The organism is Novosphingobium sp., from assembly GCF_041905565.1.
GTDB lineage: Bacteria > Pseudomonadota > Alphaproteobacteria > Sphingomonadales > Sphingomonadaceae > Novosphingobium.
Map to the genome: position 1 here is coordinate 55,881 of NZ_JAYRKX010000004.1, position 115,343 is coordinate 171,223.

At 68.0% G+C, this 115,343-nt stretch carries 87 protein-coding genes and 1 pseudogene (2 of these 88 cut by a window edge); 50 read left to right on the forward strand and 38 right to left on the reverse strand.

All coding sequences use genetic code 11. The features are described 5' to 3' along the window. Nucleotides 1–291, forward strand: partial view of an enoyl-CoA hydratase gene (locus ACE3N9_RS04720; RefSeq protein ID WP_374281360.1) — the end only. The gene continues 594 nt to the left of window position 1, outside the view; 291 of the gene's 885 nt are visible here — the last part of the coding sequence; the start codon falls outside the window, past its left edge; the stop codon is at nucleotides 289–291. A 40-nt stretch (nucleotides 292–331) separates the two neighbouring features. On the opposite strand, the gene ACE3N9_RS04725 is transcribed toward ACE3N9_RS04720, so the two are convergent. Further along, complete coding sequence (locus ACE3N9_RS04725; protein WP_374281362.1) at nucleotides 332–997, reverse strand: TetR/AcrR family transcriptional regulator; 666 nt, start codon at nucleotides 995–997, stop codon at nucleotides 332–334. A gap of 78 nt (nucleotides 998–1,075) precedes the next feature. On the opposite strand from ACE3N9_RS04725, the gene ACE3N9_RS04730 reads away from it, so the two are divergent. Next, on the forward strand, nucleotides 1,076–2,395 hold the full coding sequence (locus ACE3N9_RS04730) for an MFS transporter (protein WP_374281364.1): 1,320 nt from the start codon (nucleotides 1,076–1,078) through the stop codon (nucleotides 2,393–2,395). Here ACE3N9_RS04730 and ACE3N9_RS04735 read toward each other — a convergent pair. Next, entirely contained in the window at nucleotides 2,377–3,057 is a 681-nt protein-coding gene (locus ACE3N9_RS04735; RefSeq protein ID WP_374281366.1) for a TetR/AcrR family transcriptional regulator, read from the reverse strand. The genes ACE3N9_RS04730 and ACE3N9_RS04735 overlap by 19 nt on opposite strands. 149 nt (nucleotides 3,058–3,206) lie before the next feature. Here ACE3N9_RS04735 and ACE3N9_RS04740 point away from each other — a divergent pair, with 149 nt between their 5' ends. The 4 genes from ACE3N9_RS04740 (at nucleotide 3,207) to ACE3N9_RS04755 (ending at nucleotide 11,155) form a co-directional block, all read left to right on the forward strand. Further along, entirely contained in the window at nucleotides 3,207–5,594 is a 2,388-nt protein-coding gene (locus ACE3N9_RS04740) for a CaiB/BaiF CoA transferase family protein (protein WP_374281368.1), read from the forward strand. A 29-nt stretch (nucleotides 5,595–5,623) separates the two neighbouring features. Further along, complete coding sequence (locus tag ACE3N9_RS04745; protein ID WP_374281370.1) at nucleotides 5,624–6,625, forward strand: LLM class flavin-dependent oxidoreductase; 1,002 nt, start codon at nucleotides 5,624–5,626, stop codon at nucleotides 6,623–6,625. Further along, nucleotides 6,622–8,124 (forward strand): carboxylesterase/lipase family protein, encoded by a 1,503-nt coding sequence (locus tag ACE3N9_RS04750; protein WP_374281372.1) that lies wholly within the window; start codon nucleotides 6,622–6,624, stop codon nucleotides 8,122–8,124. The genes ACE3N9_RS04745 and ACE3N9_RS04750 overlap by 4 nt, the downstream gene beginning before the upstream one ends. A 106-nt stretch (nucleotides 8,125–8,230) precedes the next feature. Then, a complete protein-coding gene (locus ACE3N9_RS04755; protein ID WP_374281374.1) occupies nucleotides 8,231–11,155 on the forward strand; it encodes a TonB-dependent receptor domain-containing protein in 2,925 nt (974 codons plus the stop codon). Nucleotides 11,156–11,596: 441 nt separating this feature from the next. On the opposite strand, the gene ACE3N9_RS04760 is transcribed toward ACE3N9_RS04755, so the two are convergent. Beyond that, nucleotides 11,597–11,794 carry a ferredoxin gene (locus ACE3N9_RS04760; protein ID WP_374281376.1) on the reverse strand — a complete coding sequence of 66 codons (198 nt, stop codon included), beginning with the start codon at nucleotides 11,792–11,794 and terminating at the stop codon, nucleotides 11,597–11,599. Nucleotides 11,795–11,805: 11 nt separating this feature from the next. Next, on the reverse strand, nucleotides 11,806–13,029 hold the full coding sequence (locus tag ACE3N9_RS04765) for a cytochrome P450 (RefSeq protein ID WP_374281378.1): 1,224 nt from the start codon (nucleotides 13,027–13,029) through the stop codon (nucleotides 11,806–11,808). A 147-nt stretch (nucleotides 13,030–13,176) separates the two neighbouring features. On the opposite strand from ACE3N9_RS04765, the gene ACE3N9_RS04770 reads away from it, so the two are divergent. From ACE3N9_RS04770 to ACE3N9_RS04780, 3 genes are all read left to right on the forward strand, one after another. After that, entirely contained in the window at nucleotides 13,177–13,620 is a 444-nt protein-coding gene (locus tag ACE3N9_RS04770) for a Zn-ribbon domain-containing OB-fold protein (protein WP_374281380.1), read from the forward strand. A gap of 2 nt (nucleotides 13,621–13,622) precedes the next feature. Then, the gene (locus tag ACE3N9_RS04775) at nucleotides 13,623–14,807 is read left to right on the forward strand and encodes a hypothetical protein (RefSeq protein WP_374281382.1); all 1,185 of its coding nucleotides are present in this window, start codon (nucleotides 13,623–13,625) and stop codon (nucleotides 14,805–14,807) included. Nucleotides 14,808–14,883: 76 nt separating this feature from the next. Next, nucleotides 14,884–15,336, forward strand: coding sequence for a MaoC family dehydratase (locus ACE3N9_RS04780; RefSeq protein ID WP_374281599.1), 453 nt, complete (start codon nucleotides 14,884–14,886; stop codon nucleotides 15,334–15,336). 15 nt (nucleotides 15,337–15,351) lie between these two features. Here ACE3N9_RS04780 and ACE3N9_RS04785 read toward each other — a convergent pair whose 3' ends face one another. The 3 genes from ACE3N9_RS04785 to ACE3N9_RS04795 are packed head-to-tail and all read right to left on the reverse strand — an operon-like array spanning nucleotide 15,352 to nucleotide 18,473. Then, complete coding sequence (locus tag ACE3N9_RS04785) at nucleotides 15,352–16,950, reverse strand: MDR family MFS transporter (protein ID WP_374281384.1); 1,599 nt, start codon at nucleotides 16,948–16,950, stop codon at nucleotides 15,352–15,354. A gap of 7 nt (nucleotides 16,951–16,957) precedes the next feature. Then, nucleotides 16,958–18,034, reverse strand: coding sequence for an HlyD family secretion protein (locus ACE3N9_RS04790; protein ID WP_374281386.1), 1,077 nt, complete (start codon nucleotides 18,032–18,034; stop codon nucleotides 16,958–16,960). After that, a complete protein-coding gene (locus ACE3N9_RS04795; protein WP_374281388.1) occupies nucleotides 18,027–18,473 on the reverse strand; it encodes a MarR family winged helix-turn-helix transcriptional regulator in 447 nt (148 codons plus the stop codon). Before ACE3N9_RS04795 ends, ACE3N9_RS04790 begins: the two co-directional genes overlap by 8 nt. Nucleotides 18,474–18,629: 156 nt before the next feature. On the opposite strand from ACE3N9_RS04795, the gene ACE3N9_RS04800 reads away from it, so the two are divergent. Next, on the forward strand, nucleotides 18,630–22,796 hold the full coding sequence (locus tag ACE3N9_RS04800) for a hypothetical protein (protein ID WP_374281390.1): 4,167 nt from the start codon (nucleotides 18,630–18,632) through the stop codon (nucleotides 22,794–22,796). Here ACE3N9_RS04800 and ACE3N9_RS04805 read toward each other — a convergent pair. The 4 genes from ACE3N9_RS04805 to ACE3N9_RS04820 all read right to left on the reverse strand — a co-directional run bounded on the left by ACE3N9_RS04805 (nucleotide 22,759) and on the right by ACE3N9_RS04820 (nucleotide 29,271). Next, entirely contained in the window at nucleotides 22,759–25,656 is a 2,898-nt protein-coding gene (locus ACE3N9_RS04805) for an AAA family ATPase (RefSeq protein ID WP_374281392.1), read from the reverse strand. The genes ACE3N9_RS04800 and ACE3N9_RS04805 overlap by 38 nt on opposite strands. After that, the gene (locus tag ACE3N9_RS04810; RefSeq protein ID WP_374281394.1) at nucleotides 25,653–26,300 is read right to left on the reverse strand and encodes a Crp/Fnr family transcriptional regulator; all 648 of its coding nucleotides are present in this window, start codon (nucleotides 26,298–26,300) and stop codon (nucleotides 25,653–25,655) included. The genes ACE3N9_RS04805 and ACE3N9_RS04810 overlap by 4 nt, the downstream gene beginning before the upstream one ends. A gap of 172 nt (nucleotides 26,301–26,472) precedes the next feature. Then, the gene (locus ACE3N9_RS04815) at nucleotides 26,473–27,639 is read right to left on the reverse strand and encodes an acyl-CoA dehydrogenase family protein (protein WP_374281396.1); all 1,167 of its coding nucleotides are present in this window, start codon (nucleotides 27,637–27,639) and stop codon (nucleotides 26,473–26,475) included. A gap of 84 nt (nucleotides 27,640–27,723) precedes the next feature. Beyond that, nucleotides 27,724–29,271, reverse strand: coding sequence for an AMP-binding protein (locus ACE3N9_RS04820; RefSeq protein WP_374281398.1), 1,548 nt, complete (start codon nucleotides 29,269–29,271; stop codon nucleotides 27,724–27,726). Between the two features lie 136 nt (nucleotides 29,272–29,407). Here ACE3N9_RS04820 and ACE3N9_RS04825 point away from each other — a divergent pair, with 136 nt between their 5' ends. Together ACE3N9_RS04825 and ACE3N9_RS04830 are read left to right on the forward strand one after the other, a co-directional pair. Beyond that, nucleotides 29,408–29,839 (forward strand): heme-binding protein, encoded by a 432-nt coding sequence (locus tag ACE3N9_RS04825; protein WP_374281400.1) that lies wholly within the window; start codon nucleotides 29,408–29,410, stop codon nucleotides 29,837–29,839. A 16-nt stretch (nucleotides 29,840–29,855) separates the two neighbouring features. Continuing rightward, nucleotides 29,856–31,007, forward strand: a complete 1,152-nt coding sequence (locus ACE3N9_RS04830) for an acyl-CoA dehydrogenase family protein (RefSeq protein ID WP_374281402.1) — start codon at nucleotides 29,856–29,858, stop codon at nucleotides 31,005–31,007. 21 nt (nucleotides 31,008–31,028) lie between these two features. Here ACE3N9_RS04830 and ACE3N9_RS04835 read toward each other — a convergent pair whose 3' ends face one another. After that, nucleotides 31,029–32,213: an acyl-CoA dehydrogenase family protein gene (locus ACE3N9_RS04835; RefSeq protein ID WP_374281404.1), complete on the reverse strand. Its 1,185-nt coding sequence runs from the start codon at nucleotides 32,211–32,213 to the stop codon at nucleotides 31,029–31,031. Between the two features lie 136 nt (nucleotides 32,214–32,349). On the opposite strand from ACE3N9_RS04835, the gene ACE3N9_RS04840 reads away from it, so the two are divergent. Beyond that, the gene (locus ACE3N9_RS04840; RefSeq protein WP_374281406.1) at nucleotides 32,350–32,769 is read left to right on the forward strand and encodes a MarR family winged helix-turn-helix transcriptional regulator; all 420 of its coding nucleotides are present in this window, start codon (nucleotides 32,350–32,352) and stop codon (nucleotides 32,767–32,769) included. Here ACE3N9_RS04840 and ACE3N9_RS04845 read toward each other — a convergent pair. Genes ACE3N9_RS04845 through ACE3N9_RS04855 form a run of 3 tightly spaced genes read right to left on the reverse strand, consistent with a single transcriptional unit; the run spans nucleotide 32,766 to nucleotide 36,033 of the window. Further along, nucleotides 32,766–33,962: a CaiB/BaiF CoA transferase family protein gene (locus tag ACE3N9_RS04845; protein ID WP_374281408.1), complete on the reverse strand. Its 1,197-nt coding sequence runs from the start codon at nucleotides 33,960–33,962 to the stop codon at nucleotides 32,766–32,768. The genes ACE3N9_RS04840 and ACE3N9_RS04845 overlap by 4 nt on opposite strands. Next, nucleotides 33,959–34,876 (reverse strand): hydroxymethylglutaryl-CoA lyase, encoded by a 918-nt coding sequence (locus ACE3N9_RS04850; protein ID WP_374281410.1) that lies wholly within the window; start codon nucleotides 34,874–34,876, stop codon nucleotides 33,959–33,961. Before ACE3N9_RS04850 ends, ACE3N9_RS04845 begins: the two co-directional genes overlap by 4 nt. A gap of 14 nt (nucleotides 34,877–34,890) precedes the next feature. Continuing rightward, nucleotides 34,891–36,033 (reverse strand): alpha/beta fold hydrolase, encoded by a 1,143-nt coding sequence (locus tag ACE3N9_RS04855; RefSeq protein WP_374281412.1) that lies wholly within the window; start codon nucleotides 36,031–36,033, stop codon nucleotides 34,891–34,893. A gap of 316 nt (nucleotides 36,034–36,349) precedes the next feature. Here ACE3N9_RS04855 and ACE3N9_RS04860 point away from each other — a divergent pair, with 316 nt between their 5' ends. Then, nucleotides 36,350–37,885, forward strand: a complete 1,536-nt coding sequence (locus ACE3N9_RS04860) for an AMP-binding protein (RefSeq protein WP_374281414.1) — start codon at nucleotides 36,350–36,352, stop codon at nucleotides 37,883–37,885. Between the two features lie 2 nt (nucleotides 37,886–37,887). On the opposite strand, the gene ACE3N9_RS04865 is transcribed toward ACE3N9_RS04860, so the two are convergent. Beyond that, on the reverse strand, nucleotides 37,888–39,153 hold the full coding sequence (locus ACE3N9_RS04865) for a Rieske 2Fe-2S domain-containing protein (RefSeq protein WP_374281416.1): 1,266 nt from the start codon (nucleotides 39,151–39,153) through the stop codon (nucleotides 37,888–37,890). 116 nt (nucleotides 39,154–39,269) lie between these two features. Here ACE3N9_RS04865 and ACE3N9_RS04870 point away from each other — a divergent pair, with 116 nt between their 5' ends. From ACE3N9_RS04870 to ACE3N9_RS04910, 9 genes are all read left to right on the forward strand, one after another. Further along, nucleotides 39,270–40,415: a Gfo/Idh/MocA family protein gene (locus ACE3N9_RS04870; RefSeq protein ID WP_374281418.1), complete on the forward strand. Its 1,146-nt coding sequence runs from the start codon at nucleotides 39,270–39,272 to the stop codon at nucleotides 40,413–40,415. After that, nucleotides 40,412–41,404: an ABC transporter substrate-binding protein gene (locus ACE3N9_RS04875; protein ID WP_374281420.1), complete on the forward strand. Its 993-nt coding sequence runs from the start codon at nucleotides 40,412–40,414 to the stop codon at nucleotides 41,402–41,404. The genes ACE3N9_RS04870 and ACE3N9_RS04875 overlap by 4 nt, the downstream gene beginning before the upstream one ends. Before the next feature lie 112 nt (nucleotides 41,405–41,516). Beyond that, the gene (locus tag ACE3N9_RS04880; protein ID WP_374281422.1) at nucleotides 41,517–42,023 is read left to right on the forward strand and encodes a MarR family winged helix-turn-helix transcriptional regulator; all 507 of its coding nucleotides are present in this window, start codon (nucleotides 41,517–41,519) and stop codon (nucleotides 42,021–42,023) included. A gap of 75 nt (nucleotides 42,024–42,098) precedes the next feature. After that, complete coding sequence (locus ACE3N9_RS04885) at nucleotides 42,099–43,733, forward strand: long-chain-fatty-acid--CoA ligase (RefSeq protein ID WP_374281424.1); 1,635 nt, start codon at nucleotides 42,099–42,101, stop codon at nucleotides 43,731–43,733. A gap of 16 nt (nucleotides 43,734–43,749) precedes the next feature. Beyond that, nucleotides 43,750–44,877 (forward strand): alpha/beta hydrolase, encoded by a 1,128-nt coding sequence (locus ACE3N9_RS04890; RefSeq protein ID WP_374281426.1) that lies wholly within the window; start codon nucleotides 43,750–43,752, stop codon nucleotides 44,875–44,877. Continuing rightward, on the forward strand, nucleotides 44,856–45,857 hold the full coding sequence (locus ACE3N9_RS04895; RefSeq protein ID WP_374281427.1) for a phosphotransferase family protein: 1,002 nt from the start codon (nucleotides 44,856–44,858) through the stop codon (nucleotides 45,855–45,857). Before ACE3N9_RS04890 ends, ACE3N9_RS04895 begins: the two co-directional genes overlap by 22 nt. Beyond that, on the forward strand, nucleotides 45,854–47,152 hold the full coding sequence (gene eno / locus ACE3N9_RS04900) for a phosphopyruvate hydratase (protein WP_374281429.1): 1,299 nt from the start codon (nucleotides 45,854–45,856) through the stop codon (nucleotides 47,150–47,152). Before ACE3N9_RS04895 ends, eno begins: the two co-directional genes overlap by 4 nt. Continuing rightward, complete coding sequence (locus ACE3N9_RS04905; RefSeq protein WP_374281431.1) at nucleotides 47,149–48,069, forward strand: 2-hydroxyacid dehydrogenase; 921 nt, start codon at nucleotides 47,149–47,151, stop codon at nucleotides 48,067–48,069. Before eno ends, ACE3N9_RS04905 begins: the two co-directional genes overlap by 4 nt. Then, on the forward strand, nucleotides 48,069–48,761 hold the full coding sequence (locus ACE3N9_RS04910) for an alpha/beta fold hydrolase (protein ID WP_374281433.1): 693 nt from the start codon (nucleotides 48,069–48,071) through the stop codon (nucleotides 48,759–48,761). The genes ACE3N9_RS04905 and ACE3N9_RS04910 overlap by 1 nt, the downstream gene beginning before the upstream one ends. Before the next feature lie 4 nt (nucleotides 48,762–48,765). On the opposite strand, the gene ACE3N9_RS04915 is transcribed toward ACE3N9_RS04910, so the two are convergent. After that, nucleotides 48,766–49,821: a 5-methyltetrahydropteroyltriglutamate--homocysteine methyltransferase gene (locus ACE3N9_RS04915; RefSeq protein WP_374281435.1), complete on the reverse strand. Its 1,056-nt coding sequence runs from the start codon at nucleotides 49,819–49,821 to the stop codon at nucleotides 48,766–48,768. Between the two features lie 86 nt (nucleotides 49,822–49,907). On the opposite strand from ACE3N9_RS04915, the gene ACE3N9_RS04920 reads away from it, so the two are divergent. Beyond that, nucleotides 49,908–51,470 carry a long-chain-fatty-acid--CoA ligase gene (locus ACE3N9_RS04920; RefSeq protein ID WP_374281437.1) on the forward strand — a complete coding sequence of 521 codons (1,563 nt, stop codon included), beginning with the start codon at nucleotides 49,908–49,910 and terminating at the stop codon, nucleotides 51,468–51,470. A 102-nt stretch (nucleotides 51,471–51,572) separates the two neighbouring features. Here the strand turns inward: ACE3N9_RS04920 and ACE3N9_RS04925 are convergent, their stop codons facing one another. From ACE3N9_RS04925 to ACE3N9_RS04950, 6 genes are all read right to left on the reverse strand, one after another. Continuing rightward, nucleotides 51,573–52,163, reverse strand: coding sequence for a VOC family protein (locus ACE3N9_RS04925; RefSeq protein WP_374281439.1), 591 nt, complete (start codon nucleotides 52,161–52,163; stop codon nucleotides 51,573–51,575). Nucleotides 52,164–52,194: 31 nt separating this feature from the next. Continuing rightward, nucleotides 52,195–52,812, reverse strand: coding sequence for a glutathione S-transferase family protein (locus ACE3N9_RS04930; RefSeq protein WP_374281441.1), 618 nt, complete (start codon nucleotides 52,810–52,812; stop codon nucleotides 52,195–52,197). A 60-nt stretch (nucleotides 52,813–52,872) separates the two neighbouring features. Further along, nucleotides 52,873–53,520: a carboxymuconolactone decarboxylase family protein gene (locus ACE3N9_RS04935; protein ID WP_374281443.1), complete on the reverse strand. Its 648-nt coding sequence runs from the start codon at nucleotides 53,518–53,520 to the stop codon at nucleotides 52,873–52,875. Between the two features lie 10 nt (nucleotides 53,521–53,530). Next, on the reverse strand, nucleotides 53,531–53,929 hold the full coding sequence (locus ACE3N9_RS04940; RefSeq protein WP_374281445.1) for a nuclear transport factor 2 family protein: 399 nt from the start codon (nucleotides 53,927–53,929) through the stop codon (nucleotides 53,531–53,533). Next, on the reverse strand, nucleotides 53,926–55,221 hold the full coding sequence (locus ACE3N9_RS04945; protein WP_374281447.1) for a spinster family MFS transporter: 1,296 nt from the start codon (nucleotides 55,219–55,221) through the stop codon (nucleotides 53,926–53,928). The genes ACE3N9_RS04940 and ACE3N9_RS04945 overlap by 4 nt, the downstream gene beginning before the upstream one ends. Before the next feature lie 82 nt (nucleotides 55,222–55,303). After that, nucleotides 55,304–57,655: a TonB-dependent receptor gene (locus tag ACE3N9_RS04950; RefSeq protein ID WP_374281449.1), complete on the reverse strand. Its 2,352-nt coding sequence runs from the start codon at nucleotides 57,653–57,655 to the stop codon at nucleotides 55,304–55,306. A gap of 129 nt (nucleotides 57,656–57,784) precedes the next feature. Here ACE3N9_RS04950 and ACE3N9_RS04955 point away from each other — a divergent pair, with 129 nt between their 5' ends. Then, nucleotides 57,785–58,288 carry a DUF3237 domain-containing protein gene (locus ACE3N9_RS04955; RefSeq protein ID WP_374281451.1) on the forward strand — a complete coding sequence of 168 codons (504 nt, stop codon included), beginning with the start codon at nucleotides 57,785–57,787 and terminating at the stop codon, nucleotides 58,286–58,288. Between the two features lie 2 nt (nucleotides 58,289–58,290). On the opposite strand, the gene ACE3N9_RS04960 is transcribed toward ACE3N9_RS04955, so the two are convergent. After that, complete coding sequence (locus ACE3N9_RS04960; RefSeq protein ID WP_374281453.1) at nucleotides 58,291–58,752, reverse strand: MarR family winged helix-turn-helix transcriptional regulator; 462 nt, start codon at nucleotides 58,750–58,752, stop codon at nucleotides 58,291–58,293. Between the two features lie 224 nt (nucleotides 58,753–58,976). Between ACE3N9_RS04960 and ACE3N9_RS04965 the strand changes: the two genes are divergently transcribed. Together ACE3N9_RS04965 and ACE3N9_RS04970 are read left to right on the forward strand one after the other, a co-directional pair. Continuing rightward, nucleotides 58,977–61,232 carry a TonB-dependent receptor gene (locus ACE3N9_RS04965; protein ID WP_374281455.1) on the forward strand — a complete coding sequence of 752 codons (2,256 nt, stop codon included), beginning with the start codon at nucleotides 58,977–58,979 and terminating at the stop codon, nucleotides 61,230–61,232. A 98-nt stretch (nucleotides 61,233–61,330) separates the two neighbouring features. Beyond that, the gene (locus ACE3N9_RS04970) at nucleotides 61,331–62,470 is read left to right on the forward strand and encodes a cell wall hydrolase (protein WP_374281457.1); all 1,140 of its coding nucleotides are present in this window, start codon (nucleotides 61,331–61,333) and stop codon (nucleotides 62,468–62,470) included. A 3-nt stretch (nucleotides 62,471–62,473) separates the two neighbouring features. On the opposite strand, the pseudogene ACE3N9_RS04975 reads toward ACE3N9_RS04970, so the two are convergent. The 3 genes and pseudogenes from ACE3N9_RS04975 to putA form a co-directional block, all read right to left on the reverse strand. Then, a pseudogene (locus tag ACE3N9_RS04975) lies at nucleotides 62,474–63,760 on the reverse strand (3-hydroxyacyl-CoA dehydrogenase NAD-binding domain-containing protein); the annotation flags it as partial. A 97-nt stretch (nucleotides 63,761–63,857) separates the two neighbouring features. After that, a complete protein-coding gene (locus tag ACE3N9_RS04980) occupies nucleotides 63,858–65,447 on the reverse strand; it encodes a fatty acid--CoA ligase (protein ID WP_374281459.1) in 1,590 nt (529 codons plus the stop codon). A 92-nt stretch (nucleotides 65,448–65,539) separates the two neighbouring features. Further along, nucleotides 65,540–68,671 (reverse strand): bifunctional proline dehydrogenase/L-glutamate gamma-semialdehyde dehydrogenase PutA, encoded by a 3,132-nt coding sequence (gene putA / locus ACE3N9_RS04985; protein WP_374281601.1) that lies wholly within the window; start codon nucleotides 68,669–68,671, stop codon nucleotides 65,540–65,542. 147 nt (nucleotides 68,672–68,818) lie between these two features. Here putA and ACE3N9_RS04990 point away from each other — a divergent pair, with 147 nt between their 5' ends. The 7 genes from ACE3N9_RS04990 (at nucleotide 68,819) to ACE3N9_RS05020 (ending at nucleotide 77,528) form a co-directional block, all read left to right on the forward strand. Then, nucleotides 68,819–69,367: a YfiR family protein gene (locus tag ACE3N9_RS04990; RefSeq protein ID WP_374281461.1), complete on the forward strand. Its 549-nt coding sequence runs from the start codon at nucleotides 68,819–68,821 to the stop codon at nucleotides 69,365–69,367. Between the two features lie 3 nt (nucleotides 69,368–69,370). Further along, nucleotides 69,371–70,615, forward strand: a complete 1,245-nt coding sequence (locus tag ACE3N9_RS04995) for a diguanylate cyclase domain-containing protein (RefSeq protein ID WP_374281462.1) — start codon at nucleotides 69,371–69,373, stop codon at nucleotides 70,613–70,615. Further along, nucleotides 70,608–71,102: an OmpA family protein gene (locus tag ACE3N9_RS05000; RefSeq protein ID WP_374281464.1), complete on the forward strand. Its 495-nt coding sequence runs from the start codon at nucleotides 70,608–70,610 to the stop codon at nucleotides 71,100–71,102. The genes ACE3N9_RS04995 and ACE3N9_RS05000 overlap by 8 nt, the downstream gene beginning before the upstream one ends. 249 nt (nucleotides 71,103–71,351) lie before the next feature. Next, nucleotides 71,352–74,936 (forward strand): hydantoinase B/oxoprolinase family protein, encoded by a 3,585-nt coding sequence (locus ACE3N9_RS05005; protein WP_374281466.1) that lies wholly within the window; start codon nucleotides 71,352–71,354, stop codon nucleotides 74,934–74,936. 2 nt (nucleotides 74,937–74,938) lie between these two features. Next, on the forward strand, nucleotides 74,939–75,604 hold the full coding sequence (locus ACE3N9_RS05010) for a DUF969 domain-containing protein (protein ID WP_374281603.1): 666 nt from the start codon (nucleotides 74,939–74,941) through the stop codon (nucleotides 75,602–75,604). After that, nucleotides 75,601–76,539 carry a DUF979 domain-containing protein gene (locus tag ACE3N9_RS05015; RefSeq protein ID WP_374281467.1) on the forward strand — a complete coding sequence of 313 codons (939 nt, stop codon included), beginning with the start codon at nucleotides 75,601–75,603 and terminating at the stop codon, nucleotides 76,537–76,539. Before ACE3N9_RS05010 ends, ACE3N9_RS05015 begins: the two co-directional genes overlap by 4 nt. Then, the gene (locus ACE3N9_RS05020) at nucleotides 76,536–77,528 is read left to right on the forward strand and encodes a DUF2891 domain-containing protein (protein ID WP_374281469.1); all 993 of its coding nucleotides are present in this window, start codon (nucleotides 76,536–76,538) and stop codon (nucleotides 77,526–77,528) included. The genes ACE3N9_RS05015 and ACE3N9_RS05020 overlap by 4 nt, the downstream gene beginning before the upstream one ends. On the opposite strand, the gene ACE3N9_RS05025 is transcribed toward ACE3N9_RS05020, so the two are convergent. Then, nucleotides 77,525–78,016: a hypothetical protein gene (locus tag ACE3N9_RS05025; protein WP_374281471.1), complete on the reverse strand. Its 492-nt coding sequence runs from the start codon at nucleotides 78,014–78,016 to the stop codon at nucleotides 77,525–77,527. The two genes, ACE3N9_RS05020 and ACE3N9_RS05025, sit on opposite strands and share 4 nt — an antisense overlap. Before the next feature lie 118 nt (nucleotides 78,017–78,134). On the opposite strand from ACE3N9_RS05025, the gene ACE3N9_RS05030 reads away from it, so the two are divergent. After that, entirely contained in the window at nucleotides 78,135–78,983 is an 849-nt protein-coding gene (locus tag ACE3N9_RS05030; protein WP_374281473.1) for a TauD/TfdA dioxygenase family protein, read from the forward strand. Nucleotides 78,984–79,022: 39 nt separating this feature from the next. Here ACE3N9_RS05030 and ACE3N9_RS05035 read toward each other — a convergent pair whose 3' ends face one another. The 7 genes from ACE3N9_RS05035 to zwf all read right to left on the reverse strand — a co-directional run bounded on the left by ACE3N9_RS05035 (nucleotide 79,023) and on the right by zwf (nucleotide 87,464). Beyond that, nucleotides 79,023–79,700 carry a TorF family putative porin gene (locus ACE3N9_RS05035; protein ID WP_374281475.1) on the reverse strand — a complete coding sequence of 226 codons (678 nt, stop codon included), beginning with the start codon at nucleotides 79,698–79,700 and terminating at the stop codon, nucleotides 79,023–79,025. Between the two features lie 168 nt (nucleotides 79,701–79,868). Beyond that, a complete protein-coding gene (gene adh, locus ACE3N9_RS05040) occupies nucleotides 79,869–81,392 on the reverse strand; it encodes an aldehyde dehydrogenase (protein WP_374281476.1) in 1,524 nt (507 codons plus the stop codon). A gap of 135 nt (nucleotides 81,393–81,527) precedes the next feature. Further along, nucleotides 81,528–82,484: a helix-turn-helix domain-containing protein gene (locus ACE3N9_RS05045; protein WP_374281478.1), complete on the reverse strand. Its 957-nt coding sequence runs from the start codon at nucleotides 82,482–82,484 to the stop codon at nucleotides 81,528–81,530. 136 nt (nucleotides 82,485–82,620) lie between these two features. Next, nucleotides 82,621–83,235: a bifunctional 4-hydroxy-2-oxoglutarate aldolase/2-dehydro-3-deoxy-phosphogluconate aldolase gene (gene eda / locus ACE3N9_RS05050; protein ID WP_374281480.1), complete on the reverse strand. Its 615-nt coding sequence runs from the start codon at nucleotides 83,233–83,235 to the stop codon at nucleotides 82,621–82,623. Then, the gene (gene glk / locus ACE3N9_RS05055; protein ID WP_374281482.1) at nucleotides 83,232–84,209 is read right to left on the reverse strand and encodes a glucokinase; all 978 of its coding nucleotides are present in this window, start codon (nucleotides 84,207–84,209) and stop codon (nucleotides 83,232–83,234) included. Before glk ends, eda begins: the two co-directional genes overlap by 4 nt. After that, nucleotides 84,206–86,020 carry a phosphogluconate dehydratase gene (edd, locus tag ACE3N9_RS05060; protein WP_374281484.1) on the reverse strand — a complete coding sequence of 605 codons (1,815 nt, stop codon included), beginning with the start codon at nucleotides 86,018–86,020 and terminating at the stop codon, nucleotides 84,206–84,208. Before edd ends, glk begins: the two co-directional genes overlap by 4 nt. Nucleotides 86,021–86,024: 4 nt before the next feature. Further along, a complete protein-coding gene (gene zwf / locus ACE3N9_RS05065; protein WP_374281486.1) occupies nucleotides 86,025–87,464 on the reverse strand; it encodes a glucose-6-phosphate dehydrogenase in 1,440 nt (479 codons plus the stop codon). A 170-nt stretch (nucleotides 87,465–87,634) separates the two neighbouring features. Between zwf and ACE3N9_RS05070 the strand changes: the two genes are divergently transcribed. The 8 genes from ACE3N9_RS05070 (at nucleotide 87,635) to gluP (ending at nucleotide 100,293) form a co-directional block, all read left to right on the forward strand. Continuing rightward, entirely contained in the window at nucleotides 87,635–88,891 is a 1,257-nt protein-coding gene (locus tag ACE3N9_RS05070) for a cation:proton antiporter (protein WP_374281488.1), read from the forward strand. After that, complete coding sequence (locus ACE3N9_RS05075) at nucleotides 88,888–89,796, forward strand: endonuclease/exonuclease/phosphatase family protein (RefSeq protein ID WP_374281490.1); 909 nt, start codon at nucleotides 88,888–88,890, stop codon at nucleotides 89,794–89,796. The genes ACE3N9_RS05070 and ACE3N9_RS05075 overlap by 4 nt, the downstream gene beginning before the upstream one ends. A 63-nt stretch (nucleotides 89,797–89,859) precedes the next feature. Further along, complete coding sequence (locus tag ACE3N9_RS05080) at nucleotides 89,860–90,888, forward strand: LacI family DNA-binding transcriptional regulator (protein WP_374281492.1); 1,029 nt, start codon at nucleotides 89,860–89,862, stop codon at nucleotides 90,886–90,888. A gap of 158 nt (nucleotides 90,889–91,046) precedes the next feature. Further along, a complete protein-coding gene (locus ACE3N9_RS05085) occupies nucleotides 91,047–93,947 on the forward strand; it encodes a TonB-dependent receptor (RefSeq protein ID WP_374281494.1) in 2,901 nt (966 codons plus the stop codon). A gap of 150 nt (nucleotides 93,948–94,097) precedes the next feature. Next, nucleotides 94,098–96,068, forward strand: coding sequence for a glycoside hydrolase family 3 protein (locus ACE3N9_RS05090; protein WP_374281496.1), 1,971 nt, complete (start codon nucleotides 94,098–94,100; stop codon nucleotides 96,066–96,068). Nucleotides 96,069–96,107: 39 nt separating this feature from the next. Beyond that, nucleotides 96,108–97,613, forward strand: a complete 1,506-nt coding sequence (locus tag ACE3N9_RS05095) for a tryptophan halogenase family protein (protein WP_374281498.1) — start codon at nucleotides 96,108–96,110, stop codon at nucleotides 97,611–97,613. After that, entirely contained in the window at nucleotides 97,610–99,052 is a 1,443-nt protein-coding gene (locus tag ACE3N9_RS05100) for a glycoside hydrolase family 30 beta sandwich domain-containing protein (RefSeq protein WP_374281500.1), read from the forward strand. The genes ACE3N9_RS05095 and ACE3N9_RS05100 overlap by 4 nt, the downstream gene beginning before the upstream one ends. Continuing rightward, the gene (gene gluP, locus ACE3N9_RS05105; RefSeq protein ID WP_374281502.1) at nucleotides 99,049–100,293 is read left to right on the forward strand and encodes a glucose/galactose MFS transporter; all 1,245 of its coding nucleotides are present in this window, start codon (nucleotides 99,049–99,051) and stop codon (nucleotides 100,291–100,293) included. Before ACE3N9_RS05100 ends, gluP begins: the two co-directional genes overlap by 4 nt. Here the strand turns inward: gluP and ACE3N9_RS05110 are convergent. Beyond that, complete coding sequence (locus ACE3N9_RS05110) at nucleotides 100,290–103,064, reverse strand: phosphoenolpyruvate carboxylase (protein ID WP_374281504.1); 2,775 nt, start codon at nucleotides 103,062–103,064, stop codon at nucleotides 100,290–100,292. The genes gluP and ACE3N9_RS05110 overlap by 4 nt on opposite strands. Nucleotides 103,065–103,167: 103 nt before the next feature. Beyond that, entirely contained in the window at nucleotides 103,168–103,920 is a 753-nt protein-coding gene (locus ACE3N9_RS05115; RefSeq protein ID WP_374281506.1) for an HD domain-containing protein, read from the reverse strand. Between the two features lie 120 nt (nucleotides 103,921–104,040). Between ACE3N9_RS05115 and ACE3N9_RS05120 the strand changes: the two genes are divergently transcribed. From ACE3N9_RS05120 to ACE3N9_RS05145, 6 genes are read left to right on the forward strand one after another with little or no spacing between them, the layout of a single operon-like run. Further along, nucleotides 104,041–105,399, forward strand: a complete 1,359-nt coding sequence (locus ACE3N9_RS05120) for an MFS transporter (protein WP_374281508.1) — start codon at nucleotides 104,041–104,043, stop codon at nucleotides 105,397–105,399. Between the two features lie 2 nt (nucleotides 105,400–105,401). After that, nucleotides 105,402–107,495, forward strand: coding sequence for an alpha-galactosidase (locus ACE3N9_RS05125; protein ID WP_374281510.1), 2,094 nt, complete (start codon nucleotides 105,402–105,404; stop codon nucleotides 107,493–107,495). Beyond that, nucleotides 107,492–108,520 carry a UDP-glucose--hexose-1-phosphate uridylyltransferase gene (locus ACE3N9_RS05130; protein WP_374281512.1) on the forward strand — a complete coding sequence of 343 codons (1,029 nt, stop codon included), beginning with the start codon at nucleotides 107,492–107,494 and terminating at the stop codon, nucleotides 108,518–108,520. Before ACE3N9_RS05125 ends, ACE3N9_RS05130 begins: the two co-directional genes overlap by 4 nt. Beyond that, nucleotides 108,520–109,662: a galactokinase gene (gene galK, locus ACE3N9_RS05135; RefSeq protein ID WP_374281514.1), complete on the forward strand. Its 1,143-nt coding sequence runs from the start codon at nucleotides 108,520–108,522 to the stop codon at nucleotides 109,660–109,662. The genes ACE3N9_RS05130 and galK overlap by 1 nt, the downstream gene beginning before the upstream one ends. Continuing rightward, a complete protein-coding gene (locus tag ACE3N9_RS05140; protein WP_374281516.1) occupies nucleotides 109,659–110,807 on the forward strand; it encodes a glycoside hydrolase family 68 protein in 1,149 nt (382 codons plus the stop codon). Before galK ends, ACE3N9_RS05140 begins: the two co-directional genes overlap by 4 nt. Before the next feature lie 7 nt (nucleotides 110,808–110,814). Further along, nucleotides 110,815–112,128, forward strand: coding sequence for a glycoside hydrolase family 32 protein (locus tag ACE3N9_RS05145; RefSeq protein WP_374281518.1), 1,314 nt, complete (start codon nucleotides 110,815–110,817; stop codon nucleotides 112,126–112,128). Here ACE3N9_RS05145 and ACE3N9_RS05150 read toward each other — a convergent pair. Further along, the gene (locus ACE3N9_RS05150) at nucleotides 112,125–113,147 is read right to left on the reverse strand and encodes a LacI family DNA-binding transcriptional regulator (RefSeq protein ID WP_374281520.1); all 1,023 of its coding nucleotides are present in this window, start codon (nucleotides 113,145–113,147) and stop codon (nucleotides 112,125–112,127) included. The genes ACE3N9_RS05145 and ACE3N9_RS05150 overlap by 4 nt on opposite strands. 220 nt (nucleotides 113,148–113,367) lie before the next feature. On the opposite strand from ACE3N9_RS05150, the gene ACE3N9_RS05155 reads away from it, so the two are divergent. Then, on the forward strand, nucleotides 113,368–115,343 hold the 5' portion of the coding sequence (locus ACE3N9_RS05155; RefSeq protein ID WP_374281522.1) for a TonB-dependent receptor. It continues 556 nt past the right edge of the window; the window shows 1,976 of its 2,532 coding nt (coding positions 1–1,976); the start codon lies at nucleotides 113,368–113,370; the stop codon falls past the right edge of the window.

The following is a 115,343-nucleotide window of genomic DNA, read 5'->3' on the forward strand; positions in this document are numbered from 1 at the left end:
GCGCATCACTTCGGCATGGTCAACCGCCTGGTCGCGCGCGACCAGCTGGAAGCGGAAGTCGAGAAGATCGCGGTCGAAATGGCACAGCGCCCCCGCTTTGGCGTGGCGCTGACCAAGCAGTCGATCAACTTCGTCGAGGATCTGCGCGGCAAGCGCCAGGCGATGGACGGGGTGTTCCACATGCACCACCTCGCCCATGCCCATAACCAGCTGACCACCGGCAGCCTTGCCGCCGGAATGGGCGCCAAGGAAATGGCCAGCGCGAACAAGGCCCAGGCCGGAGAAGGCTGAACACGGCTACCGAAGCTGGCGCAGGCCCCGGGGGTCTGCGCTAGTCTTCGTCCGGCGGGGCCATGATCAGCGCGGCCGCAGTCACGGCAAGATGGCGCAGGGTCCGTTCGGCCGACCAGGTGGCGTGGCTGCGGCTGGTATCGGCCAAGGTCGCCTGCCGCAGCGCCAGCACCTGCGCCACATAGGTGCCGGCAAACCCCAGCCGCTGGTTGGTCATGGCCGGCGCCATTTCCGGCATCAGCCGCCGCAGGTGCGCCAGACAGCGCTGGTAACCCCGGTTCCAGCGATCGCCCACCGCATCCAGGAACAACTCGCGGTGCGTCATGTTCAGGATATGGGTGAAGCGCAGGTAGCAATCGTCGTGCCCGGCGCCGTCCAGATCGAGCGCGGGAAAGATGATCACATCCACCACTTCGCGCACGCTGGCCGGACCGCCGGCCGATTCCAGCCGGTCAATCAGGGCATTGCGGCGCTCGTCGATGATCTGCGCCCCGTCCGCGACCAGTTCGCGCACCAGGGCTTCCTTGGTTCCGAAATGATAGCCGACCGCACCGTGGTTGCGTTGGCCGGCGGCCTGGCAAATCTGCCGCACGGTTACCCCGTCGATGCCGCGTTCGGCGAACAGGCGAATCGCGGCGCGTTTCAGCGCCTCGGCGCCATCGCCGCCTGCTTGATCGCCACTTTCGCTGGAATGCAGTCTTGCCATCGGGCTCCCGCTCGGTATGTGTCGGCCAAGAGCATTATCCAATTGATTTAGAGAAGTCACGCAGTGAGAGGAGCGATAATGGATCAGCAGGCTGAACGCGCACCGGTGCCGCTGGCTCGGGCGTGGTGGATGGTCGCCGCGCTGTTCATGCTCTATGTCCTGGCCTGGCTCGACCGGCTGACGATCTCGATGCTGGTTGCGCCGATCAAGGCTCAGCTGGCGCTGACCGACTTCCAGATGAGCCTGGTGCTCGGCCCCAGCTTTGCGCTGGCCTATGCGGTGTTCGGTGTGCCGCTGGGCTGGGCGGCGGACCGTTTTTCGCGGCGCTGGGTGATCTTTGGCGGGGTGCTGGTCTGGGCGCTGGCGACTTTCGCTTGCGGTTTTGCCACCACATTCGAAGGGTTGATCCTGGCCCGCGTGTTCGTCGGCATTGGCGAGGCGGCGCTGCTGCCGTCGGCCTATTCGCTGATCGGCGATGCTTTTCCCCCCGGCAAGGTGACCGTGGCGACCAGCGTGTTCCAGTCCGCCGGCAAGACCGGTTCGGCGGTCTCGTTCGGGCTGGGCGGCTTTGCCATCGCCTTTGCCAAGTCGCTGGAATGGATCGACTGGCCGGTGCACGGCCCGGCCTCCTACTGGCAGATCACGTTCGCGCTGATCGCGCTGCCGGGCTTCGTGCTGATGTTCCTGGCGCTGAGCTTTCCCGATCCGGGGCGGCGCGGGCAGGGCGCGGCGCGGCCAGGGCGGGCGGAGCTGTGGGGCTTCGTGCGCCAGCATGGCGCCCTGCTGGGGCTGATGACCTTCGCCTTTTCATGCATGGCGCTGGTCGGCTATTCGCTGACCAGCTGGGTGCCAACCTACATGGAGCGCCATTTCGGCTGGCAGCCGGCGCGCTACGGCGTGGCGCTGTCGGCAATGAACATTTTCGGCGCGCTGGCGCTGATCGCCTGCGGGCGGATCGTTGACCGGCTCTACACCCGGGGGATGCGCGATGCGCACCTGCGGTTCTACAGCTGGACCATTCTGGCGCTGTCGCCGGTGATCGTGGCCGCGTTCTTCGTGCCCAATCCTTACGTGTTCCTGGCCTGCTATGCGCTGATCCAGCTGATCACGGTGCCGTTCATCGTCTATGGCTCGGCGATCTTCGCCCTGCTCGCGCCCAGCACTATGCGCGGACAGTTGCTCGGGATGATGATGTTCGTGTTCAATGTGCTGGGGTTCGGTGCAGGGCCGGCGATCGTCGGCGCGCTGACCGATTTCGTGTTCCAGGACCAGGCCAAGATCGGCATGTCGCTGGCGGTGGTGGTGATCGGCGGCGCGGCCATGGGGCTGGCGGCGATGCGGCTGGCGCTGCCGCGGCTGAATGCCGCCGTAGCCGCCCGTCAGAGCGAGGCGAGGTAGGCCTTCGCGCCGCTTTCTCGCACGGCGGCGGCGATCCGTTCCACCTCGCCGCGCACTGGTTCGCGCGTAACGCCAGCCAGCAGTTGCATCAGGGCCAAGACCTGCCGGTCGATCAGGTCTTCGTCGGCAATGCGGCCTTGCAGCCAGGCATTGGTGGTCAGGATCGTCTGCCCGACCATGTTCTCGATCAACTCGTCGGGCTGGACCCAGGGTTGCAGCGCTTCTTGTTCGACCAGGGCGGCAATGACATTGCGGTGGCTGGTTGACGCGGTGTCGAACAAGGCATTCCACAGGACCGGCGACCGACCGTACCAGATTGCGATGAGCGCCGCGATATAGTTGCGGATACCCAGGTTGCGGGTCACGATGGCGACCATTCGTTCGATCAGGCGCGCCAATGTTCCGGGCGCGGCGCGATAATCGATCTTGCCCTCGGACGTCTCGAAATAGTCGAGGATCGCCGCTGCAACGATCTCGTCCTTGCTGCCAAAGGCATAATACAGCGTCTGCTTCGCCACCCCGGCGCGCTTGCCCAGCGCGGCCACGGTCAGGCCATCAACCCCGTGTTCGGCGATCAGCGCGCGGGCCTCGTCAAGAATCCGGCGTCGGCGCTCTTTCATGGCCTCGCTGTCATAAGCCTCGCCGTCCTGTCCTCGCGCCATTCCATTCTCCCCATCCCCGGCCAGACTGCCGCACAAACCACGGTTCCGCAACAAATTTGGAACACGGTCTGAAATTGGTTGCACAACCTTTCACTATCGTGCAGTTTTCATTCTAGCGACTGGAGTCGCTTCGATAAAGGAGAGGAATGATGGCCGGACCGCTTGCCCATTTGCGCGTAATCGAAGCTGCCACCGTCATGCCCGGCGCGATCGCCGGCATGCTGCTGGCGGATCATGGCGCCGAAGTGATCAAGGTCGAGCCGGTCGGCGGCACCTGGTTTGCCCATGACCTGACCCGCAAGGGCTGGGATCGGGGCAAGCGCAGCGTCGAGCTCGATATCGCCACCCAGGCTGACGAAGTGAAGCGCCTGCTGGCCGGTGCCGACATCTTCATTCACTCGCTTGACGATGCCGAAGCCGCTCGCCTCGGGCTGGACGCGGCGACGCTGGATGCCGAGTTCCCGGCGCTCGTCGTTTGCACGCTCAATGCCTATGGCCGCGACACGCCCTATTCGGGCCGCCCCTATGGCGAATCACTGGCCGCGGCGAAGCTGGGCACGATGGTTGACAAGGGCAGCTCGCACCGTGCGGGGCCGATGTATCTGGGCCATCCGGCGCTGCATTACGGCCAGGCTTTCCTCGCGGTGATCTCCTCGCTGGCGGCGGTGCGCGCGCGGCGGATGATCGGCACCGGCCAGGAAGTCGAAGCCAGCCTGCTCGATGCGTTCCTGGCGCAGAGCCCGATGAACCACTGGTGGCAGGAAGAAGGCATCTCCTACATCAAGAAGGGCGATTCCGGCGCGGTTGACCGCTTCGGCAACGTCCGCCTGGTGACCGGCATGTTCGAGTGCGGCGATGGCAAGTTCCTGCAGTTCCACACCGGGTCGGGCGGGTTCAAGCCGGCGTTCGACATCCTTGGCTTCGGTGACCGGATCCAGGCCGTCGAAGGGCCGGAAATGGCCTTCCCGCTGACCGAGGACGAATACCAGGTCGCCCGCGTCGAAGTGTTCGAAGCGTTCAAGGCCCGCCCGCGCGATGAATGGATCGAGCTGTTCCAGGCGGCTGACGTCGCTGCCCTGCCAGTGCTTGAGCCGGGCGAGATCCTGCTTGATCCGCAGGTTGAATTCGTCGGCATGCGCGTCGCCATCCCCGATCCCGATTTCGGCACGATCTACCAGGCGGCCCCGGCCGCGCGCATGGCCGATACGCCGTGCTCCACGCCCGCGCCGGCCCCGGCGGTGGGCGCGGACAACGCCCTCCTGGCCGAATTCCAGGCCGCCCCGGCGCGCGTTCCCGCCGCCCCGGTCAAGCCGATCAAGCGCCCGCTTGAAGGGATCAAGATCGTCGACTTCTCCTCGTTCTTCGCGGTCGGCTTCGGCGGGCGCCTGCTGAACGACCTGGGCGCCGACGTGATCAAGCTGGAAACCCCGGGCGGGGACCAGATGCGCCCGCTGCCCGACTGCTTCGACGCAGCCGCGCGCGGCAAGCGCGACATCGTGCTCAACCTCAAGCACCCGGATGCGCTGGCCGCCGCGCTGCGGCTGGTCAAGGACGCCGACGTGATCACGCACAACCTGCGCCCCGGCAAGGCCGACAAGCTGGGCATCGGGTTCGAAGCGCTCAAGGCGATCAACCCGAACCTGCTGTATGTCTATCTGCCCGGCTATGGTTCGCAGGGGCCGAAGAGCCTGCTCAAGAGCTTCGCTCCGCTGGTCAGCGGCTGGACCGGGCTGCTCTATGAAGGCGGCGGCGAGGGCAACACGCCCAATCGCTCGGTGTTCGGCAACGAGGACTACAACAACGGCTTCCTCGGCGCGTCGACCATCCTGATGGCGCTGGAAAACCGTGCGCAGCGCGGCGGCGGGGCGGAATACATCGAATGCCCGCAGCTGCATTCCAGCCTGTGGACCACGTCGGAACACTTCCTCGATGCCGACAAGAAGCCGGTCTACGGCCTGCGCCTCGACAAGGAGCAGCAGGGCTTCGACGCGCTCGACCGGATCTATCGCTGCACCGATGGCTGGGTCTGCATCTCGTGCCGTTCGGACGAGCGCTTTGCCGCGCTGGCCCGTGCGATCGGCCAGCCGGATCTGCCCGCCGACACCCGCTTTGCCACGCCGTGCGACCGCAGCGCCAACGATGCCGATCTCAAGGCGATGCTGGATGCCTGGTTTGCCCCGCAGACCAAGGACCAGGCCTTCGCCGCGCTCGACGCGGCCGGGGCCCCGGCCGAAGTGGTCTGCGAATCGATGTGGGTCGACGATGCGCTGCTGTTCGACTGGATGGAACAGACCGGCCGCGTGATCGAGGACAAGCAGTCGATGTATGGCCACGTCCGCATGCTCGGCCTGTTCAACCGGCTGTCCAAGACCCCGGGCCAGGCCAGCGGCTCGGCGCCGCGCCTGGGCCATCATACCGTCGAGATCCTGACCGAAGCCGGCTTCTCGGCCGAGGAGATCGCATCGCTGCTCGAGCGCAAGGTGGCCTACCAGGCCGCTGACGTGACCGGCCGGATCGCATCGAAGGTCAACGCCTGAACCATCGGGCCTGAAACAGGACGAATACCATGCAGCTCAACCTGCGTTACGACATGAACAGCCCCAGCTTCGGGGCCCCGCATCCCGAGCTGTATCGCACCGCGATCGAACAGGCCGCCTGGGCCGACAAGCTGGGCTTCACCCAGGTGTTCCTGGCCGAACACCACGGGGCGGAAGATGGCTATTGCCCCAGCTCGATGGTCCAGGCGGCGTCGATCTTCGCGGTGACGCAGAAGATCTACGTCCACCTTTCGGCGCTGGTCGTGACGATGCACGATCCGCTGCGCCTGGCTGAAGACCTGGCCGTGCTCGACAACATCTCGAACGGGCGGATCTGGCTGACCGCCGGGATGGGCTATCGCCCGCACGAATTCGAAATGTTCGGCAAGGACATCACCAAGCGCCTCGGGCTGATGAACAAGGCGCTCGATACCCTGAAGCAGGCGTGGAGCGGCCAGCCGTTCGAATACGACGGCCGGACCGTGCGGGTCACTCCGCCGGGCGTCCAGCCGGGCGGGCCGAAGATCTACATGGGCGGTTCGACCGACAAGTCGGCGATCCGCGCGGCCAAGGGCGGCTACCAGTATTTCCCGGGCCATCCCGCACTCTGGGACCTCTATGCCGAGGAACGCGCCAAGCTGGGCTTCCCCCCGCCGGAACCGCAGGTCAAGTCGATCGCCAGCTTCCTCTACATCACCGACGATCCCGAGCGCGACTGGCCGCGGGTTGCCCCGCATGTCGCCTATGCCACCAACACCTATGCCGAATGGGCCAAGGAACGCGGCGGCGGGGACACGCTCTACAAGGCGGCGGAAACGGTCGAGGCGCTGAAGGCCATGCCCAACATCAAGGTGCTGACGCCCGATCAGTGCTTCGAATGGCTCAAGACGCAGCCCGCCAATGCGGGGATCAATTTCCACGCGCTGCTCGGTGGGCTCGATCCCGAGCTGTCGTGGGCCAGCCTGCTGCGCTTCGAGAACGAAGTGCTGCCGCGCCTGATCGATGCGAAGATGGTGGACCTCAACCTGTGATCGGCCAGCGCCGCCTTGCCCTGCTTGTGGCCGGGGCGGCGCTGCTGGCCGCCAATCGCCCGCCGGTGGTGCAAACCGATGCCGGCGCGGTGCGCGGCGAGGCGGTGGAAGCGGGCGCGGCCTTTCGCGGCATTCCCTTTGCCGCGCCGCCCGTCGGTCCCATGCGCTGGCGCGAGGCGCAGCGCGTGCGTCCGTGGCAGGGCACGCGCGATGCCACCCGCTTTGGCCGGGATTGCCCGCAGTTGCCCCGCGAAGGGGGCAAGGCCCACCCCCAGGGCGAGGACTGCCTGACGCTCAACGTGATCACCCCGAACCGCGCGGCCAAGGGGCTGCCGGTGCTGGTCTCGATCCACGGCGGGGCCTATGCCTTCGGCTCGGGCCGCTATATCGCCGAAGCCGGGCTTTCGCCGCTGGTGCGCGCGGGTGTGATCCTGGTTTCGCCCAATTACCGGGTCGGCCGGTTCGGCTTTCTGGCTCATCCCGCGCTGACCGCCGAGGCCGGGCGCGGCACGGGCAATTTCTGGCTCAGCGACCAGCTGCTCGCGCTCGACTGGGTCAAGCGCAATATCGCCCGGTTCGGCGGCGATCCCGCCAATGTCACCATCCTGGGCTGTTCGGCCGGCGGGTCGAGCGTTAATTCGCTGATGGTCGCTCCGGCGGCGCGCGGCCTGTTCGCGCGGGCCAGCGTGCATTCCGGCGGCGGCTTCTTCAATGCCACCCGCCCCCTGGCCCAGGCCGAGCGCGAAGGCGCGGAATTTGCCGCGCGCGCCGGCGTGGCGCAGCCCGGCGCGGCCGGGCTGGCGGCGCTGCGCCGCCTGCCGGTCGGCGCGGTGCTGGCGGCCGATCCGGGGGCGCCCAACTTTGGCGCGATCGTCGATGGCGCGCTGCTGCCCGAACCCGTCTCGCAAGGCTTTGCCGCCGGGCGGCAGGCCCATGTGCCGCTGATCGCGGGATCGACCAGCGACGAAGCCAGCGTGTTCGGACTGATGGGGTTCGATGCCGCCGTGCTGAAGCAGCGCTTCGGGATCGACCTGGCGGAGCTGCGCAAGGTTTACGGCGCGGATGGCGGGACCAGCGATGCGCAGCTGCTGCGCAAGGTCCAGACCGACTTCATCTTCACTTCGGCGGCGCTGGGCATGTCGGCGCTGGCAGCGCGCAGCACCCCGGCTTGGACCTATCATTTCGACTATGTCCCGCCGGCGCAGCGCTCCGGCAGCGCCGGGGCGCCGCACTGTGCGGACATGCCCTACCTGTTCGGCCTGGACTCGGCGGCGGAGGCCTGGCCGGGCCCGCTGCTGCGCAATTACTGGCTGAATTTCATGCGCTTTGGCGATCCGAACGGGCAGGGGCTGCCGCGCTGGGAGCAGGCGATTCCCGGCGGGCAGCGCGTACTGCTGATCGATGACGTGGCCGCTACGGCAAGCACGTTCCGGCCCGCGGCTGTGTCCTTCTGGCATCACCGCTGGGCACAAGCGAACGGCACGTCGATCCTGCCCTAAATTTGCATTGACTGGCAAAATTGGAACAGATACCAATATTGCATTCGAGGATACAATCTACGCCGCGTGTCGATAGGCACCCGGTTTCCTGATGGGAGGGTTAAGAATGCGAAATTACGCCATTGCCGCGTTGCTGGCCACCAGCGCGCTGTCGCTTGCTGCGCCTGCCTTTGCGCAAGACGCAGCGGTTGATGAAAACGTCGATGAACAGATCGTCGTTACCGGCACGCGCATCGTGCGCGACGGGTACACCGCGCCGACCCCGGTGACGGTTGCCACCACCGATGAACTGGCCCGCGGCACCCCGTCGAGCGTGCCTGATGCGCTTAACAAGCTGCCGCAGTTCTCGAACTCGCTCAGCCCGTCGAAGGCTGCGTCGAACTTCTCGAACCTGCCGATCCACGGCAACATCCTCAACCTGCGCGGCCTGGGCACCACCGGCAACAACCCCAAGGGTCCGCTGCGCACGCTGATCCTGTTTGACGGCCAGCGCGTTTCGCCGACCGAATATGTCGGCACGATCGATACCAACGTCCTGCCGCAGTTGCTGATGAGCCGCGTCGACGTGGTGACCGGCGGTGCTTCGGCCGCCTGGGGTTCGGACGCCGTCGCCGGCGTGGTGAACTTCGTGCTCAACAAGGATTTCACCGGCGTGACCGGCGTGGCCCAGTACGGCGTCGCGGAACGCGGCTATGCCGAAAGCCAGCGCATCGGCGCGGCTGCCGGGGCCAACTTTGCGGGCGGTCGCGGGCACATCCTGTTCAGCGCCGAATACAACAACAACGACGGGATGAAGCGCCGCGAGCGTGACTTCTCGACCAAGGGCTACAACTTTGTCGGTTCGGTCGTCGGTGGCGGCACTCCCGGCACGGTGACCAATCCCTATGTCCTGGCCAGCGATGTGCGCATTTCGGCACTGGCCAACACCGGCCGCATCACCTCGTCGAACGTGGTGGGCAACCCGCTGGTCGGCCAGGTGATCAATGTCGATGGCACCACCCGTGCCTTCAACGCTGGCACCGCGGTCGGCACTGCCGGGTTCCAGTCGGGCGGCGATGGCTATGCCATCACCCAGGAAAACGCCGCGATCATTCCGGCCAAAACCTACCAGACCTTCGGTCGCATCGCCTATGATCTGACCGACGACGTCAACTTCTATGTCCAGGGGCTGTTCAGCCGCAGCGACTATGCCTACCCGACCCAGACCAACGCGCTGGTTCCGCCGAGCCAGGGGGTCAATGTCTACAGCGGCAACCCGTTCCTGACCGCGGCGATGCAGGCGACCCTGACCGGGGCGAACGACTTCATCACGGTTGGCCAGTACGATGCCGGCCAGGCGCAGCCGTTTGCCAAGGAACGCACCGATTACTGGATGGCGACCACTGGCCTGGACGGCAAGCTGGGCGGCTTCAAGTGGTCGGTCAATTACAGCCACGGTGAATCCACCCACAACATGGACACCTCGGGCCTGTACGACAACAAGAAGCTGTTCGCCGCAGCCGACGTGGTGCTGGTGGGCGGCGTGCCGACCTGCCGGGTGCTGACCGATCCCACGGTTGCTGCCCAGTACGCCGGGTGCAAGCCGATCAACTTCCTGCGCGGCAACGCGGCCGTGACCACGCCGGATGGCTATGCCTATGCCACCGGCACCTCGGGCTACGACGCTACGATCAAGCAGGATGCGATCACCGCCAGCCTGTCGGGCAGCCTGTTCGACCTGCCGGCCGGCCCGGTCGATCTGGCCGCGGGCGTCGAATACCGCAAGCAGTCGCTGGTGCTGACCAGCAACGCCGATCCCGCGAACCTGGACACCGCCGCCAAGCGCAGTTCCTATTTCGCCGGTCTGCGTGGCGTTCCGGCTGGCGCGCTGTACTTCTGGCTGATCAACGTCGGTCAGGCCAACGGCAGCTACAACGTGAAGGAAGGCTTTGCCGAACTCGCGGTGCCGGTGCTGCGTGACAAGCCCGGTTTCGAGGAACTGAGCCTGAACGGTGCGGTCCGCGTGACCGACTATTCGAGCTCGGGCACCGTGGCGACCTGGAAGGTCGGCGGCACCTGGAAGCCGGTCAGCGACTTCCTGCTGCGCGCTGCCTACTCGCGCGACATCCGCGCGCCCAACCTGTACGAACTGTACAGCGGTGCGCAGTCGGGCATCGGGATCGTCAACGACACCGTGATCAACGGGATCGGTTCGGGCCAGAACATCAACGTTTCGTCGGTGACCAAGGGCAACGCGAACCTCAAGCCGGAAAAGGCCAAGACGCTGACCATCGGCGGCGTGCTGAGCCCGAGCGGCCTGCCCGGCTTCAGCGTGGCGATCGACTACTACTCGATCAAGGTGGATTCGCTGATCGACCAGCTGTCGGCCCAGCAGATCCTGACCAACTGCGGCAACAGCGCCGGGACCGGTCCGGAATGCGCGCTGATCAGCCGTGCGACTCCGACCACCTTCCCGTCGCTGATCACGATCGCGCCGGCGAACATCGCCTTCCTGAAGACGGCCGGTATCGACTTCGATGCCAGCTATCGCACTCGGGTCGGCGCTTCGGGCAACCTGTCGCTGCGGCTCTATGCCAACTACCTGGCGAAGTTCGACACCCAGCAGTTCGCTGGCGCGCCGACCCTGCACTATGCCGGCGTCAGCGTGGTCGGGTCCAACCCGGCTGGTTATCCGCGCTGGCGCGGTAGCCTGACGCTGGACTACGAAAACGACAAGTTCGGCGTGACGCTGAGCGAGCAGATGATCGGCAGCATGCGTCTGGACATCCCGGGTGCCCTGCCGAACGGCGCCCGCGTCAACTTCGTCCAGCCGAACGTGGGCAAGGTGTTCTACACCGACCTGACGCTGCGCGGTAAGATCAACATCGGGGAAGGCCGCAAGCTCGAACCGTTCGTGACGATCAACAACCTGTTCGATCGCGATCCGCCGCTGATCCCGGGCACCGTCCCGGGGGTCAACCTGCCGACCAACATCGCGGTCTACGACATCGTCGGCCGCGCCTACACGGCGGGCGTGCGCTTCAAGTTCTGACCTGGACTGCCCCGGCCAAACTCTCTCCTCCCCTTGGCCGGGGCAGGCCTTGGCAGATGGCGAAAGCCACCAGAAAGCCGGTCGATCCTGGGGGGATCGGCCGGTTTTCGCTTGTCTGGGCATGGCGGGCTGTCCTGGAGGGACGGGGCGCCAGTTCAGGGAGCAGAGCTACCAGGGCGCAGCCACTGGCCAACTGCCGGGCATGGGCCAGCGGCGCGTAAAGGAGCAGGCCGGTCGATCCTATTAGGGGATGACCGGCTTTCGCTTGTCCAGGGCAATGGCGGTGCATGGCCGGGGCAGCACCGGCGCAGGGCACCGGCCTCCGATACAGTGCAGCCAACCGCAGAACGAACCGCCGGCGCGCAAAAGAGAAGGCCGGCCGATCCACCCAGGGATCGACCGGCCTTGTGTTGTTGCCGTCTGGTCAGCGGATGGAGCCGCTCATTCCTCCAGCGTCAGCGCGCGTTCCGGGCAGGCGCGCACCGCGCGGCGCGCGGCAAGCTGCTTTTCCGGGGTGTCGGGCACCACGATGGTCTGGCTGGGCAGGTAGCCCTCGTCGTCCAGATCGAACATTTCGTTGTCCTGCGCCCAGCAGCGCGCGTTGCCCTGGCACTTGGCCCCATCGACGATGATCTTCATGGGGTGGCTCCTCAGTTCCAGGTGATCACAAGGTTTTCGACGCCGAACACGAAGCCGCCGTTGACCATCGGATCGACCCCTTCCTTGATCCGGAATTCGGGCACGCGGGCCAGGAATTCCTCCAGCCCGATCACCACCTCGCGACGGGCCAGGTGCGATCCCAGGCAGCGGTGCGGGCCATAGGCGAAGGCGACGTGGCGGTTGTCTTCACGCGCCAGGTCGATCTTTTCGGGATTGGGGAATTCGGCCGGGTCGCGGTTGGCGGTCATCGACGGGCAGGCGACCAGATCGCCGGCCTTGATCAACCGTCCGTGCAGTTCGACATCGCGGGTCGCGCGGCGCACCGGCGTGACCGTGGGGAAGGCGCGCATCAGTTCCTCGGCCGCCAGGGTCAGCCGCTGCGGTTCGGCGCGCAGCAGGGCCTGGTCGTCAAGATTGCGGGCCAGGTACAGGAAATCGAACCCCAGCGCGGCGGCCACGGTATCCAGACCGGCGATGAACAGCAGTACGCTCATCTGCTTGACCTCGTGCGGGGTCAGCTTGCGGCCGTCGACTTCGGCCTGGGTGACGAACGACATGAAATCGTCGGTCGGCTCCTTGCGGCGCAGTTCCTGCAACTCGTCCAGATAGGCGATCACGGTGCGCGCGGCCTTGGTGCGGGCTTCGGGCGTGGAATGCAGCAGGTCGTTGGCCCAGCCGACGAATTCCATCAGCCGGTCATTGGGAATGCCGAGGAACTGGAGGAAGATCGACACGGCAAAGGGAAAGGCGAATTCGGTCATCACCTCGCAGCTGTTGCCGCGCGCCTTGATCTCCTCGACCAGTTCGGCCGCGCGCTGGCGCACGAAGGGTTCCAGGTTCATCACCCGGCGCGGGCTGAGCAGCGGGTTGAGCAGCGAGCGCCACTTGGCATGTTCGGGCGGATCGACTTCCAGCGGGATCAGCGGCCAGGTTTCGCCCAGCGCCGAAGCAAAGATGTTGCGATTGCTGGAAAAGGTCTCGCCGTCCTGCAGCACGCGGCGCTGGTCTTCGGCGCGGATGATGAACCATGCGCCTTCGCCGTTGCGGGTGTTGTTGAGCGAATAGAACACCGGCGGGCCATCCAGCAGCCGGGCGATCGCGGCATGCGGTTCGCCATTGGGGCGGGGCAGCATGTCGGGGCCGTCCATCAGGTTGAAGTCGCCCAGATGTTCCTCGGGAACGTGGGCAGGACGGGTGGAAGCCAGCGTCGCCATGATCTAAAACCTCTCTACCAATTTTGCATTCAAGTGTAAAATACGAGTCCTGCGCGCCGACGTCAACATTGATCCGCCCGCCCCCTTGCGATTGATCGCAAAAACGGGCAGGGCTTCGTCTGAAAATTGCACTGGAGTGATAGATCGGTGGACAGCACACAGGCCCCGGCAGCAGTTGCGCTGCGCCCCTTGCCCCTGGCGGACGAAGTCAGCGCCCCGTTCTGGGCGGCCGCGCGCCAGGGCCGACTCGACATCCAGCGCTGCACCGCTTGCCGCCACTGGATCCATGCCCCTGCGCTGGCCTGCCCGGCCTGTGGCAGCGAGGAGCTGGCGTTCGAGCCGGTGTCGGGCCGCGGCACGCTGTACAGCTGGACCGTGCTGCACCATTCCCCCGGCCCCGGCTTTGCCGACATGCTGCCGCTGATCGTGGGAATCGTCGAACTGGCCGAACAGCCGCACCTGCTGCTCTGCGCCAACCTGCTCCAGGTTGATGCGAGCGCACTGCGGCTGGGCATGCCGGTCAGGGTCTGTTTCGAATGGCTGGATAGCGAGCACGCCGTGCCGCAGTTCGTTCCGGCGGGGGATGCGTGAACATGTGGGCCTTCAGCAACAAGATCGCCGTCGCGGGTGTTGGTTACAGTGCGCTCAGCCGCCGTCCGCAGCGCCCCTTGATGAGCCTGGCGGTCGAAGCCTGCGATGCCGCGCTGGCCGATGCCGGGCTGGCCCGCAAGGATCTGGACGGGCTGGTCACTTCGCCCGCAATGCCGCGCTACGGCGGCGCGCGCGGGACGATCGACGGGATCGACGTGGTCACCCCCTGGGCGCTGTCGGAGCGGCTCGGCACGCATCACCACCTCGCCTGGACCGGATCGACCAATGCCATGGTCACGCAGGGGTTCCAGGAAGCGGCCATGGCGATCGCCTCGGGCGTGTGCGACACGGTGATCGTCTACCGCGCGCTGCACGTGCCGCAGGGCAGCTATGTCAATTACGAGAGCAAGTATGCCGCCGCGGGCGATCAGTTCATGGCGCCCTATGGCTTCTCGGTCCCGCCCAGCTGGGCAGCCACCGTGGCGCAGCGCTATTTTGAACTCTACGGCTATTCGCGCGCCGATTTCGCCCGCTACATCGCCGATAACCGGGCGAACACGCTGAAGAACCCCAACGGGTTCTGGGACAAGCCGCTGACCCGGCAGGACTATCTGGACGCGCGGATGATCGCGGATCCGATGTCGATCCTCGATTGCGACATCCCGGTCGATGGCTGCGCCGCGCTGCTGCTGACCAGCACCGAACGTGCCCGCGACCTGCGCTGCAAGCCCGCGCTGCTGACCGGCTTTGCCGCCGGGACCCACCCAGCGCCCGCCGGCCTGCCGATGACGCTCGACGATATCTGGATCGGCTGCGAGCAAGTGGCCGAGCGGCTGTGGCAATCGAGCGGCGTGCGCCCCGAGGAGATCGACACCGCCCAGGTCTATGACGGCTTCGCGCCGTTCGTGTACCTGTGGCTCGAAGGGCTGGGGATCGTCCCGCGCGGCGAGGGGCTGGCCTTCCTGCGCGATGGCCACGGCAGTCTGACCGGCAAGCTGCCGGTCAATACCGGCGGCGGCGCGCTGGGCGAAGGGCGGCTGCACGGCATGACCCAGCTGGCTGAAAGCGTGATCCAGGTCACCGATCGCGGCGGCGAACGGCAGGTGCCGGGCGCCCGCCGCGCGGTGGCGACCATTTCCAACGGCCTGACCAAGAGCACCGCCTTCATCTTCAGCCGCGACGAATAGGCCGCGCCCAGGCAGGGGTTGATCTTGCCCGGCCGGCGGGGCCATGAAGGTCCCGTCGGTTCAGGGAGGACAAGCGATGCCGGGCGTGTGGTTTGATGAATTGGCGGTGGGTCAGCGGTTTGAACACCCGATCCGCCGCACCGTGACCGAGACCGACAACGTCCTGTTCACGACCATGACGCACAACCCGGCCCAGCTCCATCTTGACGAGGAGTACATGGCCGGGAGCGAATACGGCACCCGGATCGTCAATTCGTGCTTCACCCTGGGGCTGATGGTCGGGATCAGCGTGAACGACACCACGCTGGGCACGGCAGTGGCCAACCTGGGCTGGGACGAGGTGCGCTTTCCCAAGCCCGTGTTCGTCGGAGATACGCTGCATATCGTGACCGAGGTGCTGGAGCTGCGTGCCTCGAAATCGCGCCCCGATGCCGGGATCGTCACGTTCCTGCACCAGGCGTTCAACCAGCGCGGCGAACTGGTCGCCAGTTGCAAGCGCAGCGGGTTGCAGCGCAAGCGCCCGGCGTGAGCCGGCTTCAGCCGGTCAGTGATCGCTGATCGGCTGCTGCGGCATACCCTTGGTCTGCGGCGGGCGCAGCAAAATGCACAGCGGGATCGCGGCCAGCGTGACCCACATCATCGCATAGAAATCGTCGACATAGGCGATCATCGCCGCCTCGCGGTTGACCACGCCGTCGGCCATGCGCAGCGCCACGTCGCCCAGCACCTGGAAACGGTCCACCGTACTGAAATCCAGCCCCGCGACCGAAGCCGAATTCATGTGCGAGGCGAGGTCCTGGTGCGCCACCTGGATGTTGCGCGCCAGCAGGGTCGAAACCACCGAAATGCCAACCGAAGCGCCGATCGAGCGGAACAGGTTGAGCAGACTGGCCCCTTCGGTGCGCAGTTCCGGCGGCAACGTGGCAAAGGCGCTGGCATTGATCGGGATGAACACCATCCCCATGCCCAGCCCCTGGATGAAGCCCGAAACCACGATGTTCCAGTAATCGACGTCGAGCGACCAGCCCGACATCATCCACAGCGATGCGCCCGCCAGGGCAAAGCCGCAGGCCACCAGCGTGCGCGCATCGAACCCGCGTCGCACCAGGATGCCCGATACCTGCATCGAAATCAGTGTACCCAACCCACGGGGCATCAGCACCATGCCGGTATCGATCACCGAATAGTTGAACAGGTGCTGCAACATCGGCGGCAACAGCGCGATGGTGGCCATCATCACCACGCCCACCACGATCATGAAGGTCAGCGCCAGCAGGAAATTGGGGTCGTAGATCAGTTCCTGGCGAAAGATCGGATGTTCGCTCGTAGCCAGATGGATGATCGCCATCCAGGTGCTCGAAATGGCCACGCCCAGGTAGATCCAGGTTTCGATCGAATCGAACCAGTCGACGTGGTTGCCGCGGTCAAGCATCAGCTGGACCGAGGCGAGCGCGATCCCGACCAGCGCGAAGCCGGTCAGGTCGAACTTGCGCCGCGCGGCGTCGCGCCCCGGCAGTTCCGCCATCATGATCGCGAGTGAGATCACCCCCAGCGGCAGGTTGACGTAGAACACCCAGCGCCACGACCAGTTCTCGGTCAGCCAGCCGCCCAGGATCGGACCGAAGATCGGGCCGATCATTACGCCCATGCCCCACAGCGCCATGATCTGCGCCTGGCGGCTGGGGCGGGTCACGTCGATCATCGCGCTTTGGCTGAGCGGAGCGATGAATGCCCCGGCCACGCCCTGCAGCGCCCGGAACAGCACCATCTGCGTCAGGTTCTGGGCCGCGCCGCACAGCATCGAGGCAACGATGAAGGCTGCGACCGAGCCGATGAACAGCCGCCGCGCGCCGATCCGTTCGGCCAGCCAGCCGGTGATCGGCATGGCCACCGCCGAAGCGACGATATAGCTGGTCAGCACCCAGTTGATCGTGTCCGCCGTGGCCCCCAGCGAGCTTTGCATGTGCGGGATGGCGACATTGGCGATGGTCGAATCGAGAATCTGGAGCAGCGCCGCCAGCATGATCCCGAAGATCAGCAGGCGATAGTTGTCGCACGCCAGCGCGGGCACATCGGCTTCGTCGAGCTGCGGCATGGCCGCCACGCTGCGGCCGCGCGGAGAATTGGCGGGGACGCTGGCCATGGGTGCGCTATTTGCGCTTGCTGGCGTCGGTGAAGACCTTCACCTTGGCTGACAGGCCCGCGATCAGCACCCGGGGGCTGGCTTGGTCGAGCACGATCCGCACCGGCACGCGCTGCGTCACCTTGACCCAGTTGCCGGTGGCGTTCTGCGCCGGCAGGACCGAGAATTCGCTGCCCGTGCCAGCGCCGATCGAGGCGACGTGGCCCTTCAGCTTGAGATCGGGATAGGCATCGAAGCGCACTTCGGCGGCTTGGCCGACGCGCATCTGGTTGAGGTCGGTTTCCTTGAAGTTCGCTTCGACATAGCTGGAACTGGTGGCGACGATCGTCACCAGCGGCAGGCCGACGATCGCGTCCTGGCCGATCTGCAGGCGGGTCGCCTGGCTCAACCGGCCGGCAATCGGCGCGCGCACTTCGGTGCGGCGCAGGTTCAGTTCGGCTGCGGCGCGCTGGGCGCGGGCCTGGGCTTCCTGGGGGAACATGCCGGGGACCTGCGCGCCGGTGGCCAGCTTGGCCGCGGCTTCGTCGCGCTTGGCTTCGGCCAGACGCAGGCCTTCCTCGGCCTGGGAGACGGCGTGCAGGGCGGCATCATAGGCGGCCTTGGTGGCAAAGCCGCGCTTCCACAGGGCTTCCTGCCGCGCCAGGTTGGAGCGGGCAAAGGCGATGCTTTCCTGGGCGGAGGAGATGTCCGCGCCCGACAGCGGGCTGGCATTGGCCAGCGCGACCTGGCTGGCCTGGGCCGCGGCGATCGCGGCATTGGCCTGCTGGATCTGCAACTGGTAGGGTTCGGGATCGATCCGGAACAGCAGTTCGCCGGCCTTGACCTGCATGTTTTCGCGCCCGATCACCTCGACGATGCGACCGCTGATTTCGGCGCTGACCGAAACCTTGTCCTGCTTGACATAGGCGTTGTCGGTCGAAACCTGGCCTTGCAGGCTGAACCAGTAGAACGCCCCGGCAACCAGCACCAGCAGCGGCACCGACAGCATGGCGACCAGGCGTCCCAGCCGCCGGGCGGGGTGGGGCGGCGGGGTGGCGGAAGTGTCTTCGCGGGTTTCGGCAAAGGTGGGATCGGCCTCAGCCATGGTCGGACAGCTCCGTTTCAAGGGGTTGGGCAAGGTTGGCGCGGATCATGTCCATCACTTGCGAGAATTGCTGGCGGGCGTCTTCATCCAGCCCGGCCAGCATGTCCTGTTCCAGCTGGGCCACGCCTTCGCGCAGGCGGTCGATCATGATCCGGCTGCGCGGCGTCAGGTGAACCCGCCAGGCGCGCCGGTCAGCCGGATCGCGGCGGCGTTCCAGCAGGCCGGATTCCTCCATCCGGTCGACCATGCGGCACAGGGTGATCGGCTCGACCTCCAGCCGTTCGGCATAGTGGCCCTGGTTCTCGCCCTCGGCCTTGGACAGTTCCAGCAGCAGGCGCGCCTGCGGCCCGGTGACGCCCAACTGCCGCATCCGCGCATCGAAGGCGCGGCGCAGCAGGCGCGAACTGTCACCCATCTGGTAGATGTAGGACTGGATCATGTCCTGGCCGATAATAAGCGTGCTTAAATAACGCAAGCGTAAAAAATTCGGCGCTAGTGTGGAATTTCGCACAGACGCCTTACCTCGCGCCGCCAAAAGGGCTGAAATCAGGCAGCCCTGCGGCGAATCGCGCGCATGGGACGAAGGGGCACGATCATGGACGAGGTTACTTCCAAGCATATCGACGGGATCACCGACCTGGTGGTGATCGCCCCGATCAAGGACGGCTTCATCCAGGCCTACGAGAACATCACTTATGCCAGCCGCTTGAAGCTGGTGGCCGAAGCGCTCAACCGGATCCGCGTGGCCGCGCGCGAATACGAACGGGTGGTGCCCTATTCCGATGTCACCGAACGCATCCTCAACCTGCTCGATTTCCGGGTGGGGGTGCTGGACAAGGACCTGTTCGGCCTGTCCCGGCTGGCCCCGGGCGAACTGGCGCTGGGCAGCCGCCGCTACCTCTATCTCACCGCCACTTTCGAAGGCGGGTGGGAACCATACATGCGGCTGATCTGGAAGCCGCTGGGGACATTCCTCGACCTCTTGTTCTGCAACTGCGAAGGCTATGTCACCGCGACCGAGCATTCCTGCGAGGAATACCTGCAATGGGTGCGCGACAACCAGATGGACAGCGCGATCTTCTACAACACCACCGGCCTGTCGACGCGTGACCAGAAGTACCTGTCGCGGTTGGAGCGGCTGCAGCGCGAAGGCGCGGACGAGCTGGAACTGGCCAGCGCGCGGATGCTCTATCCCGAACCCGCCGCCACCGAAACGCGCCGCCAGCATGCGCCCAAGACGCTCGAACTCGGGCTCGAAGCGCTCAACGTGATCTACAAGCTGGCCGATTTCTATCCGCCCGAATGGCTGACCGGGCGGCAGGCGGGGACCGGACCCGACGGACGCGAACGGATCAACGAGGGGCACCGCCTGGTCCGCGCGGCGGGCGACATCCTGCTTGGCTGGGACCACTTCATCGCCGGGGTCGAGGCACTGCCGGAAACGCACCCGCTCAGGCAGGTGTGGACGCGGGCGCAGGGGGTCTATGCCGAGCCGCTGGCCTGGTACACCAGCGGCAAGTGCCACCTCGCGCGGCTCGACGCCGAACTGGAGGCCCGCCGTCTGCCCGATCCGCCGTTCGAGCTGGGCGAAGTGCAGGGCGGGATCCTGAAAGCCCAGGGCAGCGCGGCGCAGCCGGTACAGCACGGCGCGCTGCTGCTGTTCACGATCCGCGATGCGGCCCGCGCGCGCGACTTCATCGCCGCGCTCGATCCGCATTTCGCCGCCGGCGCGGGCAGCACGCCGGCGAACGGGATATTCCGCACGGTTGGCTTCACGCCCGACGGGCTGCTGCGGCTGGGGCTGGACTATGACGTGGTCGATTGCTTCCCCAAGGAATTCCGCGAAGGGATGGAGCAGCGCAGCGGGATCCTGGGCGACCAGCGCGAGAACCATCCGCGCAACTGGATCCTGCCCGTACGCAACGGTCCGGCACTGACCGGGGCGGTCCCGCCCGGCACCCGCCTGCCGCGCGTCGAACTGCGCGAGGTGGACATAGTGGTCCAGCTGCGCGCCACCGCGCCGGACCGCGCCGTACTCGAGGTCGAGGCGCGGCGGCTGGCCACGCTGGCGGGGCGGGGTGCCAGCCTCGAAGCGGTCGAATGGCTGACCGGCGCGCACGGCGAAGGCGACGGCTATTTTCGCGATCACTTCGGCTATCTCGACGGGATCAGCCAGCCGCGCCCGCGCCTGCCGGGGATCGGCGACAATTCCGCCGCTGTGCTGGAGCGCGACCGGGTGCAACCGGGCGAAGTGCTGCTGGGCTATGGCAACGACCGCGGCGACAGCGCGCCCGCGCCGTTCGTCACGCTGGACGATTGGCGCCGCAAGCCCCGCCGGGAAGCGCGCGAGCTGCAACTGAACGGCACCTTCCTGGTGGTCCGCAAGATCGGCGAGGACGTGGCGCGCTTCGATGCCTGGCTGGATCAGTCGGCCGCGCCGATCGCGGCGCAGCTGGGGATCGATGCGGCCTCGGCGCGGGCGCTGCTCAAGGCGGCGGTGATGGGGCGCGACGAAGCGGGGCGGCCGCTGGCCCGGCCCGATGCGGGCGCGCTCAACGATTTCGATTATGGCCAGGACGGGGCGGGGCGGCAGTGTCCGTTCGCCGCGCACATCCGCCGCGCCAATCCGCGCCGCATCGTGCCGGGCGGCGGCCTGCCCCCGCTCAGCCAGGACGAGACGCTGACCCGCGCCGAATTCGACCGGCCGACCCCGCGCCTGCTGCGCCGGGCGATGCTGTTCGGCCACCGCCAGGACGGGCCGGACAAGGCGGGGCTGATGTTCATGGCCTATAACGCCAGCATCGCCGAACAGTACGAGGTGATCCAGCGCTGGCTGAACGGCGGCAACAGCACCGACCAGGCCGCCGCCAACAACGATCCGCTGACCGGCGTGCTGCCCAAGGATCCGCCGGGCCTGTTCCAGTTCATCGCCAGCGATGCTGCCGGCCAGCCGCAGGTGGTGCGCGTGCCGCTGCCGGCCTTCACCCCCGCGCCGGGGCTGACCGGCACATCCGAACCCGGCCGCCACCCGTTCACCCCGCTGCTTTGGGGGCTGTACCTGTTCGTGCCGTCGCGCCGCGCGCTGGACCGGCTGGCGCGGATCCAGGGCCGGTTCCGGCTGATGCGCAAGTTCCTGGAAGACGTGCGCGGCCGCGCGGTGATCGAGCGGGTCGAGGCCCTGCCCGAAGGCGAGGCAGCCAAGGAATGGAAGCGCCTGCTTGAGGACTTTGTGACCAAGGACCCGGCCGAACGCGATGTGACGCCCGACATGTGGTCGGCGATCCGGTATTTCTATGGCGGCGCGCTGAACCTGCGGCGCGGCCCGGACGAGCCGGGCGGGATCGGCTTGCCCACCAAGGCTCTGCCCGACTGCGCCGAGGACGCCCCCCCGGCCGCGCCGACTGCCACGGACGATGGCGGCCCCTATGACTGGGCCAATCCCGACCGGGCCAGGCAGAACGTGGTGCTGGTCGCCGGGCGCGACCAGGTGGCCGAGGTGCTGGCCGACTGGCGCAATTTTTCCAGCGAGGAGCAGCTGCGCCGCATCCACACCAACAGCGGGCCGATCTTCGTTACCCAGCAGCCGGACGATGCCTATAACAACCCGGCGCTGAACGCGCTGGGGCTGAACTATCGCGGCGATGCGACCGCGACCAACGCGATCCTGCTGCACTATGGCGAGGCCGACGGGTTCAGCGCCGGCTATGCGGCGGGCTCGGCGGTGCTCAAGGAAATGAAGCTGCGGGTCCAGGCGCTGGGACGCACGTCCTTCAAGCTGGAACTGCGCCGCCAGTATCTGCTGCCCGCGCTGGGGGTGCTGTGCAAGCTGTGGTACGGCCTGCCGGATGAGCTGCACATGGCGCTGGGCGGCTGGTCATGGCAGCCGGTGCGGCTGGACGAGGGCGGCGCCTATGGCGCCGATCCGGCGGTGCCCACGCGCGACAAGGCGCATTGTCCGGGGGACTTCCTCTCGCCCTCGCGCAATGCCTTCTATCCCCGGCCGAGCCCCGAAGTGAGCGAATTTGCCGACAACCACGGCAAGGCGATCCTGGCCGCGGCGCGCGCCTTCGTGGCCGACCACCGCGCGGCGGGCACAGTGCCGCAAGGCTCGGTCGCGGCGGCGATGTTCGGCGCGATTGCGGATGACGAAGTGCTGGCCCGCAACCTGGTTGGCACCATGGTCGGCGCGATCCCGCCGATGGACGGCAACCTGCGCGGGATCCTGGCCGAATGGCTGGGGGAAAAGTCGCTGTGGCGGCACCAGTCCGCGCTCAAGCGGGCCACGGGTGGGCGGCCGGCGGCGGCGGCCGTGGCCGAAGCGATCGGCGCGCTGAAAAGCCCGGTTTCGCAGGCAATGTGCATGCGCCCCGCGCCCGACCTGCTCTATCGCACCGCCCAGCGCGCGGCGACGATCAAGGTCGATCCGAAAACCCCCGCCTGCCCGCACCGCCACGACATCCAGGTGCGCGAGGGCGATATGGTGGTGGTCAGCCAGGTCTCCGCCTCGCAGCGTTCGCTGTTCGATCCGGACATGCCCGATGGCGACGTGTCGATCGTGTTCGGCGGCAAGCGTCACGCGGCCGACCAGGTGGACAGTGCGGCGCCCTGGCCGGTTCATGCCTGCCCGGCGCAGAACATGGCCTTTGGCGCGATCATGGGGATCATGGCCGCGCTGCTCGATGCCGGGACAATCCAGGCCATGCCCGCAGCGCTGATCGTGCGGCTCAGTGAGTGGGAGCCAGTGCCTCCGCCCGCTGCCTGAGCATTTCCATGCCCAGCGTGGCATAGGTTTCGGCGGCCTGCCGGGCTTCCTCGGCGGCGCGCTTGGCATCGCCCCGGGCGCTGGCCAGCCGCGCGGCGCACAGGCGGTTGCCCGCCCATTCGCGCGGGCTGGCGCGGTGCCGGGCCGAAGCATCGGCCAGGTGCAGGTAGTGGTCGGCGCGCCCGGGCCGCTCGCGGCGCTGCTCCAGCCGGGCCAGCGCGCGCCAGGCCATCGCCTCGCCCAGCCGGTCGCCGCCCTCGCGGATGCGCTGAACCATCATTGCGGCATAGCGCCGCGCCGCCGGGGCATCGCCGCGCGCGGCCATCATCTCGGTCAGCCAGCCGAACACCAGCGAGGTGCGCTGGCGGCTGTTGCCGTGGCCCTGGAACCAGCGCGCGGTGTCTTCCATCCGCGCCACTTCGGCGTCGCCGCCGCCGCTGCGCCAGCGGGCAAAGGCGGCCAGGGCGTGGCTCATCATCGCGAGGTAGCGGGTGCGGGTGCGGGTGCAGTCCTGCAGCGCCTCACGGGCCAGCGCCTCGGCCCCGGCCCAGTCGCCCTGCCACAGCCGCAGCGCGGCCTTCTGCGTCACCAGCGACGGGCGCATGGTGGTCAGCGCTGCGGGATCGCGGGTTTCGGCCTGGGCGAACAGGGCTTCGGCCTCGGCCATGTGGCCCTGGTCGCCCAGCATGAAGCCCCGGCAGCACAGGGCATAGATCAGCGTTTCCTGGTTGTTGCGCCCGCGCAGGCCATCGAAGCGCGGCAGCACCTCGTCAAACAGCGCGCCCGCCTCGGCATAACTGCCCGCTGCCATCAGCGACTGGGCCAGCTTGACTTCGATCTGGTGGATGAAGCGATCGTCCTGCGCGTCAATCGCGATGCGCCGTGCGGCGGTCAGGTAACCGACCGAGCGCTGGCCCAGCCCCAGGCCATAGGCGATCGCCCCCAGCCAATAGGCGCTGCGCACCTGCGCGGCGGGATCGCCGCTATCGGCCAGCAAGGCTGCGGCCCGTTCCAGCACCGGCAGCTGTTCCAGCGCCGGATCGACGATGCTAGCCAGCCCGAACTTGTTGAGCAGCGACCAGACCAGCGCGGTGCGCGGTTCGCCCGCCGGCATCGTCTCGACCCAGTCGAACGCGGCGCGGTAGTGCGCCTGCGCACGGTCGAGCGCGCCCGCCGCCAGCGCCGCATCGCCCGCCCGCACGGCATAGTCGCGCGCCTTGTCGGCCTGTCCGGCGGCACCGCCGTGATAGGCCAGGGCATCGAGAAGCCCGGTTTCCCCGACCTGTTGCGCGCGCTGTTCCAGCACGTCCAGCACGCGGCAGTGCAGGTCGCGGCGCAGCGCCAGGTCGATCCCGGCATAGACCGCGTCGCGGGTCAGCCCGTGCTTGAAGCTCAACGTGCTGCCGGTTTCGCCGGGGTAGAGGAAATCGGCTTCGGCCAGCCGGTCGAGCATCGCCGCGCCGATCGCTTCGCCCTGGATCGCGGCCAGCAGCCAGGCCGGCACGATATGGCCAATGATCGCCGCCTGGCGCAGCATCGCGGCATCGGCCGGGGGCAGGGCGGCAAAGCGCGCCTGCACCGCCAGGTCGAACCACGCGCCGCGCGCTTCGCCGCTGGGCGTGGCGGCGCGGCTGGCCTGGGCCAGGCACAATTCTTCCAGCAGCAGGGGGCTGCCGCCGGCCGCCTCGGTGATCCGGGCGATCACGCCGGGTTCCTGCGTGCCCAGCAGCGCGCCGATCGCGGCGTGGGCGGCGGCCTCGTCCAGCGGGGGCAGTTCGACCCGCACTTGCGCCACGCCATCGGGCAGCGCCGCATCGCCCTCGCGCGAGGCGAGCAGCACGCGCAGCCGGCCCGCCGGGGCGGCGGCCAGCATTGCGGCCAACTGGTCGCGGCTGGCATCGTCGGCCCATTGCCAGTCGTCGATCATCACCATCAGCGGAGCGCCGTGCGCGGCGCGGGCCACTTCGGCGCCGATCGGGCCGGTTACTGCCGGCAGGTCGGCCGCATCGCCGCCGGACAGTTCGGCCGCGATCTGCAGGAACGGCTGGAGCGGCCGCGCCGCAAGGTAAGCCTCGCAATAGCCGCGCGCCAGCCGCCAGCCGCGCGCCCGCGCATCGCTGGCAACCTGCGCCAGCAGGCGGCTCTTGCCGATCCCCGCCGGGCCGTGCAGCAGCAGGGTTGCCGGCGTGTCCGGCCCGCCGTCCAGCCATTCGTCAATCGCGGCGCGCTGGCCATCGCGCCCGGTGAGCGGGGTGAGCCGCTGGCGGGTGCGTGCGGCAAAGCGGGTGGCTGCATCGCTGCGTCCCAGCACCGGCAGGGCCTGGATGGACTTGCGCCGCCCGCCCAGGCTCAGCACCTGCGGCTGGCCGGTGACGAAGAAGTTGGCATCGCCGCCCAGCGATTCGGCGCTGACCAGCAGCCCGTCGGGACTGGAGGCATCGCACAGCCGGGCGGCGACGTTGGTGGCATCGCCCAGCATCTCATAACGCCCGCGCACCAGGTCGCCGCTGCGCAGCAGCACCACCCCGGCGTGGATCCCGCTGTGCAGCCGCAGCTTCAGCCCCGGGGCATAGAGCCCGTCGAGTTCGGCCATGGCGGCATGCAGGTCGAGCGCGGCCTCGGTCGCGCGGCGGCCGGCATCCTCGTGCGCCAGGGGATAGCCGAAGATGCACAGCGCTCCGTCGCCGTCGATCCGCACCACTTCGCCGCCGTGGTGGGCGATGATCCGGTTGGTGATTTCGCGCAGGCGGGTCAGCAGGTCGGCATAGTCCTCCGGCTCCATGTCCGCGGTGATGCGGGTGGAGTCGGTCAGGTCGGTGAACAGCAGGACAAGGTGATGGCGTTGGTTGACCAGGCTCATCGCAGCATTCGTTCATAGACCGCGCGCAAGGCCGCGATCGAACCGATCCGCAGGGTTCGGCCGCTCTGCGCCAGCAGCCCTTCCTGCGCCAGCAGGCCCAGTTCGCGCGACACCGCCTCGCGGCTGGTGCCGACCCGTGCGGCCAGATCGGCATGGGTCGGCATGGGGCGGATCTCGACCGCGTCGGCCCCGGGCGTGGTCGTTTCTCTGGCCAGCCGCAGCAATTCGGCCTGGACCCGGCTGGCGACCGGCAGGGTCGCCAACTCGAAAGCGCGGTCGGTCAGGTTGCGGATGCGCTGGGCCAGTTGCCGTGCCACCCACAGCCCGGCATCGGGCACTTCGCTCAGCATGGCGGCAAAATCGGCCGCGCTCATCTGCGCGAGGCGGCTGTCTTCCAGCGCCATGACATTGGTGGAACGCGGCTGGCCGTCGATCGCGGACAATTCGCCGAACATTTCGCCCGGTCCCATTTCGCGCAGGATCACTTCGCGCCCCTGGGGTGAGATCAGCGAGAATTGCAGCCGCCCGGCGATCAGCAGGAACACGTCGGTGTCCTCCGCGCCTTCGGTCATGATCACCTGCTTGCGGCTGAAGGCAACCTCGCGCCCACGGACCAGGAACGCGTCCTGCACCCGTGGCGGCATGATCCGGCTGGCGCCTTGCCCAGTGCCTGGCGAACCAGTCCCATGCATTGAAAAGCCCCCGTTGGACCCAGACCCGACCTGAACAGGTCCTTCGTATCTTTCCTAGGGCCAGTTGGTGATTCGTGTCACATCCTTTTTCTTTGTTATCGATTACATCTGGCAACTGGCCAGACTAGTCGAACAGGCTCTGGTACTTCTGCGAGAACACGTCGCGGCCGATGATCAGGCGCATCACTTCGCTCGATCCGGCCAGGATGCGGTTGATGCGCGCGTCGCTGAACATCCGGCTGATCGGGTATTCATCCATGAACCCGGCGCCGCCGTGCAGCTGGACGCCCAGGTCCAGCATCTTCCATTCGACTTCGCTGGCGACCATCTTGGCCTTGGCGCCCATGTTGCTGGTCAGCCGGCCCTGGTTATGCTCGCTCACGCAGTGGTCGATGTAGACCTGCGCCAGTTCGATCTCGGTATCCATTTCGGCCATGCGGAACTGGGTGTTCTGCTGTTCGGACAGGGGCTGGCCGAACAGCTGGCGCTGGCTGACGTAATCGCGGGTGATGTCGAACGCCTTGCGCGCGTTGGCGGCGCAGCCGACGGCGGAGATCAGCCGTTCCTCTGCCAGCCCTTCCATCAGGTAATAGAACCCCTTGCCCGCTTCACCCAGCTGGTTGGCCTTGGGCACCTTGACGTTGTTGAAGAACAGTTCGGCGGTGTCCTGCGCGGGCATCCCCATCTTCTTGAGGTTGCGGCCGCGTTCGAACCCTTCCATCCCGCGCTCGACGATCAGCAGCACCATCGCGTGCTTCTTGTCCGCGCCGGCCACCTTGGCGGCGACGATCACGACGTCGGCGTTGATGCCGTTCGAAATGTAGGTCTTCGACCCGTTGAGCAGCCAGTGATCGCCCATGTCCTGGGCATTCGTGCGCATCCCCGCGAGGTCCGATCCGGCGCCCGGTTCGGTCATGGCGATGGCCAGGATCGTTTCGCCCGACACGCATTTGGGCAGGAAGCGCATGCGCTGTTCCTCGGTCCCGAAGCGCTGGAAATAGGGGCCGACCAGGCGGCTGTGCAGCGTGTTGTAGAACTGCTTGGCCCCGGCGCGGCAGGTTTCCTCGATGATGATCTGTTCATAGCGGAAGTCGGTGTCGCCCATCCCGCCATACTTCTCGTCCGGCCAGATCATCAGGAAGCCCAGGTCACCGGCCTTCTTGAAGGCGCTGCGATCGACGATCCCGGCTTCGCGCCATTCCTCCATGTGCGGGGCAATCTCCGCGTCCAGGAATTTGCGATAGGCATCGCGGAACATGATCTGGTCTTCGGTGAACTGGCGCATGATCATCCTCTGTGGTCCGGCGAATCCGGTTTCGTATCGCAACTCGGTTGCTGGCTTGCGGGCCGTTTGTCAAAGGCGGATTGCGCCGCCTCAGCCTTCGCGGGCCAGCTCGCGCAGGTCCTTTTTCGCCACCTTCTTGAGTTCCGACCGGGGGAATTCCTCCATGAAGCGCACTGCGGCGGGCACCTTGAAGCCGGCCAGCTGCGCGCGGCAGGCGGCCAGGATCGCGTCGGCCAGGTCCGGCGAGGGGGCGGCGGCGCGGATGAAGGCGACCGGCTCCTCGTCGAGCATCGGGTGCGGACGGCCGACCACGGCGGCCTCCAGCACGCCCGGCACCGTGGCGATCACCGCTTCGATTTCCGATGCGGCGACGTTTTCCGCCCCGATCTTGAGCATGTCCTTGGCCCGGTCGGCAAAGCGCAGGTGGCCCTGTTCGACCTGGTAGACGCGGTCGCCGGTATCGAACCAGCCATCGGCGTCAAAGCTGGTGGCGGTGGCGGCCGGATCGTTGAGATATTCAAGGAACAGCGCCCGCCCGCGCGTGCCCCTGATCTTGAGCAGGCCGGTTTCGCCCACCGGCACCGGCGCGCCGTGCTCGTCCACGATCTGCACTTCGTATTCGGGGGCGGGCAGGCCGATCGAGCGGTCGGGCGCGGGCAGTTGCGGCGGGGTGAAAGTGCCGTGGGTGACCGTTTCGGTCATCCCCCAGGCGCCCAGGATGGCGACGCGGAAATGCTTGTCCAGCCCGCCCAGGCCCGCCGCGCCGACGACCCACTGGCGAAAGCTGTGCTGCGGCACCGGCTGCTCGGCAATCGCCTGGATCGCAAAGGGGATGACATTGCCCCAGGTGCAGCCATGCTTCAGCGCCACCGGCCAGAACCGGCTGGCGGAAAAACGCGGTTGCAGCACCACCTTGCCGCCGGTCCACAGCATCGGCAGGTGGCCCCAGCTCATCGCGTTGGCATGGCACAGCGGGGTGAACACCAGCGATACGTCATCGCTGCGCAGCTGGTTATGCGCCGCGCCGATCTGCCCGGCCCACAGCGCATTGGCATGGGTCCAGACCACGCCCTTGGGCCGGCTGGTGGTGCCCGAGGTATATTGCACCGACAGCGGGGTCATCGCCCCCGGCGCCTCGGCCACCAGCGCCGCGCCATCGCCGCGCAGGCTGGCAAAGGGGACTATCCCGTTGGGCAGGGCTGCCCGGTCGCCATCGGCGGGGAAAGCGGCGATCCATTCCAGCCGCGCCCCCGTTTCGGCGATCAGGCCGAGGTAAGTGCTCTCGACAATCGCCGCGCGCGCGCCGGAATGCTGGATGAAATAGGCGACTTCGGCCGCCGCGCAGCGCGGGTTGGTGGTCACCGCGACCACGCCCAGCATGGCGCAGGCATACCAGGCCAGCAGGAATTCGGGGCTGTTGTTGGCGTGGATCAGCAGCTTGTCGCCCCGCGCCAGCCCGCGTTCGCGCAGCGCTGCGGCCAGGTCGCGCGCTTCGGCGTGGAACTGGGCAAAGGTCCATTCGCGCGGCTCATCCTCGAACGGTTCCCAGGCCAGGAACACCGCGTCGCCGCGCGTTTCGGCATGGCTGCGCAGCAGCCAGGGGACATCCTTGTCGGCATAGGGATCGATGGCGCTCACGGTCGGGTCACTCTCCTGTTCTGGCCCCAGGTTCGGGCAGGGCGCGCGTCAAGGCAAGTGCTTTGCGTGCTAACGATTGACACAGGCGGCGCTTGTCGTGATTGTCACCTAAATTGACTAATACCCAAGGGAGAAGATGACTGTGGCCAAGACCCTGACCGTGCAGACCATGTCCAACGAGCTGGCCGATGAGCTGATGGCCGGGGCCATGGCCAAGGCGGCGGAAATGCAGGTGCCGATGTGCATCGCGCTGTGCGATCCTTCGGGCACGCTGGTGCAGTTCCGGCGGATGGACCATGCCCCGCTGCTGTCGGTGCAGATCGCGCAGGACAAGGCCTTTACCGCCGTTTCGTTCGGCATGGCGACGCACGAATGGCACGATTTCATCAAGAACGATCCGCCGCTGCTCGACGGGATCGTCCACACGCCCCGGCTGGTGGTGTTCGGCGGCGGCTATCCGGTCAAGGTCGATGGCGTGATGGTCGGCGGGATCGGGATCAGCGGCGGGCACTACAGCCACGACATGGAAGTCGCCCAGGCCGCGCTGGCCGCGGCTGGCCTGGCCTGAGCGGGGGAGAGCCGACATGCCCGCCACCCGTGAGGAACTGATCGACCGCGCCCGTGCGCTGGCCCCCGCGATCAGGGGCCGCGCCGCCCAGACCGCGGAGCAGCGCCGCCCGCACGACGATTCGATCCGCGATCTGATCGAGGCGGAGATCATCCAGATGCTGGTCCCGCGCCGGTTCGGCGGCTCGGAAGTCAGCCTGTCGACCCTGTTCGACGTGGTCGAGATCATCAGCGCGGCCTGTCCGTCCACCGGGTGGATCGCCTCGTTCTACGTCGCCCACAACACCTATGTGGTGCGCTTTCCCGAAGAAACGCAGGAAGAACTGCTGGGGCCGCGCGGCTATGTCCTGCTGCCCGCGGCGCAGGCGGCCGACATGCACGCGGTCAAGGTGCCGGGCGGCTGGGAAGTCAGCGGCCGGGCGGCCTGGGGATCGGGCATCATGCATGCCGACTGGGTGCAGATCAGCGGCCAGGCGGAGGATGGGCGGCGCTCGTTCCTGCTGCCGGTCAGCGCGGTCGAAGTGATCGACAACTGGCACTATGCCGGCATGGCCGGCACCGGCAGCAACGATTACCAGGCGTGCAAGGTGTTCGTGCCCGATCGTCACGCGGTCGATGCCGTCGCGTTCCACGCCGGGGTGACCGAAGGGTCCAAGCTCCACCCCAATCCGCTCTATTCGATCCCATTCCTGATTTCCGCCTATTGCACGATCCTGCCGGTGCTGACCGGCAGCCTGAAGGGCGCGCTCGAAGCCTTCGGGCAGGGGGTGGAACGGCGCGTGCGCAATTTCGGCGGCGCGGTGGTGCGCGACCAGCAGATGGCGCATGTCACCCTGGGCGAAATGGAAATTGCCAGCCTGGTCGCCAGCGATCTTGCGCGCACCGTGTTCGATGCCGCCGAAGCAACCATGGGCGTCCGCGATTTCACCCTGGATGACCGCGTCGCGGCCAAGGGCAAGACCGCTTACGTGTCCAAGCTGTGCCGCGATACGGTCAACGCGATGATGGCCAGCGCCGGGGCGTCAAGCTATCACCTCGATCAGCCGTTGCAGCGGATCTGGCGCGACCTCAACACCGTGTGTTCGCACGCCTTCTGGGACTGGGACGTCAGCCGCGAAGCCGCCGGGCGGCAGCGCCTTGGCCTGCCGCAGGTCAACCCGCTGGTCTGATCGGCCAGCGGGGCGGCCCGCTCAGATCAGGTCGGCGGGGCCGGTAGCGAAACCCAGTTCGACCTTGCCGGCCAGCACGCAGGTGCGGTCCCAATCGTACATCACGTGGCCGCGGATCACCTGCACGTCGCGCAGGTGGCGCTGCAGGGGCGCGCTCAGCATGCTGGCGCTGGCCCCGGCGGCGGCGGCCATGGTGTCGATCGCGCTGTTGGCGAGGCGCACCACCTGCGCCGCCGCCAGCCGCAGCGCAACCTGCGCCGGGATCGAGGCCGAGGCCCCGTTCGGTCCTTCGCGTTCCAGCGCGGCGCGGGCATCTTCCCACACCAGCCGCATGGCGCGGACCTGGGCCAGCGCCTCGCCCAGCCGCAGGTGGGTGGTCTGGACATCGGCCTGGCTGGCCCCGCCGCTGAACGCCTGCTGCTTGGTATTCATCCGCTGGGTGAACCAGTCCAGCGCCGCTTCCGCCGCGCCCACTGCCGGGGTTGCGGCGACCAGCGCCAGTCCGGCGCGCAGGGGAAAGGTCAGGGTGGAGTGCGGATGCAGCACCTCGCCCGGCGAAGCACCCGCCGCCATTTGCCGCGCGGGCAGGGTCATGTGCTCGGGCACCACCACGCCGCGCACCACCACCGCGTTCGATCCGGTCGAGGCCATGCCCGAGGTGTGCCACACGTCCTCGACCTCGACCTCGCTCACCCGCATGGCGCAAAAGCGCGGTTCCTTGCTCTCCAGGTCGATCGCGTTGACCAGCACCCAGTCGGAATGGTTGATCCCCGTGGCCCATTCCCAGCGGCCCGACACGCGGTAGCCGCCGTCCACCCGCACGGCCGTGCCGGTCGGGGCCAGCGGGGCGGGGGCCAGCGGCATCTGGCCATCGCGGAAGAATTCGGCCTGGGCCTCGGCCGGGAACTTGCACAGCATCCAGGCGTGCAGCGACAGGAACGACAGCACCCAGGCGCTTGATGCGCAGCCGGTCGACAGGCGGCGGACCACATCCAGGAATTCGGCAAAGCTGGCGCCCTGGCCGCCGGCGGTGACCGGGGCAAGCAGGGCAAAGAACCCGGCATCGCGCGCTTCCTGCATGGTTACGTCCTGCAACGCGCGCAGGCGCTCCGCCTCGGGCGCGCGCTCGGCCAGGCGCAGGGCCATCGCGTCGGCCCAGTCGGCCCATGTCTGCCCGTCATGCGTGCGCAGTGTCGTCTCGCCCAAGGGTATCTCCCATGCTTCTTGCCTTGCCGGAAAGTCTGCCCGCGCTGGCCGATAAATGTCAAGTAGATTTACTATATCGGCAGGGCGGGCGATAAACGCGCTTGCGCCGCGCGGGGCGGGCTGGAAAGGAGCGGGGATGGACAATCCGCTGCTGATCCTGGACCTGATGCGCGCCTTCTACTGGTTTGACGAACAGCTGCGCGCGCGGCTGGCACAGCGCGGCTGGCCGGGGATCACCCGCTCGCAATCGCTGGTCCTGGCCAATATCGCCAACGGCGTCGTCCGCCCATCGCACATCGCGACCAACCTGGGCGTGTCGCGCCAGGCGATGAGCCAGCTGTTGGGCGAAATGGCCGAGGACGGGCTGGTCGAAACCCTGCCCGACCCGGATGACCGCCGCGCCCAGCGGGTCGGCTTTGCCAGCACCGGCGGCCCGATCCGCGAGGCGGCATCGGGCGTGCTGCGCGATCTTGAGGCCGAACTGGCCAAGGCCGCCGGCGACAAGGCGATGACCGGCCTGCGCCGGGTGCTGGCCGCGGTGCCGCAGGCCGACTAGACGATCCCGCGCGCCGCCAGGTCCGCCAGCGCGGCCGCGTCCAGTCCCAGCCGCTCGCCATAGACTTCGGCGTTGTGCTCCCCCGGGGTCAGCGGCGCGCGGCGGCGCACGCTGCTGGGCGTGTCGGACAGCTTGGGCATCGGCGCCTGCATCCGGACCTGGCCGAACTGGGGATGATCGACCGCGACCAGCGCCTCGCGCGCGGCGAAGTGCGGGTCTTCCAGCATTTCCTTGCCGGTATAGATCCGCCCCGCCGGAACCGAATGGGCGATCATCAGCGCTTCCAGCTGGTCCACGGTCAGGGTCCGGGTCCAGCGGTTGATCAGCTCGTCCAGCTCCTGCTGGCGCTCGCCGCGCGCAACGTGGGTGGCATAGCGCGGGTCGCTGGCCAGTTCCGGCTGGCCCATCGCTTCGGCCAGGCGGGCGAAGATCGCATCGCCGTTGCCGCCGATCATGTATTCGCCGTCGCTGCACTGATAGACGTTGCTGGGCGCGATCCCCGGCAGGATCGAGCCGGAACGCTGCCGGACGATCCCCATCACGTCATATTCGGGCACCAGGCTTTCCATTACCTGCAGCACCGCTTCGTATAGCGCGGAATCGACCACCTGGCCCTTGCCGGTGGCGTCGCGCGCGCGCAGCGCGGCCAGCGCGCCCATGCAGCCATAGGTGGCCGCCAGGGTATCCCCGATCGACACGCCCATCCGGCTGGGCGGGCGGTCCGGATCGCCAACGATGGCGCGCCAGCCGCCCATCGCTTCGCCGATCCCGCCAAACCCGGCGCGGGTGGAATAGGGGCCGGTCTGGCCATAGCCGGACATCCGCACCACGATCAGGCGCGGGTTGATCTTGTGCAGTTCCTCTGGCCCCAGGCCCCACTTCTCGACCGTGCCGGGCTTGAAATTCTCGATCATGATGTCGGCATCGGCCAGCAGGCGGCGGGCCAGTTCCTGCCCTTCGGGGACGCGCAGGTTGGCCGTGACCGAACGCTTGTTGCGGCCGATCACCTGCCACCACACCTTGTGCTGGCCATTGCCCCACTGGCGCATCGGATCGCCCGCGCCCGGCGGCTCGATCTTGACGACGTCGGCGCCCATGTCACCCAGCAATTGCCCGCAGAACGGCCCGGCGATCAACTGGCCCAGTTCGACAACCTTCACGCCGCTGAGCGCGCCCTTGTTCTCACCCGTCATTGTTCTGCATCTTTCGGAAAAGGGCCGGCCTTGGCCAGCATCGATGGCATCGGCTTGTCCATCACGGTGCCCAGCCACTGCGCGGTCTCGATCAGCTGGCCCAGGTCAAGGCCCGTCGCCACGCCCGAGCGCGCCAGCAGGTAGGCCACGTCCTCGCTCGCCACGTTGCCCGCCGCGCCGGGGGCGAAGGGGCAGCCGCCCAGCCCGCCGATCGACGCGTCGACCACGCGCGCGCCCGCTTCCACCGCCGCCCAGACATTGGCCACGCCGGTGTTGCGGGTGTTGTGGAAATGGACCCGCACCGGCAGCGGGGCGATGGCCTGCGCCACATCCCGCACAAGCTGCGAAACCTGCGCGGGCACGGCCACGCCGATGGTATCGGCCAGCGCCACTTCGACCGGACCGGCCTCGGCCAGCCGGGCGGCCATGCGCACCACGTGGGCGGGGTCGACCTCACCCCCGAACGGACAGCCAAAGGCGACCGCGATGGTGACCTGCGCGGTCTTGCCCGCCGCGCGGCCCATCGCCACGATCCGTTCGGCCACTTCGATCGACTGGGCGCTGTCCTGGCCCTGGTTGCGGATCCCGAACGGGTCGGAGGCGATGGCCACCGCGCCCAGCTGGTCGAGCCCGCAGGCCAGCGCGCGTTCGGCGCCGCGTTCGTTCAGCACCAGCCCGATCCGGGTCACGCCTGCGGGCGCGCCGAGCTGGGCGACCACATCCTCGGCATCGGCCATCTGCGGCACGCGTTTGGGATTGACGAAGCTGGTCACCTCGATCCGGCGCGATCCGGCGGCGATGGCGCGGCGGATCAGTTCCACCTTGTGCGCGGTGGACACCAGCACGGCTTCGTTCTGCAGCCCGTCACGCGGGCCGACTTCGACCATTTCGATGGTTCGATTGGGTTGGGTCATGGTTCCGCCCTGGCCTATGCTTGCGCCGCGATCCAGTCGCGCACCACTTGCGCGGCCTGGGCCTGCTGCTCTGGCTGGCCGAAGTAATAGTGGTTGGCGCCCGCAATCACGTGGTGGTCAATCTCGCACCGGCTTGCCGCCGCCATCAGCCGCGCGGCGTGGCTGGGGGTGCAGGCATCGTCGGCGCTGTTTTCGATCACCAGCATCGGGCAGGCAATCCGCGCGGCGCATTTCAGCCCGTCGGCCTGGCTGTCGTCATAGGACCACTGCGAGAGCCACGAACGCAACGTGGTGAAGCGCGCCAGCCCCACCGGACCATCGTTGACCACGAAGGGATCGCCCAGCATGCAGTGGTTGGGCTGACGGTCGTTCGGATCGACCGCCGGGTCCACCCAGCGCGGGTCGGCCATGGTGCCCTGCACGGTAAAGCAGCGTTCCAGGTTTTCCTGGCCCGCCGCTTTCAGCTGTGCCAGCTGGTCCTTGACCCAGGCGGTGATGCGCCGGTTGCGCGCGATCTGGCGCGCGCGGTATTCGGCCACGAACTCGGCCGAAAATGGCGGCTTGGGGCCATCGGGGGCATAGATGTTCCACGCCGGGTTGCGCTCGAAGGGCCGCGCCTCGTCCTCGATCGAAGGGTCCATCCATTCGGTCAGCGTCAGGTTGCGCGACAGGTGCGCGGCCAGCAGCATTACCCCGTCCGCCGGAATGAACCCGGCGGCGGTCAGGTCATAGGGATCGCCCGCCGGGGTATGGGTGACGCGCGGGTCCTGCGCTTCGGCCTGGTAGAACATCGAGAGCGAGCCGCCGCCCGACCAGCCGCCAAGGTAGACCTTCTTGTAGCCCAGCCGTTCCTTGGCATCGCGCACGCAGGCCGCCAGGTCCATCACCGCGCGTTCCATGATCAGCGCCGTGTCATTGCCCCGGTAGCGCGGGTTGCAATAGATCGTGTGCACCCCCAGCCGCGCGATCGCGCCAACCAGCGGGAGATAAGCCCCGCCGCCGATCGGGTGCGAAAAGATCACCACGCTGTCGGATGGCTGCTCGGGCTTCAGCAGGTGGCATTCGACCGAAACCTTGCCGATTTCGCCGCCATAGGTGTCCTTGAAGGCGCTCTGTTCGCTGAACAGCACCAGGTAGGGGATACGCTCGTACTTCAAGGGGGTCTCCTCAGGCGGCCAGATGGGCGCCGCGCAACTGGCGGGCGTCGGGGCTTGCGGACATGAATTGCTCTCCCTGGCCTCGGCGCGGGTCTATCACCTTGCGGGCCTGCTGCCAGCCCTGCATCGGGCAAACGCTCGAATGTGTCAATATTATTGACAGTTTACCGCTCGGCCCGCGCGGCCTCGCCCGAAGGGTGTCCCTGGCTGCCGATTTGATCAATTTACTTTGCATTTTACGCCAACTAAATTGACAGAATGCGCCCTCCGGCCCGGCCACGGCGCGCCTGACGGTCAAGGAGCAGCGGCCATCGAGTTGATCCAGTCCCTGCGCCGCGCGGCGACAGTCCGCCCGGCGCAAATCGCCGCGCACGATGGCGATCTGCACCCCACCTGGGCGCAGCTGGCCGACCAGGTCCACCGCCTGGCCAGCGCGCTGCGGGCGCTGGGCGTGGGGCAGGGGGACCGCGTGGCGATCCTCGCGGGCAATGGCCTGGGCTATTACCAGGCGCTGTTCGCGCTGTTCGCGATCGGCGCGGTGGCAGTGCCGCTCAACACCCGGCTGGCTGAGCCGGAACTGGCGTTCCAGATCAGGGATGCCGGCGCGAGCCTGGTGCTGACCGACGCGGGCCTGGCCGACATGGCCGAGGCGCTGCGCGGCGCGGGGGTCAACATGCTGGTCGACATCGGCTGGCGCACCCCGGCGCGCCACTGCGAGCACCGCATTGCCGAGCTGATCGCGGATCACGCCCCGCTGGCGTCTGGCGCGCCGCTGGCCGACAGTACGCTCGCCGGGATATTCTATACTGGCGGCACCACCGGCCTGCCCAAGGGCGTGATGCTCAGCCACCGCAACCTCTACGCCATGGCGGTGGGGCTGGTGATGCAGCTGCAGCTCGATGAAACGGCGGTGGTGCTGCATTCCGCGCCGATGTTCCATCTGGCGGATTTCGCGATCTTCGTGGTCACGCTGGTAGCGGGCACCCACGTGTTCATCCCCGCGCTGGACGACGCGACCATGCTCGACGCGATCGAGCGCCACCGCGTGACCCACAGCTTCACCGTGCCCGCCGTGATCGACCGGATCGCGCGCAGCGACACGCTGGCCAGCCGCGACCTGTCGGCGCTGAAAGTGCTGGGCTATGGCGGCGCGCCGATGCCCTGGGGGACTTACCTCAACGCGCGCGCGGCCTTGCCCCAGGTTGATTTCGTCCAGGGCTTCGGCATGACGGAAATGCCCAGCCACACCTTCCTCGGCGCGCAGTATCACCGCGCCGGGGCGGACCCGGGCCTGCTGCGCTCGGCCGGGCAGGCGGGTTACGGCTATGAAGTGCGGATCGTCGATGCCGGAGGCCAGCCCGTGCCGCCCGGCACCTTTGGCGAGATCGCCGGGCGCGGCGACAATGTCATGCTGGGCTACTGGAACCGGCCCGAGGAAACCGCCGCGGCGCTGCGCGGCGGCTGGATGCACAGCGGCGATGCCGGTTACATGGACGAAGCCGGCTTCGTGTTCATCACCGACCGGTTCAAGGACATGATCGTGACCGGCGGCGAAAACGTCTATTCGATCGAGGTCGAAAGCGTGGTGTCGGCCCACCCGGCAGTGCTGGAATGCGCGGTGATCGGCGTGCCGGACGCAAAGTGGGGCGAACGGGTCCACGCGGTCATCACCCCCAAGCCGGGCATGGCGCTGGACAGCGCCGGGCTGATCGCCTTCTGCCGGGGCAAGCTGGCCGGTTACAAGATCCCGCGCAGCCTGGACCTGCACGAGGGGCCATTGCCGCGCAGCGCGGCCGGCAAGGTCCAGAAGATCGTGCTGCGCGCCCCGCATTGGCCAGCCAGTCCTGTGTGAGTTCAGGCCGCTACCGGCTGGTGGGGACTGGCCTTGCGCCAATCGTCCTGTTTGCTGACCATGCCTTCGAAAGTGAACAGGTCGGCGTTGCGCCAGTCCTGCGGCGGCGGGGGCGCATCGGCGGCCTGGGCCTGGGCCAGCATGACCTTGCGGAATTCGACAATCGCCCGGTCGCTCGATCCCAGCCGGTCGTTGCTGCGATCGGCAATCGGCCCCATCGATTCCCACATCGCCATGTCCTGGGTGGGAATGCCGATGATCCCGGTAAAGTCCCCGGCCTTCATCGCGGCGCGGTCCTGCAGGTAATCGTTGGCCTTGTTGCGGAATTTGCGGAAGGTCACCGGATCGACGTCGACGCCCGGCGTCGCATCGCAGAACTTGCGCCAGTCGGCGGTGGAAATGCCCTTGGCCGGGTCCTCATGCCAGGCGATCCAGTAGAACATGCAGTTCACGTCATCCACCGGGACCAGCATCTGGTTCAGCCGATAACGGTCGGTCGGCGGGATCATCACCGAACAGGGCGCGATGAACAGCGTGGTGCGGACATAGTCCTGCCGGTCGGGATCGTGGATCGGCTTGCGGATCGCCGCATAGCGGAAGCCATAGGGGGTGCGTTCCACTTCCAGCCGGGGCGATTTGTCGGCCGAGGGGCGCAGCCAGGCGGTGCCGGTCGCGGTGGAACTGGCCACATCGTGCGCGGTGGGCATGTTGGTGGAATGCAGGCTGCTGCTGTGCGCCGAATCGATCGCGCCTTCCAGCACCTGCGCCCAGTTGCATTCGGCGTGGATCTTCATGATCGCGGGCGGAGTGGCCGACTGGGCCCAGACCGGCGGATCGAACGGCGCCGACGCATCTGGATCGCCCAGCCAGGCCCAGACGAAGCCGCCCGCCTCCCGCACCGGATAGGCGCGGGTGCGCATGGTCTGCTGCAATCGGGCGTCCGCCGGTTCCGAGGCAAGGTCGACCGCGCGCCCCTCCACATCGAACTTCCAGCCGTGGTACAGACAGCGCAGGCCGCACTCCTCGTTCCGGCCATAGACCAGCGAGGCGCGGCGGTGCGGGCACAATTCGTCCAGCACGCCGACCCGGCCCTGCGTGTCGCGGAACACCACCAGATCCGCCCCCAGCAGCCGGGCGCGGCGCGGGGTGCCATCGGGCTCGGCCACTTCCTCGCTCATGCAGACGGGCAGCCAGTGGCGGCGCATCACCCGGCCCATCGGCGCGTCACCTTCGACACGGCAAAGCAGGTCGTTCTGCTGGGGGGTCATGGCCGATCTCCTGTGCGCGGAACGGCGCACTTGTGCGCCTTTGACGAGATACTTCTAATACGAAGTAATTTGCATCTCAAGGGCCGCGCGCTATGATTGCACGCAGGAGGCGGGCGATGACCTTGCGGCTGGCAGTGCTGGGACTGGGGCGCGGCGCGGTGCTGACCGTGCCGGCGCTGGCCGCGCATGACGGGATTGACCTGGTGGCCGGGTGCGATCCCAACCCGGCCGCCGTGGCCGGGCTGGGCAAGCGCGGCTTTGCCAGCGCGGAAGCGCTGCTGGACTGGGGCGAGTTAGACGCGCTCTACATCGCCTCGCCGCATGAATTTCACGCCGAGCACGCGATTGCGGCGGCGCGCGCGGGCAAGCACGTGCTGGTCGAAAAGCCGATGGCCGTCACCCTGGCCGAAGCGCAGGCGATGGTCGCGGCGGCAGAGGCGGCGGGGACCGTGCTGATGGTCGGCCCCAGCCACGGCTACGATCCGCCGGTGGAACTGGCCTCCAGACTGATCGCCGGGGGAGAAGTAGGCGCGGTGCGGCTGATCGAGGCGCGCAATTTCACCGATTTCCTGTACCGCCCGCGCCGCCCGGCTGAATGCGACAGCGCGCTGGGCGGCGGCGTGGTGCTGAGCCAGGCGACCCACCAGGTCGACATCGTCCGCCGCCTCGCCGCCAGCCCGGTGGTGGCGGTGCGCGGCTGGACCGGCGGCTGGGACGCGCGGGCCAGCGAGGGCGCCTTTACCGCGCAGTTGCACTTTGCCAGCGGCGCGGCGGCCACGCTGACCTATTCGGGCTATGCCCGCTATGACAGCGATGCGCTGGCCGGCTGGGCGGGCGAACTGGGCGGGTTGAAGGACCCGCAGGCCCACGCCCGCGCCCGCGCCGCGTTGGCCGGGGCGGACGAACAGGCGGCCAAGGCGGCGCGCACCTTTGCTGCCGGATGGCCCGCGCCCGCGCCGCCGCAGCGGCACGAACGCTTTGGCAGCGTGCTGGCACTGTGCGAGCGCGCCGATCTGGAACTGACCCCGCAGGGCGTGGTGGTGCACGGCGATCAGGGCCCGCGCGCCGTGCCTGTGCCCCTGCCGCCGGTGCAGCGCGCGAATGTGGCCGATGCCTTCGTGCGCGCGGTCCAATCCGGCCAGCCGCCGCTGCTGGACGGGCGCTGGGGGCTGGACAGCCTGGCCGTGTGCCACGCGCTGCTGCTTTCCGCGCGCGAAGGGCGCGACATCAACCCCGCTGACCTCATCCAAGGACTGCCATGACCCGTCTGCCGCTTTCGCTTGCCTGCTGGAACTATGACCGCACCCAGGCCCTGGCCGATGGCACGGTGCGGCCCGAGGGGATCGACCTCAACCTGCAAGTGCTGGAGGTGGAGGAAACCTTCTTCCGGATGCTGCGCCACCGCGAATTCGACGCGGCGGAAATGTCGCTGTCGTCCTATTGCGTCTCGCTCGCGCGGCCCGATCCGGCCTTTATCGCGATCCCGGTGTTCCCTTCGCGGATGTTCCGCCACGGCTGCATCTTCGTGTCGGCGTGCAGCGGGATCGAGAAACCGCAGGACCTGGTCGGCAAGCGGATCGGGGTGCCCGAATACCAGATGACCGCGCCGGTCTGGATCAGGGGCGTGCTGGCCGATGAATACGGCGTCGATCCCGCCAGCGTGACCTACTTCACCGGCGGCGAGGAGGAACCCGGGCGCGAGGAGAAGCTGAAGCTGGACCTGCCCGAACGGTTCCGCGTCCATCCGATCGGCCCCACCCAGACCCTCTCGCAAATGCTCGCCGATGGCGAGATCGACGCGCTCTATACCGCGCGCATTCCCAGCACCTTCTATACCCGCCCCGATGCGGTGCGCCGCCTGTTCCCCGAATTCGTCAGCGCGGAGCAGGACTATTTCCGCCGCACCGGCCTGTTCCCGATCATGCACGTCGTGGCGATCCGCCGCGCGGTCTACGCAGCGAACCGCTGGGTCGCGCGGTCCCTGTTCAAGGCCTTTGCCGAGGCGCAGGCCCGCGTTTACGAGGAACTGCGGGTCACCGCCTCGCTGAAGACCATGCTGCCGTGGCAGGTCGCGGCGGTGGAACAGGCGGTCGATCTGTTCGGGCCGGACTGGTGGCCATACGGGGTGGAGCGCAACCGCGCGGTGCTGGACACGTTCCTGCGCTATCACCACGAACAGGGCCTGTCGCCGCGCCGCCTGGCGGTGGAAGAACTGTTTGCCGGAGAATGCCTTGAGCAGTTCCGCATCTGACCGGCCCCGTCGCGCGCGCGGCACCTTGCGGGAGGGCGCGGCGCACCCTACCACCCGGGAAGATCGGGGCGCGCCGCCTGGCGCTAGGCCCCGGCACGGAAGGACATTCACCTTGGACCCTGCCAAGCAGCATTACCGGCACCCGGCCGAATATTACACCGATCCGGAAAACAGCATCGGCTATCTCGCCCGGATCCTGTTCCGCTCGTTCTCGCGCCTGCTCGAACAGGGCACGCTGACGCAGGAAGTGTCGGCCGGGCAGTGGCGGTTCCTGCGCCAGCTGTGGCGGGGCGACGGGATCACCCAGCGCGAACTGAGCGCGCGCGTCTCGATGCGCGAGCCGACCACCGTCGTGGCGGTCAAGGGGCTGGAAAAGGCGGGGCTGATCACCCGCAAGAAGACCAAGGACGATCGCCGCAAGACCTTCATCTACTTGACCGAGCGTGGGCGCGAGCTGGAACTGAAGCTGGCCCCGTTCAATGCCGAAATCCACGAGCTGGCGACCCGGGGCATGACCGACGCGGAAGTCGAGACGCTGCAGCAGCTGATGCGCCGCGCGATCGACAACCTGGCCGAAGCCAATGCCCAGCTGGCGGCGGAAACCGACGCCAGCGCCTGAACCGGCGTTGCAACGGCGAATTACTTAGCATACTATCTTTCTTGCAAGGATCGACCGGGAGGAGAGGCGCTGACGATGCTGGGGCTGATGCAGGCCGTGCCGCTGACGGTGGACCGGATTTTCGACCATGCGGCCACCTGGCATGGCAGCCGCGAAGTCGTCTCGCGCGATGCCGATGGGCTGGTGACGCGCGCCACCTATGCCTCGATCCACGCCGATGCGCAGCGCGTGTCGAACGCGCTGGCCGCCGCCGGGATCAAACCGGGGGACCGCGTGGCGACGATGGGCTGGAACAGCGCCCGGCACCTCGCCGCCTGGTATGGCACGTCGGGTATGGGGGCGGTGCTGCACACGCTCAACCCCCGGCTGTTCCTGGAACAGATCGCCTATATCGCCAACCACGCCGGGGACCGGCTGCTGATCGCCGATCCGGGGCTGGCCGATCTGGTGGGCGAACTGCTGGCGCTGGTCCCCTCGATCGAACGGGTGGTGTTCTTCTGCGATGCGGCCTCGCTGCCGCAGACCAGTTATCCGGCAATTGCCTTTGACGACTGGATTGCGCCCTATCCGCCCGAATACGCCTGGGGCCAGTTCGACGAGAATACCGCCTGCGGGCTGTGCTATACCAGCGGGACCACCGGCAATCCCAAGGGCGTGCTCTATTCGCACCGCTCCAACTACATCCACGCGCTGATGACCTTGCAGCGCGATGCGCTGGGGCTGTCGGCGGGCGATACGGTGCTGCTGGTGGTGCCGATGTATCACGCCAACGCCTGGGGCGTGGTGTTCTCCGCGCCCGCCGTGGGGGCCAAGCTGGTCCTGCCGGGGCAGCGGATGGACGGCGAATCGATCTACCACCTGATCGAAAGCGAAGGCGTGACCTATTCCGCCGCTGTGCCGACCGTGTGGCAGATGCTGCTGCAATACCTGGAAGAGAGCGGCAAGCGCTTCACCACGCTGGAACGGGTGACGATTGGCGGTTCGGCCTGCCCCGAATCGATCGTCCGCAAGTTCCGCGACACTTACGGGGTGGATGTGATCCAGGGCTGGGGGATGACCGAAACCTCGCCCTTGGGCACGGTTTCGGTCCCCAATGCGGCGGTCGCGGCGATGAATGATGCGGACCAGATGGCCTACAAGCTCAAGCAGGGGCGGCTGCTGTGCGGGCTGGAAATGAAGCTGGTCGACGATGCCGGCCAGCGCCTGCCGCACGATGGCAAGACTCCCGGACGCCTGATGATCAAGGGCCCGACCATCGCCGCAGGCTATTTCGGCGGCGAAGGGGGCAAGGTGCTGGACGAGCAGGGCTTCTTCGATACCGGCGACGTTTCGACCATCGATGCGCAAGGCTACATGCAGATCACCGACCGCGCCAAGGACGTGATCAAGAGCGGCGGCGAATGGATCAGCTCGATCGAGATCGAGAACATCGCCGTCGGCCATCCCGCCGTGGCGCAGGCGGCCGTGATCGGCGTGGCCCATCCCAAGTGGGATGAACGCCCGGTGCTGATCTGCCAGCTGAAGCCTGGCGCAGCGGCTACGGCGGCGGACCTCATCGCCTGGCTCGACGGCAGGATTTCACGCTGGTGGATGCCGGATGATGTGCTGTTCGTGGACGAAGTGCCGCTCGGCCCCACCGGCAAGATCGACAAGAAGGCGATCCGCGCCAGCCTGACCGGATACACCCTGCCCTTCGCGGCGGACAATTGAGACAGGGAGAGTGACAATGGACCCCAATGGCATCGCAGGGCTCGACGCGCAGTTCGTTGGCCTCGTCAGCCCCACCGCGCCGCGCATCCAGGCGGGCGGGCATCCGTGCCAGGGGATCTACTGGACGCTCGCCGGGCAGCGCCCAAAGGTGGCGGTGATCGCGACGCACTACAACGTCGACTTTTCCGAACACTACATCGCCCCCTACTTCGCCCGGCAGGGGATCGGGTTCCTGGGGTGGAACACGCGCTATCGCGGGTTCGAGGACCAGTTCATGCTGGAACACGCCGTGCTCGACATTGGCGTCGGCATGCGCTGGCTGAAGGAGCAGGCCGGGGTTGAAGCCATCGTCATCCTCGGCAATTCGGGCGGCGGCTCCCTGATGGGGGCCTATCAGGCCGAAGCGATCAAGCCGACGCTGACCGACCGTTTGCCCTCTGCCGGCCAGGACGCGCTGGCGCAGCTGATCAAGGGCGATCTCTACATCTCGTTCAACGCCCACCAGGGCCGCCCCGAAGTGCTGACCGACTGGATGGACGCCTCGGTGATCGACGAGAACGATCCGGTCGCCACCGATCCGTCGCTCGATCCCTTCAACCCGGACAACGGCCCGCCCTATTCGGACGAATTCATCACCCGCTACCGCGCCGCGCAGCGCGCGCGCAACCAGCGGATCACCGATTGGGCCAAGGCGGAATTGGCCCGGCTCAACGCGGCGGGGATTCCCGACCGGATCTTCCCGATGTTCCGCTGCTGGGGCGATATCCGCTGCGTCGATCCGGCGATCGACCCGTCGGACCGCAAGCCCAACTGGTGCTATCGCGGCGATCCGGCCATTGCCAACCGCACCCCCAGCATCGGGCGGGCCAATACGCTCAAGACCTGGCTCAACATGTGGAGCCTCGAAACCTCGCCCTGTCAGGGCCAGCCGCACCTCGCCAAGCACGATACCCCGGCGCTGGTGGTCCAGGGCATGGCCGATACCGGCGTGTTCCCCAGCGACGCGCGCAAGATCTTCGATTTCCTGGGCAGCCAGGACAAGACGCTCGAGTTGATCAAGGGCGCGCACTATTTCGAGGATTCGCTGGAAGAACGCCAGAACGCGGCGGACCTGGTGGGGGCATGGATCAGGGCCAAGCTCTAGTGCCGGAACAGGCTGACCTGATTGCCGCGCTGCGCGGGGCCGGTCTGGTCGGCCCGGGCGAAGTGGTGTTCCAGCCGCTTGCCGGCGGCGTATCGTGCGACGTGTGGAAAGTGGACGGGCCGCAGGGGCCACTGGTGGTCAAGCGCCCGCTCGAAAAGCTGCGCGTTGCGGCAGACTGGCACGCCCCGGTGGAACGCAGCGCCAGCGAAGTGCGCTGGCTGCAACTGGCGCGCGAAGTGGAGCCGGGCATGGTGCCCGAAGTGCTGGCCGACTTCCCCGCGCTCAATACCTTCGTCCTGCGCTTCCTGCCCGGCTGCCCGGTGTGGAAGGATGAGCTGAGCCTTGGTCATGTCGACCCGGCCTTCGCGGCAGAGGTGGGCCGCCGCATCGCCCGCGTCCATGCCCGCACGGCTGGCAGCGCAGCGGTGCAGGCCATGTTCCCCGACCCGGCGATGTTCCGCGCGCTGCGGGTCGATCCCTTCCTGCGCCATGTTGCCGAACACAACGCAGAAGTGGCCACACCGCTGCGCACGCTGGCCGACCGGCTCGACAATGCCCGGATCGCGCTGGTCCACGGCGATGTCAGCCCCAAGAACATCCTGATCGGCGCGCAAGGCCCGGTGTTCCTCGACGCGGAATGCGCGGTCTTTGGCGATCCGGCGTTCGATCTCGCGTTCTGCACCACTCACTTGCTGCTGAAGGCGGTCTGGCTGGACCGGGCCGACTTGCCGGCCGCTGCCGCCGCGATGGTGGCCGCCTACGCCGCACAGATCAATTGGGAAGCGCCCGAGGCCCTGCTCGCCCGCGCCGGCGAGTTGACCGCCGCGCTGCTGCTGGCGCGGATCGAGGGCAAATCGCCCGCCCCTTACCTCACCGATCCGCTGCACCGCCAGGCGGTGCGGCGGCAGGCCATGGCGCTGCTGCTGGCCCCGCGTGCCATCGACGATCTTGTCGCCCACTGGGAAAGGACCCCCGAATGACTGCCCGCATCGCTTCCGTCATCGCCCGCCAGGTCTGGGATTCGCGCGGGCGGCCCACGGTGGAAGCCGAAGTCACGCTGGACAGCGGCGCGACTGGCCGCGCCATTGCGCCTGCCGGTGCATCGCGCGGGGCGCATGAGGCGATGGACCTGCGCGATGGCGGCGCGGCGTTCGGCGGCTACGGCGTGAACCGGGCCGTTGCGGGCGTCGCTGCAGAGATTGCCCCGGCGCTGATCGGGATGGACGCGCGCGATCAGGCCCTGGTCGACCAGACGCTCTGCGCGCTCGACGGCACGCCGAACAAGGCGCGGCTGGGCGGCAATGCGATTGTCGCGGTGTCGCTGGCCGTGCTGCACGCCGCCGCCGCGCAGGCGCGCGAACCGCTGTGGCGCTATCTCGCGGATGGGCGGCCGGTGCGGTTGCCGCTGCCCGAAATCCAGATCTTCGGCGGCGGCGCCCATGCCGGGCGGCGCACCGATGTGCAGGACTTCATGGTGATGTGCCCCAAGGCGGGCAGCTTTCGCCGCGCGCTGGAAATCACCGACGACGTGTATCGCGCCGCGGGCCGGCTGATGCAGGAGCGCGGGCCATTGTCGGGCGTGGCGGACGAGGGCGGCTGGTGGCCCGACTTCCAGTCGAACGAGGATGCGCTGGACGTCCTGACCAAGGCGATCGAGGCCAGCGGCCACCGTGCGGGTGAGGACGTGTGGATCTCGCTCGACATTGCGGCCAACGAGCTGGGCGATGCTTCGGGCTATACCCTTGCGCTTGATGACCGGCGCTTGTCGGGCGAGGAAATGGCCGCGCGGATCATCGAGTGGTGCGGACGTTATCCGATCCTCTCGGTCGAGGATCCGGCCGGGCAGGACGATTGGCAGACCATGGGGCGCGTCATGGCCGCGATTGGCAATCGGGTGCAGGTGATCGGCGACGATGTGCTGGTGACCAATGCGCAGCGGGTGGAACGCGCGGCGGCAGCCGGCGTGTGCAATGCGGCGCTGATCAAGGTCAACCAGGTCGGCACGGTGAGCGAGGCCAAGGCCGCGCTCGATGCCGCGCAGGCGCACGGCTGGGGCACGCTGGTTTCGGCGCGTTCCGGCGAGAGCGAGGACGTGGCGATTGCCCACCTGTCCACCGGGTGGAATGCCGGGCAGCTCAAGGTTGGCAGCTTCACCCGCTCCGAACGCATGGCCAAGTGGAACGAGGTGCTGCGGATCGAGGAAGCGATGGGCAGCCAGGCGGTCTATGCCGGGGCCAGCGCCTTTGCCGCGGGAATTGCGGAGCTGCTGGCATGATCGTCCTGCATGCCCGCCCCAGCCCGGGCTTTCGCGCCGCCGTCGATGACATTTTCGGCAAGGGCGTGGTGGTCCATGTCGACGAGGCCGCGCCGCTGGACGGCGTGGCGGGCGAAGTGACCGCGCTGCTCCACGTGCTGACCCCGGTCACGGCGGAGTGGATCGCTTCCGCGCCGAAGCTCAAGCTGATCCAGAAGCTGGGCGTCGGGGTCAACACCATTGCGCTGGATGCGGCGCGGACGCACGGCGTGGCGGTGTGCAACATGCCCGGCACCAACAGCCAGGCGGTGGCGGAAATGGCGCTCAGCCTGATCATGGCCGTGCTGCGCCGGACCTGCTTCTTCGACGCCCGCACCCGCGCGGGCGAGGGGTGGAGCGCGGACCCGGCGGAGCTCGACAGCGTGGGCGAAGTGGCCGGGCGCACGGTCGGGCTGGTCGGCTTCGGCCATTCGGCGCAGCGGCTGGCCCCGGTGCTGGCGGCGCTGGGGGCGCGGGTGGTCTATACCGCGCGCAGCCAGCGCGAGGTGCCATACGAGTTCTGGCCGCTGGACCGCTTGTTGGCGGAAAGTGATGTCGTCTCGCTGCACATGCCGCTGACCGATGAAACGCGGGGGGCAATCGATCCCCGGGCGATGAAGCGCGGGGCGGTGCTGGTCAACACGGCGCGCGGCGAACTGGTCGACGAGGCGCGGCTGGTCGAGGCGCTGGGCAGCGCGCACCTGCGCGGCGCGGGGCTCGACGTGTTTGCCGCCGAGCCGGTTCCGGCGGGCAATGCGCTGCTGGCCCTGCCCAATGTCGTGCTCGCCCCGCACATCGCCTGGCTGACCCCGGAAACGCTGGTCCGCAGCCTTGAGGTTGCCCGCGAGAATTGCCGGCGGCTGGCTGCGGGCGAACCCCTGCTGCACCAGGTGGTGTGATGGGGCTGCCGATCGTCCTGATCACCGGGCAGCTGCTGACCGATGCGGTCTGGGCGCCGCTCTGCGCCGCCTGGGCCGACCGCGAGGTGACCATCGCCGACAACCACAGCGAGGAGACGATTGCCGGCTACGCCCGGCGGCTGCTGGACGATGCGCCTCCACGTTTCGTGCTGGTGGCGCATGCGATGGGCGGGTTCATCGCCTTCGAAGTGCTGCGCCAGGCGCCCGAGCGGGTGGCAAAGCTGGTGCTGATCTCCACCCTGGCTTCAGCCGATGGCCCGGCGCAGACCGCGCGGCGGCAGGGCTATATCGACCTCGTCGAAAGCGGGCGGTTCGATTCTGTGGTGGAAGAACGCATCCCGATCCTGTTTCCCGAACATCGCCGCGACGATCCCGAGCTGCTGCGGATCGCTCGGCAGATGGCGGCGCAGACCGGCGCGGACACCTTCCTGCGCCAGCAGCGCGCGCTGATGGCGCGGATCGACAGCCGCCCGCGCCTGCACGAAATCGCGGTGCCGACGCTGCTGGTCTGGGGCGACGGCGACGGCATTACCAGCCGCGCCCATCACGAAGAAATTGCGGCGGCCATTCCCGGCGCGCGGCTGGAAGTGATCGCGGGGGCGGGCCACCTGCCGATGTTGGAACAGCCGGATCAGGTGATCCCGCTGCTCACCGCGTTCATCGACGGCTGAGCCGCTACTTCAGCTCCGCCCGGGCCAGCGCGGTGCCATCGACCATCGCCTGCAGCTTGGCCTGGGCCAGTTCGCGGCTGTGGTATTTCATCCCGCAATCGGGGGCGATCCACAGCCGCTCGGGATCGACATAGCGCAGCGCGTCGCGGATCCGGGCGGCGACCACTTCGGGCGTTTCGACCTCTGGCGTGGAGAGGTCGAGCACGCCGTACATGATCGTCTTGTCGGGCAATTCGGCGAGGATCGCCGGGTCCAGCCCCGGTTGCGCCGCCTCGATCGAGATCACGTCGATGGCTGACTGGTTGAGTTCGGCGAGGAAGTCATAGGCCTTGGGCTTGGCCGTGCCCGCGCCCTGGTGGACCAGCGCATAGCCAAAGCAGATATGCAGCGCAGTGGTCCCTTCCACCCCGTCGAGCGCTCGGGCGAGGGCCTCGAGCGAATAGTGCCGCGCCTCGTCGGCGCGGGCCTGGAGGTAGGGTTCGTCCAGCTGGACTACGTCCACCCCGGCGGCGAACAGGTCGCGCACTTCGGCGTTGACCGCGTCGGCATAGTCCAGCGCCATCGCCCGGGCATCGGGGTAATAGCCGTTTTCGGCCTGCTGGGTCATGGTGAAGGGGCCGGGCAGGGTCAGCTTGACCGGGCGGCGCGAATGGCGGCGCAGGAAGGCCGCGTCCTGCGCCTCGATCGGGCCGGTGCGGCGGATCGGCCCGGAGACCAGCGGCACCGGATTGGCATTGCCGGTGCGGTCGATCGCCGTGCCGTGGCGGTCCGGATCGATCCCCGACAGCGCGGTCGCCAGCCGGTTGGAATAGCTTTCGCGGCGCATTTCCCCGTCGCCGATAATGTCGATGCCCAGCTCCTCCTGGTCGCGGATCGCCATCAGGGTGGCGGCTTCCTGCGCATCGGCCAGCCACGGCGCGGGAATGCGCCACAGCGTTTCGGCGCGCACCCGCGGGGGCAGGCTGGCCTTCAGCCGCTCGCGGTCGATCAGCCAGTCGGGCTGGGGGTAGCTTCCGACGATAGTTGTCGGCAGGATTGGCAGGCCGGGCAGCTTGGACAAGGGCGGAAACTCTCGCTTGTGGTCTGGCCGGATGATTGCTTAGTATTCTATCCAATACAAGTTCAATTGACGGGTTGAGGACTGCCATGATCGATCTTGTTGCCATTCAGCTGCTGGCTGACGTTCCCGCGGTGCAGGCCGCGCGGCAGGGCGCGGCCATCGCGGTCCGCCAGGACGGACGCGAAACCAGCTATGCCGAGCTGTCGGCCATGGCCAACCGCATCGCCAATGCGCTGGCCGCGCAAGGCATCGGCGCGGGTGAGCGGGTGGCAGTGCTGACCAAGAACCACGACGGCTGGTATCCGCTGTTCTTCGGCACGGCGCTGGCGCGGGCCTGCCTAGCGCCGATCAACAGCCGTTTGGCCGCGGGGGAGATTGCCTTCATCCTGGGTGATGCGGCCCCGCGCGTACTGCTGGTGGGCGAGGATTTCTTCGACACCGCGCTGGAGGCCGTTGCCGGGCTGGCCAATCCGCCCGAGTTGGTTGCGCTGTATGGCGAGCATCCGGCGTTCCGGCCCTTTGCCGCGTGGCTGGGCGATGCGTCCGCCAGCGCTCCCGCCGAGCGGCCGCAATTGTCCGACCCGGTGCTGCAGCTTTACACCAGCGGCACCACCGGCCTGCCCAAGGGGGTGGTGCTCGACAACGCCAATTACCGCAGCTTCCTGGAACACGGTGCCAAGGTCGATGGCTTTGCCTATGACGAGGGCGAGACGGTGATGATCGTCATGCCGCTGTTCCATGTCGCCGGCACCAACATCAGCTTTGCCGCGCTGGCGCAGGGCGGGCGGATCGAGCTGATCAAGGATTTCAACGCCGCCGAGGCGATCCGCCTGATGGGCGAGCAGGGGGTGTGCCACGCCTTCCTCGCCCCGGCGATGATCCAGATGATGCTGCAGGACCCGGCGGCGGAAAACGGCAACTATGCCACGCTGCGGACCATCGCCTATGGCGCATCGCCGATTGCCGAGGACGTGCTGCGCCGCGCGCGGGCGCGGTTCGGCTGCGGCTTCGTCCAGTTCTATGGCATGACCGAAAGCACCGGCGGCGGATCCTATCTGTCGCCAGCGGACCACGATCTGCCGGGCAAGCTGACCTCGTGCGGGCGGCCCTGGCCGGGGACCGAGATGGCGATCCTGGGCCCGGACGGCGCGCCGCTGGGCGAGGGCGAGATCGGCGAAATCGCGATCCGCGGCGGCATCGTGATGCGCCGCTACTGGAACCGCGACGCGGCAACGGCTGAAACGCTGGCCGGGGGCTGGCTGCACACCGGCGATGTCGGTTACCGCGACGCGGACGGGTTCTATTACGTCCACGACCGGATCAAGGACATGATCGTGTCCGGCGGCGAAAACGTCTATCCGGCCGAGGTCGAAGGCGCGATCATGGGCTGCCCGGGCGTGGCCGACGTCGCGGTGATCGGCGTGCCCGACGACAAGTGGGGCGAGGCGGTCAAGGCGCTGGTGGTGCCGGCGGCTGGCGAGCAGCCCGACCCGGCGGCGATCATCGAGTGGGCGCGCCAGCGCATCGCGCATTACAAGGCGCCCAAGAGCGTGGACTTCATCCCCGCGCTGCCGCGCAATCCATCGGGCAAGATCCTGCGGCGGGAACTGCGCGCGCCGTTCTGGGAAGGGCGGGCCCGCGCCGTCTGACGCGGCGGCCCCCCTAACGACAATGGCCCGGCACAGGGCCGGGCCATTGCGTTGAGCGAGGCGAAGGAGAGCGGGGGGTCTTGTCCCTTTCGCCCCGCCTCGTCAGTGCGCGGCGGCGAGCAGCATGCCTTCCGCCTTGGAACCATCGGCCCGCCGCGGTTCGTGGGCCACGTCCTCGGGCTTGAAGCCTTCGGGCGGCAGGTTCCAGCACGCGAATTCCAGGCAGATGCCGTCCGGATCGAAGAAATACATCGACCGCACATAGACATCGTCGGTGACAGTCGGTGAAACCTGGGTGGGCGAATTGTCGTGGTTGGAAATGCCCGCCACTTCGATCCCCTTGGCCTTAAGGCGTTCGAAATATTCCTCGAACTTGTCGGCCGGCACGGTGAAGGCGATGTGGTTCATCGACCCGTGGGCCGACAGGAAGCTGCCGCGCGAGGGCAGGGCGGTCGGCGCAGCGACCCCCGGTGCGGCTTCGGGCGCATTGGCGAACCAGAAGAACGCCAGGCTGTTGCCGCCGCCCATGTCGAAGAAGAAGTGCTGGCTGCTGCCATCCGGCAGGTCCAGCGTCTTGACCAGCGGCATGCCCAGCACATCGCGGTAGAACTCGACCGTCTTGGCCATGTCCTTGCAAACCAGCGCCAGGTGGTGGACGCCCTGGATCTCGAATTCCCTGTCCGTCGCAGTCATGTCGCGTCTCCTCGTGCTTGTCTGTGCACAATCAGGCTGTGGTAGCGCTGGGCCGGGCCTGCATGGCCGCGAACCAGCGGTTGATATTGGCGTATTCGGCGCTCAGCGGCTGACCCACGGCATTGCCGAATTCGACGAAGGCAAACAGCAGCACATCGGCCAGGGTCAGCTTGTCGCCGGCCAGGAAGGGCCGGTCGCCCAGCTGCGCGTCGAGCCAGGCCAGCCCGTCCTGCGCGACCGCCTTCAGCCCCGCAGCGGCATCGGGCAGGCAGCGCATCCGCGGCTCGAACATCGGCAGCCCTTCGGCAAAGCGGAAGCCGTTGGCCATCGGTTCGCAGAACTTGAGGTCAACCCGCCGGGTCCACATCCGCGTCTTGGCGCGTTCTTCCGCCGTGTCGCCCAGCAGGCTGTTTTCCGGAAACCGCTCGTCCAGGTATTCGCAGATCGCGGTGATCTCGGTCACGAACGAACCGTCGTCCAGTTCCAGCGCCGGGGTCTGCCCGCTGGGGTTGACCTCGGTCGAATAGGGCGGGCGGCGGTTTTCCCCGCCGCGCAGGTCAACCTCGACCTCGGGCAGGGTGATCCCCTTTTCGGCCATGAACAGCTTCACGACGCGCGGGTTGGGACCGACGCTGGTGTAGAATTTCATCGCAATCCTCTCATCTGATACGATACGACTCATGCCGGCTTGTGTCAATAAAGTTGACGATCAGCTCCCGGCCGGACGCGGCGCGCTGAGGAAGTCGGCGGCGTTGAAGCCGGCCGGGGCGGCCACTTCGACGATCGGGTCTTCGCGGTCGTCATATTCCATGCGCAGCGCGCGGGTGATTACGGCGTGCATGTCGTACAGGCAGGTGATGTAGGTGAATTCGAAGATCTGCTCGTCGTTCCAGAAGGTCCGCAGCTTGTCGAACACCTGCGTCGGCACGCGGCCATTGCCCGCGCTCAGGCAATCGGCATAGGCCAGCACGGCGCGTTCCTGGTCGTTGTAGCAATCGGCCACGGTCCAATAGGGCACGGCGGCGATCTTTTCCTCGCTCACCCCCAGGCCGCGCAGTGACTTGCAGTGCTGCGAGAACACGAACTGGCTGCCCTTGATCCAGCCGGCGCGGGTCTGGCCCAGTTCGCGCAGCACGGGGTCGATCTTGCGCGCGGGGTGGCGGTAGACGGCAAAGCCATCGACCGCGTGCTTGAAGATATCGGGCGCGAGCGCGAACACGGTCCACCAGTCGCCGGGCGTGCCGGTGGCGGTGCCCGGTTCGGCCACGGGATCGCGTTCCCCGAACAGGCGGTTGTAATAGGCCAGCACCGTTTCATCGGTGGCTTCGGCGCGGGGTACTTGGCGCAGGACGGGCATGGCTCTCTCCTCAGCTGGTGGCAAATTTGCGGAACGTCGCAACGTGCGCGGAATCGAAGTATTCGTCGAGCCGCGTGATCAGTCCGCCGTCCACCCGGCAGACGATCGCGCAGGGCAAACGCACGGCCACACCGTCATGGCGGCGCTTGCCGGTCAGCACGTGCTGCTGGACGAAGCCGCCGGGAAAGGCGGTCAGGCGGCGGTCGGCGTAATGGATGTCGGTGATGCGGGCGACCATGCCGGTGAGCGTCTGCGCGGTCTGGTCGGGGGTGACGATAAGCTCGTCGGTGTTGTGCCAGATCGCGGCATCATCGGCCAGGCTGGCGCGCATTGCGGCAATATCGCCCGCCTCGATCGCGTCGAAGAAGCGCTTGGCCAGGGTTTCGATCGATTGGACGCTGTCGGTCATGCGGCAAGCTCCCGGTTGAGGTGGCGGGTCATGGCGAACTGGGTGGCGGCGGCGGCGAGGGCGAAGGGGATGATCCCCATCAGCCCCCAGCGCAGGCTGTCATCGCCCAGCTGCGGGCGCAGCGCATCGCTGACCATGCCGACGAACAGCGGCCCCAACCCCAGCCCGACGATGTTGTACATCAGCAGCAGGATTGCCGAGGCCGTGGCGCGCGAGCGCGGCGGGGTAAGGTTCTGGACCAGTGCTAGCCCCGGCGCGATATAGACGGTGCAGGCGGTCAGCGGCAGCAGCATGACCGCGAGCGAGGCCTGCCAGCCCTGCATCAGCAGCGCGGCGGCCAGCCCCGGCGCGATCAGCAGCGAGGCAATGGCCGGGACGAAACCATAGGCGCGGGCATCGCGCCGGGCGATCCGGCTGACCAGCCAGCCGCTGCCCATGATGCCGATGCCAAAGGTCAGCCCGGCAGCCGGGCCGAACCACTGGCCCATCGCCGGCAGCGACATGCCCTGCGTGCGCATCAGGAAGGCCGGCACCCAGTTGAGGATGCCGTAACTGACAAAGGCCGACAGCCCGTTGCCCAGCAGCACCAGCCGCAGCGACGGGCTGCGCACGAACAGCGCCAGCGTTTCGCGCAGCGGCACGTGGTGTTCGCCGTGGCCGCCCTGGTCCATCTGGCCGCGCGGCGGTTCCTTCACCGCCCAGACCAGCAGCGGGGCGATGACGATGCCGGCCAGCCCCATCACCAGGAACGCGCCGCGCCAGCCGATGTTCGCCGCCGCCCAGGCGCCAAAGGCCGAGCCGACGAACACGCCGAACGGCCCGTTGAGTTGAAAGATCGCCACGGCAAAGGGGCGGCGGTGCGGCGGGAACAGGTCGGACACCAGCGACAGCGACGGCGCGGTGCCGCCCGCTTCGCCCGCGCCCACGCCAAAGCGGATCAGGGCCAGCTGCGCGAAACTGGTGACCTTGCCGGTCAGCGCGGTGAACGCGCTCCACACCAGGCAGGCGAGCGCGATCAGTTTCACGCGGTTCCAGCGGTCGGCCAGGATCGCCACCGGCACGCCCATCCCGGCATAGAACAGTGCGAAGGCCAGCCCCGTCAGCAGGCCGAACTGGGTATCGGACAGGTGCAGGTCGGCGCGGATCGGTTCGACCAGCACCGACAGCAACTGCCGGTCGACGAAGTTGATCGTGCCGACCACGAACAGCATGGCCAGGGCTACGCCGCGTTGCAGGGTCATGGCTCCGTCATCGGGTGCCGTGCCGGATAGGGTCGGGGTCGCCTCGCTCATCGCCGTGCCAGCCTCTGCCGCCTGCGGGGAAAGGAAGTGGGGCGCCGCGTGGCAGCGGCGCCCCGTCAGTCGCAGGTGCGGATCAGAACTTCGCGCCGATGGTGCCGCCGAAGGTCCGCGGCGGGCCATAGAAGCGCTGGATGAAGAACTGCGCGGTCGGCGTCAGCGCCGCTACCCAGGTCTTGTTGGTCAGGTTCTTGCCCCAGACCATCGCGCGGAACCGGCCATCGGCGCTTTCCCAGCCGAGCGAGCCGTCGAGCGTGGTGAAGTCACCCGTCTTGCCGACCGCGTCGTTGAGCACGGTCGAGAACCAGCTGGTGCGATAGAGCATCGCCAGCCGCGCGGTGACGGCCCCGGAATCGCCCATCGGCACGGTGTATTCGCCGCTGATCTGGGTGGTCCACTTGGGTGCGCGCACCAGCTTGAGGTTCGTATAGTCCTGATCGACCAGGTAGGTGCCGTTGACCAGCCTGGTCACCTTGCCGCAGGTCGAGGTCGGCGCGGCGGCATAGGCGGACGGGCCGTCCAGATCGGTGCAGAACTTGTCGTACTTGCTGTCCAGGTAGCCGATGTTGGCGCTGATCCGGAAGTTGTCGACCGGCTTGAGCGTGGCTTCCAGTTCGATCCCCTGGGTGGTCGCCGCGCCGACGTTGACCGTGGCCGTTTCCTGGCCCGAGGCAACCGCCGGGTTGGGGATGAACACGCCGAATTCAAGCTGCTTGAACTTGGTGATGAAGCCGGTGAGGTTGAAGCGCAGCATGCCGTTGAGCAGGTCGCTCTTCAGGCCGGCTTCGAACAGTTCCGACGTGTTGTCGGCGGTCGGCCCGGCAGTGACCATGCTGGCCGAGCGCGCGCCATAGCCGCCGCCCTTGTAGCCCTGGCTCCAGGTCGCATAGACCATCACGTCGGGGTTGATCTTGTAGTCAAGCCCGGCCTTGAAGGTGGTGCGGCTGCGCGAATAGCTGTCCTTGAACGCCTTGCCCGCGGCAAAGTTGGTATTGGCCAGCGCTTCCATGTAGTCGAGCGACTTGACCACATCGCGCGAGTTGAAGAACGCCGGGGACAACAGCGTGCCGGTGGGATCGCGGAAGTAATCCTTGTCTTCCCAGCTCTGCCGCACGCCCAGTGTCACGTTCAGCTTGTCGGTCAGCCCGAAGATGCCTTGCGCGAACAGCGCCTTGGCGGTGTTGTCCTGGGTGACGAAGTCCTGGCTGCCGAACTTCAGCGTCGGCGCCAGCAGCACCGGCAGGGTCGGGAAAGCCTGCGACATTTCGAAGCTTTGCTTCATGTAGTAGCCGCCGGCCACCAGGTTGAGCCGCGAGAGCGCCCCGTCCATGCCCGAGAAGTCGGTCGCCAGGCGCAGTTCCTGGCTGAACTGGCGGTGCGACTGGACGCGGAAGGTCGGGAAGAAGAACTTTTCCGACTGGTCGAAGTCGCTGTCGTTGAAATCGTTGGTCTTGATGTAGCCGGTGATCGAGGTGAGGTTCACCGCGCCCAGCTTGGCATTGATCGTGCCGATCGCGCCGTACTGGTCGGTGTCGTGGTTGCCCGGGAAGTCGCGGCCGATGGTGAAGGCCCCGTCGTTCGGCTCCTCGAACCCGAACACCAGGTAGAGCAGCTTGGTGCGGTCCGGCGCGGCATCGCCGCCCGGCGCGCCCGAGCGGTCCTTGAGCCCCCAGCCCTTGAGGTTGACCGAGAGGTTGTCGCTCGGGGTCAGCGCCAGCGTGCCGCGCAGCGACGTGCGGTCCTGGAAACCGACGCGCTTGCCGTTGAAGCGGTTCTTGAAATAGCCGTCCATCGTCTCCTTGTTGAGCACCAGGCGCAGCGCCGCCTTGTCGGTGACGATCGGCAGGTCGAGCGCGGCCTTGGCATCCATCCGGCCATAGTTGCCCACGGTCATTTCGGCATCGACGCCGAATTCGCCCGACGGGTTCTTCGAATAGGTCGCGATCCCGCCCGCGAGCGAGTTCTTGCCGAACGAGGTGCCCTGCGGCCCGCGCAGCACTTCGACGCGTTCCATGTCGAAGGTGTCGAGCATGGTGGCGACCGGGCGGGTCACGTAGACCCCGTCGATCGACACGCCGACCGGGCTTTCCTCGGTCGATTCGATGCCCTGCGCGCCCAGCCCGCGAATGTAGATCGCGGCCGAGTTCGAGAAGGTCGCGACCGGCTGGATCGAGATGTTGGGGGTGCTGGGGGCGAGGTCGGTCAGGTCGCGCGCGGCGGTTTTCAGCAGGGCCTTTTCGTCAAAGGCCGAAATCGCCTGCGGCACTTCCTGCAGCGTTTCCTTCTTGAAACGGGCGGTAACGACGATCTCGTCGGCCGTGGCTCCGTCGGTGGCGGCATCGGCCGCCTGGGCCATGGCCGGCTGCGCCACCGCCAGCGCGGTCACCAGCGCAGCAGCGGAAATCATCGCGTGATTCATTGCCTTCATTGTTCCCTCCCACTTCAATTGATCGGTGTCGCGCAGACCCAGTCAGACTGGTCATAATCGTCAATTGTGTTGATGCTTAGTAGCCTAGGTGATTTACTGCTGTCCAGACCCTTCGCAGGAGATTCGTCGATGACCGAGCAGCCCGAAAACCCCGCAATTCAAGGCCTGCGCAGCCGGTTCCTGTGCACTGCCGAATTCGAGGTGGCGGGGGGCGTGTTCAGCATCGGGCAGTCGCCGTTCGGCGAACAGCGAATCGGCTATGTCACCGGCGGGCGGTTCTTCGGGCCGCGCCTGGCGGGGCGGATCCTGCCGGGTGGCGGCAACTGGTCGCGCGCGGGACGGATCGCGACGGGCGCGGTCGGCACCTTCGATGCGCGCTCGGTCTGGCAGGCCGATGACGGCGCGCTGATCCACCTGACCTATCCCGGCCGGACCCTGATCCCCGATGACGTGCGCGCCGAATTTGCCGATCCCGCCGCGCCGCCGGTCGATCCGGCGCGCTATTACCTGCGGATCGCCCCCACCTTCGAAACCGCCAGCCCGGAGCTCGCCTGGCTCAACGCGGTGCTGGCCGTGGGGGTGGGCGAACGCACCGACTTCGGGGTGCGTCACCAGTTGTACGAAGTGTTGTAGCTTCAGTCGGCCGGCTGGTCGGCCGGGTCGATCGCGGCCACCGGACCCCAGTCGCTTTCCAGCAGGTTGATCAACTCGCGAAACGGCTTGGCGCCCAGGCGCTGTTCCAGCACGCGGTGGATCGCGCCGACGATGTGCTGCGCATCGCGGCGCATCGCTTCGCCCTGCGGGGTCAGCACGATGATCGAGCCGCGCCCGTCCGCCGGATCGGGGCGCAGCTCGAACAGCCCCTTTTCGCAGATCTGGCCGATGGTGCGGTGCACCGCCTGGCGGGTCAGGCCCAGGCTCCGGGCGATTTCCGAAGGGCGGATCATGTCCTGGATCACGTGGATCATGATCATCGATTCCGGCCGGGTCAGCGTGGGCCAGCCGCGCGCCTGCATCGAGCGCTGCAGGCCCTCGTCAAACCATTCGAACCCCTGCAACAGCGGGATGATCAGGTACCCGGACTGCTTGCCTACCACGTTGTCAGCCCCCCTGGAGCGGCCACCCGGCTGCCCCGCACGGCGCGCTGATGCCCCGTTCTTCAAACCATTGCAAGGTGCGAGGTCCACGGCGCCGCGCTCGGGCCGGCAGGCTCCGGGAGCAAGCGGCGAGATAATAAGCTTAGCCTACGAATTATCAAATTACTTGACAATAAAATCCGCCGGCGCACAATTTCGACAAAACCGGATGGGAGGATTGCCTGATGAATCGCGGGAATACGTGTGCTTCGCTGATTGCCCTGGCCGCCGCGCTGTGGGGCCCCGCCGCCCTGGCGCAGGACGCGCAGGAGGGTGAGCAGACCGGCAACCGGGAAATCATCGTCACGGCCCAGCGCCGCGCCGAAAGCGTCCAGGCCGTGCCGATCACCATTGCCGCCTTCGACCAGAAGATGGTCGAAGCCAGCGGCAGCGCCGACATCACCGACCTGAACGGGATTACCCCCAACGTCATCCTGCAGACCGAAGGGCTGGTGGCCAACGTGCCGATGTTCTCGATCCGCGGGATGAGCAGCGCCGATCCCGATCCCAACGCCGATCCCAAGATCAGCACGATCATCAACGGCGTCTATGTGCCGTTCGTCGCCAGCACCATGCTCGACCTGTTCGACATCGAACGGGTGGAAGTGCTGAAGGGGCCGCAGGGCGTGCTCTACGGCAAGAACAACCTGGCCGGCACGATCAACATCATCACCAAGGCCCCGGCCGAGGATGCGGGCGGGGAAGTGCGGCTGACCGGCGGCTCGAACGGACTGAAGCAAGTGCGCGCCCGGCTGGAAACCGGCGAATTCGCGAACGGCATGCTCGCCGCCAAGATTTCGGGCAGCTACAAGGATTACAACGGCTATGCCCGCAACATCCTGACCGGATCGAAGCTGGAAGCGAACGAGACCAAGGCGCTGCGCTTTGCCCTGCGGGCCAAGCCTTCGGCCAGTTTCGACAGCACCGTGGTGGCCGACTGGAACAAGGAAACCGCGATCGGCCCGGCCAACCATTCGGCTGACAACGGCACCGCCGCCTGGCTCGGCCTGCCGGTCGAGGCGCGCACCAATGTGCGGATCGCCGCCGTGCCGTTTGATCCCTATTCCCGGACCAAGTCCTATGGCGTGGCCTGGACGTCCAACCTCGATGTCGGGGTGGGCACGATCACCGCGGTGCTGGGCGCGCGCCACCAGGATTACGAAACGCGCGGTGACTTTGACGGGCTGATCACCCCGGTTCCGGGCTTTGACGTGACCCGCAAGTTCAAGGGCGATTCCAAGTCCGCCGAACTGCGCTTCGTCTCGAACACCGGCGGCCTGGTCGATTACGTCATCGGTGCCTATGCCCAGGGTGACAAGTGGCGGCAGAACAACACCGTGCTGACCACCGCGACGACCCGCACCGAATCGCAGCTGGACCAGGATTCGTCGAGCTACGCGCTGTTCGCCCTCGCCAACGTCCACCCGACCGACAAGTTCACCGTGTCACTCGGCGGGCGCTATTCGTGGGACAAGAAGGACTACCAGATCAGCACCAAGGTCTATGCCGGCGGGGTGCTCAATACCGGCTCGTCGTTTGCCGGCAGCCTCAAGGGGGACTGGTCGAAATTCACCCCGCGCGTGACCATGCAGTACAAGGCCAGCGACAACGCGATGCTGTTCGCCAACTGGTCGAAGGGCTACAAGGCGGGCGGGTTCAACAGCCGCGGGACGCGCCCCGAAAACGTCGGGCCGTACGATCCGGAAAACGTGACTTCGTATGAAGCCGGGATCAAGACCGACCTGGCGGGCCGCACGATCCGCTTCAACCTGACCGGGTTCCTCAACAAGTTCAAGGACCTGCAGGGCGGGGTGACCCGGCCCGGCGCGGTTCGCGCCGAAGCGGTGACGGTCAACGTTGCGGCGGCGGAAACCTGGGGGATCGAACTGGAAACGTTGTTCCGGCTCAGCTCGCAGTTCACCCTGTCGGCCAACGTGGGCTATCTCCATTCGCGCTACACCAGCTTCTGCGATGACGTGGACGGGGTGTTCTCGGCCAGCGCCACGGCGGCGGGGCAGTGCGGCGCGGCGGTGCCGTTCACCTTCGCCGGATCGCCGACGATCAGCTACCTGATCCCGACCGACAACACCGGGCTGGAACTGGCCAATGCGCCGGAAATCAGCGGCAGCGTGGCGGCGGACTATACCGCGCCGATCTCGCTGGGTGAGATCCGTTTCCACATCGATGCGCGCTACACCCCGCGTTACAACACCTGGGGGCGCAGCAACATCGACGCCTATTACCGCAAGGAAGTGGTGCTGATGAATGCCAGCCTGGGGCTGGTGGGCGATAACGACAAGTGGTCGCTGACCGCCTACGTCAAGAACCTGACCAACCAGACCGTGATGTCCGGCGCGGTCAGCCCGGGCGGCGGCAACCCCGTGCAGCAGTTTTTCCAGCCGCCGCGCGAAGTGGGCCTGGAAGCCTCGTTCAAGTTCTGACCTGAACGCGCCCTTGGGCGCCGGGGTGGGGGAGCGGTCCGGGCCGGATCGCTCCCCCGCCTTGTTTCGGCCATGCGGTGCGGGCTAAAGGACGGGCAATGCAAGCGCCCCTGTCCCGCCAGTTGCTGGTCACCGTGCTGGCGGTCCTGCCGATGCTGGCTTTCGCGCTGGCCTGCCGGCTGGCGGGGCCACTGCCGGGGCTGGACGCCTATTTTCCGCCTGCCCCGGCGGACGAGGCGGCCTCGCTTGCCGCGCTGCCCGGGCGCGGCGGGGATGCGCCGCTGCTGCAGCAAAGCACCCTGCCGGCCGGCGATGCCATGGCCCGCAACGCTGCGATCCCGTTCTTTGCCGGGCCGCTCCTGCCGGCCGCGCCGTTCCGCTTTGCCGGCAGCGAAACCGACCGGACGCGCGCCGCCGATTGCCTTGCGCTCGCCGCCATGGCCGAGGCAGGGCCGAGCGATGACGGCCAGCGCGCGGTGATCCAGGTCGTGCTCAACCGGGTGCGCCATCCGGCCTTTGCCAAGACGGTCTGCGGCGTGGTGTTCGAAGGATCGGAGCGCGCCACCGGCTGCCAGTTCAGCTTCACCTGCGATGGCTCGCTTGCCCGGCGCTATAGCGAGGCGGCCTGGGCCGCCGCGCGGACCCGCGCGGTCGAGGCGCTGGGCGGGCGGGTCTATGCCGGGGTCGGCAATGCCACGCATTACCACACCGACTGGGTGTTCCCCTACTGGAGCCCGCAGCTGGTCAAGCTGGCGCGGGTCGAAACGCACCTGTTCTTCCGCTGGCCGGGTTACTGGGGCACGCCCCAGGCGATGCGCGCCCCCTATCGCGGCGGCGAACCCGATGTGACCGCGCCCGCGCCCGATGCTGCTGCAAGCGATGCGGCCACGCCCGGCCCGCAGCCCACTGTCGCACCCGGCGCGCCGGCGATCAGCGGCGGCACGCTGACCATGCGCGATGCCAGCGGCAAGGCCAATTTCGTCACGCTCGATGCCGCTTCCGGCCCGGCCGAGGCGCTGGCCCTGGCGCGCAAGTTGTGCAGCGGCGCCACCACCTGCCGCGTGCTCGGCTGGGCCGACCGGGCGCAGATCCCGGCGACTTTCCCCTTGCCCCCGGCGGCGCGGGCGGTGCTGCTGTTCAGCTATACCCGCGACCCGGCCGGGGCCGAAATCGCGCTCTACGATTGCCAGCGCATCGCCGGGGTGGCGCGCGAGCAGTGCATCCCGCGCGCGCGGTGAGGCTCAGTCCGCGCTGAACCTGCCGCCTTCGCTTGCCAGTTGGCGCAGCAGCGGGGCGACCGGCAGGCCATACTGCTCCAGCCCGGCAACGATCTTGCCCAGCCCTTCGTGGTCGGCCCAGTACATGATCCCGCCGGTCCAGGCCGGCCAGCCATAGCCGTTGAGCCAGACCAGATCGATGTCCCCGGCGCGCTGGGCGATCCCTTCCTCCAGGATCAGCGCGCCTTCGCTGACCATCGGGTAGAGCAGCCGGGCGAAGATTTCGTCCTTCGAGACTTCGCGCTGGGCCTTGCCTTCGCGCTGCGCGAAATCGGCGATGATGCCCAGCACTTCGTCCGAAGGGCTGCGCTGGCGGTTATCGTCATAGTCGTAGAAGCCCTTGCCGGTCTTCTGCCCCCAGCGCCCGGCGGCGCACAGCGCCTCGCGCACGGTGGTGACTTTCGACGGATCGCGGTGCCAGCCGATGTCGAGGCCGGCCAGGTCGCCCATCTGGAACGGCCCCATCGGGAAGCCGAAGTCGAGCAGGACCTGGTCGATCTCGAAGTACTTCGCCCCTTCCATGATCATCAGGTTGGCCTGCTCCTGCCGCTTGGCGAGCATCCGGTTGCCGATGAATCCGTGGCACACGCCCGACACCACCGGCACCTTGCGGATCGTGCCCGCGAGGTTCATCACGGTCGCCAGCTGGCTTGCCCCAGTCTTTGCCCCGCGCACCACTTCCAGCAGCTTCATGATGTTGGCGGGCGAGAAGAAGTGCATCCCCAGCACCGCTTCGGGCCGCTTGGTGACAGCGGCGATTTCATCGACGTTGAGGTAGCTGGTGTTGCTGGCGAGGATCGCGCCGGGCTTCACGATGGCGTCCAGCCGCGCGAAGACGTCTTTCTTGACCTCCATCGCTTCGTACACCGCCTCGATCACCAGGTCGCAATCGGCCAGGTCATCGAAGCTGAGCGAGGGGGTCAGCCGGTCCATCGCCGCCTTGGCCTCGGCTGCCTCGATCCGCCCGCGCTTGACGCTGGCTTCATAGTTCTTGCCCATCACCCCGACGCCCCGGTCGAGCGCGGCCTGTTCCTGCTCGACGATGGTCACCGGGATCCCGGCGGACAGGAAGTTCATGGTGATCCCCCCGCCCATCGTGCCCGCGCCGATCACGCCGACCTTGCGGATCGGGATCATCGGGGTGCCTGCGGGCAGATCATCGATCTGCGCGCACAGGTCGAGCGCGGCGGCGATATGCGCCTGGGCGCCGGGCAGGGGTTCGGACATCGGGTTCATCCTCTCTGATCGTTGTTCAAACATTCGTCATTGCGAGCGTAGCGAAGCAATCCAGTGCGGTTTACGCCACTCTGGATTGCTGCGCTACGCACGCAATGACAATCATTGAGGTTCAGTTGATCTGCCGTTCGCGTCCGGCCCAGTAGGGTTCGCGCAATTGGCGGCGCAGGATCTTGCCGCTGGGATTGCGCGGCAGGGCATCGATTACGTCCACGCTCTTGGGCACCTTGAACCCGGCCAGCCGCTCGCGCGCCCACTGGATGATCGAATCCGCGTCGATCGTGTGGCCCGGCTTGGGCACGCAGACGGCTTTCACCGCTTCGCCCCACTTTTCGTCCGGCACGCCGATCACCGCCACTTCCAGCACGTCGGGATGGCCATAGATGCCGCTTTCGACTTCCGCCGGATAGACGTTCTCGCCGCCGGTGATGATCATGTCCTTGGCGCGGTCGTACATGTAGACGTAGCCGTCCTCGTCCATGTAGCCGACGTCGCCGGTGGCGATCCAGCCATCCGCGTCCATCGTGCTGGCGGTGGCTTCGGGCAGCTTCCAGTAACCCAGCATGTTGTTGCTGGACCGGGTGCAGATCTCGCCGATCTCGCGCGGGGGCAGGGCCTGCCCGTCCGGACCGCGAATGATCATTTCCACGCCGGGCAGCGGTTTGCCGGCGGACCGCATCCGCTCGTTCCCTTCGACCGAGTGGTCCTCGGGCGGCAGCACGCAGATCGTGCCGGTGGTTTCGGTCATGCCGTAATTCTGCACGAATTCGGCGCCGAACATGGCGATGCACTGGCGCAGCAGTTCGAGCGGGATCGGGCTGGCCCCGTACAGGATGTACTTGATCCGGCTGAAATCGGTCTTGGCGCAGTCCGGATGGTTGAGCAGCATCTGCAAGGCCGCCGGCACGATGAAGAACCGGGTGACGCCGCGATTTTCCACCGCGTCGAACACGCGGGTCGGCTCGAACTCGGTCAGCACCACGCCGGGCAGGCCCGCCGCCAGCGCCATCACGCCAAGGCCCGTTCCGCCGATGTGCGCGCAGGGCATTGCGACCAGCACCGCCTCGTCCTCGTCCCACAGGGTGTGGATCGGGGGATTGGCCAGGTTACCCTTGCGCAGCCCGAACAGGTTGCGGTTCGACAGCACCGCGCCCTTGGGGTGGCCGGTGGTGCCGCTGGTGTAGAGCTGCAGCACCGCATCGTCCGCGCCGGACGGGGCAAAATCGGTGCGCGGGCTATCCTTGATCAGCGCCCGCGCCTCGTCGGCGGTGAAGCAGCGCAGCAGGCCGGGGCGCTGACCCAGCGTGGCCGCACAGGCTTCGAACCCGTCGCCCAGGAACAGCAGCTTCGCTTCGGCATTGTCGATGATATAGGCCGCTTCCGGTTCGGCCAGCCGCCAGCCCACCGGGGTCATCACGATCCCGGCGCGCGCCGCGCCGAAGAACAGGGTGAAATAGGTCGCGCTGTTCTTGCCGAACCAGGCGATCCGGTCGCCCTTCTGCACCCCCAGGGCCAGCAGCGCGGAAGCGACCCGCGCGGTCGCATCCTCGAACTGGGCATAGGTGAAGGCCAGGTCATCGCCCTCGATCGCCAGCCGTTCGCCCCGGTCAGCCGACCAGAAGCGCAGGAACTCGTCAAAGGTAAACAGGTCCGCCGTGCGCTGGGCCTTGGCCAGCAGGCGGTCATAGGTAGCCTGATCCATTATTCTCTCCCGATTGCCGGTCAATTTAACCGTGCGATTAAGGAGGGCAAGGGGATTCGGGTGGACCTGACAAAGTGGACAGGGTGGGGGCGTCAGCCCCCCGCCATCAGGCTGGCATTGCCGCCCGCCGCCGTGGTGTCGATGCAGGTCACACGTTCGGTGGCGAAGCGGGTGACATAGTGCGGGCCGCCGGCCTTGGGGCCGGTGCCGGACAGGCCCTCGCCGCCGAACGGCTGGCTGCCGACCACCGCGCCGATCTGGTTGCGGTTGACGTAGAAGTTGCCCACCCGCGCGCGCGCTTCCACCAGCCTCCGGGTCGCGTCGATCCGGCTGTGCAGGCCCAGCGTCAGGCCAAAGCCGGTCTGGTTGATGTCCGCAATCACCTGTTCCAGCTGGTCCGCCTTGAACCGGGCGACGTGCAGCACCGGGCCGAACTGTTCGGCTGAAAGGTCGGCAATGCTGCCAATCTCGACGATCGCCGGGGCAACAAAGGTGCCGTGCTGGCAGGCCTCCGGCAGGTCCCGCTGCCAGACGCGGTAGCCCGCTGCGCGCATCGCGGCGACATGGGCATCAAGGCTGGCCTTGGCCTCGGCATCGATTACCGGGCCGACATCGGTGGCCGGGTCTTCGGGATCGCCGATCACCAGCGCGTCGAAGGCGCCCCGGATCATCTCGAGCATGGCATCGGCCACGTCGTCCTGCAGATAGAGCACGCGCAGCGCCGAGCAGCGCTGCCCCGCGCTCTGGAACGCGCTGGCCACCACGTCGCGCGTGACCTGTTCGGGCAGGGCGGAGCTATCCACGATCATCGCGTTCTGCCCGCCGGTTTCGGCAACCAGCGTGGCCAGCGGCCCGTCGCGCCCGGCCAGCGCGCGATTGATCGCGCGGGCGGTTGCGGTGGAGCCGGTAAAGGCGACCCCGGCAATGCGCGAATCGCTGGTCAGCATGGCCCCCACCGCGCCGTCTCCGGGCACCAGTTGCACCACGCCGTCGGAAATTCCGGCTTCGTGGAACAGGCGGATCGCCAGGTCCGCGATCAGCGGGGTCTGCTCCGCCGGTTTGGCCAGCACGGTGTTGCCGGCCGCCAGCGGCCCGGCAATCAGCCCGGTGAAGATCGCCAGCGGGAAATTCCAAGGGCTGATCGCCACGAAGGCCCCGCGTCCGTGCAGGGTCAGCCGGTTGCTTTCGCCGGTCGGGCCGGGCAGCGCGGTGCCATGGGGAGTGAAATGGGCGCGCGCCTCGGCGGCGTAGTATCGCAGGAAGTCCACCGCCTCGCGCAGTTCGAGCACGGCATCGACCAGGGTCTTGCCCGCCTCGCGCTGGCAGAGCGAGAGGAACTGGACTGTGTGGGCCTCGTAGAGGTCCGCGACTTCTTCCAGCCGGGCGGCGCGCTCGGCCCCGCCCAGCGCGTCCCAGTGCGGCTGGAACGCGGCGGCGCGCTGGATCATCTCGTCCACTTCCGCCGCGCTCGCCGGGCGGCAGGTGCCGATCACCGCGCGGTGGTCGTGCGGCGCGCGGACCGCGTGGGCGGGTTCGCCCTGCGCGTGTTCCACCGTGGGCGTCGCGGTCCACGGCTCGTCATCCTCGCGCCAGGTCTGCAATTCGGCCAGCAGGGGGGCGCGCACCGTGGGATCGGCGAGGTCCACGCCCGCGCTGTTGCGGCGGCCGGGGAAGATCGCGCCGGGCAGCGGGATTGCCGGGTTGCGGCGGGGCTTCAGCGCGGCGAGTTCCGCCACCGGATCGCCGGTCAACTCGTCCACCGGCACTTCCGCATTGGCCATGCGGTTGACGAAGCTGCTGTTGGCGCCGTTTTCGAGCAGGCGGCGGACCAGGTAGGCGAGCAGTTCCTTGTGCCCGCCGACCGGGGCATAGATTCGCACCGGGGTGCGTGGGCGGCCCATGTCCGCTTCGTAGCGGGCGAGTTCGGCATAGACGTCCTCGCCCATGCCGTGCAGCCGCTGGAATTCGAACTGCGCCTCGCCCGCCATGGCCAGCACCGCGCCCACCGTATAGGCGTTGTGGGTGGCAAACGCGGGGTAGATCGCGTCGGGCGCAGCCAGCAGCTTGGCCGCGCAGGCGAGGTAGGACACGTCGGTCGCCACCTTGCGGGTGAACACCGGGTAATCGGCGTGGCCGCCGACCTGGCTCAACTTGATCTCGCTGTCCCAGTAGGCGCCCTTGACCAGCCGCACCATGATCCGGCGGTGATACCGCCGGGCGAGCGCCGTGATCCATTCGACGAGTGGCACCGCGCGCTTCGAATAGGCCTGGAGCGCGAGGCCGAAGCCCTGCCAGCCGCCGGCGAACAGGTCCTCGTCAGCGACCAGCGCCTCGATGATGTCGAGCGAGAGTTCGAGCCGCTCGGCCTCCTCGGCGTCGATGGTGAAGTGGATGTCGGCATTGCGCGCCTTCAGCGCGAGGTCCTTGAGCACCGGGACCAGCGCGGCCTTTGCCGCTGCCGCGTGGAGGAAATCGTAGCGCGGGTAGAGCGCCGACAGCTTGACCGAGATGCCGGGCGAGCGGATCACGCCGTCCTTCGCCTCCTGCGCCAGCCGGTCGAGCGCCATGGCGTAGGACTGGCGGTAGCGCTCCGCATCGGCAAAGGTCATCGCCGCTTCGCCCAGCATGTCGAAGCTGTGGGTCAGCCCGTCCTTGCGTTCCGGCGCGGCGCGCTCCAGCGCTTCGTCGATGGTCCGGCCGAAGACGAACTGGCCGCCCAGGATTTTCATCGCCTGCAAGGTCGCTTGCCGGATTACCGGCTCGCCCAGCCGCCCGACCGCGCGTTTGAGCGTCGCGGCCAGCCCGCCGGCATCCTCGCGCCGCTGCTGCAGTACTTGCCCCGTCAGCATCAGCGAGAAGGTCGCGGCGTTGACGAACGTGCTGTCGCTGTCGCCCAGCCGGCCCGACCAGTCGATCCCGGCCAGCTTGTCGTGGATCAGCGCATCGGCGGTGGCGGCGTCCGGCACGCGCAGCAGCGCTTCGGCCAGGCACATCAGCGCGATGCCTTCGTCCGTGCCCAGGCCATAGGTCTGGAGGAACGCGTCGAGCCCGCTGGCCTTGTGGCTGCGCGCGCCTTCGATCAGCCGCGCGGCAACGGCGCGGGCGGCGCCATGGACCGCGCTGGCGGGCGTGGCCTCGATCAGCCGCTCGGCCAGGCAGGTTTCCTCGTCCAGGCGATAGGCGCGGCGCAGGGCGGAACGATCCAGCGGAGTGAGCAAGACAATAACCTCCGTGTGAAACAATGTTTCAGACGTAGCACTGTCCGTTCCCGCTGCCAATCACCCCCGCGTGGTTGATGGCTAGTTAAGCGAATGCGCATAAACCCTTGCCTTTTCGCCGCAATGCAGCAATGCCGGGGCTTGAGTAGGCATATGATCAGGGTTGCAGCGATCATCTTTGCCGCCGGTCTTGGGCTGGGCGCGGCGCCGCTGGAGGCAGCGGCGGCGGACGGCCCGCTCGTGCTGGTCGCGGGCGGGGGCGGGGACGGCTATGCCCCGGCCGTGGCGCGCATGGTCCAGTCGATGATCGAATATACCCGCTGGCCCGCTGTGCAGAACCCGGTGGAACTGTGCGTCGCCGGCCCGGCCCTCCGCGCCGCGCGGCTCGATGTCCTGCGGCTGTCCGATGGCCGCGCGATCACCCGCCGCGCCGTGCCGGCCAGCCCCGTGGCGCTGGCGGGCTGCGATGCGCTCTATATCGGCCAGGTGCCGCCCCCGCAGGCCCGCCAGCTGACCGACGCGGTGCGCGGGCGCGGGGTGCTGACCATTGCCGAAGCCGATCCCGACGGGCGCGGCCAGGCGATGTTCGCGCTGGTGTTCCAGCCCGGCGCGGTCAGCTTCCGGCTGAATATCGACGCGGTGTCACGCTCGGGCCTCAGGGTCGATCCGCGCGTGCTGCGGCTGGCGCAGGGAGGCGGCTAGGCCATGCTGCAAGCGCCCCCCAACCAGGCCCTGCCGACGCTGCGCCAGCTGCTGGCGCGGGTCCACCTGCGGCTGATCCTGTTCGCCGTGGTGCTGGCCGCGCTCAGCCTGCTGGTCAGCGGGATGATCGTGATCCGCAACTATGCCGCCCGCAATCTGGAACTGATCGCCCATACCGTAGCCTATACGGTCGAACCCGCCGTGGTGTTCGATGACCGGCAGGCGATTGCCGACGGCATCCTGTCGGTCGGCGCGGTGCGCGGGGTCGATTGCGTCGAGGTGCGCGATCCGGCCGGGCGGGTGCTGGCCAACTGGAAGCACCCCCACGGCGATCTGCACAGCCGGATCGAGGACTGGGCCAACCAGCAGATCTGGCCCAAGCCGGCCGTGGCCCCGATCCGCCGCAACGAGACGGTGATCGGCCGGGTCGAAGTCTACGGCAATTCCGAAGGCATCCTGCGCTATGCCCTGTCGGGGCTGATCATCGCGCTGTCGTGCCTGGGGCTGACGGTGATCGCCACCCGCATCCTGGCGCGGCGGCTGCAACAGGACGTGATCCGCCCGCTGGATCACGTGGCCGAAGTGGCCCACGCCGTGCGCAGCGACCGCGCTTTCGAAAAGCGCGTACCCAGCTCCGGGATCGCCGAGATCGACCGCTTCGGGCGCGATTTCAACGCGCTGCTGGCCGAATTGCAAGGCTGGCACGCCGGCCTGACCAGCGAGAACGCCGAACTGGCCCGCCGCGCCACCCACGATGCGCTGACCGGGCTGGGCAACCGCGTGCTGTTCGAACAGACCCTGGCCGACGCGATCGGGGATTCGGTCCGCACCGGCCAGTCCTTCGCGCTGCTCTATTTCGACATCGACCTGTTCAAGCAGGTCAACGACCGCCACGGCCACGAATGCGGCGATGCCGTGCTGATCGCCGTGGCCGACCGGTTGCGCCAGTCGATCCGCCAGGCCGATCACGCCTTCCGCCTGGGCGGCGATGAATTTGGCGTGGTGCTGGCTCCGTTCGGGGATCGGGCCTGCGTCCAGCAAGTGCTGGAGCGGATCGACCGTGCCATGGCGCGGCCCTGGCGCCTGCCGACCGGCGGCGACGCCCGCTCGACACTCAGCGCCGGGGTAGCGGTCTATCCCGACGACGGAATCTCGCCGCAGGACCTGCTGCGCCGCGCCGATGCCGACATGTACGAACACAAGAAAGCCCGGCTTGCCGCCGGCCCAAAAGGAAAGAACCATGCGTAAACTGATCGCCGCCACCCTGCTTGCCGCACTGGCAGGCTGCGCCACGGTGCCGGCCAAGCCCGGCTTCAGCAAGCAGCAGGTCGCGCTGCTGACCGAGAACGGCTTCAAGCAGGACGGCGACAATTACGAGCTGGGCCTGGCCGACCGGGTGCTGTTCGAAGTAGACAAGGCCGAACTGGTCCCCGAAGTGGTCGACCGGCTCGACAAGTTGGCCCGCGCGCTGACCGGGGTCGGCATCCACGGCGCAACGGTCGAAGGGCACACCGATTCCACCGGGGCCGAGGAATACAACCAGGCCCTGTCCGAACGCCGCGCCCAGGCCGTCCGCGCGCAGTTCACTGCCAGCGGCATGCCCGCCGCCGAAGTGGCCGCCGTGGGCAAGGGCGAGATCGACCCGATTACCGAAAACGAAACCGAGGAAGGCCGCGCCCAGAACCGCCGGGTGGTGATCGTGGTCACCCCGGTCAACGCGATGAAAGTGAAGTAACCGCGCGCTGCGGCAGCGGCCTTGCGCCGCGCAATCCACTGCCCGTCACCCCGGGCTTGACCCGGGGTCCAGCTTCTTTTGCGACGGCCGTGTGCATCGAGCCGCCGACAAGGCAGCTGGACCCCGGGTCAAGCCCGGGGTGACGAAGGGGGGATGGGCTGATGGTTGGGGGGTAAGGAACGTGACGGTGGACAGGCTGGGCACCCCCCCCTTTTGCCGCGCGGCGCCCGCGCCTATGACGGGGCGATGATGAGCACTCCCTGGCAGTTCTGGATCGATCGCGGCGGCACTTTTACCGATGTCGTGGCGCGCAGCCCGGATGGCCGGGTGTTGACCGCCAAGCTGCTGTCCGAAGATCCCGCCCGGCCCGAGGATGCCGCCGTCGCCGCGATCCGCCAGCTGTCGGGCGCGGGCGCGGGCGAGATTCCGCCCGCCGAAGTGCGGATGGGCACCACGGTCGCCACCAATGCCCTGCTCGAACGCAAGGGCGAACCATGCGTGCTGGCGATCACGCGCGGCTTTGCCGATGCGCTGCGGATTGGCACGCAGGACCGGCCCGAGCTGTTCGTGCGCCGGATCGTCCTGCCCGAGCCGCCCCACGCCCGCGTGATCGAGATTGACGAGCGCGTCGATGCGCACGGCGAGGTGGTCCGCCCGCTGGATGAAGCGGCGGCGCTGGCCGCCTTCCGCCAGGCAGTGGCCGATGGCCTGCGGTCAATCGCGATCGTCCTGATGCACGGCTGGCGCTTTACCGCGCACGAGGCGCGGCTGGCCGAGCTGGCGCGCGAAGCCGGCTTCACCCAGGTTTCGGTCAGCCACCAGGTCGCCCCGCTGATCAAGCTGATCCCGCGCGGCGATACCACGCTGGTCGATGCCTACCTCTCGCCGGTGCTGCGGCGCTATGTCGATCAGTTCTCGGCCCGGCTGGGCAGCCATATTCGCCCGCTGTTCATGCAGTCGAGTGGGGGGCTGGTGCAGGGCGCGCGGTTCCACGGCAAGGACGCGATCCTGTCCGGCCCGGCCGGCGGGATCGTCGGCATGGCGCGCACGGCGGAATTGTCCGGGCAGGACCGGGTGATCGGGTTCGACATGGGCGGGACTTCGACCGATGTCAGCCACTATGCCGGCGCCTTCGAACGCGACAGCGAGGTCAAGGTCGCCAATGTCCGCATCGCCGCGCCGATGCTGCGGATCCACACCGTGGCGGCGGGCGGCGGGTCGATCTGCCGGTTCGATGTCGGGCGGCTGGTGGTTGGCCCGGAAAGCGCGGGCGCGGTGCCGGGGCCGGCCTGCTATCGGCGCGGCGGCCCCCTGACGGTGACCGATTGCAACGTCATGCTGGGCAAGCTGCTGCCGGAACACTTCCCCGCGCTGTTCGGTCCCACTGGCGATCAGCCGCTGGACCGCGACGTGGTGCAGCGCAAGTTCGCGGACCTTGCGGACGAGATCGCGGCGCAGGGCGGGCAGCGGCTGGCCCCGCAGGCGCTGGCCGAAGGCTTCATCCGTATCGCGGTGGCCCAAATGGCCCACGCGATCAAGCAGATCTCGGTCGCGCGCGGGCATGATGTGACGGGCTATGCTCTGTCGTGCTTTGGCGGGGCGGGCGGGCAGCACGCCTGCCTGGTGGCCGATGCGCTGGGGATCGACACGGTGCTGGTCCACCCGCTCGCGGGCGTCCTCTCCGCCTATGGCATGGGCCTGGCGAGCGAGGCGGCAGTGCGCGAACGCTCGCTTGGCCTGCCACTGGCGCCGGGGGTTGAGGGTGAGGTCGAGGCGCTGCGCGCCGCACTGGCCGATGAATGCTGCGCCCAGCTTGGCACGCCGCCCAGCCGGGTCGAAGCCAGCCTGTTCCTGCGCACGGCGGGCAGCGAAAACGCCATTCAACTGCCGCTCGGCCCGGCCGATGAACTGGCCGCCGCCTTCGCCGCCGCGCACCGCGCGCAGTTCGGCTATGACGGGGCGGGGGACCTGGTGCTTGACCGCCTGCGGCTGGAAGCCGTGGCCGAGGACCTCGGCGCGGCGCGGCTGAACTGGCCGCTGCCAGCGGCCAGCGGACCGGCGCTGGCAAGCGCCACCTGCTGGCTGGACGGGGCGGAGCAAGCCGTGCCGGTGCATGACCGTGCGGCGCTGGCCGCCGGGTTTGCCGCCAGCGGGCCGCTGATCGTGATCGATCCCCTGTCCACCACCATGGTCGAACCGGGCTGGGGCCTGCGGGTGGACGGGGATGGCACGCTGCGACTGGTGCGCGAAACAGCCCGGCAGCAGGCCGCGACGGGCGGGACGGCAGCCGATCCGATCCGGCTGGAAGTGTTCAATGGCCTGTTCATGGCGATTGCCGAGGAAATGGGCAGCGCGCTGGCGCGCAGTGCAACCTCGGTCAACATTCGCGAACGGCTCGATTTTTCCTGCGCGCTGTTCGATGGCGCGGGGCGGCTGGTGGCCAATGCCCCGCACATGCCGGTGCATCTCGGCTCGATGGGCGAAAGCGTGCAGGTGGTGCTGCGCGCGCGTGCGGGCGGGGCGGATGGACGGGGCATCCGGCGCGGCGATGCCTATGTCCTCAACGCGCCCTATGCCGGGGGCACCCACCTGCCCGACATCACCGTGGTCATGCCGGTGTTTGTCGATGGCGATGGCGATGCGCCCAGCTTTTTCGTCGCGGCGCGCGGGCATCATGCCGACGTTGGCGGGATCGCGCCGGGATCGATGCCGCCCGGCAGCCGCAGCATTGATGAAGAAGGCGTGCTGCTCGACAACGTGCTGCTGGTCGATGAAGGCCGGTTCTGTGAGGGGGACTTGCGCGCCCTGCTCGGCTCGGGGCCGTGGCCGTCGCGCAATGTCGATCAGAACATTGCCGATCTCGCGGCGCAGGTCGCCTCCTGCGCGCGCGGCGCGGCGGGCCTGCAGCGCGCCTGCGACGAACACGGCGCAGAGGTGGTCCGCGCCTTCATGGGCCATGTCCACGCCAATGCCGAAGCGGCGGTGCGGCGGCTGATCGGGCGGCTGGCGGACGGCGCGTTCCGCTACGAATTGGACAATGGCGCGGTGATTGCCGTGGCCGTGCGGGTGGACCGCGCCGCCGGCCTCGTGACGATCGACTTTGCCGGGACCAGCGATCAGCTGCCGGGCAATTTCAACGCACCGTTCAGCGTGGTTCGCGCCGCCGTGATGTACGTGCTGCGCACCATGATTGACGATCCGATCCCGATGAACGAAGGCTGCCTGGCCCCGGTGACGATCCTCGTACCGGAAGGCTCGATGCTTAACCCGCGCTATCCCGCCGCCGTGGTCGCCGGGAACGTCGAAACCAGCCAGGCGGTTACCGACGCGCTGTTCGGGGCCTTCGGCGCGATGGCCGCCGCGCAGGGGACGATGAACAACTTCACGTTCGGCACCAATCGCTACCAGTATTACGAAACCATCGCCGGGGGCAGCGGCGCGGGGCCGGACTTTGCCGGGGCCAGCGCGGTCCAGACCCACATGACCAACAGCCGCCTGACCGATCCCGAAGTGCTGGAAAGCCGCTTTCCGGTGCTGCTCGAAGAATTCGCGATCCGGCGCGGTTCGGGTGGGGCCGGGGCGCAGCGCGGCGGCGATGGCGCGGTGCGGCGGCTGCGCTTTCTCGAACCGATGCAGGCCGGGCTCCTGTCCAACCGGCGGCGGGTGCCGCCGTTCGGCCTCGCGGGCGGGCAGCCCGGCGCGCTCGGCACGGGCCGGGTGGAGCGGGCGGACGGTTCGGTCGAAGTGCTGGGGGCGACCGCCAGCGTCGCGGTTGGCGCGGGCGATGTGATCGTGATCGAAACGCCCGGTGGGGGAGGATACGGCCAGCCATGAATCTGTGGGTGCTCTCTGGCCTGGTGGTCATGGTCGGCGGCTTTGTGCTGCGGCTCAACCCCTTGGTGGTCGTGCTTTCCGCCGCGCTTGCCTCGGGCCTCGCGGCGGGGCTGCAACTGGTTGAAATCGTGTCTGCTTTTGGCAAGGCGTTCAACGATACCCGCTATGTCTCGGTGGTCTGGATCGTCCTGCCGGTGATCGGCCTGCTCGAACGCGGGGGGCTCCAGGAACGGGCCAAGACGTTGATTTCCGGGCTGAAAGGCGCCACCCTCGGCCGCCTGCTGACCGGCTACCTGCTGCTCCGCCAGTCCACCGCCGCCCTCGGCCTCACCTCTATCGCCGGCCACGCCCAGACCGTCCGCCCGCTCGTCGCGCCGATGGCCGAAGCCGCCGCCGAAGCGCAGGGCGAACTGGCCGAAACCGACCGCGAACAGGTCAAGGCCATGGCCGCCGCCACCGACAATGTGGGCCTGTTTTTCGGCGAGGACATCTTCATCGCGATTGGCTCGATCCTGCTGATGAAGGGCTTCATGGAACAGCAGGGCATCGTCCTCGCCCCGTTCGATCTGTCGGTCTGGGCGATCCCAACAGCGGGTTTTGCGCTGATAATCCACGGTTTCCGCCTCTGGCGGCTCGACCGCCGGATCAGCCGGAAGGCGCCGCGATGATCGGGCTGGCGCAGGTCTATCTGTTTGCCGGGCTGGTTTTTGCCGCCTTCGCCGTGCTCTCGCTGCGGGATGCCAGCAATCCCAAGCGGCTCGCCAATGCCGGGTTCTGGGGCCTGCTCGCACTGTCGATGCTGGCGGGCGACCGGCTGGGCGATTTCGGCAACGGCCTGCTGGTCCTTGCCCTCGTCGCCATCGCCGGCCTGGGCGGGCTGGGGCGGGGACAAGGCAGCACTTCGGCCGAGGACCGCGCGGTGGCGGCGCAGCGCCACGGCAACCGGCTGTTCCTGCTCGCGCTGGTGATCCCGGCGGTGGCGCTGGCCGGAACCCTGCTGTTCAAGTACTTGCCCGCGCTGGTCGATGGCAAGCAAGCCACGCTGGTCAGCCTGGCGCTGGGGGTGCTGATCGCCCTGGCGCTGGGCATGGCCGTGCTGCGGACCACGCCAGTTGTCGCGATGCAGGAAGGCCGCCGGCTGGTCGACGCGGTCGGCTGGGCGGGGATCTTGCCGCAGATGTTGGCCAGCCTTGGCGCGGTCTTCGCGCTGGCGGGCGTGGGCAACGTGGTGGGCAGCATGATGGCCGGCGTGATCCCGCAAGGCAGCCTGCTCGCCGCCGTGATCGCCTATGGCCTGGGCATGGCATTGTTCACCATGGCGATGGGCAACGCCTTTGCCGCTTTCCCGGTGATTGCCGCCGCGATCGGCCTGCCGGTGCTGATCCATCAGTACCACGGCGATCCCGCGATCGTCGCCGCAATCGGCATGTTGGCGGGCTTCTGCGGCACACTGATGACGCCGATGGCCGCCAATTTCAACATGGTGCCCGCCGCGCTGCTTGAGCTGCGTGACCGCAACGCGGTGGTGAAAGCGCAGGTCGGCACCGCGTTGCCGCTACTGGCCATCAATATCGCCCTGATCTATTTCCTGGCTTTCCCATGACCCACCTGACCCCCGCCCACGCCGCGCGCTTCATGGCGCTGACCAGCGGGCACCTGACCCGCGAGTTTCCGCACAAGCTGGACCATGTGTTGGACGGCCCGGAAGACGCGCTGCGCCCCGCCGCGCTGCACCCGATCTTCCATGGCAGCTTCGATTGGCACAGCTGCGTCCACGGCTGGTGGCAGGTCTTGCGGCTGGCCCGGCAGTTCCCGGACCTGGCCGAGGCGGCGCAGGTGCGCGACCTGGCCGCGCGGATGTTCACCCCGGCCAACTGGGCGGCGGAGGCGGCCTATCTGGAGCGCCCCTCCGCGCGCGGGTTCGAGCGGCCCTATGGTTGGGCCTGGGGGCTGGCGCTGCATGGCGAAATGGTCCGCCACGATGCAGCCTGGGCGCGGCTGGCCGATCCCTTCGCCGCCAATTTCGCCGGGCGGTTCCAAGATTTCCTGCCCAAGCAGACCTATCCGATCCGCGTCGGCACCCATTACAATTCGGCCTTCGCCATGGTCCTCGCGCACGACAGGGCGCTGGAGCATGATACCGCGCTGGCCAGCCTGATTGCTGGGCGCGCGCAGGACTGGTTCGCCGCTGATCGCGCCTGCCAGGCGTGGGAGCCGGGCGGGGACGAATTCCTCTCCTCTGCGCTGTGCGAGGCGCTGGTGATGAGCCGGACCATGGGTACGGGCTTTGCCGACTGGTTCGATGCTTTCCTGCCCGATGCGGCGCGGCAACTGCCGGCCACGCTGTTCGCCCCGGCGCACGTGTCCGACCGCACCGATGGCAAGATCGCGCACCTTGACGGGCTGAACCTCAGCCGGGCGTGGTGCTGGCGGTCCATCGCCGCGGCCCTGCCGGAAGGGCACCCGGTCCGCCCGGTGGCGCGCGATGCGGCGCAGCGGCACCTCGATGCCGCGCTGCCGCACCTGGCCGATCACTACATGGGCGAACACTGGCTGGCGACTTTCGCCCTGCTCGCGCTCGAGGCGGGCTAGGCTTCCAGTTCCAGCAGGCCGTGGCGCAGCAGCGCACGGGTGGCTGCGGCATGGCTTTCGGTCAGCGCCTGGACGGCGTCCTGCACCTGCGGCGCCAGCACCAGTCGCCGCGCGGTGCGCAGGCCCGTGCCCCAGGGCAGCAGCACCCCGGCGTCGAGCATGGCATTGGTTCGCCGTCGCACCGTTTCGCGCGGCAGGCCGGCGGCGCGGGCCACGGCGCGGCGTGATACCGGCACGATCCGGTCCTGGTCGACCAGCGCGGTGGACAGGGCCAGCCCTTCTTCGTCCGGCGCGCGCAGCATCCGCTGGACGTTGCCCATCGCCACGGTCAGCAGGATCAGCACGTCTTCCTGCCCCAGGCCAAAGGCGCGGCGCAGGTGCGCGCTGGCATCGAGGTAATGGTTGGCAAGGATGAACGAGGCGAGCCGCAGCTTGTCGGCCACTCGTTCGGGCCGGACCCGCAGCGCAGGGCTCTTGGCGTGGGCCATCGGCGCTCCAGACAGGTGACCCGGAATGGGTCGGTATGCTCTGGCTTAGGTCCGCCGCGCTTGGCATGCAAGCGGCAACGGGGCGGCGCAGAGCGGACGCCCATGGCGGGAGAGTGACATGACCCTAGCAAACTGGAACGAGACCCAGCTTGGCCCGGTGATCGGCAGCGAAGTGACCGGGATCGACCTCAATCACATCGATGATGCGCTGGCGGATCAGCTGCGCGCGCGGCTGGCCGAGCGGCTGGTGCTGGTGATCCGGGGGCAGCAGCTTGACCGCGAGGCGCACAAGCGGGTGGCCCGGCTGTTCGGCACCGGGGTGCTGCATGCCCACGCGCTCAACAAGGCGCGCGGCGGCGACGATCCAGAAGTCTATCCGGTGCGCACCACGGCGGAATCGAAGATGACCGCGGGCGAGGGCTGGCACACCGACGTATCGTGCGATCCCGCGCCGATCGCCGCCAGCCTGCTGTACATGCACCAGGCCCCGGCGGGCGGGGGCGGCGATACGGTCTATGCCAGCATGTACGAATGCCTGGAGCGGCTGTCCCCGCCGATCCGCGCGCTCGCCGAACAGCTCACCGCGCTGCACGACGGCGCCTATCCCTATCGCCAGATCTACGGGATCGAGCCCGAGGCGGGGCAGCAGTTCAGCCGAACCCGGCACAAGGTGGTGGTCAGGCACCCGGTCACCGGCAGGCCGCTGCTGTGGGTCAACCGGGGCTTCACCACCAGGCTGTTCGGGCTGGGTCATGTCGAGAATCGCCATGTGCTCGAAATGCTGTTCCAGCACATCGAGAGCACGCTGACCGCGCAGTGCCGGGTGCGGTGGGAGGACCATACGCTGGTGATCTGGGACAACGTCGCGACCCAGCACCACGCGGTGTGGGACTACTTCCCCAATGCCCGCTACGCCGAACGCATATCGGTGATCGGGCCGGCATTGGAGGGATCGCAGCCGGGTTGAGCGGAGCGGGGCAGTTGCCTGCCCCGCTCTGCTGCCGGGTCAGAAGCCGACAGTGAACGAACCGACCAGCCGGGCTTCTCCCAGCTTGCCGAAGGCATTGGTATCGGTGTCGTGATAGCGCACGTCGACCTTCGCACCCTTCAGCACTTCATAGGTCAGTCCGGCGTTCCAGGTGTTGTAATCGGGAAGATTGTCGATCTGCTGGTGGCCGAAGGCGGCTGAAGCGCTGAGCTTGTCGGTCAGCGGGGCCGAGGCGCTGGCTTCGACATAGGTGGCGTGCTCGCCGCTGCCGAAATAGTCCCAGGTGTGATAGGCGCTCACGCCCAGGCCCAGCTTGCCGACCGTGCCGGACAGGCCCGCCTTCACTTCCAGCGTGTCGATGTCGGCAGGCGCATCGACATAGCCATAGCGGACCACGCCAAGGTCCAGCTTGGCGTTCTTGCCAAGGTCGAAGGCATAACCGGCCCACAGGTCCCATTCCTGCTTCACGCCGGCAAAATCGACGTTTTCCGTGCCCGCCCCGGCATAGAAGCCGCCGGCGTTGACGTTGACCGCGGCGAAGACCGCCGGATCGCTGTTCGACTGGCTGACGCCGCGCCAGACATAGTCGGTGGCACCGGTCAGGCTGGCGGAAAGCTGCACGTCCTCGGCCTGGGCGGCGGCGGGGCAGGTCAGGGCGCTGGCGGCCAGGGCGGCCAGCAGGGTCTTGGTGTTCATGGCAGGTCCTTCGTGCTTGGCGGGCATAGCTCCGCCCGCTCAGCCGGACGATGTCCGGCAAAGGCGGGCGCAGCGGCCCCATGGTTCAGGAACAGGGGTGGTCCGGCGGGCAGCCTGATGGAGAGGTGCGGTCCGCCCGCCGGACCGGGTGCGCGACCCGACCGCGCGTTAGAAGAAGCCCAGCTTCTTGGGGCTGTAGCTCACCAGCATGTTCTTGGTCTGCTGGTAGTGTTCGAGCATCATCTTGTGGGTTTCACGGCCGATCCCGCTCTGCTTGTAGCCGCCGAACGCCGCGTGGGCGGGATAGGCGTGGTAGCAGTTGGTCCACACCCGCCCGGCCTGGATCGCCCGGCCAAAGCGGTAGCAGGTGTTCGCATCGCGGCTCCATACGCCCGCCCCCAGGCCGAACATGGTATCGTTGGCGATTGCCAGCGCCTCGTCCGCGTCCTTGAAAGTGGTGGTGGAAACGACCGGGCCGAAGATCTCCTCCTGGAAGATCCGCATCCTGTTGTGGCCTTTGAACACGGTGGGCTGGACGTAGAATCCGCCCGAAAGGTCGCCCTCCAACTGCGCCGCCGCGCCGCCGATCAGCACTTCGGCGCCTTCGTCGCGGCCGATCTGCAGGTATTGCAGGATCTTGTCCTGCTGCTCCTGGCTGGCCTGCGCGCCGATCATCGTTTCGATGTCGAGCGGGCTGCCCTGCCTGATCGCCGCGACGCGCTGCAGGGCGCGTTCCATGAAGCGGTCATAGATCGATTCCTGGATCAGCGCGCGGCTGGGGCAGGTGCAGACCTCGCCCTGGTTGAGCGCGAACATCACGAAGCCTTCGACCGCCTTGTCGAAGAAGTCGTCGTCCGCCGCGCAGACGTCGGCAAAGAAGATGTTCGGGCTCTTGCCGCCCAGTTCCAGCGTGACCGGGATCAGGTTTTCGCTGGCATAGCCGGCGATCAGCCGCCCGGTGCCGGTTTCGCCGGTGAAGGCGATCTTGGCGATCCGCTTCGAACTGGCGAGCGGCTTGCCGGCTTCGAGGCCAAAGCCGTTGACCACGTTGAGCGTGCCCGGCGGCAGCAGATCGGCGATCAGGCCCATCAGCACCATGATCGAGGCCGGGGTCTGCTCCGCCGGCTTCAGCACCACGCAGTTGCCCGCGGCCAGCGCCGGGGCCAGCTTCCATGCGGCCATCAGGATCGGGAAGTTCCACGGGATGATCTGCCCGACCACGCCCAGCGGTTCGTGGAAGTGATAGCCGATGGTGTCATGGTCGATCTCGCTGATCGAGCCTTCCTGCGCGCGGACACAGCCCGCGAAATAGCGGAAGTGGTCGATCGCCAGCGGAATGTCGGCGGCCAGCGTTTCGCGGATCGGCTTGCCGTTGTCCCAGGTCTCGGCGGTGGCGAGCAGGTTCAGGTTTTGCTCCATCACGTCGGCGATGCGGTGCAGGATTAGCGCGCGTTCGGCTGGTGCCATGCGGCCCCAGGCGTCCTTGGCGGCATGGGCGGCATCCAGCGCCAGCTCGATGTCGGCTGCGTCGCTGCGCGCCACTTCGCACACTGGCTTGCCGGTGATCGGGCTGACGTTGTCGAAATAGCGACCATTGACGGGGGCGGTCCACTTGCCGCCGATGAAATTGTCATAGCGCTTGGCGAAGGGCGCAACGAGCCCAGCGGCAGCGTCCGCGGTCAGCACGTTCATGGCATCCATCCTCTCGAATCGGTCCGGTCGGAATGGCCGGACTTGATTGTGGGGTGCCGGTGCCGGGGCTGGATAGATAGGGGGGCGAGATGGTCCGCAGCGGTCAGGTGTATCGCGTGCGAGACAGCCTTGCCGTCAATGCATCCCGCCCATGCCGGCGCGCTCCATGCGGCGGTACATGGTGGCGCGGCCAATGCCGAGCAGGCGCGCGGCGGCGGCGACATTGCCGTTCGAGCGGGCCAGCGCCTGGCGCAGCACCGCGCGCTCGCTATCCTCGAACGTGCCGCGCTCGCCCGTGCCCAGCACGTCGGCCAGCGGGCGGGGATTGCCCAGCGCGGCGGCATCAAGCCGGAACTGGCGGCGCGCGGCGCGGGTCGCGCCGATCACCAGATCGTCGCGGTCCACGGCCAGCAGCGCGGTGCCGCGTCCCGGCGCTTCGGGCGCATAGACGATCCGCGCCTCGGCAAAGCGGCGGCAGAAGAAATCGCGCTCGATCTGCCGCGCCGCATCCTGCACCAGCGCGGAAATCATCGTCGCCATCGCCTCGCCATGGTCGGCCCGCGCGCTCGACACATCGAGCGCGGCGACGAGCTGGCCTTCGGGGTCGAACACCGGTGCATCCATGCACGATACGCCGATGTTGCGGCTGGCGAAGTGTTCGTGGCGCAGCACGGTGACGGCGCGTGCCTCGACCAGGCAGGTGCCGATGCCGTTGGTGCCTTCGGCCGCCTCGCTCCATTCCGCGCCCGGGGTCAGCCCGATGGCGTTGAACAGGGCCGTGTCGCCCGCGCCGCTGCGCGCTTCGAGCACCACTCCGTCCAGATCGGACAGGATCACGCAGCACCCGGTCCGCCCGACCGAGCCGAACAGATTGTCGAGTACCGGCACAGCGGCGGCGAGCAATTCGCCATTCGCTTCGCGCAGGCTGGACAGGCGTGCGGCCTCGATCCGGTCGCCCCGGCGTTCCATCGCCGGATCAAGCCCGTGGTGCAGCGCCGAACGGCACCACGAGGCGGCGAGCGAGGATTGCGCGGCCGCGCTGCCCGAATGGACCGTGCGCAACACGTGGTCGCTGTGCTTGCTGTCCGCCATGGCTGGGTCCTCTCACCCGCGCCGGATTGCGCCGGTCGCCTTATGCCCTATCGCGTAACAGGCTGCGCCTTTCCTTGATCCGGCGCAAGCCGCCGTGCGGGCGGCCCGCGCCGGACTGTCTCGATTTCGAGACAGGTCAGCGGGGCAGGGCCGCCGCCGCCCGCGCTGCCGCCTCGATCGCTGCCACGTCGGGTGCGCCCTTGGGCACCAGCCACGATCCGCCGCAGCACAGCACCGCATCAAGCGCCAGCCAGTCGGGCGCGGTCGCGGCGGTGATTCCGCCGGTGGGGCAGAACCTGGCCATGCCGAACGGCGCGGCAATTGCCTTCAGCGCGGGGATGCCGCCGTTTGCTTCGGCCGGGAAGAACTTGAAGCGGTCCAGCCCCAGGTCGAGCCCGCGCATGATGTCGCTGCTGGTGGCGATGCCGGGCAGGAACGGAACCTTGGCTGCGATGGCCGCCTTGGCCAGACTTTCGGTCAGCCCTGGCGAGACGATGAATTCACTGCCGGCGGTCAGCGCATCGTCCAGCGCGTGTTCGTTGAGCACCGTGCCCGCGCCGACAATCGCGCCGGGGACCTGCTTCATCTCGCGGATCACGTCGAGCGCGCTGGCGGTGCGCAGGGTCACTTCCAGCACCGGCAGGCCGCCGCGCACCAGCGCTTCGGCAATCGGGCGGGCGTGGGCCACTTCGTCGATCACCAGCACGGGGATCACGGGGGCCAGGTTCATCAGGTCTTCGATGCGGTTCATGCAAGGTGTTCCGAAGCAAATGCCGCCGCGGCCCCGAACAGGCCCGGCTGGGGATGGGTGATCAGCTTGACCGGCAGCGCGGCCATCAGCCCTTCGAAGCGCCCCTTGGCGCGAAACCGGCTGGAAAAGCCCGATTGCAGCAAGGTGTCCTTGATCCTGAGCCCCAGGCCGCCGGCGATGACCACGCCGCTCGCGCCCTGCGCCAGGGCAATGTCCCCCGCGACCGAGCCGAGCGAGAGGCAGAACCGGTCGACCGCGGCGGCGGCCAGGCTGTCCTCGCCGCTCACGCCGCGCTGCCACAGGGTGCGGTCGTCAAGAGGTTGGATCGCCCGCCCTTCGAGCGCGGCGAGCGCTTCGTATATGTCGACAATGCCGGGGCCGGACACCACTCGTTCGACCGAGACCCGGCGATAGCGCTGGCGCAGCCGGGCGAGGATCGCATCCTCGATACTGTCGAGCGGGGCAAAGTCGATGTGCCCGCCTTCGGTCGCCTGCACGCGGTACTGGCCTGCCCCGCCCAGCCACACGTGCGCCACGCCAAGACCAGTGCCGGGACCGACGATCGACAGCGTGCCGCTGCTTGGCAGGTCAACCTCGGGGCCGGTCAGGTGGACGAAATGCTCTGCCCCGGCGCGGGCCACGGCATGGCCGACCGCGCCAAAATCGTTGACCAGGGTATAGCGGCTGGCCCCCAGCTTTTCCGGGATCAGCGCCGGGCGGATGATCCACGGGTTGTTGGTAAAGCGGATCACTTCGCCCCCGACCGGGCCGGCCACCGCGATGGCCACGTTGGGCGGCAGCGAGCCGCCGCGCTGGCGGGCAAAATGTTCCCAGGCGGTCTGGAAGCTGGCGTGATCGCTGGTGTGCAGCGTGGCCGGTTCGCCCAGCACGATGCCGCCATCGGCAGCGATGGTTGCCAGGGCAAAGCGCGCGTGGGTGCCGCCGATGTCGACGGTGACGATCTCGGTGCTCACAGTCCGGCCTCCCCCAGCATGGCCGATCCGCCGAGTTCCGCGCTGTCGGCGTGACGGCGCAGCACGGCGAACAGTTCGCGCCCTGTGCCCATGTCCGCCGGGGGCGGCGGGGCGGCGCTGCGGGCGGACAGGTCGGCCAGCACTTCGAGCGTGCCGGCATGGCCGCACAGCCGCACCACGTCACCGTCCTGGATCATGGCCAGGGGGCCGCCGGACAGTGCCTCGGGCGTGACGTGGATCGCGGCGGGGACCTTGCCCGATGCGCCCGACATGCGCCCATCGGTGACCAGCGCCACCTTGAAGCCCTTGTCCTGCAGCACGCCCAGCGGCGGGGTCAGCTTGTGCAGTTCGGGCATGCCGTTGGCGCGCGGGCCCTGGAAGCGGACTACCACCACCACATCGCGGTCAAGCTCGCCCGCCTTGAATGCGGCCTGGACCGCTTCCTGGTTGTCGAACACGCGGGCCGGGGCCTCGATCGTCCAGCGCTGGGCATCGACCGCGCTGGTCTTGAACGTCCCGCGCCCGAGGTTGCCCTTGACCAACCGCATGCCGCCATCGGGCTGGAACGCCTGGGCGACCGGGCGCAGCATGGCATCATCGCCGCTTTGCGCCGGGGCCGGGCGCCAGGCCAGTGCGTCGCCATCCAGCACGGGTTCCTCGGCATAGGCGCGCATCCCGCCTGCAGCCACGGTCAGTACGTCCGCGTGCGCGAGGCCCGCATCCAGCAGTTCCCGCACCACGAAGCCCATCCCGCCCGCGGCGTGGAAGTGGTTCACATCGCCCGCGCCATTGGGATAGACCCGCGCGATCAGCGGCACCACGGCGCTCAGTTCATCGAGATCCTGCCAATCCAGCTTGATCCCGGCGGCGCGGGCCATGGCCGGCAGGTGGATCGCATGATTGGTTGATCCGCCCGTGGCGAGGAGCCCGACGCAGGCGTTGACGATCGCCTTTTCATCGACCACGCGGCCCATCGGCCGGTAATCCTCGCTCTCGCGCCCGATCCGGGCCAGGCGGTGCACCGCCGCGCGCGTCAGGGCGGAACGCAGCGGGGTGCTCGGCGGCACGAAGGCCGAACCCGGCACGTGCAGGCCCATCATTTCCATCATCATCTGGTTGGAATTGGCGGTGCCGTAAAAGGTGCAGGTGCCTGGCGAATGGTAGCTGGCGCTCTCGCTGGCGAGCAGGTCGGCGCGGCTGGCCTTGCCCTCGGCGTAAAGCTGGCGGACCTTCTGCTTGTCCTTGTTGGCCAGGCCCGACGGCATCGGCCCGCTCGGCACGAACACGGCGGGCAGGTGGCCAAAGCGCAGCGCGCCGATCACCAGCCCGGGAACGATCTTGTCGCAGATGCCCAGCAGCGCCATGCCATCAAACATCGCGTGGCTCATCGCCACGGCGGTGCCCATGGCGATGGCATCGCGGCTGAACAGCGACAGTTCCATCCCGTCCTGGCCCTGGGTCACCCCGTCGCACATCGCCGGAACCCCGCCCGCGACCTGCGCGGTGGCGCCGACTTCGCGGGCATACAGCTTCATCGCCTCGGGATAGCGGACATAGGGCTGATGGGCCGACAGCATGTCGTTGTAGGCGGTCACGATTGCCAGGTTGGGCCCGCGCCCGCTGGCGATGGCGGGCTTGTCCTCCAGCGCGGCGGCAAAGCCGTGCGCCAGGTTCGAGCAAGACAGCGCGCCGCGGCCGGGAAATCGTTCGGCCTCGCGGTCCATCAGCTCGAGATAGCGGCGGCGGCTGTCTTGCGACTTGTCGATGATCCGCGCGGTGACGCGCTCGACGATGGGATGCAGCTTGGTCATGGTCTCACTCGTGCCAGGTCACGCCGTCGCGTTCGGTCAGGGCAATGGCGGCCGATGGCCCCCAGCTGCCGGCGGTGTAGGTCTTGGGGCGCAGGCCGTGGACGGCCCAGCTGGTGCGGATCGCGTCGATCCAGTCCCACTGCGCTTCCACCTCGTCGCGGCGGACGAACAGGGTCTGGTCGCCTTCGATCAGGTCGAGCAGCAGGCGTTCGTAGGCGATCCGCTTGGTCGGCCCGGCAAAGGCATCGGCCATGGCGATGTCGAGCGGGACCGAACGCAGGCGAATGCCCTCGCGGTCCAGCCCGGGCACCTTGGCCATCAGCGACAGGGTGATGTTTTCTTCGGGCTGGACGGCGATGACCAGCCGGTTCGGTTCGGTCCGCGCGCCGCGCCCGGCGAAGATCGAGTGCGGAACCGGGCGGAACTGGACCACGATCTCGGTCTTGCGCTGGGGCAGGCGCTTGCCGGTGCGCAGGTAGAACGGCACGCCCTTCCACCGCCAGTTGTCGATATGCGCCTTGATCGCGACGAAGGTTTCGGTGTCGCTGTCGCGCCCCAGCTCGTCGTCATAGCCTGCCACTGGCTGGCCATCGATCGCGCCCTTGCGGTACTGGCCGGTTACGGTCTCGTCCGGGTGGACCAGCCGCAGCGCGCGCAGGACCTTGACCTTTTCGTCGCGGATCGCGGTGGCGTCATAGTTGGCGGGCGGCTCCATCCCGACCAGCGCCAGCAGTTGCAGCATGTGGTTCTGCACCATGTCGCGCAGCGCGCCCGCGCCGTCGTAATAGCCCGCGCGGCTTTCCAGCCCGACCGTTTCCGCCACGGTGATCTGGACGTGATCGATATGCGCCGCATTCCACAGCGGTTCGAACATGATGTTGGCAAAGCGCAGCGCCAGCAGGTTCTGGACCGTTTCCTTGCCCAGATAATGGTCGATCCGGAAGGTCCGGTCTTCGCTGAAGGCGCGGGCAACGGCGTCGTTGATCTCGCAGCTGGTCGCAAGGTCGGTGCCCAGCGGCTTTTCCAGCCCGATCCGCACCTTGTCCCCGGTCAGCCCGCCCGCGACCAGCCCGGCGATGGTCGGCTCGAACAGGCTGGGCGCGGTCGACAGGAAGATCGACAGGCCCTGCTCGATCGGCCCGACCTTGTCCGACAGGGCCTGGAACTGATCCGCCTGATTGGCGTCGAGCGGCTGGTAATGCAGCCGGTTGAGGAATTCGGCCATGCCGCCGCGCCGGTCCGCCGGCATGAACTTTTCGAGCGCTGCACGGGCGAAGTTGCGATAGCCCTGGTCGTCCAGCTCCTGCCGCGCGGTGCCGACGATGCGCAGGCCGGGCGCGATCAGCTTGTCCGCGCTGAGAGCGCAGAGCGAGGGCAGCAGCATGCGCTGCGCCAGGTCGCCCGTGGCGCCGAACAGCAGCAGTCGGTCGGCGGTAAAGCTCATCAACGGTTACCCTTGTCATCCTCTCGCGGAATGGGCGGTGGGGTAGCAGCGGCGGACAGGGCGCGCCAGACCAGCGCAAACCAATGCAGAGGCCCTGCATACGTCTGCGCATGGCCCTGTCATGCGCAGCGCCTTTCGCCGCCCCACCTTTGCGGGTAGACCGCCGCGCCATGACCGCCAGCCAGCTCAGCATCCTGTTCTTCCTGCAACTGGCGGTGATCATCGCCGTGTGCCGCCTGGTCGGCGCTTTCGTGCAGCGTTTCCTAGGCCAGCCGCAAGTGGTGGGCGAGATGATCGCCGGGGTGCTGCTTGGCCCCTCGATCCTCGGGCTGATCGCCCCGGGACTGGAAGCCGCGCTGTTCCCGGCCGAATCCAAGAAGGTGCTTTACGTCGGCGCGCAACTGGGCGTGGGGCTGTACATGTTCCTGGTCGGGCTGACCTTTGACAAGGCCGAATTCCGCGCCAGCGCTGGATCGGCAGCGGCGGTGGCGTTCGGTTCGATGGCCGCGCCCTTTGCTGTGGCGGCGCTGATGGCGCCTTGGCTGCTGGGGATCGACGGGCTGTTCGCCCCGCGCGTCGGGACCGCGCAGGCCGCGATGTTCCTGGGCGCGGCGATCGCGATCACCGCCTTTCCGATGCTGGCCCGGATCATCCACGAACGCGGTATTGCCCATACCCAGCTCGGCACGCTGTCGCTCTCGTCAGGGGCGATTGGCGATGCGGGGGCCTGGATCGTGGTGGCGGTGGTGCTGGCCAGCCTGGGCGGGGGCGCGCACCTCGCCTGGCTGGCGGTGGGCGGGGGCCTTGCCTTCGCCTTTGTGATGGTGGTGATCGCTCCGCGCTTGCTGGCCCCGCTCGCGGCGTTGCACGCGCGCAAAGGCGAGGTCGACATGAGCCTGCTGGGCGCGGTGCTGGTGCTGTTCCTGCTATCAGCCTTCGCGATGGACGCGGTCGGCATCCACGCGGTGTTCGGCGGCTTCCTGCTGGGCACGGCCATGCCGCGCGGCCCCTTTGCCGAGGAAGTGCGGGCCAAGCTTGAACCCTTCACCACGGTGTTCCTGCTGCCGATGTTCTTCACCTTCTCTGGCCTCAACACCCAGCTGGCGGTGGTCGATAACCTGTCGCTCGCCGCCGCTGCGCTGGCGATCCTGGCGGCTTCAATCCTGGCCAAGGGCGGGGCCTGCTATCTGGCCGCGCGGCTTTCGGGGCACGATCATGCCACCGCCATGGGGATCGGCGCTCTGATGAACGCGCGCGGGCTGATGGAACTGATCATCATCAACATCGGCTTGCAGCGCGGGGTGATTGAACCGGGGCTGTTCGCAATCCTGGTGGTCATGGCGATTGTCACCACGCTGATGGCGTCGCCACTGTTCGAAGCCTTCTATGGCCGCCATGCGCGCGCCGATGGGCGGCTCGCGCCGTGATCGCGCGCGCGCTGCTGACGCTGCTGCTCGTCCTGACCCCAGCTTCGGCGCTGGCTGCCGCTTGCCCCGCGCCGCTGCGGGTGATGAGCTACAATGTGCGGCTGGATACCCCGGCGGACGGCGACAATCGCTGGGACCGGCGGCGGCCATTGCTGGTGTCGCAGCTGGACCTGCTGCAACCGGCGATCCTGGGCCTGCAGGAAGTGCTGCCCGGGCAGCTGCGCGATCTCGAAGCGGCCTTGCCCGGCCATGTCCGCATCGGCGAAGGGCGCGACGGGGCAGGGCAGGGCGAAGCCGCGCCACTGTTCATCGACCGCCGCCAGTTCAAGGTGCGCGCCAGCGGCACGTTCTGGTTGTCACTGACGCCGCAGGTGCCATCGCTGGGCTGGGATGCGGCCTATCGCCGGATCGCCAGCTGGGCGCGGGTGCAGCGCCGGGCGGATGGCGCGCGGCTGCTGGCGATCAACACCCATTGGGACCATGTCGGCGTGCAGGCCCGGCTGGAAAGCGCGCGGCAACTGGCCGCATGGATCGCCACCAATCGCGCCGCGGGTGAGCGGGTTGTGCTGCTGGGCGATTTCAACGCCGCGCTGGACGAAGCTTCGCTGCGCCACCTGCTGGGCCCGCTGCGCGATGCCCGCCAGGCCGCCGGAGCGCGGGCGGCGGGTACCACGATCACGTTCAACGGGTTCGATCCGCTGCCCAGGGCGGGCGAGACGATCGATCACATCCTGGCCAGCCCGGACCTGCCGGTGGTGCGCTATCACGCCCTGGCCGAACAGTTCGACGGCCGGGTCGCGTCGGATCATTTCCCGGTCATCGCCGACCTGGCGCTGCGCGCTGGCAGCGCTTCCCGCATGACGGGCCGAACCGGCAAGGAAGCGCTCCCGGCTTGCCAATTCTGACATTGGTTGCAACAAGGGCCTGGTCGGACGCGGGGGCGTCCTTGCAGGCAGGCTTGTCGGGCATTGAGCAAACCCACCATCGATGATGTTGCCGCGTTGGCCGGGGTGGCGCGCACCACGGTCTCGCGGGTGCTCAACCACCAGCCCAACGTGCGCGAGGAAGTGCGCGACAAGGTGATGCGCGCGGTGCAGATGCTGGGCTACCGGGTCAACCTGCAGGCGCGGCACCTGGCCGGGCGCAAGGCGCTGCGGCTGGCGCTGGTCCATGCCTCGGACTTCGACAGCGAACCCAATTCCTATTTCGGTTCCGCGCTGGAACTGGGGGCGACGCGCGCTTCGGCCCGGATCGGGGCGCAGCTGGTCACCCACGTGGTCAACCAGAACGATCCCGGCGCGGCCGCCGAAATCATCGCCAATGCCAGCGACGACCAGTGCGACGGGATCATCCTGACCCCGCCCTTCGCCGATGACATAGAGCTGCTGCGCGCGCTGGAGGCGATGGGCTGCCGCGTCGCCGCGATTGCCGCGGGGCCCGCCAGCGAAGCCGTGGTCGCCACCTTGGGGATCGACGATCGCCAGGCCGGTTACGACATCGGCCGCCACCTGCTGGGCCAGGGGCACCGCGCCTTCGGGTTCATCAAGGGTTTGTCCGGGCACCTTTCGGCCGAAACCCGCTTCGACGGCTTTGCCGCCGCCCTGGCCGAAGCCGGCATCCCGGACGAAGCCATTGCCCGGGAACGCGGCAATTTCACTTTCCGTTCGGGACTTGAATGCGCCCAGCGCCTGCTGGACCGGGCCGAACCGATCACTGCACTGGTCTGCGCCAACGACGATATGGCCGCCGGCGCGCTGCTGGCGGCGCACAAGCTGGGCCTGCGCATCCCGCAGGACATCGCGATCACCGGGTTCGACGATACGCCGGTGTCGGAAATCGTCTGGCCTCCGCTGACCACCATCCACCAGCCGCTGCGCGCAATGGGCGCGCGGGCGGTGGAACGCCTCGCCGAACTGGTCGGCGGGCAGCCTGCCGGGGGTGGGCGCGAAGTGCTGGAACACCGGCTGGTGGTGCGGGAATCCAGCCAGTCCAGCTAGGCGCAGCGGCATCCACCACGGTAATTGGAAGCGCTTCCTATTGACCTTCGAGCGCGAATGCGGCAGATGATTGGAAGCGCTTCCAATTGCCGTGCCACCGGGAGGAGACTGGCCAGCACGGGGAAATTGGCGAAATACGGCGCTTATGGAGGGGATGAATGGCAATGAGGGATACCACCGGCCGCGCCGCGAATCGGCTGCCGCGCACCTACCGTTTCGGGCTGACCGCCGCGTCGACGCTGGCGCTGGCTGCGCTGGCGCCGCAAGTCGCACTGGCCCAGGATGCCGCTGCAGCTGACGAGGCGCTGACCGATGCCAACGGCGAAATCGTCGTGTCGGGGATCCGCTATTCGATCGCCAATTCGATCAACCTGAAGCGCAATGCCGAAAGCATCGTCGAATCGATCTCGGCCGAGGAAATCGGCAAGCTGCCCGATGTCTCGATTGCGGAATCGATCGCCCGCCTGCCGGGCCTGGCCGCGCAGCGCGTTGGCGGCCGTGCGCAGTCGATCTCGATCCGCGGGCTTTCGCCGGATTTCACCACCACCTTCCTCAATGGCCGCCAGCAGGCCAGCTCGGGCGACAACCGCTCGGTCGAGTTTGACCAGTATCCCTCGGAACTGCTGCAAAGCGTGGTGGTCTACAAGACCCCCGACGCGTCGATCGCGGGCATGGGCCTGTCGGGCTCGGCGGACCTGCGCACCGTGCGGCCGCTGGAATTCGGCAAGCAGGCGATCGCGCTCAACCTGCGCGGCGAACTCAACAGTGGCGGCCGCCTGAACAAGGACGTGCGCAACTGGGGCTGGCGCGGCAGCGCGAGCTGGATCGGGCAGAGCGAGGACGGCACCGTGGGCTGGGCGCTGGGCTATGCCCACCTCGACAGCCCCAGCCAGAACCGCCACGTCAAGGCCTACAACTACGAAACCTTCTGCTGCGGGATCGACAACAACATCTTCCCCGCCGCGAACAAGGGCGCGACCTATGTGACCGGGCAGGAAGCCTTCGCCTACTCGCGCGAGAACAAGCGCGACGCGGCGATCGGCATTCTCGAATGGAAGCCGAGTGATGCGATCCATTCGACGCTCGATCTCTACTATTCGCGCTTCAAGCAGAAGGAAGTGATGCGCGGCAGCCAGTGGTTCTCGAACGTCTGGGCCGATAGCCAGACCTTCGCCAATACCACCACATCCACGCTGGGCGGGACCACTGTTGGCGTGACCGGCACCACCACCGGGGGCGCCCCGCAGCTGCGCAACGATTACAACACCCGCGAAGACCGCCTGTTCTCGGCCGGGTGGAACACCGAATTCGCGCTGGGCGATCACACCGCGCTGGTCGCTGACCTGTCCTATTCGCGCAACAAGCGCGATGAAAGCATCACCGAAACCTATGCCGGCTATGGCTGCTGCGCCACGTCCGCGACGCAGAACGCCAACCGCACCTTCGACAGCATCGGCTGGGATTACACGCGTTTCCTGGCTGGCGATGGCATGCCCGACTGGAGCGAGGGGCTGAACTATGCCGATGCCAGCAAGGTCTCGCTGGGTGACCGCGCGCCCTGGGGCGGCTGGGGCCATGATGGCGCAACCAAGAACCCGCACGTGGTCGAAAAGGTCTGGGCCGCCGACCTTGGCCTGAAGCGCGACTTCGACGGCGGTTTCATCAAGAGCGTCGAGCTGGGGGGTAACTACACCCGCCGCACGAAGACCAAGTCGGTCGACGAATACGACCTGTTCCTGAAGAACAACCGCACCCAGACGCTGGTTGGTTCGCAGTACCTGGTCCAGCCCACCTCGCTCGGCTTTGCCGGGATGGGCGGCGTGCTGGCGGTGGACCTGCCGTCGGCGCTGCCGGTCTATTTCGACAAGGTGGTCTATGTCGACGCCAACACCTTCGACAAGTCGTGGGACATCGAGGAAGACATCTGGACCGCCAAGGCCAAGGTCAATCTTGAGGCCGGCAACCTGCACGGCAACATCGGCCTGCAGATGGTCCACCAGAAGCAGGCCTCGCACGGCAGCGCGATCAACGTGGTGGTGACGCCGCGCGTGGTCACCCCGATCAGCCGCGAGACCAGCTATACTGACTGGCTGCCCAGCCTGAACCTGATCTACGAGCTGGGCGGCGGGCACCGCCTGCGGCTGGCTGCGTCCAAGACCATGGCGCGCCCGCGCATGGATGAAATGCGCGCCGACTTCATCCCGGGCTTCGGCAATCCGTGTTCGGGCAGTGGCGGGTCCTCGGCCCAATGCCAGCCGGGCGGGACGATCCACCCGTGGACGGCCAATGGCGGCAACCCCTATCTGGAGCCGTGGCGTGCCAAGGCGGTCGACGTGGCCTATGAATGGTACATCGACAAGTCGAGCTACATCTCGGTCGCGGGCTTCTACAAGCACCTCGACAACTACATCTACCAGCAGACCCAGGCGTTTGACTTCGCGGGCCTTGCGCTGCCGACCACGGCGGTGATCCCCACGGGCGTCACGGTCAGCCCGATCGGCCAGATCACCCAGCCGGCCAACGGCAAGGGCGGCAAGCTCTATGGCTTCGAAGTGTCGGGCGCACTGGGGCTGGGCAAGCTGGTGCCGGCACTGGATGGCTTCGGCATCCTGGGCAGCTACAGCTACACCAAGTCGGAACTGCACCCGACCACCTCGACCAACGTCAAGACGATCGCGGCAACGCGTATCCCGGGGCTGTCGGGCACGGTCTACAACATCACCGGCTACTTCGAGAAGTGGGGCTTCCAGGCCCGCGCCAGCTATCGCTATCGCTCCGCCTTCAAGGGCGAGGTGGTGCAGCTGTTCGCGGCGCGCGGGGCAACCGAAATCCTCGCGGACAAGCAGCTTGATGCGCAGCTTGGCTACACCTTCGCCGAAGGTTCGAAGCTGGAAGGGCTGTCGCTGCTGTTCCAGGTCAACAACCTGACGGATTCGCCCTATCGCACCCGCCTGGGTGTTGATGATGGCGGGGCGCGGACCTCGGATGGCAGCGCGCTCCCGGAAACCTACGAAAAGTATGGCCGTCAGTTCCTGCTGGGTGCCAGCTACCGGTTCTGACCGGACCCGTGATGGGCGCGTCCAGCCATGGGCGCGCCCGCTCCCGGCGGGCCAGGCCTGGCGCATCGGTCCACTTTCGGATCGCGTCGGCATGAGGGGCCTGGCCCAGCCGGACCTTTTTCAGACAAGCAAGAGGCTAACCGGAACTTGATGATGCGCAACAGGCCCGCCCTGCTTTCGATCCTGCTGCTGGCGGGTTCTGCCGCCGCCATGGCTGCCAGCCCTGCCAAGCCGCCGCGCTGGAGCGCGGACGAGGCCAAGGCCATCGCCGCCTGGCAGCCCCGCACCGCCGCCCGCCCGGTTCCCCGGGTCGAGGCACGGATCCGCCGCATCGTAGCCGGCATGACGCTGGAACAGAAGATCGGGCAGATGACCCAGCCCAGCATCCTGTCGATCACGCCGGATGAGGTGCGCCAGTACTACATCGGCTCGATCCTGAATGGCGGCGGCGGCTGGCCCGGCGGCAACAAGCGGGCCGGTTTGGCCGATTGGGTCAGCCTGGCCAAGGCTCACGATGCCGCGGCGCTGTCCACGGACATGAAGGTCAAGGTGCCGGTGGTGTGGGGCGTGGACGCGGTCCACGGCCACAACAACGTATTTGGCGCGACCACCTTCCCCCAGAACATCGGCCTCGGCGCGGCGGGCGATCCCGAGCTGGTCGAACGGATCGGCCGGGCCACCGCGCGCCAGGTTCGCGCCACCGGGATCGGCTGGGCCTTTGCCCCGACGCTGGCCGTGGTCCAGAACCAGCGCTGGGGCCGCACCTATGAAAGCTACGGCAGCGATCCGGCGCTGGTTTCGCGCCTGGGCGCGGCGCTGGTGCATGGCTTGCAGGGCAAGCTGACCGGCGATGGCGACGTGCTGGCATCGGCCAAGCACTTCGTGGGCGATGGCGGCACCTGGCGCGGGATCGACCAGGGCGAGAACCGCTCGGACGAAGCGACGTTGGCCAGCCTGCATGGCGCGGGGTACTATGCCGCGCTGGATGCCGGGGTGCAGACCGTGATGGTCAGCTACAATTCCTGGGCGCGCGATGGCGCGGTGGCCATGGGCAAGCTGCACGGCAACCGCGCGCTGGTAACCGGCGTGCTCAAGCAGCGGCTGAAGTTCGACGGGATGGTCGTGTCCGACTGGAACGCGATCGAGCAGGTTGCCGGGTGCGAACGCGATCATTGCCCCGCCGCGATCAATGCCGGGGTCGACCTGTTCATGATCCCTGACAACTGGAAGACCTTTATCGCCAAGACCGTGGCCGATGTGCGCGAAGGCCGCGTGCCGATGGCGCGGATCGACGATGCGGTCAGCCGGATCTTGCGGGTCAAGCTGCGCATGGGGTTGTTCGACCGGCCGACCACGGCCGGCGCGCTGACCGGCGATGCCAGCCAGCTGGCCGTGCGCGACCTGGCCCATGAAGCCGTGCGCAAGAGCGCGGTCCTGCTCAAGAACGATGGCGGCGCGCTGCCGCTGGCCCCGGGCAAGCGCCTGCTGGTGGTGGGCGCGGCGGCTGACAGCTTTCCCGCGCAGTCGGGCGGCTGGTCGCTGACCTGGCAGGGCGAGGAAACCGACAATGCCGACTATCCGCTGGGCGAAACCCTGCTGGGTGGGCTGCGCCGCGTCTATGGCGCGGACCACGTCACCTTCTCGGCCGATGGCAGCGCCTTTGCCCCGGGCAAGTTCGACGCGGTGATCGCGGTGCTGGGCGAACGGCCCTATGCCGAAATGAAAGGCGATGTGCGCTGGCCCGCGCCGGTGGCGCATTCGGCGCTTTACCCCGATCAGGCTGCCTTGCTGGGCCGCGTGTCGGGGCAGGGCGTGCCGGTGGTCAGCCTGCTCTATTCGGGCCGGACCACCTATGCCACCGACCTGATCAACCGCTCCGACGCCTTCGTCGCCGCGTTCCTGCCGGGGACCGAGGCCGGGGCGCTGGCCGATCTGCTGGCCGGGCGGCAAAGCCTGGATTTTCGCGGCCGCCTGTCCTTTGCCTGGCCCAACACCGCCTGCCCGTCAGGCGGCGAGCCGGCGGGCGAGCGGCTGTTTGCGCGGGGCTTCGGCCTGACCTACGGCAACCGGGTCGCCACGGGCCGTCTGGCCGAAGCCCCCATTCTCGCCGCTTGCCCCTGACCGGCAGGCGTGCCAGCAGCGGGTAAGGGAGGGCGCAGGATGACGCCGATCAGGAAGATTCTCATCGCCGGGGGCGGCTCCTCCGGCTGGATGACCGCCGCGCTGCTCGCCCGGCTGTTCCAGGGGATGTACGAGATCGTGCTGGTCGAAAGCGACCAGATCGGTACGATCGGCGTGGGCGAGGCGACCATCCCCGCGATCAAGAAATACACCGAGCTGCTCGGGCTGGACGAGGACGAATTCATCGCCCGCACCCAGGCCAGCTTCAAGCTGGGCATCCAGTTCGTCGACTGGTGGAAGCAAGGCTCCAGCTACATCCACGGCTTCGGGGTGATCGGGCAGGACTGGGAATGGCTGCGGATGCACCATTACTGGCTCAAGGCCGAGCAGCAGGGCCGCGCCCAGGATTTCGCCGCCTATTCGATCAACACCGCCGCCGCGCTGGAAAACAGGTTCCTGCGCGCCCAGACGCAGATGGGTGACAGCCCGCTCAGCCAGATCGCCCACGCGTTTCATTTCGACGCGGCGCTGTTTGCGCGGTTCCTGTCGGCCTATGCCCAGGAACGCGGCGTGCGGCGGCGCGAGGGCAAGATTGCCGACGTTACCCTGCGCAGTGATGACGGGTTCATCGAAAGCGTGACGATGGACGATGGCGAAGTGATCGCCGCCGACCTGTTCATCGATTGCTCGGGCTTTCGCGGGCTGTTCATCAACCAGGCGCTGAAAGTGCCGTTCGATGACTGGTCGCACTGGCTGCCTTGCGACCGGGCGATCGCGGTGCCGTGCGAACGCTCGGACAATTTCACCCCCTATACCCGCTCCACCGCGCATGGCGCGGGGTGGCAGTGGCGTATTCCGCTCCAGCACCGCACCGGCAACGGCCACGTGTTCTCGACCCGGTTCATGGACGATGCCGAGGCCGAGCGCATCCTGCTCGCCAACCTGGATGGCGCGCCGCGCGCTGATCCGTTCAAGGTCGATTTCAAGGCGGGCAAGCGGCGCGAGCTGTGGCACAAGAACTGCGTTGCCGTAGGGCTGGCGGGCGGCTTTCTCGAACCGCTGGAATCGACCAGCCTGCACCTGGTTCAGGCCGGGATCATCCGGCTGGTCCGGCTGCTGCCTGATGCCGGGTTCGATCCCGCCACCATTGCCGAATTCAACCGCCAGACCGATTTTGAATACGAGCGGATCCGCGATTTCATCATCCTGCACTACAAGGCGACCGAGCGCAGCGACACGCCGTTCTGGGACTATTGCCGGACGATGGACGTGCCCGAAACCCTGCAGCGCAAGCTCGACCTGTGGATGGCCAACGGCCGTATCTTCCGCGAGGACGAGGAACTGTTCGCCGAGGAAAGCTGGATCCAGGTGCTGCTGGGTCAGGGCATTGTGCCGCGCGGCTATGACCCCTTGGTCGACATCAAGAGCGACGCGCAGATAGCGCAGTACCTGGGCAATATCGCCGCGGTGATCGGCAAGTGCGTGGCGGTGATGCCCAGCCACGCCGAATACGTCGCCAAGACCTGCCCCGCGCCGGCGGCATGATCCGTAGCGCCGCGCTGCTGGGCCTGGTGCTGGGTGCCCTGGCGCTCGCGCCGCCCGCACCGGCCGCGCCGCCCCGACCAGCGCAGGCCGCGCAGGTCTGGGCCAGCAGCGCCGACGGCGCGCGCAAGCTGGCGCGCCAGGCCGATCTTGCGCCCGCCGGCTCCCCCGCTGCCGGGACCGAGCTGACCATTGATCCCGCGCGCACCGATCAGCGCGTGGTCGGCTTCGGCGCGGCGATGACCGATGCTTCGGCCGAACTGCTGCAAACGGCGCTGCCGTCCGCGCGCCGCCGCGCGCTCTATGCCGAGCTGTTCGGGCGGCAGGGGCTGGCGCTGGGCTTCGTGCGGGTGCCGATTGGCGCGTCGGACTTTTCGCGCCGCCACTACAGCCTGAACGATCTGCCGCCGGGGCAGCGCGATCCGGCCATGGCGCGCTTCAGCATGGCCGAACCGGCCCGCTTCCAGATCCCGGCGCTGCGGGCAGCGCGGCGGGTCAATCCGGGGCTGGTGCTGATGGCCAGCCCATGGAGCGCGCCCGCATGGATGAAGGACAGCCGCAGCCTGATCACCGGGCGGCTGCGCGCCGATGCCCACGCGGCCTATGCGGCCTACTTCGCCCGCTACCTCGATGCGATGGCCCGCGCCGGGCTGCCGGTGAGCTATGTCTCGGTCCAGAACGAACCCGCGTTCGAGCCGAAGGACTATCCCGGCATGCGGATGAGCGCGGCGGATCGCGCGGCCTTTGTCGCTCATGCGCTGGGGCCGGCGCTGGCGCGGCGGCGGCAACGCACGCAGATCCTCGAATGGGACCATAACTGGGACCATCCGGAAGAACCGCTGGCCGTGCTGGCCGATCCGGCGGCGCGGCGCTTCATCGCCGGGGTTGCCTGGCACTGCTATGCCGGGGATCCCAAGGTCATGGCCGAGGTGCGCGCCGCCTATCCCGACACGCAGGTGTTCTTTTCCGAATGTTCGGGCGGCAACTGGTCGCCGAACTGGGGTGAGGCGATGGGCTGGATGTTCGACAACCTGATCATCGCCCCCTTGCGCGCCGGATCGCGCGGGACGTTGCTGTGGAATCTGGCGCTGGATGAAAACCACGGCCCGCACCTGGGCGGCTGCGGCGATTGCCGGGCGGTGGTGACGATCGACCGGGCCAGCGGCACGGTGACCCGCAATCTCGAATACTACGTGCTGGGCCATGCCAGCCGGTTCGTGCGGCCCGGCGCGCAGCGGATCGCCAGCCACGGCGGCGAGACGGCGGGCGCGGCCCACGCCGCGTTCCGCAATCCCGATGGCTCGCTGGTGCTGCTGGCGCGCAATGGGGGCAACATGCCGCTGGCCCTTGCCATCACCATGCAGGGCAAGGCATGGCGGCTGACCATGCCTGCCGGAGAAATCATCACCCTGGTCTGGCCCGCGTCGGGCCCACGGCGTTGATCGCGCGGCTGCGCGCACTGGGGATTACCGGCGCCTTCATCGCGGTGACGACGCTGTTCTGCGTCTGGGGCTTCATCTCGTCGAACAACGATCCGCTGATCGTGACCCTGCGCGCAGCGTTCCGGCTGAGCTATACCGAGGGGCTGGCGGTGCAGCTGGTCAGCTTCCTCGCCTATGGCGTGATGTCCCTGCCTGCCGCCGCGCTCAGCCAGCGGCTGGGCTTGCCGCGCACGATCCAGCTGGCCCTGCTGACCATGATTGCCGGCTGCCTGCTGATCCGCGCCGTGCTGCCCTGGCAAAGCTATGGCGCGATCCTGGCGGCGCTGTTCGTGCTGGCGGTGGGGATCAACGTGCTGCAGGTGGCGGCCAATCCGCTCGCCGCCGCGCTGGGGCCGCAGCAGACCAGCCATTTCCGGCTCAGCCTGGCGCAGGCGTTCAATTCGCTGGGGGTGGTGCTGGGCGCCCATTTCGGTTCAAGGGTCATGCTGGGCGAGCGCGAACTGGTGGCCCATCCTGGCGGGCTGAGTGATGCGTCGCAGCGCACCGAAGCGCTGGGCGCCGTGCACCATGCCTATGGCGTGATGGCGCTGGTGCTGGCCGTGCTGACGGTTTTTCTGTGGAGCCAGCGCCTGCGCATCACGGCTGCGGCCAGCACGATTGCGCCCGCGCCGTCGGTTTCGCCGCTGGCGGCGCTGCGCTCGCGTTGGGCTGTGGCCGGGGCCGTGGCAATCGGGCTCTATGTCGGCGCGGAAGTGTCGATCGGCAGCGTGATGATCAACTTCCTGCACCAGCCGGGGGTGCTGAACCTGCCGTTCGAGCGGGGCGGGGAAATGCTCGCCAACTTCTATTGGGGCGGGGCCTTGGCCGGGCGGTTCATTGGCGCCGCGCTGCTGACCCGGATCGCCGCGCCGCGCCTGCTGGGTGCGAACGCGCTGTGCGCCGCCGTGCTGTGCGGTGTCGCCATTGGCGGGCACGGGCCCGTGGCGGGCTATGCCGCGCTGGCGGTGGGGCTGTGCAATTCGATCATGTTCCCGACGATCTTTTCGATCACGCTGGAACGCGCCGGTGTGCCGCAAAGCGCCACCTCGGGCCTGCTCTGCCTGGCGATTGCCGGGGGCGCGCTGATCCCGCTGCTGGTCGGGCTGATCGCTGATGGCACCAGCCTGGCCCTGGCCTTCAGCGTGCCGCTGCTGGCCTACGGCGTGATCGCCAGTTTCGCGCTGCGCGCCGCGCGGGCCTAGCCGTGCGCGCCGAACTGGTTGGCGATGGCGGTGGTGATCCGCAGTGCCAACGCCTGCGCGCGTTCGATCGGGTCGATGAAATCGCGATGGATCGCGCCATAGCCGGTCGCCGCATCGTCGGGATAGTCGCTCGGTTCGGCCACGGTGAAATCGCCGATCTGCGGGAAGCTAACCGGAAAGGCCCGGCGCAGCTGAGCCAGCGCCTCGTCGATCCGCAGGGTAAAGACCATTTCCAGCACGTCCTCGCGTGCGATGTCGTTGGCGCGGCTGAAGGCCGGGACCGAGACCGCGCGCAGGAACATGTGTTGCAGCAGCGCCAGCCGCAGCGCCTGCAGCACGCCGAGTTGGCGGCGCGTATGCTCGCGCCCCGATAGCGGCGCCTCGTCCGGGATCAGGGCGAGCAGGCGGTGCAGCTTGAGCGCATCGACCCGCAGGCGCGAGGCGAGGCGGCGGAATACCCCGGTGCGATCGTCCTTGGTCAGGTATTCGGCCAGCGCCAGGCAGGCATCGGCAATATCCTGTTCCTCGCCGCGATAGGGGCGGCTGGCCCAATAGGCTGAATTGAACAGCTCGCCATAAGCGGCGACGGTCTTGATGCTGGCCAGCGCATTGGCGGCGCGCACCAGGCGAACCAGCTGGCGGCCGCGCTCGCTGCCACGCAGCAGACCGGCCAGTTCCTCGTAATTGCCTTCGGCCGCCGTGCCGAACCCGGCGATGACGTTGACCGGATAGCCCAGTTGCTGGAGCACCGCATTGTGCGGAATCGCGCGGATCTGGCGCAGGCTCATCTGGCGGTCGGCGGCCAGGTCCGACTGGCGGCGGCTCTTGCGGCTGCCGGTGTCGTTGAGCATCCCCAGGCCGAACGCGGTGACCGCGCGGGCATAGGTCTGGCTGACCAGCTGGGCCTGCTGGAAGCGCCGGATCGCTCGGTAGAAATCGAGCGACAGATCGGTGCGGCGATAGAACGGATCGGTCGGCGCATCCGGATCGGTGCGCGCCGGGGCCAGCTCCGCAAAGCGGGTCAGCGTGGCCAGCGCCAGTTCCGGCGTGCCGAAGAACAGGTAGCCGTCGCCGCCCTGGAAACTGACTTCCGGTTCCAGCGCGATCCCCGCCCGCACGAAGCGCCGCCGCGCCCAGGGCGAGAGCGGCCAGGCCAGCCGGTCCGCGAAACTGCCGGGATGCGCGCCGCGCCCCATGCTTTCGCCGTGGGTGTTGAAGATCAGCGCCGCGACATCGCCCAGGCCATTGGATCGCATCGCTTCCGACAGGCGGCCTTGCAACCGCTCGATCGCCAGCGCCGCCGGGATCTGGCCGACGAAGCGCCCGGCATCGGAAAAGCCGGTCTGGATCGACACCCGCCCGCGCGCCTTGGCGTATTGGCGGTAGGCGTCCTCGGCCAGCAGCGCATCGAGGAACCGCCCGCCGTGTTCCAGCGCGCTTTCGGTTTCGAACAGCGGCGATACGTCAACCTTGTCGGCAATCCCGAACAGCCGCGCGAAGTAGAGCGCGGCGAGCATGGTGGTCGGCTGTTCGCATTCGGCCACCAGCATCCGGATCGGGGCATCGCTGTCCACGTGATGCAGGATCTGCACCATGGCGAGGAACTGGCGCACGGCGGTGCTGTTCTCGATCGCCAGCGCGGCGAAATTGCTGCGCAGCGGTCGCGCTTCGGCCAGCAATTCGCGCATCCGCACCAGCGCGGCCTGGCTGGCCAGATCGAGCGTGCCACTGGGATCGATCCGGCGGCGGATCGCGTTCTGCAACTGGCTGGAATTCACCCGGAAGTGGATCCAGCCCATGCCCAGCCCATCGGCGCGCATCGCTGCCGCGACAACCAGCAGCGCCTGCGCCTGCGCGTCCTCTGCCGTGGCGGCGAGCGCTTCCAGTTCGGCAATGACCGGGGCCAGGCTGGTCAGCTTGTCGGGATGATCGGCGGTCAGCGTGTTGGCCGCAGCCGACAGGGCGGCGGGATCGGACAGGTCGGCGGCGAACAGGGCCGCCATTTCCCCGGCTCGCGCGGCGGCACGGTCCAGCCGCTCGGCCAGCGCGGAGGCGCGATCACGCAGCGCTGCGGCATAAGTGTATAGCCGCTCGGCCTTTTCGGACAGGCGGTAGCGCAGCGATGTGGCCCAGGAAATGTCGGTGCGCCCGTCCATGTCATAGCCGACCCAACTGGCGAAGCGCAGCGGCAGCGGGGCCAGCTCCCGCCAGCGGCCGGGCCAGCGGCGGCGCGCTTCGGCAAACAGGCGGGTGTTGATCGCATCGCGTGCGGCCTGGGCGCGGGCAATCGCGGCCATCGCCTGCTCATGCTCACCGTCCAGTGTCAGCGCATCGCGGGCGTGGGGGGCAAGGCAGGCCGAACCGCTTTGCATCGACTGGTCGGTGGCGGTCCGGGCCACGGCGGCGGCCTGGGCGCTGGTCAGCAGGAAGGTGGGGTGGGCGGTGAACACCACGTGGACCAGCGCGCTGCGCCAGCGCGCGGCAAAGCTGTCAAAGTCGGCGTCCTGCGCTGCCAGCGCGCCAATCCGGTCAAGGTTGCCCGCGGGGTCCAGTGGGGCGACCAGCCGGGCCAGCCGGTCGGCGCGGGCAGTCAGCCCTTCGCATTCCAGTTCGGCCACCATCGCTTCAAGCTGGGCGAAATCCAGCTCGCCGCGTTCGATCCGCCGCGACAGTTCCAGCCCCAGCTGGAACACCGGGTTGAACAGCGGCGTATCGCGCGTTTGCTGGTGCAGTTCCTCAAGTCGGGCGTCGAGTTCGGCGATTTTGCTCATGCGCGGCTCCTGCGGGCGGGCAGGGCGGGGGCTAACACCCCGGGCCACACTGCACCATAGCGGGTGCCTGCGAATACGTCTGCGAGGGCGCCGCTGCTGCGCGCTAGAGGAAGTTGTTCGGCCAGATCATCGTGCGCCACATGTGGCTGCTCGGGCTGTCGTCCAGACCCAGGCCTTCTTCCGGCTGGCGGAAGTTGCGGGCGATGATGTCGATGAAGATTGCGGGATCGACCGGGTCCATGTCGTCGAAGAAGTAGATGTCGTTGATCGTGACGATGCGGCTGGTCATGTACCACTTGTGCGCCCGGGCCACGTCCATGTCGCGGCGCAGGTAGGCGGGCAATTCGTCGCGGTATTCCTGGCCGAAGAACCAGTCGTAATTGGCGGGGTAGTCGTAGCCCGCCGCCGGATCCGGCAGATAGCGCAGCGCCTGATGGTACTTGATCGCCCAGGCCACTTCCTCGCTGACATAGGGGGCGACGATCTGCGCGCTCCAGTAGCCGTGGTCGGGGCGGACCAGGCAGCCGTTGGAAATATCGTGCAGCAGGCAGGCCATGACCACAGTTTCGCTGTGCCCGCCGTCCAGCGCGCGTTTCGCGCTGCCCAGCAGGTGGCGGACGGTGAAATCGCCGAACCGGCAACGGAAGAAATCGAGCAGGGTGGGGCGTTCGGGCATGCGCGGCAAGGCGGGATTATCGCCCATCATCATCACCGCGTTGTCTTTCAGCTGGGCCAGCACCTGCGGTTCCGGATCGGGCGCACCCGTGCCGACCCAGCCGATCGGGCTGGACAGGATCAAGCGTTCGCGCCCGGCCTGGGGCCAGGGGAGATCATCACCGGGGGGATTGCCGCACATGCGCGAAGGTGTGACACCGAAGCGCTTGCCGTGCAATCATTGCAATCGATTGTTGTCCTTTGCCGCAAGGTGTGACACAAGGTGATTCCGGTGCCGGTCAGAGCGCCTGGGGAGAATGCCATGGAAGCCCTTCGTCCACGCCTGTCGCTGCCGCGCATCCTGGAAATGAACCTGGGGTTCCTGGGCCTGCAGTTCAGCTTCGGGCTGCAGCAGGGCAATATGGGGCCGATCTATTCCTATCTTGGCGCGGACGAGGCGCAGCTGCCGGTGCTGGGGCTGGCGGGGCCGGTCACCGGCCTGCTGGTCCAGCCGCTGATCGGCGCGCTGAGCGACCGGACGCAAAGCAAGTGGGGGCGGCGCACGCCCTATTTCCTGATCGGCGCGGTGCTGTGCGCGGCCGGGCTGTTCGCCATGCCGCTCGCCGCCTCGATCCTGATGGCGGCTTCGCTGCTGTGGATCCTGGATGCGGGCAACAACATCACGATGGAACCCTACCGCGCCTATGTTTCGGACCGGCTGAATCCGGACCAGCGCCAGGCCGGGTTCCTGACGCAGAGCGCGTTCACGGGCCTGGCGCAGTGCCTCGCCTTCCTGACCCCGTCGGTGCTGGTCTGGCTGGGGATGAGCCAGGACTGGGTGGATGAACACAACATCCCCTATACGACCCGCGCGGTGTTCTGGATCGGTGCGGTGCTGTCGCTGTCGACTATCGTCTGGTCGGTACTGCGCGTCCCCGAGCTGCCGCTGAGCGAGGCCGAGCGGCGCCATATCGAGGCCCAGCCGACCGGGCTTGGCGCCACCTTGCGCGAAATCGGCAGCGCGATCCGCGCTATGCCGCCGGCGATGCGCAAGCTGGGGGTGATGAGCCTGTTCCAGTGGTACGGCATGGCCGGTTACTGGTCCTACGTGATCTATTCGATCGGCCGCTCGGTCTATCAGACCAGCGATGCGACCAGTTCGGCCTTCCGCAGCGCGGTGCTGGCCAACGGGGAAATGGCCGCTTTCTACAACCTAGTCGCGTTCCTGGGGGCCTTTGCCATGGTTCCGCTGGCCAAGCGCTGGGGGGCAGGGCCGCTCCATGCACTGTGCCTGCTGCTGGGCGGGCTGGCGATGCTGGCGCTGCCGCATGCCGATACCAAGGCCATGCTGTTCCTGCCCGCGATCGGCACGGGGCTCGCCTGGGGATCGATCATGGGCAACCCCTATGTGATCCTGTCCAATGCCATCCCGGCGCAGCGCACCGGGGTCTACATGGGCATCTTCAACATGATGATCGTGATCCCGATGCTGCTGTTCGCCTTTGTCATGGGCGAACTGGACCTGGGCTTCGCCAAGCTGGGGCTGGGGGTTTACGAACATGTCCTGGGTCATGACCCGCGCAATGCGCTGTCGCTGTCGGGCGTCTGCCTGATCCTGGCCGCGCTGGCGGTGCTGTGGGTCCGCGAAGGGCGCGCCGGCGCGCAGGCACAGGCGGCCTGATCATGTCCGCAGCGCTGGTCCAGTTGCACAGCCGCGAAGCCAGCCTGGTGCTGGAAGCGCGCGAGGGTGCGCCGCCGCTGTGGCGCCACCTCGGCGCGCGGGTCGACGCTGCCGGACTGGCAGCGCTGGCCGATGGGCGCACGCCGGCCTCGTTCTCGCTCGATGAGGATGTGCCGTTTTCCACCGCACCGCCGGCGGGGCTGGGCTGGTTCGGGCTGCCAGCCGTCACCGTGCGGCGGGATGGCCGCTCGCTCGTGCCGGTGTGGCATTGCACCGCGCTTCACGCGGATGCGGCGCGGATCAGCCTGGTGCTGGAAGATGCCGCGACCGCGCTGCGGCTGGAGCGGCGCTTTGCCCTGGCGCCGGGCGGGGCCTTTCTGCTCGATGCCAGCCTGACCAACCTGGGGACTCAGCCGGTCTCGCTCGATCACCTGGCCAGCGCCCTGTTGCCGCTGTCGGCGCACAGTGCGCAGGTGGTGTCGTGGCATGGGCGCCACAATGCCGAACTGGTCGAGGCGGTTGAGCCGATGCCCCGCCAGATCTGGCGGCGCGAAGGGCGGTGCGGCCTGACCGGCCACGGCGGTGCCCCGGCCCTGCTGGTGCTGGAAGAAAGCGCGGGCGACCATGCCGGGCAGGTGCTGGCGCTGCAACTGGCCTGGTCGGGCGATAGCGTGCTGGCGATCGAGCGCGATGATGAAGGCTGCTGGCAGCTTGGCGCCGGGGCCGCGCTGGCGCCGGGCGAAGTGGTGCTGGGCCAGGGTGAAAGCTGGTCCGCCCCGCAGGCGATCGTAGCCGTGTCCACCCATGGGCGCAATGGCGCGATGGCGCAGCAGCACGCCGCCGTGCGTGCGCGGCTGGACTGGCCGGATGGCAGGATGCGCCCCCGCCCGGTCCATCTCAACAGCTGGGAAGCCTGCTATTTCGATCACGACGCCCAGCGCATTCTGGCCCTGGCCGAAAGCGCGGCAGCCATCGGGATCGAACGCTTTGTGCTCGACGATGGCTGGTTCAAGGGCCGCAGCGACGATACCGCCGGGCTGGGGGACTGGACCGCCGATCCGGTCAAGTACCCTGAGGGCCTGGGGCCGCTGGCGCGGCAGGTCACTGCCTTGGGGATGGAGTTCGGGCTGTGGGTCGAACCCGAAATGGTCAACCCCGACAGCGATCTCTACCGCGCGCATCCGGACTGGGCACTGGTCCTGCCAGGGCGCGAGCGGCCCACCGCCCGCAATCAGCTGGTGCTCGACATGGCCCGCGTCGAGGTGCGCGATTACCTGTTCGCGCGGCTTGATGCGCTGCTCGGCGCGCTGCCGATCAGCTACCTGAAATGGGATCACAACCGCGATCTGGCGCCCGCAGGCGGTGCGGCGCAGGTACGCGGCAACTATGACCTGCTGGCCCGCCTGCGCGCGGCCCATCCCGCGGTGGAAATCGAAAGCTGCGCCGGCGGCGGCGGGCGGTCCGACGCGGGAATCGCGCAGTTCACGCACCGGTTCTGGACCAGCGACAACATCGACGCGGTCAGCCGCGTGCCGATCCAGCGCGGGTTCCTGGCCTTCCTGCCGCCCGAGGTGATGGGCGCGCATGTCGGCGCCAGCCCGGCCCATGCCACGGGGCGCAGCCAGTCGCTGGCTTTTCGCGCGGCGGTGGCCATACCGGGGCACTTCGGCGTCGAGCTCGACCCGCGCCGATTGAGCGGGGCTGAGCGTGACGAGTTGGCTGGCTGGATCGCCTTCCACAAGCAGTGGCGGCACCTGCTGCACGGCGGCTGGACCCAGCTGGGCCAGGGTAACGACGGGCTGGTCTGGCAGGCGGCGGGGCAGGGTGATGAGTTCCTGCTGTTCGCCATTCGCACCGCCCCGGCGCTGGATCGCCGCCCGCAGCCGCTGCGCCTGCCGTTCCTGGCCGATGCTGCCGCCTGCACGTTCGAACTGCTGCGCATCGCCGGGGGCGAACATGGCCACGCCGCGCACAGCGCGCCGCTGTTCGCCGCGCCCGTGCGGCTGGCCGGATCGTGGCTGGCCCGGGCAGGACTGCCGCTGCCGCCGCTCAAGGCGGAAAGCGTGGCGATCTTCCACGGCAAGGTGCAGGCATGAGCGCGCCCGATACCCTGGCCGACCTGCCGCACCGCCGCCGCAACCTGCTGACCGGGGAATGGCTGCTGGTCTCGCCGCACCGCGCCAAGCGGCCGTGGCAGGGCGAGGCGGCGCCGCCCGCCGCCGCCCGTCCGCCCGCGCACGATCCGGCCTGCCACCTGTGCCCCGGCAATCTGCGCGCCACGGGCGAGGCGAACCCGGCCTATGACGGCACCTTTGTCTTCGCCAACGACTTTGCCGCGCTGCTGGGCGAAGGCGGCATGGCGCAGGGTCCGCAGGGCATCTTCGAAACCAGCCCGGCCACGGGCGAGGCCCGTGTGATCTGCTTTGCCCCTGATCATGGCGCCACGCTGGCCCGCCTGCCGCAGCAAGGCATCGCCCGCGTGGTCGATTGCTGGTGCGACTTGTCGGCCGAACTTGGCGCGCGCTGGACCCATGTCCAGCTGTTCGAGAACAAGGGCGCGATGATGGGCGCCTCCAGCCCGCATCCGCACGGCCAGGTCTGGGCGAGCGATTTCGTGCCCGAATTGCCCGCGCGCGAGGATGCCCGCCAGCGCGACTGGCTGGCCGCACGCGGCCAGGTGCTGCTGGACGACGTGATCGCAGCCGAACTGGCCGCGGCCGAGCGTGTGGTCGAGGTCAACGCGCATTGGCTGGCGGTGGTTCCGCACTGGGCCGCCTGGCCGTTCGAAGTGCTACTGATCGCCCGCGCGCCGGTGGCCCGGCTCGAGCAGCTGGACGGTGCGGCCCGCGCTGACCTGGCCGCGATCCTGTCGCGCCTGCTGCGCCGCTATGACGGGCTGTTCGCCTGCGATTTTCCCTATTCGATGGGCTGGCACGGCGCGCCGCATGCGCTGGGCGATGATTGTGCGCACTGGCGGCTCCACGCGCATTTCCTGCCGCCGCTGCTGCGTTCGGCCAGTGTGCGCAAGCACATGGTCGGCTTCGAGCTGCTGGGCGAGACCCAGCGCGACATCACCCCCGAAAGCGCGGCCGAGCGGCTGCGCGCGGTGGAGATCGACTGATGCCGACACGCCAGCGCGCGATCGATGGCTATGCCCGCCGGTTTGGCGAGGCGCCGCAGGGCGTGGCCTTTGCCCCCGGACGGGTCAACCTGATCGGCGAACATGTCGATTACAACGGCGGGCTGGTCCTGCCGATGCCGATCGCGGCTGGCACCTGGGTCGCCTATGGCCCCGGGCAGGGCGGGGTCGAGGCACTGGCGCTGGATTTCGACGGTGCCGAAGATGCCTTCCTGCCCGGGCAGCCCGCCCCGCACCAACCCGCCGACTGGCGCAGCTACCTGCGCGGCATGGCCGCCGGGCTGGCCGCGTGCGGCCTGCCTGTCGCACCCGCGCGGCTGGCGATTGCCGGATCGATCCCGCGCGGTTCGGGGCTGTCCTCTTCCGCGTCGCTGTGCGTGGCGCTGGGCCGGGCCTTTGCCGCTCTGACCGGCACGGAGTGGTCGGCAAGCGACCTGGCCCTGGCCGCGCAGGCAGCAGAGCATCAGTGGGCGGGCGTCCACTGCGGGATCATGGACCAGATGGCCGTGGCTGCGGGCGAGCCGGGCCATGCCTTGCTGCTCGATTGCCGCAACCTGGCCAGCCGCACCGTGGCGCTGCCGGCTGACTGGGCGGTGATGATCGTCCAGTCTGGCGTGCGGCGCGGGCTGGTCGATGGCCATTACAACGCCCGCCGCGCCGATTGCGAGGTGGCCGCTGCCGCGCTGGGAGTGCCCAGCCTGCGCGAGGCGAGCCTGCCGCAGGTCGAGGCGGCCGCGCTTGATCCCGTGGTGCGCCGCCGCGCCCGCCACGTGGTCGAGGAAATCGGCCGGACCCGGCAGGCGGTGACTGCGATCGAGGCGGCGGATCTGCCGACTCTGGGCCGGATCCTTGCCGCCAGCCATGCCTCGCTGCGCGAGTTGTTCGAAGTCAGCGTGCCGCCGGTCGATGACCTGGTCGGCGTGCTGCAGCGGGCCATCGGCGATGCGGGCGGGGCGCGGATGACCGGGGGCGGGTTTGGCGGCGCGGTCGTGGCCGTGCTGCCTGCCGCGCTGACTTCGCAGGTGCATGCCGCCGTGCTGGCCGATTACCGCGCGCCGGACGGCGCACCCATCCAGATCATGATCGAACAGACAGGCGGAGAGCCCGCCGGAGAAGGACAATGACCAGCAGTTCCAATGACGCCCTGCCATCCGGCGAAGATCGACGCGCCCGCCCGCAAGGCGTCGCGCGCTGGGCACCGCAATCGATTACTGGCGCTGAAATTCCGCTGATTACCGCGGCCGATGCGGCGCCGATCCTGCCGGGCCTTGACCTGTGGGACAATTGGCCGCTGGCGCACGAGGACGGCCGCGCCGTGGTGCACAACGGCCGCCAGTACTGGTTCTTCCTCAGCGCGCCGCGCTTTGCCGATCCCGGCCAGCGCCACGATGCCGCTCGCATCCGCCTCGCCTCGCTGGGTGCCGATGGCTGGCGCGATCACGGCAATGCCTTGCCGGATGGGTTCAATCCCGGCACCCGCGAATGGGCCGGCAGCGCCGTGCTGCACGATGACGGGACCAGCGTGACCTTGCTGTTCACCGCTGCCGGACGGCGGGGCGCCGCGCCCAGCTTTGAACAGCGCCTGTTTGCCAGCCGCGGGCGGCTGGGCGCCGATGGCCCCGGCGAATGGCAGGAGCCAGAGGAACTGGTGACGGCCGATGGCGCGCGCTACGTCGTGGCGCGCGAGGCCGAGGGCAAGCCCGGGCTGATCAAGGCGTTCCGCGATCCGGCCTGGTTCCGCGATCCGGAGACTGGCGAGCGGCACCTGCTGTTCAGTGCGAGCGCGGGCTGGGACGAGCATGACTATAACGGCGTGGTCGGCCTGGCCACGCTGCGCGACGGGCGCTGGCAGCTGGACGATCCGCTGGTCGAGGCGGTGGGCGTGAACAACGAGCTGGAGCGGGCCCACGTGGTGGTGCAGGATGGGCGCTATTACCTGTTCTGGTCCACCCAGCGCCGCACTTTTGCGCCAGACGGCGTGTCTGGTCCGAACGGTCTTTACGCCATGGTTGCGGAGCGCCTCTCCGGCCCGTGGTCTCCGGTCAACGGCAATGGCCTGGTCGCGGGCAATCCGGCCAGCGAGCCGACCCAGGGCTACAGCTGGTGGGTTACCGGCGAAGGCGCGGTGTGGAGCTTCATCGATCACTGGGGCATGCAGGGCCGCACGTTCGACGATCATCCCGAATTGCTGCGCAGCCAGTTTGGCGGCACCCCCGCGCCGGTGTTTCACCTGGCCTTCGCCGGGGACCGCGTGAGCATTGCCGGCTGAAGCACCCATGCGCCCGCAGTATCACTATGCGCCGGCCGCCAACTGGCTGAGCGATCCCAACGGCCTGGTCCACCACCAGGGCGAATGGCACCTGTTCTATCAATACAACCCTCACGGCGAGGATTGGGGCCACATGAGCTGGGGCCACGCGATCAGCACCGATCTGCGCCACTGGCAGGAACTGCCGCCCGCCCTGCTCGAGGATGAGCGCCACGCGATCTTTTCGGGCAGCGCGGTGGTCGATCACGCGAACACCGCCGGGCTGGGCGAGGAGGCGCTGGTCGCGTTGTACACCGGGGCGGTGGTCCACGGCGATCCGCATCAGGTGCAATGCCTTGCCTGGTCGGGCGACCGGGGGCGCAGTTGGACCAAATATGCCGGCAATCCGGTGATCGACCGCGCGATGGCGGATTTCCGCGATCCCAACGTGTTCTGGCACGCGGCCACGCAGCGCTGGATCATGGTGGTGGTGCTGTCGAACGAAAACCGCGCGCTGATTTATGCCAGCCACGATCTGCGGCAGTGGGACGAACTGTCGGTGATCCACGGCGCGGGCGCCCCGGGCGAGGTGTGGGAATGCCCCTTGCTGATCGAACTGCCGGTCGAAGGCACGGACGAAACGCGCTGGCTGTTCAAGGTGGACGCGCTGCGCGGTGCGCCGGGTTCGGGAGCGCTCTATCAGACCGGCACGTTCGACGGGGTGCGCTTTCACCCGGACGGGCCAGCGCTCGAGCCGTGGTGGCAAGTGGCCGACATGGGCAGCGATTTCTATGCCGCGATCGCCTGGCACGAACCGCGCGATGCGGCGGGGCGGCCGCTGTGGATCGGCTGGATGGGCAACCATGCCTACCAGGGGCGCCTGCCCCGGCAGGGCTGGCGCGGCGCGATGAGCCTGCCGCGCCGCCTCTCGCTGGTGCGCGCGGGCGAGCGGCACGTGCTGCGCCAGATCGTTGATCCGGCGGCGGTGAGCGGCGTACCCCTGGCAGAGGCCGACACGGCGCTGGTGCCGCTGGCCTGCTGCCTGCGCCTGCCCGGCGCATCGCGGTTCGCCGCGACCCTGACCGATGCGGAGGGGCGGCTGCTGGTGGTGGAACGCCGCGATGATCAGCTGACCCTGACCCGGCGCGATCCCGCCTCGCCCTTCCTCGATGCGGTGCGGCATGCGCGGGTTGACGGGGACGGGCCGCTCGACCTGTGGCTCGATGCGGGCAGCGCGGAACTGCTGGGTGACGATGGCCGGCTCAGTGTGACAGTGCAGCACCGCATGGCGGGTGACCGGCTGGCGCTGCGCTGCCTGACCGGGGCGGCGCTGGCGGCCTAGGCCGTATCGCGCCGCACCAGCAGGGGGGCCATTTCGACCGAGGGCGCGTCCTCCCCGGCAATCCGGGCGAACAGCGACTGGACCATGGTGCGCGCACCCTGCGGCACGCTCTGGCTGATCGTGGTCAGGCGCGGGATAGTCTGTTCGGCCAGCGGCAGATCGTCGAACCCGGTTACCGGCACATCATCGGGCACGCGGATGCCCTGGTCGGCCAGCGCGCGCACCGCGTGCATCGCGATCAGGTCCGAAGCCGCCGCGATCCCGTCGACCTTGCTGCGGATGGTGGCCATGTGGCCCGCGATTTCCTCGGCCATGATGTCCGATGCAAGGTGCGTTTCCAGCACCTGCGGCGCGGGCAAGCCTGCCGCGCTCGCGGCATCGCACAGGCCCTGGTAGCGCTGGGACAGCTCGGGCGCGTGGACTTCACCCAGGAAGGCGAGCTGCCGGCAGCCGCGCGCGATCAGGCAATCGCCCGCCAGCCGGCCGCCCTTGCGATTGTCGACCCCGACGGTGCAATGGCGCTGCCCCGGCTGGTGACTGCCCCAGACGACCATCGGCTTGTAATATTCGGCCACACGCTCGATCGCTTCGAACTGGTCGGACTGGCCGATCAGCAGCACGCCATCGAGCATCCCGGAATCGACGATCCGTTCCAGCCAGTCTTCCTCGTCCGGGATGACGCGCGACAGCATGATGTCATAGCCATTCTCGGTCAGCGCATCGGCCAGATGGCCCAGGATGGTCATGAAGAACGGGTCGGAAAGGTGCTGGCGGCGTTCGTGCCCCAGCGGCACGACCACGCCGATCACGCGGGTTTCCTGCACGCGCAGGCGGCGGGCCATCTGGTTGGGGCGGAACCCGTGTTCGCGGGCCAGGGCCTGGATCCGCTCGCGCGTTTCCTGGTTGACCAGGGTCTTGCCGGCCAGGGCGCGGCTGACGGTGCCGGTCGACACCCCGGCGATGCGCGCCAGTTCGGCGATATTGCGAATGCGCCCCTTGGGGGGACTGGGCAGGTTCATTGGCTGTTCGCCATTGCGGGCTGTTGCATGGGGGACTGCTGATGAATGGTCATCCGGACTGGCCCTGTCAACCTTGCCAGCCCCTTTCTGTTGCCGAACCGCCACAGAGGCGCCTTGATTACAATCGATTGAAGAATCTTTTTGCAATCGATTGTCACATATGCGACTGGACAATCCGACTTGCTGTCACGCAAGCGATTCTGACCCGAGGGGAGAGGAAATGAACAAATCCAGCCTGAAGAGCTGCGTCTCGGCCGCGTCGATCGCGGTGATGACGCTTGTCGCCATGCCTGCCCAGGCGCAGGACGCGCCGGCCGATGAAGCCGTCGTTGGCGCGCTCGACGAAATCGTCGTTACCGCTTCGGGCCGCGACAAGACCCAGCTCAACACCTCGGTTTCGGTGACCAGCGTCGGCGCGGACCTGATCGAGGCGATGAAGCCCAGCTCGGAAGCGGAAGTGTTCCGCATGATCCCCGGCATCCAGGTGCCCGGCACTTCGGGCCCGGGCGGCAACTCGAACATCGCGGTGCGCGGCCTGCCGGTCGCGACCGGTGGTTCGCCGTTCGTCCAGATCCAGGAAGATGGCCTGCCGACCGTGCTGTTCGGTGACATGCAGTTCGGCAACAACGACTACTGGACCCACTTCGACAGCACCGTGGCGCGCGTGGAATCGGTGCGCGGCGGCGGTTCGACAACTTATGCCTCGCAGGCGCCGGGCGCAGTGATCAACTACATCTCGAACACCGGCGAAAAGGAAGGCGGCGCGGTCCAGCTGTCGACCGGTATCGGCTACAACGAAACCAAGGTCGATTTCCGCTATGGCGGCCCGATCAACGACACGCTGCGCTTCCACCTGGGCGGCTACTTCAAGTCGGGCCGCGGCCCGCTCAAGGCCGATTTCAACGTCTCGCGCTCGGTCCAGGTCAAGGGCAACCTGACCAAGACCTTCGACGACGACAAGGGCTACTTCCGCCTGCTGGTCAAGGTGGCCGACACCCGCGAGCCGAACTACACCGGCGCCCCGGCGCTGGCCACGCTGGCCAACGGCAAGTTCGAAAACGTCCAGCCGTTCCCTGGCTTCGATGGCCGCAACAGCTCGAACTATTCGATCTACAACAAGGACATGATCATCCTGAACCGCACCGGCCAGCTGGAAAGCACGCCGATGAGCGGGATCAGCACCAAGGCGACCGCGCTGGGCGGGCAGTTCCACTACGAAGCCAGCGATGCGATCACCATCGACAACAACATGCGCTGGACCAAGATGAGCGGCAGCTTCGCCTCGCCGTTCAACAACGTCAGCCGTGCAACCGGCATCGTCGGTTCGGTGCTGTCGCTGAACGGCACGCCCTATGCCACGGTCGGCTCGATCCGCTATGCCTCGGGCCCCAAGGCGGGCCAGGTGTTCACCGGCACCTATGTCGATAACAACACCAACGTGCGCACCAACATCCGCGACGTCGGCAGCCTGGCCAACGACCTGACGCTGGCCGCCAAGTTCCAGACCGATTTCGCCCGGTTCACCGCGCGCGCCGGGTTCTTCTACATGAACCAGGACATCGCGATGGACTGGCACACCAACAAGAGCCTGCGCGAAATGTCGGGCAACAACCCGGCCCAGCTGGACCTTTACAGCACCACCGGGGCCAAGCTGACCCAGGACGGGATCGCCGGCTACAACAACAACTGGGGCAATTGCTGCGCCCGCGACTATGACCTGTCCTACACCAACACGGCGCCCTATGCCGCGCTGGAACTGGATGCGGATCACTTCGCGGTCGATGGTTCGGTCCGCTTTGAACGGGTCAAGGCTTCGGGCGGCGGCAGCCAGGGCGGCAACGAGTTCTTCGTCAACGCGAACGGCGTGAACATCCCGGCGATCACCAGCAACGGTGCGCGCGAAGTGCTCAACTACAGCCGCAGCTACACTTCGTGGACGGCGGGCGCGCTGTGGAAGGCGAACAGCAACACCTCGCTGTTCGTCCGTGCCTCGCGCGGCGGGCGCTTCAACTCGGATCGCCAGACCTTCGGCGGCAAGATCGCCAGCGACGGTTCGCTGTGCACCGGGGCGATGGCCAAGGCGGGCACGATGGGCTGCGCGGCGGACGGCGTCACCCCCTCGGTCGACTTCGTCAAGCAGTACGAGCTGGGCCTGAAGAACCGCGGCGGCCTGCTGGGCGGGCGCTACACGCTGGA

Excerpts from the sequence above, each read along its gene's own strand:
- ACE3N9_RS05045 (WP_374281478.1), bottom strand. The coding sequence starts at position 82,484 with ATGGCGGACAGCAAGCACAGCGACCACGTGTTGCGCACGGTCCATTCG.
- ACE3N9_RS04875 (WP_374281420.1), top strand. The coding sequence starts at position 40,412 with ATGACCCGTCTGCCGCTTTCGCTTGCCTGCTGGAACTATGACCGCACC.
- ACE3N9_RS04980 (WP_374281459.1), bottom strand. The coding sequence starts at position 65,447 with ATGGATCAGGCTACCTATGACCGCCTGCTGGCCAAGGCCCAGCGCACG.
- ACE3N9_RS04725 (WP_374281362.1), bottom strand. The coding sequence starts at position 997 with ATGGCAAGACTGCATTCCAGCGAAAGTGGCGATCAAGCAGGCGGCGAT.
- ACE3N9_RS05100 (WP_374281500.1), top strand. The coding sequence starts at position 97,610 with ATGATCCGTAGCGCCGCGCTGCTGGGCCTGGTGCTGGGTGCCCTGGCG.
- galK (WP_374281514.1), top strand. The coding sequence starts at position 108,520 with ATGCCGACACGCCAGCGCGCGATCGATGGCTATGCCCGCCGGTTTGGC.
- ACE3N9_RS04990 (WP_374281461.1), top strand. The coding sequence starts at position 68,819 with ATGATCAGGGTTGCAGCGATCATCTTTGCCGCCGGTCTTGGGCTGGGC.
- eno (WP_374281429.1), top strand. The coding sequence starts at position 45,854 with ATGACTGCCCGCATCGCTTCCGTCATCGCCCGCCAGGTCTGGGATTCG.
- ACE3N9_RS05150 (WP_374281520.1), bottom strand. The coding sequence starts at position 113,147 with ATGAACCTGCCCAGTCCCCCCAAGGGGCGCATTCGCAATATCGCCGAA.
- ACE3N9_RS04945 (WP_374281447.1), bottom strand. The coding sequence starts at position 55,221 with ATGAGCGAGGCGACCCCGACCCTATCCGGCACGGCACCCGATGACGGA.
- ACE3N9_RS05125 (WP_374281510.1), top strand. The coding sequence starts at position 105,402 with ATGTCCGCAGCGCTGGTCCAGTTGCACAGCCGCGAAGCCAGCCTGGTG.
- ACE3N9_RS04760 (WP_374281376.1), bottom strand. The coding sequence starts at position 11,794 with ATGAAGATCATCGTCGATGGGGCCAAGTGCCAGGGCAACGCGCGCTGC.
- ACE3N9_RS04870 (WP_374281418.1), top strand. The coding sequence starts at position 39,270 with ATGACCTTGCGGCTGGCAGTGCTGGGACTGGGGCGCGGCGCGGTGCTG.
- eda (WP_374281480.1), bottom strand. The coding sequence starts at position 83,235 with ATGAACCGCATCGAAGACCTGATGAACCTGGCCCCCGTGATCCCCGTG.
- ACE3N9_RS05035 (WP_374281475.1), bottom strand. The coding sequence starts at position 79,700 with ATGAACACCAAGACCCTGCTGGCCGCCCTGGCCGCCAGCGCCCTGACC.
- ACE3N9_RS04745 (WP_374281370.1), top strand. The coding sequence starts at position 5,624 with ATGCAGCTCAACCTGCGTTACGACATGAACAGCCCCAGCTTCGGGGCC.
- ACE3N9_RS04765 (WP_374281378.1), bottom strand. The coding sequence starts at position 13,029 with ATGGCGACGCTGGCTTCCACCCGTCCTGCCCACGTTCCCGAGGAACAT.
- ACE3N9_RS05145 (WP_374281518.1), top strand. The coding sequence starts at position 110,815 with ATGCGCCCGCAGTATCACTATGCGCCGGCCGCCAACTGGCTGAGCGAT.
- ACE3N9_RS04930 (WP_374281441.1), bottom strand. The coding sequence starts at position 52,812 with ATGAAATTCTACACCAGCGTCGGTCCCAACCCGCGCGTCGTGAAGCTG.
- ACE3N9_RS05085 (WP_374281494.1), top strand. The coding sequence starts at position 91,047 with ATGGCAATGAGGGATACCACCGGCCGCGCCGCGAATCGGCTGCCGCGC.
- ACE3N9_RS04795 (WP_374281388.1), bottom strand. The coding sequence starts at position 18,473 with ATGATCCAGTCCTACATCTACCAGATGGGTGACAGTTCGCGCCTGCTG.
- ACE3N9_RS04920 (WP_374281437.1), top strand. The coding sequence starts at position 49,908 with ATGATCGATCTTGTTGCCATTCAGCTGCTGGCTGACGTTCCCGCGGTG.
- ACE3N9_RS04825 (WP_374281400.1), top strand. The coding sequence starts at position 29,408 with ATGACTGTGGCCAAGACCCTGACCGTGCAGACCATGTCCAACGAGCTG.
- ACE3N9_RS05070 (WP_374281488.1), top strand. The coding sequence starts at position 87,635 with ATGACCGCCAGCCAGCTCAGCATCCTGTTCTTCCTGCAACTGGCGGTG.
- ACE3N9_RS05090 (WP_374281496.1), top strand. The coding sequence starts at position 94,098 with ATGATGCGCAACAGGCCCGCCCTGCTTTCGATCCTGCTGCTGGCGGGT.
- ACE3N9_RS05095 (WP_374281498.1), top strand. The coding sequence starts at position 96,108 with ATGACGCCGATCAGGAAGATTCTCATCGCCGGGGGCGGCTCCTCCGGC.
- ACE3N9_RS04755 (WP_374281374.1), top strand. The coding sequence starts at position 8,231 with ATGCGAAATTACGCCATTGCCGCGTTGCTGGCCACCAGCGCGCTGTCG.
- ACE3N9_RS04735 (WP_374281366.1), bottom strand. The coding sequence starts at position 3,057 with ATGGCGCGAGGACAGGACGGCGAGGCTTATGACAGCGAGGCCATGAAA.
- ACE3N9_RS04965 (WP_374281455.1), top strand. The coding sequence starts at position 58,977 with ATGAATCGCGGGAATACGTGTGCTTCGCTGATTGCCCTGGCCGCCGCG.
- ACE3N9_RS04890 (WP_374281426.1), top strand. The coding sequence starts at position 43,750 with ATGGACCCCAATGGCATCGCAGGGCTCGACGCGCAGTTCGTTGGCCTC.
- ACE3N9_RS04910 (WP_374281433.1), top strand. The coding sequence starts at position 48,069 with ATGGGGCTGCCGATCGTCCTGATCACCGGGCAGCTGCTGACCGATGCG.
- ACE3N9_RS04970 (WP_374281457.1), top strand. The coding sequence starts at position 61,331 with ATGCAAGCGCCCCTGTCCCGCCAGTTGCTGGTCACCGTGCTGGCGGTC.
- ACE3N9_RS04895 (WP_374281427.1), top strand. The coding sequence starts at position 44,856 with ATGGATCAGGGCCAAGCTCTAGTGCCGGAACAGGCTGACCTGATTGCC.
- ACE3N9_RS04995 (WP_374281462.1), top strand. The coding sequence starts at position 69,371 with ATGCTGCAAGCGCCCCCCAACCAGGCCCTGCCGACGCTGCGCCAGCTG.
- ACE3N9_RS05130 (WP_374281512.1), top strand. The coding sequence starts at position 107,492 with ATGAGCGCGCCCGATACCCTGGCCGACCTGCCGCACCGCCGCCGCAAC.
- ACE3N9_RS04805 (WP_374281392.1), bottom strand. The coding sequence starts at position 25,656 with ATGAGCCTGGTCAACCAACGCCATCACCTTGTCCTGCTGTTCACCGAC.
- ACE3N9_RS04790 (WP_374281386.1), bottom strand. The coding sequence starts at position 18,034 with ATGGCTGAGGCCGATCCCACCTTTGCCGAAACCCGCGAAGACACTTCC.
- ACE3N9_RS04740 (WP_374281368.1), top strand. The coding sequence starts at position 3,207 with ATGGCCGGACCGCTTGCCCATTTGCGCGTAATCGAAGCTGCCACCGTC.
- ACE3N9_RS05025 (WP_374281471.1), bottom strand. The coding sequence starts at position 78,016 with ATGGCCCACGCCAAGAGCCCTGCGCTGCGGGTCCGGCCCGAACGAGTG.
- ACE3N9_RS04775 (WP_374281382.1), top strand. The coding sequence starts at position 13,623 with ATGTGGGCCTTCAGCAACAAGATCGCCGTCGCGGGTGTTGGTTACAGT.
- ACE3N9_RS04935 (WP_374281443.1), bottom strand. The coding sequence starts at position 53,520 with ATGCCCGTCCTGCGCCAAGTACCCCGCGCCGAAGCCACCGATGAAACG.
- ACE3N9_RS04815 (WP_374281396.1), bottom strand. The coding sequence starts at position 27,639 with ATGATCATGCGCCAGTTCACCGAAGACCAGATCATGTTCCGCGATGCC.
- zwf (WP_374281486.1), bottom strand. The coding sequence starts at position 87,464 with ATGAGCTTTACCGCCGACCGACTGCTGCTGTTCGGCGCCACGGGCGAC.
- ACE3N9_RS04780 (WP_374281599.1), top strand. The coding sequence starts at position 14,884 with ATGCCGGGCGTGTGGTTTGATGAATTGGCGGTGGGTCAGCGGTTTGAA.
- ACE3N9_RS04830 (WP_374281402.1), top strand. The coding sequence starts at position 29,856 with ATGCCCGCCACCCGTGAGGAACTGATCGACCGCGCCCGTGCGCTGGCC.
- ACE3N9_RS04940 (WP_374281445.1), bottom strand. The coding sequence starts at position 53,929 with ATGACCGACAGCGTCCAATCGATCGAAACCCTGGCCAAGCGCTTCTTC.
- ACE3N9_RS05115 (WP_374281506.1), bottom strand. The coding sequence starts at position 103,920 with ATGTGCGGCAATCCCCCCGGTGATGATCTCCCCTGGCCCCAGGCCGGG.
- ACE3N9_RS04950 (WP_374281449.1), bottom strand. The coding sequence starts at position 57,655 with ATGAAGGCAATGAATCACGCGATGATTTCCGCTGCTGCGCTGGTGACC.
- ACE3N9_RS05030 (WP_374281473.1), top strand. The coding sequence starts at position 78,135 with ATGACCCTAGCAAACTGGAACGAGACCCAGCTTGGCCCGGTGATCGGC.
- ACE3N9_RS04810 (WP_374281394.1), bottom strand. The coding sequence starts at position 26,300 with ATGCCGCCACGGGTGCAGGACGCGTTCCTGGTCCGTGGGCGCGAGGTT.
- ACE3N9_RS05110 (WP_374281504.1), bottom strand. The coding sequence starts at position 103,064 with ATGAGCAAAATCGCCGAACTCGACGCCCGACTTGAGGAACTGCACCAG.
- ACE3N9_RS05000 (WP_374281464.1), top strand. The coding sequence starts at position 70,608 with ATGCGTAAACTGATCGCCGCCACCCTGCTTGCCGCACTGGCAGGCTGC.
- ACE3N9_RS04785 (WP_374281384.1), bottom strand. The coding sequence starts at position 16,950 with ATGGCCAGCGTCCCCGCCAATTCTCCGCGCGGCCGCAGCGTGGCGGCC.
- ACE3N9_RS04885 (WP_374281424.1), top strand. The coding sequence starts at position 42,099 with ATGCTGGGGCTGATGCAGGCCGTGCCGCTGACGGTGGACCGGATTTTC.
- edd (WP_374281484.1), bottom strand. The coding sequence starts at position 86,020 with ATGACCAAGCTGCATCCCATCGTCGAGCGCGTCACCGCGCGGATCATC.
- ACE3N9_RS04865 (WP_374281416.1), bottom strand. The coding sequence starts at position 39,153 with ATGACCCCCCAGCAGAACGACCTGCTTTGCCGTGTCGAAGGTGACGCG.
- ACE3N9_RS04730 (WP_374281364.1), top strand. The coding sequence starts at position 1,076 with ATGGATCAGCAGGCTGAACGCGCACCGGTGCCGCTGGCTCGGGCGTGG.
- ACE3N9_RS04845 (WP_374281408.1), bottom strand. The coding sequence starts at position 33,962 with ATGACGGGTGAGAACAAGGGCGCGCTCAGCGGCGTGAAGGTTGTCGAA.
- ACE3N9_RS04925 (WP_374281439.1), bottom strand. The coding sequence starts at position 52,163 with ATGACTGCGACGGACAGGGAATTCGAGATCCAGGGCGTCCACCACCTG.
- ACE3N9_RS05005 (WP_374281466.1), top strand. The coding sequence starts at position 71,352 with ATGAGCACTCCCTGGCAGTTCTGGATCGATCGCGGCGGCACTTTTACC.
- ACE3N9_RS05020 (WP_374281469.1), top strand. The coding sequence starts at position 76,536 with ATGACCCACCTGACCCCCGCCCACGCCGCGCGCTTCATGGCGCTGACC.
- ACE3N9_RS05120 (WP_374281508.1), top strand. The coding sequence starts at position 104,041 with ATGGAAGCCCTTCGTCCACGCCTGTCGCTGCCGCGCATCCTGGAAATG.
- ACE3N9_RS04850 (WP_374281410.1), bottom strand. The coding sequence starts at position 34,876 with ATGACCCAACCCAATCGAACCATCGAAATGGTCGAAGTCGGCCCGCGT.
- ACE3N9_RS05015 (WP_374281467.1), top strand. The coding sequence starts at position 75,601 with ATGATCGGGCTGGCGCAGGTCTATCTGTTTGCCGGGCTGGTTTTTGCC.
- ACE3N9_RS05140 (WP_374281516.1), top strand. The coding sequence starts at position 109,659 with ATGACCAGCAGTTCCAATGACGCCCTGCCATCCGGCGAAGATCGACGC.
- ACE3N9_RS04905 (WP_374281431.1), top strand. The coding sequence starts at position 47,149 with ATGATCGTCCTGCATGCCCGCCCCAGCCCGGGCTTTCGCGCCGCCGTC.
- ACE3N9_RS04955 (WP_374281451.1), top strand. The coding sequence starts at position 57,785 with ATGACCGAGCAGCCCGAAAACCCCGCAATTCAAGGCCTGCGCAGCCGG.
- ACE3N9_RS04800 (WP_374281390.1), top strand. The coding sequence starts at position 18,630 with ATGGACGAGGTTACTTCCAAGCATATCGACGGGATCACCGACCTGGTG.
- adh (WP_374281476.1), bottom strand. The coding sequence starts at position 81,392 with ATGAACGTGCTGACCGCGGACGCTGCCGCTGGGCTCGTTGCGCCCTTC.
- ACE3N9_RS04840 (WP_374281406.1), top strand. The coding sequence starts at position 32,350 with ATGGACAATCCGCTGCTGATCCTGGACCTGATGCGCGCCTTCTACTGG.